The sequence below is a fragment of the Streptomyces sp. CWNU-52B genome (assembly GCF_047444975.1).
In the GTDB taxonomy this organism is placed as follows: Bacteria; Actinomycetota; Actinomycetes; order Streptomycetales; family Streptomycetaceae; genus Streptomyces.
In genome coordinates, this window is the sequence record NZ_JBLFJV010000066.1 from 1 (window position 1) to 114763 (window position 114763).

Below are 114763 nucleotides of genomic sequence, written 5' to 3' on the forward strand. Positions count from 1 at the left end.
CAATTATTGTGAGAGAGCCCCCGCACTTCGGTGCGGGGGCTTTTTTGCGTTCCCGTGCGGACCCCCTACCCGCGAAGACTCCTCCTACCTTTAGGTTCTTTGTCATGCGCTACGACCTGGTGATCTTCGACAACGACGGCGTCCTCGTGGACAGCGAGCCGATCTCCAACACGCTTCTCGCCGCGTATCTCACCGAGCTCGGTCACCCCACCTCGTACGAGGACTCCCTGCGCGACTACATGGGGGCCGCCATGCATCGCGTACACGACCTGGTCGAGGAGCGGACCGGGCAGCGGCTGCCGGCCGACTTCGACGACGTCTTCCACCAGCGGGTGTTCGCCGCCTTCGAACGGGAGCTGGAGCCGGTGCCCGGAGTCGTGGAGGTCCTGGAGAAGCTGGCCGCGGACGGGACTCCGTACTGCGTGGCCTCCTCCGGGAGCCATGAGCGGATCCGGGTGGGGCACCGCAGGACCGGGTTGGACCGGTGGTTCGACGACGAGCGTGTCTTCAGCTCGCAGGACGTCGGACGAGGGAAGCCGGCCCCGGACCTCTTCCTGTACGCGGCCGCGCGGATGGGAGTGCCCCCGCGGAAGTGCCTCGTCGTCGAGGACAGCCCGCTCGGCGTGCGGGCGGCCGTCGCCGCGGGGATGGACGTGTACGGCTTCACGGCGATGACACCGGCGGACCGGCTGGTGGAGGCCGACCTGCTCTTCGGGGAGATGAGCGAGCTGACGGGCCTGCTCCAGAGCTGACGCGCCGCCGAACCGCCGAAGCTGAGCGAAACTCATCTTCTGCGGCATCTACCCACGAGTAAGCCTGACCCCTACGCTGAGCCGCCATGACAGACGTGCTGAGGCGTGGTCGGGCTTCGTTGGCGTTCAGCTTCTTCGCCCAGGGCGTCGCCTTTGCGCTGCTCGTCACCCGTATCCCGGCCATCCAGGACCGGTACGGGGTGTCCGACGGGCTGCTGCCCGCCTTCCTCGCCGCCGTACCGGTCCTGGCCGGCGCCGGGAGCGTCTGCACCGAGCACCTGGTGAAGCGGGTGCCGCCCAGCCACGTACTGCGCTGGTCCCAGCCCGTCGTGCTGCTCGCGCTGCTCGGGGTGGGGGCCGGTGACGGGCTGTGGGCGCTCGGGCTCTCGCTCGCCGCCTTCGGGCTGGCCGTCGGAGCCCTCGACGCGTCCATGAACATGCTCGGAGTGAGCCTCCAGCACACCTACGGGCGCAGCATCATGCTCGGCTTCCATGCCGCGTACAGCCTCGGCGGGATCGTCGGGGCGTCGCTCGCGTGGGTCGGGGCGCACTGGGATCTCGCGCTGTTCGTGTCCTACCTGCCCGTCGTGGTCGTGGTGCTGCCCGCCGCGCTGGTGGCGAGCCGGTGGTACGTCGACGGGGCCGGGACCGACCCGACTGGGCCAGGGAAGGGCCAGGAGGCCGGTGGGACCGGTGGGGCCGGTGAGGGCGGTGGTGCGGGGGTGGGGTTCAAGCTGCTGCTGCCGCTGTGCCTGGTGATGTCCTTCGCCTACATCGGCGACTCGACCGTCTCCAACTGGAGCGCCAAGTATCTGCAGGACGTCCTCGGCAGCTCGGAGCAGCTGGCGACCGTTCCGTACAACGTCTACATGGTCACCACACTGCTCGGGCGGGCGGTGGGGGACCTCGGAGTGCGGCGGTTCGGGGCCGTGGCGGTCGTACGGGCGGGGGCGCTGGTCGCGGCCGTGGGCTTCGCGGTGGTGGCGGGGGCGCCGGGGGCCTGGGTCGGGATGCTCGGCTTCACCCTCGTGGGGTTCGGGCTGTGTGTGATCGTGCCGCAGACCTTCGCGGCGGCGGGGAGGCTGTTCCCCGGAGCGGCCGACGCGGCCATCGCCCGGCTGAACATCTTCAACTATGTCGGGTTTCTGGTCGGGTCACCCCTCGTGGGGGCGCTGGGCGATGCGTGGAGCTACCGCGGGGCGATGCTCGTACCGATGACGTTGGTGCTGGTGACCCTCTTGTACGCCCGGTCGTTCGCTTCTGGGCCTTCCGGATACGGTGACGGGCATGAGTGGCCGCGCACAGCTGATGTGGGACGAGGCAGTAACGGGCTATGACTTCGGCCCGGACCATCCGATGGATCCGGTCCGGCTGGCACTGACCCGGCGCCTGGTCGACGCCTTCGGGCTCGACCGGGAGATGGATGTCGTCGCGGCCAAGGCCGCGGGGGACTCGACGTTGCGGCTGGTGCACAGAGAGGACTACGTCGAGGCGGTCAAGGCCGCCTCCGTGGACCCCGGGGCCGCCGACAGCGCGTACGGCCTCGGCACCGTGGACGATCCCGCCTTCGCCGGTATGCACGAGGTGTCCGCCCTGATCGCCGGGCAGTCCGTGGGCGCCGCGGAGGCCGTGTGGCGCGGTGAGGCGCTGCACGCGGTGAACTTCGCGGGCGGGCTGCACCACGCGATGCCCGGCGCCGCGTCCGGTTTCTGCATCTACAACGACGCCGCGCTGGCCATCGCCCGGCTGCTTGAGCTCGGGGCCGAGCGGATCGCGTACGTGGATGTGGACGTGCACCACGGGGACGGCGTGCAGGCCGCCTTCTGGGAGGACCCGCGAGTGCTGACGGTGTCGCTGCACGAGCATCCGCGGACCCTGTTCCCGCAGACCGGGTGGCCCGAGGAGACCGGGGCCTCGGGTGCGGAGGGCTCCGCCGTGAACGTGGCGCTGCCCGCCGGGACCGGGGACGCGGGGTGGCTGCGGGCCTTCCACTCCGTCGTACCGGAGCTGATCGCCGACTTCCGGCCGCAGGTGCTGGTCACCCAGCACGGAGCCGATACGCACTTCGAGGATCCGCTCGCCCATCTCGCCGTGTCGCTGGACGCGCAGCGGGCCGTGCAGGTGGCCTGTCACGAGCTGGCGCACGAGTACGCGGAGGGGCGGTGGGTCGCCCTCGGCGGGGGCGGGTATGCCGTGGTGGACGTCGTGCCGCGGTCCTGGACGCATCTGGTGGCGATCGCGGCGGGGCGGGAGGTGGCGCCCGAGTCGGTCGTTCCCGAGGGGTGGCGGCAGGAAGTGTTCGCTCGTACGCGGCAGTTGGGGCCCGCGCGGATGACTGACGGGCGGTGGCCGGTGGTCTGGGCGGGGTGGGATGCGGGGTATGACCCCGCGGATCGGCTGGATCAGGCGGTGTTGGCCGCTCGGCGGGCCGTGTTTCCTCTGCGGGGGTTGCTGGCGTAGCGCCTGGGCGGGGGGCTCGTTCCACGGGCTTCTTTCGCCCCCGCCGCCCCTACCCTTCCCGTCACTGATCGGGGGCTCCGCCCCCGAACCCCCGCTCCTCAAACGCCGGAGGGGCTGGAAGGTCCGGCGCCGGACGGGCCGGCGGTTGTGTTACGCCAACTGTGGGGTGTTCCCGGGGTTCTGGGGGTCGGGGTGGCGTATGTGCGGCAGCATCGGGGCGTGTTGAGTACCGGGGTGTTGCGGGCGCATCTGCTGGCGGCGAGGCTGGCCGGCACGGTGGCCACCTCGCGTGAGGCGAGTCTCAGGAGTTATCGGCTGTTCGCGGCTCGGGATCCGCGGGTGACGATCGGGCTTGATCCTGAATGGACTTGGCGACAGCCTGATCTGATCGCTTTGATGGCGGACAAGTGTGGTGTATCGGCCGATCCTCGGCACACCTCCGGGTTCGACGTGATCGATCCTGATCGGACCCTGGAGGCGCTCGACGCCTTCGCGGAGCGGCTCGGGCAGGCCGTGCGGAACCGTTCGCCGGTACTGCTCGGCACCGGACATCCGCACCGACTGATCGGTTTCTACGCCGCTCTCGCGGACGCTCTGTCGGCGGCCGGGTGTGCCGTCCTCACCCCCGCGCATGGTCACTGTGTCGACATAACGACCCGGTTCGGTCTACGCACGTACAACCTTGACTACGTACGGGGAGTCGCGTTGGTGCGAGAACCCGGGGTGCGGGGCGCCGGTCGCGAGACCGGCGCGCACACCCACTCACCTCTCCCGGTTCGGGCGGCCCTGGCGGCCGCCGCGGCGGCCGGCGGGCCCCTCCCGGAACTCGTGGTGGGGGACCACGGATGGGTCTGCGGGGCAGGTCAGCTGGGGTTCGAGGCCATCGGTCTCGGCGACACCGACGATCCCGCGCTGTTCGTCGGCGAGGCAGAGGGGCGGGTGTCCGTCGTCGTTCCACTTGATGACGCTGTGCGGTCTGATTACTACCGACCGCTTACTCGCTATGTACTCAATCGAGCGTGTCTGTCACAGTAGGCCGCCGATGGGGGCTCCTCTTCCCCACTCGCATCACCCGCCCCTACTCTGGGGAGTGAGCACGCAACGACGAAGTGTCACCGGAAGGGGAAGCCGGGGACCGTCGAGTGCGGAAGGTTCAGGTGTGTCATGGCTGCTGGCGAGAGGCCTCTGAACGAGGTTCAGTTCCTTACCGTGGCGGAAGTCGCCTCGGTGATGCGAGTGTCGAAGATGACCGTGTACCGCTTGGTGCACAGCGGTCATCTGCCCGCGATCCGGGTGGGGAGGTCATTCCGCGTCCCGGAGCAAGCGGTTCACGAGTACCTCCGCGAGTCGTATGTGGGGGTGGAGACAGCCTGACGGCGGTCCGGCGACGTCCCGGGGAGGCATGATCGCGTCCCCGGGATTTCACCCGGAACCCCTCGATTACAACCTCGGCGCTCAGACGGGTAGGCTGGCCCCTCATAAGTCGTGTGGGCCCATGCAGCCCAGCAGCGAGTAAAGAGAAGTGAGCGAGGGTAGTCGTGGGCTCTGTTATCAAGAAGCGGCGTAAGCGGATGGCCAAGAAGAAGCACCGCAAGCTGCTCAAGCGCACTCGCGTTCAGCGTCGCAACAAGAAGTAGTCGCGATACGCGGCGGTCGCCCACCACGCGAGAGCGGGGCGTGGGCGACGCCGCGACAGTGCGCTCTGTGGCCCCCCACCGACCGGTGGGGGGCCACAGCCGTTTTCGCTCGCATTTCGGCCCGCGGCACCCGCAGACCCGGCAACGCCCCCCCCGGCAGGTCCTGCAACCCGCCGACGCCCTTTCCGTCCGACTGCACGAACGCCGTGCGTGTGTCCGGGCGTATGTTCCGTCCGGCGAATGGCTTGGTCTGGTCGTATGTCCCGAGGTGCCGTGACTTCGTGCATCGGGCAGTCATCCCAGTGCGACACCGACCCGCTAACGTGACCGACACGGGGAACACGGCAGAGTACGGGCAAGTGTCGTCGACGGCTGGAAGGAAGGCGCTGATCTTGGGGAAGGTCGTGCTCGTGACCGGAGTGGCCCGTCAACTGGGGGGCCGGTTCGTACGACGGATCCAGCGTGACCCCGAAGTGGACCGGGTGGTCGCCGTGGACGCGGTCGCGCCGGAGCACCACCTGGGCGGAGCGGACTTCGTACGGGCCGACATAAGGCAGCCCACGATCGCCAGGCTGCTGGCCGAGCACTCCGTGGACACGGTCGTGCACATGGACGTGACGGGCACCCCGCTGGGCAGCGGAAGCCGGGCCTCGGTCAAGGAGACCAACGTCATCGGCACGATGCAGCTGCTCGGCGCCTGCCAGAAGTCCCCGACGGTCAAGCGACTGGTCGTGAAGTCCAGCACGAACGTCTACGGGGCCGCCCCCCGCGACCCCGCCGTCTTCACCGAGACGACCTCGCCGAAGTCGCTGCCCAGCGGCGGCTTCGCGAAGGACACCGTCGAGGTCGAGGGGTACGTACGCGGCTTCGCGCGGCGCCGGCCCGACGTCGCCGTGTGCGTGCTGCGGTTCGCCAACATCCTCGGGCCGAGCGCGGACACCCCGCTCGCCGAGTACTTCTCGCTGCCCGTGCTGCCGACCGTCCTCGGCTACGACCCGCGGCTGCAGTTCGTGCACGAGGACGACGTGATCGACGTCCTGCGGATCGCCTCGCACGAGCCGCAGCGCGGCACGCTCAACAGCGGCACGTTCAACATCACCGGGGACGGCGTCCTGTTGCTCTCGCAGTGCGCGCGCAGGCTGGGCCGGCCCACCGTCCCGGTGCTGATGCCCGCGATCAGCTGGGTGGGCTCGGCACTGCGTACGCTGGGCATGACGGACTTCTCGCCCGAGCAGCTGAGGCTGCTGACTCATGGCCGGGTCGTGGCGACGAAACAGATGCGCGAGACGCTCGGTTACCGGCCGAAGTTCACCACGGCGGAGGCGTTCGCGGACTTCGCCCGCAGCCGGGGCTCCGGACTGCTGCCCCCCGAGGCCCTTGCGGGGGCCGTCGACCGGATCGCCGCACTGCCCGCACTGGGCGGTGGCCACCCCCCGACGCAGAGCGCCAACTGAGCGCCAACCGAGGAGCGCATCAACGATGGCGGACGCCAAGGTCATTCCGTTCGACGACGACCGGTCCCGCGGAAGTGCCGTACAACGGCCCGCGCGGCGCCGGAGCGCCGGGAGCAGGCGCAAGGGCGAGCCCACGGCGGTTCACGAGGTCCAGCCCCTGCCCGCACGAACGATTCAGCAGGATGATGTTCCTGTGACACGTGAGGAACCAGCCGCCGATCCGGCTCTCGATCCGGTTGTCGACCCGGCCGCCGGGGAGAAGCCGCGGGGCGACGGCTGGGAGCAGCGCGTCGCCGGCGGTCTGTCGTTCCTGCGGCGGCGCCTGACGGGTGACTACGAGGTCGACGACTTCGGTTACGACCAGGAGCTCACCGAGCAGGTCCTGATGTCCCTGGTGCGCCCCCTCTACGAGAAGTACTTCCGCGTGGAGGTGAAGGGCATCGAGAACATCCCGTCGGAGGGCGGGGCGCTGATCGTCGCCAACCACTCGGGGACGCTGCCGCTGGACGGCCTGATGATGCAGGTGGCGGTCCACGACAACCACCCCGAGAACCGGCATCTGCGGCTGCTCGCGGCCGACCTCGTCTTCATGCTGCCCGTGGTCAACGAGCTGGCCCGCAAGGCCGGCCACACCCTCGCGTGCGCGGAGGACGCCGAACGCCTGCTGCAGCGCGGCGAACTGGTCGGTGTGATGCCGGAGGGCTTCAAGGGCATCGGCAAGCCCTTCAGCGAGCGCTACAAGCTCCAGCGCTTCGGGCGTGGCGGGTTCGTGTCGACCGCGCTGCGCCAGGGCACGCCGATCATCCCGTGCTCGATCGTGGGCGCGGAGGAGATCTACCCGATGCTCGGCAACGCGAAGACCCTCGCGCGGCTGCTCGGGTTCCCGTACTTCCCGATCACGCCGACCTTCCCGTGGCTCGGGCCGCTGGGCGCGGTGCCGCTGCCGACCAAGTGGACGATCCAGTTCGGCGAGCCGATCCTGACGGACGGCTATCCGCCGGAGGCGGCCGAGGACCCGATGCTGATGTTCAACCTGACGGACCAGGTGAGAGAGCAGATCCAGCACACGCTCTACAAGCTGCTCGTACAGCGCCGTTCGGTGTTCTTCTGACCGAGTTCCTCCGACCGACGGCCTTCGGTCTTCCGACCGACGGTCTGTGTGTACGCGGATGGGGCGCCCCTTTTCAGAAAGGGGCGCCCCATCCGCGTATCGGCGGAGCCTAGTCCGCGTCCTCGCTGTCGATGCCCAGGCCCGGGAGCAGCCCCGGGAGCAGAGGCGGCAGGGTCACGTCCGGCTCGGGGGACGGCGTGGCCTTGCCCGACGGGGTGGTGGTGGCGTCGTCCTTGGGCGGGTCGAGGAGACCGCCCGTGCTGCCGCCGAGCAGACCGTCGTCCGCGGTCTTGGACGAGGACGGCTTGGGCTTGCCGCTCTCGGTCCCGGTGCCGTCGGACGAGTCGCCGCCGGAGGCGCTGGGCGGGGCCGAGCGGTCCGCACCGGACGAGCCGGGGGAGTCCGAACTCGGGCCGCGGTGCCGGCCGGTGCCCTCCTGGACGGGCGGCTGCGGGAACAGCGCGCGCAGCGGTTCGACCTCTTCCTCTATGGCGTCGAAGACCGAGCTGACCTGGCGGCTGACGTCGCCGAGCTGGACGGGCAGCCGGTCGCGCAGGGTGCCCCAGGCGTCCCGGTGGGACTGCGAGAAGGCGGAGAGCGCCTGGATGGGGCCCAGGGAGTCCGGGTCCCGCTCATAGGCGTCGTGCAGTAGGCGGTGGCCCTCGGAGGCGTCGTGCTGCATGCCGGACAGCGCGCGCCGGATCTCGCCCAGGGACTCGTGGTTCAGGTCGCCGGAGCGGCCGCGCTCCATCAGCCGGCGCGCCTCGCTCAGCCGGGTGGAGGCCTGGTCGAGGTAGAGCTCGCCGCGGTTGCTGTTGCCGTCGGCCATGCCCAGCTTGAGGTCCTCCATGCCGCGCTTGAGCCCGTAGAGCGAGTCACCGGGCAGGGCGTCGGAACTGGCAGCGGCGACCCCGCTGAAGGCTCCGGCGGCCACACCCACGGTGAGCCCGCCGGCGGCGAGCCCCTTCGACAGCCGGGAACGGGGCCGCAATTTCCCCAGACCTGTCGCCCGGTGCGCGCCCCTGCCCCGCTGGGCCCGCTGCTCGGGCACCGAAGGGCCCGCTGCTTCGCCGCCCGCGGCCGTGCCCTCCAGCAGCATGGCCTCCATCGCGGCCACCAGCTGAGCTCTCTGGACGACCTTGACCTCGGGGTCCATCACTGGTTTGGGCAGCTCGCCGAGGCCGGTCGCCAGGGACAGCATCCGGCTCTGCTCGGGCCGGTCCGCGGCGGCCGGAGCAGGTCCTTCGGACTGCTCGGCCGCCGTGTCCCTGTCGGAGTCCCTGTCGGACTGCTCCTCCAGGGCCTGGGCGAAGGCGTTCGTCCGCCGGTGCGCCGATACGTTCGCGATCACTGGCGGCACCTCCTCTCGTCATGACGGATCGGCTCCCCAGGGGGTCCTGAGGGTCCCACCCGCTGACCACGACGACTCGATCGAGTGATCGAAGACGGTCAGGGTGTGACCACAGGGAGCCTGTATCCCGCACAACGAGCGGCTCGGCACTTGGGTTACGGACGACGGATGATCGGACCGTGAAGTCAACAGACTTTCACGGACGGTGAGTTGGGCGTCGCGGAACGTAGGGAACCCCGTGCGGGGTTCCCTACGGGGTTCCGGACGGGTTCCGTGCGGAGCCGTACCGGGGGCTGCGGACGGCCGTGGGGGTGTCTCAGCGGGCGTCTTCCGGGAGGAGCCGTGCCAGGGTGCGCACCGCCCGGTACTGGAGGGTCTTGATCGCGCCCTCGTTCTTGCCCATGACCCGGGCGGTCTCGGCGACCGAGAGGCCCTGGAGGAAGCGCAGGGTCACGCATTCCTGCTGCTGCGGGTTGAGGCGGCGTACGGCGTCCAGCAGTGCCGCGTTCGAGAGGGACTCCAGGACGGAGTCCTCGGGTGAGCGCTCGACCTCGTTGGCGTCGAGCATTTCGCCGGTGGTCACTTCGAGCCGGAAGCGGCTCGACTTGAAGTGGTCCGCGACGAGGTTGCGGGCGATGGTGACCAGCCAGGCGCCGAAGTCACGGCCCTGCCAGGTGAACGTCCCGATGCGGCGCAGTGCGCGCAGGAACGTCTCGCTCGTCAGGTCTTCCGCGGTCGCCTTCCCGCCGACGCGGTAATAGATGTAGCGGTACACAGTGTCGCTGTACTGGTCGTAGAGCCGGCCGAAGGCATCGGCCTCCCCGGCCTGTGCGCGCTCCACTAGGTCCATCATCCGGGCGCTGTCACTGTCTGCGGCCGGGCGGCGTGCGGGGGTGGCTGGCGCGCTCGAACGTCCTCGTCTGCCTACCGCCGCGCTGCCGTCCGCCAGTGCGTAGCACGGGCCGACGGGCGCGATGGAGACAGCGAGGGCGGGGACGGCGTACGCGGTGGGGACGAAGCCGCGCAAGCGGTCCAGGACCGTTGCGCGCAGCGTAGCCAGGCCCGAGGCGTCAACCCCGACGTGTGGGTACACGGGACTCCCAGAGGCAGAGCTTCCATCACGTGCAGTACAGGACCGTTCACTCTTCGTGGCGAAGAGTGGGGTCCGTTATGCGTCTGAGGAGAATAACGCTTCGTACAGGCAGCACTACACCCAGTTGCTAAAATCATCGATTACGTCGCTTCTGCAACTGAATGACACCTGATCAAGTGCCGGATCATGACCGGTTGTTGATCGAATCAGCCCGTGTTACGTCTGAGTCCGGGGCGTGTTGTGGCCGGGTGCCGTCAACGTGACGGAGCGCCCCCGAAGGGGCGCGGGGGCTGTGACATGTGCGGGGCGGCGCCGAGGAGCGTCAGCGGCGACGGCGGTGCAGGGCGATCGCCGCGGCGGTGCCACCGGCGACCGCTCCGACCCCGGCGGCCGCCGGAATCCCGACCTTCGCCGCCTTGCGGCCCGTGCGGTAGTCGCGCAGCCGCCAGTCGAGCCTGCGGGCGTGCTTGCGGAGCTTGGCGTCCGGGTTGATCGCGTAGGGGTGCCCGACCAGCGACAGCATCGGGATGTCGTTGTGGGAGTCGCTGTACGCGGCGCAGCGGCCGAGGTCCAGCCCCTCCGCCGAGGCCAGCGCGCGTACCGCCTCCGCCTTGGCGGGGCCGTGCAGCGGTTCACCGACGAGCTTGCCGGTGTAGACGCCGTCCACCGACTCCGCGACCGTGCCGAGCGCGCCGGTCAGGCCGAGGCGGCGGGCGATCACCGTGGCGATCTCGACCGGGGCGGCCGTGACGAGCCACACCTTCTGGCCGGCGTCCAGGTGGGCCTGGGCCAGGGCGCGGGTGCCGGGCCAGATGCGCTCGGCCATGTACTCGTCGTAGATCTCCTCGCCGATCGACATCAGTTCGGCGACGCGGTGGCCCTTGACGATGGACAGCGCGGAGTCACGGGCGTCCTGCATGTGCTCGGGGTCCTCGACGCCGGCCAGCCGGAACCAGGCCTGCTGCCAGGCGAACCGGTACAGGTCGCGGGACTCGAAGAACTTCCGCTTGTAGAGGCCGCGGCCGAAGTGGAACAGCGCGGCGCCCTGCATCACGGTGTTGTCCAGGTCGAAGAACGCGGCGGCCCGGTCGTCGCCGAACACCGGGAACTCCGGGAACTCCGGTTCGGCGCCTTCGGGCGCGGCTTCGTGCGCGAGCTCTTCCAGCTCCTGGGAGGTCTTGCGCGCTGCCTCAGCCGAGGCCTCGCCTGCCAGCACACTGCGTGCGGTTGCGGAGCGCCTGCGGGGAGTGAGCCATCCGAGAGCGGCCATGACGTGAGCATAGCCAGTTTGTTCGGTGCGTCTGGAGTCGGGAGGTTTGGAGGCCGTGAACTCTCTGAGACCGGGCCGTTAAAGAACTCACCTCCCGCCTCGGCGTGGGGCTGGACGCACGCGGTTCCCCGCGCCCCCCTCGCCGGCGCCCCTGCGGGAGAATGGGACGCATGAGCCCTGTTTTCCGGCGTGGTGAGCGTCGGGTGGAGAAGAAGGCGCCGCAGGAGCGGCTGGTCACGTTGATCGGGAAGCCCGACTGTCATTTGTGTGAAGACGCACAGGGAGTTGTGGAGAAGGTCTGCGCCGAGCTCGGGGTGCCCTGGGAGAAGAAGGACATCACTCAGGACGCGGAGCTGTACGAGGAGCACTGGGAGCAGATCCCTGTGGTGCTGGTGGACGGGGCGCAGCACACGTTCTGGCGGGTGGACGAGGCGCGGCTGAGGCGGGCGCTCGCGGTGTGACCGCGGCTGCCGGGACGCAGGAGTAATCGGACCGTGGCCTGACTGAGTAGTCCAAAGGGGCCGGAATGTCACTTAGGATCGAGGGCGGTTCGGACTCGGGGGCGGGGATCGTAGAGGAGAGTGTGCGGTTTTGCCCCCAAGAAGTGAGGAACAAAGGTGCGTGCGTACCGGTTCCGTACGGGTGCGCCGGGGGTGCGTGACCCCGGTCACGTTGGCCGGGCAAATCGGACACCATCTTTGTGCACGCGTTCACAAAGACATAGCCTGCATTCGACGGGGCGGTCCGGGAACGTGTGACCGCCTGCAGCCCCGCGCTACCCGCAGGAGCACCGTGGCAACTGGCCGAACTCACCGAACGGCGACCCGCAGCCGAGGGATTCCCGAGGCCACCGTCGCCAGGCTTCCGCTGTATCTCCGAGCCCTCACCGCTCTGTCGGAGCGCTCGGTACCCACGGTCTCCTCCGAGGAACTCGCGGCCGCGGCGGGCGTCAACTCCGCCAAGCTCCGCAAGGACTTCTCGTACCTCGGGTCGTACGGGACACGCGGTGTGGGTTACGACGTCGAGTACCTCGTCTACCAGATCTCCCGCGAGCTGGGTCTGACCCAGGACTGGCCGGTCGTGATCGTCGGTATCGGCAACCTCGGCGCGGCCCTGGCCAACTACGGCGGGTTCGCCTCACGCGGGTTCCGGGTCGCGGCGCTGATCGACGCCGATCCCGAGATGGCCGGGAAGCCCGTCGCGGGCATCCCCGTACAGCACACCGACCAGCTGGAAAAGATCATCGACGACAACGGTGTGTCGATCGGTGTCATCGCGACCCCCGCCGGGGCGGCCCAGCAGGTCTGCGAGCGGCTCGTCGCCGCCGGTGTGACCTCCATCCTGAACTTCGCGCCGACCGTGCTGTCCGTTCCGGACGGCGTCGACGTGCGCAAGGTCGACCTCTCCATCGAACTGCAGATCCTCGCCTTCCACGAGCAGCGCAAGGCCGGCGAGGAGGCCGACGCACAGGCCGACGCCGTGCTCGCGGCCGAGGCCGCCGCGGCCAAGGAGGCCGGCAAAGGGCCCGACGGGGACGTCCCCGCCGTGATGCCCGCATGAGTCTCCTCGTCGTCGGGCTGAGCCACCGCAGCGCTCCGGTCAGCGTCCTGGAGCGCGCCGCGCTGTCCGCGGACGCCCAGACCAAGCTGCTCCAGGACACGGTCGCCGCCGAGCCGGCCACCGAGGCCGCGGTGCTCGCCACCTGCAACCGGATAGAGCTGTACGCCGACGTGGACAAGTTCCACGCCGGTGTCGCCGAGCTCTCCACGTTGCTGGCCCTGCACAGCGGGGTCGGGCTCGAAGAGCTCACTCCCCATCTGTACGTGCACTACGAGGACCGGGCCGTCCACCACCTCTTCTCCGTGGCCTGCGGGCTGGACTCGATGGTGATCGGCGAGGGGCAGATCCTCGGCCAGATCAAGGACGCGCTCGCCACCTCGCAGGAGGTCCACTCCGCGGGACGGCTGCTGAACGAGCTGTTCCAGCAGGCGCTGCGGGTCGGCAAGCGCGCCCACTCGGAGACCGGCATCGACCGGGCCGGGCAGTCCCTGGTGACCTTCGGCCTCGAACAGTTCGCGGCCGACGCCGGAGTCGACGCCTGGGCCCGGGACAAGCGGGTCCTGGTGATCGGCGCGGGCTCGATGTCCTCGCTGGCCGCGGCCACCCTCGCGCGCGCCGGAGTGGCCGAAGTGGTCGTCGCCAACCGGACGTTCGACCGGGCCGAGCGGCTCGCCACGCTCCTCGTGGAGCAGTACGGACGGCGTTCCTGCGATCTCGACCCCGGCGCCGACGTGGTCGCCCGCGCCGTACCGATCGACGCGGTCGCGGATGAACTGACACGTGCCGACGTCGTCGTGTCGTGCACCGGCGCGACCGGACTCGTCCTCACGGCCGAGGTCGTCGCGGCGGCCATGGAGGGCCGGTGTCGTCCGGCCGCTGCCCCTGCCGCTCCGGCCCCGGTCTCGCCGTCGTCGTCGGCCGTCGGTGGCGCTGCTGCGTCCCGTACGGACGCCCCGGACGCCTCCGCCGTACGCGACGGCCTGCCGGCCACCGGCGTCGGCACCGACGAGAACTGTCCCCTCGACCTCTCCAGCGTGCAGGGCACCGCCGGGTTCTCCGTGCTCGGCGAGGCCGCCGTGGCCGGTATGGCCACCACCGAGCTGGAACAGCACGCCGCCTGGGTCGACAAGGGAGCGTCCGCCGCGGACTCCGGCACGGGATCCGAGACGCCCGGCGGTTTCGCCGCGGTCGACCCCGCCGCCGAGTCCGACGCCATCGCCGCCCTCGCCGCCGCCTCGGCCGCCGTCGGACGGGTGCCCGAGCGGCGCCGGCCCGAGCCCGTCGCCGAGATGCCCCGGCCCACCCCCGTGCTCTCGCTGCTCGATCTCGCCATGCCCCGTGACATCGACGCGGCCGCGCACCGGCTGCCCGGGGTGCGGCTCGTGGACATCGAGACGCTCGCCGACGAGTCCGCCGACGCGCCCATGGCGTCCGACGTGGACCAGGTGCGGCGAATCGTTTCCGACGAGGTCGCCGCCTTCGGTGCCGCTCAGCGGGCCGCGCACATCACTCCGACCGTCGTGGCGCTGCGCACGATGGCGGCCGACGTCGTCGCGGGCGAGATCGCCCGGCTCGACGGACGGCTGCCCGGCCTCGACGACAAGCAGCGCGGCGAGATCACCCAGACCGTGCGACGCGTGGTGGACAAACTGCTCCACGCCCCGACCGTACGGGTCAAGCAGCTCGCCGCGGAGCCCGGTGGCGCCGGGTACGCGGACGCGCTGCGGACCCTGTTCGACCTGGACCAGGAGACGGTCGCCGCCGTCTCGCGGGCCGATGACAGCGACGACCGCGAGGACAGCGACAACCGCGATGACAGTGACGGCAGCAGCGACAACCGCGACAACAGCGACGACGGCAGTGATGGCAGCGACGGTGTTAAGGGCTTCGGCCGTGCGCTCTTCGGCGGTACGGGCACGGGCACGACGAGCTTCGACGGCACAATCTTCGACAGCAGCAACTTCGAGAGCGCCGAGAACCGAGGGCGAGCATGACTGAGCAGGCACTGAGGCTCGGGACCAGGCGGAGCAGACTCGCCATGGCCCAGTCCGGTCAGGTGGCGGACGCCGTGAGCCAGGTGACCGGACGGCCCGTCGAGCTCGTGGAGATCACGACCTACGGGGACACCTCCCGCGAGCACCTCGCGCAGATCGGCGGCACGGGCGTCTTCGTGACCGCCCTGCGGGACGCGCTGCTGCGCGGTGACGTCGACTTCGCCGTCCACTCCCTCAAGGACCTGCCGACCCAGGAGTCCGACGGCCTGGCGCTGGCCGCGGTACCCGTCCGCGAGGACCCGCGTGACGTGCTGATCGCACGCGACGGACTGACGTTCGCCCAGCTGCCGAACGGGGCGAGGATCGGCACCGGCTCGCCGCGTCGCATGGCCCAGCTGAACGCGTACGCGCGTGACCACGGGATGACGATCGAGACCGTTCCGATCCGCGGGAACATCGACACCCGTATCGGGTTCGTACGCGACGGAGAGCTGGACGGGGTCGTACTGGCCGCCGCCGGACTCAGCCGCGTCGGCCGCACCGACGAAGTGACCGACTTCCTGCCGGTCGACACGATTTTGCCCGCCCCCGGCCAGGGGGCCCTCGCGATCGAGTGCAGGGCGGGGCACACCGCCCAGGACACCGCACTCGTCGCTGCGCTCGCCGAGCTCGACGACCCGTACACCCGGGCCGCCGTGACCGCCGAGCGGTCCCTGCTCGCCGCCCTGGAAGCCGGTTGCAGCGCACCTGTGGGTGCCTTCGCCGACTTGCTGGCCGACGGGCAGATTGTCAAGGAAATGCGCCTGCGCGGCGTCGTCGGCACGACCGACGGCTCGACGCTGGTGCAGTTGTCCACCACCGGTCCCGTGCCCGAGACACATGACCAAGCAATGGCGCTCGGCCGTGAACTCGCTGCCGAGATGCTTGCCAAGGGCGCGGCCGGTCTGATGGGGGAGCGAGCACATTGAGCCCCACCACCCTTCCCATCGGCCTCGAACACGGGCACGTCACCTTCCTCGGTGCCGGACCCGGGGATCCGGGACTGCTGACTCTGCGCGCCGTGGAGGCGCTGGGGAACGCGGATGTCCTGGTCGCCGAACCCGAAGTGCTCGACGTCGTCCGCACGCACGCCAGACGAAACGTCACCGTGCTCGACACCGATACGGGCGCGAGCCCGGACACGCCTCAGCTGAAGGTAGTTGACGGTGCGTCAACCACCTCTGGCGTCCCCGCGTCGAAGGACGCGGCCAATATTGTCATGGAGGCCGCGAGGGGCGGCAGGCGGGTCGTCCGTGCGGTCTCGGGTGACCCCGGGCTCGACGCGTACGCCGCCGGCGAGATGCTCGCCTGCGCCGCCGCGGGCGTGCCGTTCGAGGTCGTTCCCGGTGTCGCCGCCGCGCTGGGCGTGCCCGCCTACGCGGGTGTGCCGCTGCGGGACGCCGAGGGTGCGGACGTGCGGTTCGTCGACGCCCGTACGGCGTCCGCGCGCTGCTGGACCGAGGTCGGCGCGTCCGACGGGACCGTGGTCGTCTCGGCGACCCTCGATTCCGTGGGGGCGACGGCGGGCGAGCTCGTGGCCGCCGGCCGGAAGCCGGACACCCCGATGGCCGTCACGGTCGCCGGTACGACGACCCGTCAGCGGACCTGGTCCGCGACGCTCGGCACGATCGCGCAGACGCTGAAGCAGGCGAAGGTGCTGCCCTCGCCCGAGGGTGGCCGGCCGGTGATAGCCGTGGTCGGTGAGCGTTCCTCCGCCGCGCAGCGCGACCAGTTGTCGTGGTTCGAGTCCAAGCCGCTGTTCGGCTGGAAGGTGCTCGTGCCGCGGACGAAGGAGCAGGCGGCGTCGCTCTCCGACCAGCTGCGGTCGTACGGGGCCGTGCCGCACGAGGTGCCGACGATCGCCGTCGAGCCGCCGCGTACGCCCCAGCAGATGGAGCGGGCCGTCAAGGGCCTGGTGACGGGGCGGTACGAGTGGATCGCCTTCACGTCGGTGAACGCCGTCAAGGCCGTACGGGAGAAGTTCGAGGAGTACGGGCTCGACGCGCGGGCCTTCGCCGGGATCAAGGTCGCGGCGGTGGGTGAGCAGACCGCCAAGGCGCTGATCGCCTTCGGTGTGAAGCCGGACCTGGTGCCGAGCGGTGAGCAGTCGGCGGCCGGTCTGCTGGAGGACTGGCCTCCTTACGATCCGGTTTTCGACCCGATCGACCGGGTGTTCCTGCCGCGTGCCGACATCGCCACGGAGACGCTGGTCGCCGGGCTCATCGAGCTGGGCTGGGAGGTCGACGACGTCACGGCCTACCGGACGGTACGGGCCTCGCCGCCGCCCGCGGACACCCGTGAGGCGATCAAGGGCGGCGGGTTCGACGCGGTGCTGTTCACGTCGTCGAGCACCGTGCGGAACCTGGTGGGCATCGCCGGGAAGCCGCACAACGTGACCGTGATCGCATGCATCGGCCCGGCCACGGCCAAGACGGCCGAGGAGCACGGACTGCGGGTCGACGTCATGTCACCCGAGCCGTCCGTCCACCGGCTGGCCGAGGCCCTGGCGGAGTTCGGGACGCGCCGCCGCGCCGCGGCACTGGACGCCGGTGACCCGGTGACCCGGCCGAGCGAGCGGCGGCCGGGGTCGCGGCGGAGGCGGTCCACCACGTAGGTGGGGCCGCGGTGAGTGGTGTGGGGTCGGGGCCGTGCCGGTGCGTCGAGCCCGTCGCCTTCCGGGTGTACTGCTGTACGCCTGGGAGGGTGGGGTTCCTTGCAGGAGCCCTACGCGACGGGCTGCGACGCACCGGCACGGCCCGCTCCCGTTCGTACTGCGGCTGCGGCTGCGGCTCGGGCGGTGGAGAACCGGTCAGCCCGGGAGCAGTTCGATGTAGCCGTCCGTTCCGTGTACGCGGATCTGTCGGCCGTCCTCGATCAGGCGCGTGGCCCCGTCCACGCCCACCACGGCCGGGAGGCCGTACTCGCGGGCGATCACCGCGCCGTGGGTCATCAGGCCGCCCACCTCCGTCACCAGGCCCGCGATGCCGACGAACAGCGGTGACCAGCTGGGGTCCGTGTGGGGGGTGACCAGGATGTCGCCCGCTTCCAGGTCGGCCTGTGCCATGTCCAGGATGACGCGGGCCCGCCCCTCGACGGTGCCGGCGGAGACCGGGAGGCCGATCAGGGCGCCGGGCGGTGCGTCGTCGCGGTGGTACGCCCCCGTGAGGGCCTCGCCGTCCGAGGTGAGGACCCGCGGCGGTGTGAGCGCGTGGTAGGAGCGGAACTCCTCCTTGCGCCGCTGGACGAGGTCCCAGTCCGCCCGGTTCGAGCGCACCACGTCGTGGAGTTCCTGGAAGGTCAGGTAGTAGATGTCCTCCGGCTCAGGGAGAACGTCTGCCTGTACGAGGCGGGTCGCCTCCTTCAGCAGGGCCTGCTTGTAGACGAAGTAGCGGCTGACGATGCCGTACTTCGGGTACTCCCGGTAGCCGATGAACGTGCGGACCCGGTCGATCATCCTCTTCGTCTCGGCGGCCTTCCCCGCTCCGTCGTCCGGCAGGGTGCGCAGGCGTTGCAGTATGTTCTCTTCGGCTTCCAGGGCCTTCCTGCGTCCTTCCTCGAAGCGTCGTTCCGCGGCGCCCCGTTCGAAGTTTCTTACGTTGTCCAGGATCACCGGGACGAGGGTGGCCGGGCGTTCCCGCCAGCGTGGCCTCGTGATGTCGATCTCGCCCACGCAGCGCATGCCGTACCGGTCGAGGTACGCCTCGATCGCGGCGTGCGGTTCGGCACCGCCGGGGAGTTCCGCCAGGGCGTCCAGGAAGTCGTCGTCCTCGACCTGCTGGAGGAACGCCACGACTTCCGGGTGCGGGCGGATCGTGTCCGCCACGTCCAGCAGCGCCAGGCCCATCTCCGACGTGATGTTGCCGGGCGCGGACAGCGTCAGCGTGTCGGCCGCGTTCTTCTCGCCCAGCCATTCCTGCAGCTTGTCGTTCAGCCACCAGGTGGCCTCCATCCCCGCCATGAGCGCCTGCATGCTCAGCGGGTCACTCAGGGCCCGTTTGTGCTCGTCGAAGTACTCCAGGAGGAAGTCGAACAGCGCCGGGCCGCTCTTCGTCCCGATGTCCTGCTCCAGCGCGGCGACGGAGGCCCGGCTGCGGGCCATCAGTTCGTCGACGATGCCCGGGTCCGGTTCGGTGGCGGCCTTCCCCGCTCCGGGTGACGTGCTTCTGGGCGATGTGCCTCCAGGGGTCTCTTCCTGGAGCGGCTCGACGAAGCCGTCGGCCAGGACCGTCTCCAGCGCGTCCCTGATCAGCGGGTCGCCCTTTCCCATCGCGTCCAGGAGCGCCGCCCGGCTCCCCGGCGCGGCCAGGCGGCGGGTGACGTCGACGAACAGCCGTCCGCCCGCCGCGTGCATCGGCACCATCGCCGTCAGCTGCCACATGGACAGGCCCAGCGGCTTCATGGGGTCCGTCATCATCTGCCCATGGCCGACCGAGACGTAGACGTGGTTCGTTCCCTGGTCGCCTTCGGCCTTCGGGACCGGGAACAGCGTGGTGATCGGGCGGCTCTGCACCATCTCGAAGCCGTCGTCGGTCAGGCACCACTCGATGTCCTGCGGGCTGCCGAAGTGCTCCTCGATCCGCCGCCCCAGCTCCACGAGTCGTACCGCCTGCGCATCCGTCAGCGTCGGCTGCTCCTGGCGGTGCGGCTCGATCGCCACCTCGCCCGTACCGCCCGTGGGGAGGGCGCGCACGGCGCGTCGCTTCACGGCGATCTTCCTGGCGACCACCTCGCCGTCGCGCACCGTGAAGACGTCCGGGTTCATCGACCCGGAGACCAGTGCCTCGCCGAGGCCGAAGCCGGCGTCCACCGTGGCCACCTTGCGGTTGCCGGTGACCGGGTCGGCCGTGAACAGGACGCCGGCCGCGGCGGGGACGACCATCCGCTGGACGACCACGGCCATGTGGACCGCGCGGTGGTCGACGCCGCTCCGGCTGCGGTACGCCACGGCCCGCTCGGTGAACAGCGAGGCCCAGCACCGGCTGATGTGCCGGAGGATCTCCGCGGGGCCCACGACGTTCAGGTACGTGTCCTGCTGGCCCGCGAAGGAGGCCGTCGGCAGGTCCTCCGCCGTCGCGCTGGACCGGACCGCGTAGGCCGCCCGCTCGCCGTGGCCGGCGAGGGCGCCGGTGATCGCCGCCGCCAGGTCGTCCGGGATCGTGGTCTCTTCCACGGTCCGGCGGATTTCTGCGCTGAGCGCGCCGATCGACTTCCGGTCGTCCGGGGGCAGGTGCGACAGCTCGGTGAGCAGATCGTCCAGCGACGGCTGCTGCGCCATGATCCGGCGGAAGGCGTCCGTCGTCACGCAGAAGCCCGGCGGTACGCGGATGCCGTCGATCCGCGACAGCCCGCCCAGGTGCGCGCCCTTGCCGCCGACCAGCGCGACCTCCGTCCCGTCGACCGACCGAAGATCCCGTACGTAGTGCTCGCTCACCGCTATGCCTCCGAGGCAGCCGTTTGTGCAGGTTGGGGCCTTGGCCGACGATTTTGCGGCATCACGGGGGGCTTGCCGCAAGCCCCCTGGCGCGCTATACCTTGAGAGTGGCGAGGAGAGAGTTTTCTTCTCGCCTTTGTCGTGCCGTCCAGGGGCCGTCGTGCCGTCCAGGGCCGACTCCGCGTCGGCAAAGGCATCGATGGGGCGGGCGTAGCTTGGTGGGATGACGAAGTACGCATCCTTTCCCGGCAGCCGGCCCCGGCGGCTGCGGACCACGCCTGTCATGCGGCGCATGGTGGCCGAGACCCGGCTGCACCCCGCCGACTTCATCCTCCCGGCCTTCGTGCGGGAAGGCGTCTCGGAGCCCGTGCCCATCGAGGCCATGCCCGGTGTCGTACAGCACACGCGGGACAGCCTGAAGAAGGCCGCCGCCGAGGCGGTGGCGGCCGGGATCTCCGGGATCATGCTCTTCGGGGTGCCGGAGGAGTCGAAGAAGGACGCCGTGGGGACCCCCGGGACCGATCCCGACGGGATTCTGCAGGTCGCGCTGCGTGATGTGCGCAGTGAGGTCGGGGACGAGCTGTTGGTCATGTCCGATCTCTGTCTCGACGAGACCGTCGACCACGGGCACTGCGGGGTGCTGGACGCGGAAGGGCGGGTCGACAACGACGCGACCCTGGAGCGGTACGCCGAGATGGCCCAGGTGCAGGCCGACGCGGGCGCCCACGTCGTGGGGCCCAGCGGGATGATGGACGGCCAGGTCGGTGTCGTACGGGACGCCCTGGACCAGATCGGGCGCGAGGACGTGGCGGTGCTCGCCTACACCGCCAAGTACTCCTCCGCCTTCTACGGGCCGTTCCGGGAAGCCGTCGGCTCCTCGCTGAAGGGCGATCGCAAGACCTACCAGCAGGATCCCGCGAACGCGCGCGAGTCGATGCGGGAGCTGGCGCTCGACCTCGAAGAGGGCGCCGACATGGTCATGGTGAAGCCCGCCGGGCCCTACCTCGACATCCTGGCGCGGGTCGCCGACGCGGTGGACGTGCCGGTCGCCGCGTACCAGATCTCCGGCGAGTACTCGATGATCGAGGCCGCCGCGGAGAAGGGCTGGATCGACCGCGACAAGGCGATTCTGGAGACCCTCACCGGGATCCGGCGGGCCGGGGCGCGGAACATCCTCACCTACTGGGCCACCGAGGTGGCGCAGAAGCTGCGTTGAGGGCGCAGGGGGAGGTGAGGCGGGGGCGCGCGGTTGCAACAATGGGTGACTGTGGGCGTGTTGGGTCTCACGGAGAGTAGCGTTGCTGGTCACCACGATCTGAGCACCGCACCGGGGGTCCCATGGAACCCGTCTTCGCGCACGCCGACAGGCTCTTCTCTCTGCTGAACAAGTTGGTCCGCCGCCCCGGCAAGGGCGAGTTGCCCCGTGAGGTGACGCACCGGGACGGAATTCCCGTGCTGTGTCTGGTCGGTGACCACCAGGACCGGCTGGTCGAGCAGATTCGGCGGGCGTTCGCCGAGACCCAGCCGCGGCGCGTGTCGCACGAGGTCGTCGTCATGGACGAGCGGTGGGACGAACTCGTCCACGACCGGGCCGACCTCGCCCCGGAATGGCAGCGGACCGAGCTGTGCCGCAGGGTCCTCGTCCAGCTGGCGCACACCTGTTCCTCCGCGCGCGGCGGGGACGACGGCCGCGTACGGTTCCGGCGGTTCGGGCTCGTCAACTGGCTGCTGGAGATGACCTGCACGGACGAGGAACCGGACTCACGGCACGACCAGGACATGCTGAGCCGCCTGCGGGAGCGCGAGTTCCGGCGCAGGCCGGTCTTCGGCTTCCTGCGCGCCCCCGGCACCGAGGTGGCCCTCCAGGGCAAGGTGCCCTGGTGGGCGTACGTCTTCGGGCTGTACGTGCTGCCGCTGATGTGGTTCAGGGCCTGGCGGGTGCTGGGCGGCGAGTACCGCTGGCTGTTGCGGCAGCCGTACATGTCGCCCGGCGATCCGGGGACCTTCACCGGGTTCGCGGTGCGCCTCACCCAGCCCCGGTGGGGGCGCGAGGACCCCGAGCAGGTCGTCAAGCTGATGATCAACGCCTTCCTGGAGGACCTGCGGGTCGCCTACCGGCGGCGGCCCTGGCGCCGGCGGGCCGCCCGGCGTACGGCCTACTGCGTGGCCGTCCTCAAGGGCGTCAGCGACGGCAACCACGGGCGAGCGCTGGTGCGTTCGTTCGTGGAGGTCCGCAGGGAGACCGGCGCCTTCGACCCGCTGCTGATCGTCACGACCTGCTCGGAGGAGGAGTACGGCCAGGAAGGCGCGCGGGTACGGAGCCTCATGGAGGAGCTGACCCCGTACGAGGCCTGGTGCGAGCGGCTGCGCAGCGCGGGCCGTAGCCGGGGCGCCGGCTTCTGGTACCTGCCCGTACGGGTACCCGGGCCGCTGCCGGCCGGGCATCCCGACCTCGCGGCGCAGAGCGAGAGCACGTCCGCGGCGCGGCGGTTCACCGTCCGGCGGCCGCCGGTCTGGGCGGGACGGACCGCCACGACCGGCGTGGTCGCGCTCGCCCTCACGCTGGTCGTCGGGAGCGTCGGGGCGATGGTCGAGCGGGACGGCCGGTGGAAGGAGGCGCACTGCGGGCTGGCGCGCTCCCACGCCGACGCGGCGAACGTGACCTGGCAGAAGGAGACACAGGAGTGCGTCGGGGTCGCCTCGCACGGCTTCGCCTTCGGCGCCCGGGACCGGAAACTGACCGACACCCTCCGGGTCATCGACGAGCAGAACCGGGAGGCGGAGGAGATCCACCGCACCTACGGGGACCGGCCCCTGGTCACCCTCGTCCATGTCTCGGCCATGCTCAGCAGCCCCGAGACCCCTTCGCCCAAGGCCGTCTCGTACGCCCGTGAGCAGCTCCAGGGCGTGGCGAGCGCCCAGCGGCGCCAGCTCGACGGGCAGGGCGACAGGGACCCGGCGCTGCGGATCCTGCCCGCCAACGCCGGATCCGCCATGCGGTACGGCGAGAAGGTCGCCGGCCTGCTGCGGAGGCTGAAGGAGGGCGATCCGACCATCGTCGGCGTCACCGGGCTCGACGAGAGCCGGCAGGCCACGGTGGACACGATCGAGGCGCTGACCCGGGCCGGACTGCCCATGGTCGCCACGACCCCGTCCGCCGACACCCTCGACGACCACTCACCGCTATACCACCAGGTCTCCCCGCAGAACGAGCGGGAGGCCGAGGTCGCCGCCGCGTACGCCGACCAGCTCGTCAAGAACGGGACGGTGAAGAGGCGCGAGGTGCTGGTCCTGTACTCGGCCGACCGGACCGACGCGTACAGCCGGACCCTGTGGGAGGACGTCCGGAGGGCCTTCGGGGAGACGGGGTTCGAGGTGACGCCGAAGAAGTACGCACCCGAGTCCCCGGACGGTGCCTTCCCCGGCACCCCAGGCCCGAACTCCGCGGGGCAGGACATCTGCGGCGACAAGGAGCGGATGGTGTTCTTCGCGGGGCGCTCCGAGGACTTCGAGGAGATCCTCGCCGCCGTCGACCGCACGTGCGGCTCGTCGGAGCCCTTCATCCTCGGCGGTGACGACGTGGCCCGGCTGGGCGCCGACCCGGCCCGGCGCTCCCGCTTCCACCGCCTGACGTACGAGTTCCTCGACTTCACTCCGAACTCCGCGTCCTGCGACGGCTCCGGCAACCTCTACAGCACGATGAAGGAGCTGTTCCAGGAGGAGTGCTCGCCGGCCGCGACCACCTATCTGAACGGACACGCGGCCCTCGCCTTCGACGCGGTGAGCGTGTACCTCGCGGCGATCTCGCACCTTCAGGACAAGGCCCGCGGTATGGAACTCACCGCCCACGCCGTGTGGCACGCGCTGGGCACCGTCCACGGTGAGTACGTGCTCGACGGGGAGAGCGGTGTCATCGACTTCGGCGGCGGGGTGGGCGGGCACACCCCGGTGGACAAGCTCATCTCGATCCAGCGCGTGGACCGCGACGGCCTGCCCGTCCAGCAGGCCTTCTGCGGTCGTCTGCCGGCGAAGACGCCCGCGCACTGGTGTCCCTGAGGGCCGGACGGGAGGGCCCGAGGGGGAGGGAGGAGGGGGAGGGCCCGAGAGGGGGGACGGGGAACGGGGGAAGGTCCGGGAGGGAGTGGGCGAGAGGTGGGCGCCGTCGTCACCAGGCGAGCGCGTCGTCCATCGACTGCTGCCAGTACGAGACCTTGACCGAGTCGTCCACGTGCAGACCGTCCTTGGCGGGGAACGTCGGCGTGATGGACTTCGTCGATTCCTTGTTGAGGTGGATCGACAGCGTCTTGGCCGTGTAGCCGTTGGAGCCGCTGCCGTCCGCCGCCGAGAGGACCACGCTCGCGTAACCGGACTCGCCCGGGGCCAGGGTGACGACCGCCTGCGGCTGGGAGCTCTCGATGACCGGCGGCACCGACTGGGCCTCGCCGAGACGGACCACCGGGTAGTAGGCCAGGCCGCAGTTCTTCGAGCCGGTGTTGGTCACGGTGAGGAGGAGGTGGTTGAGGGGGCGGTTGACCTCGGTGGCGGTCGTACGGACGCTGGAGCAGGCGGCGAGGCCGGAATCCGAGTCGTCCGAGCCGCCCGAGCCGGAGGAACCGGAGGAGCCCGAGCCGGAGGAGCCCGAGGAGCCGGAGGAGCCGGACGAGCCCGAGGAACCGCTCGAACCCGACGTGCCCTGGTCCTCCTCGGACACCGGTGCCTTGGTGCCGGTCTTCTCCTTGCCCGCGGGCGCCTCGTCCCCCTTGGCGGCGGGCGACTCGGAGGAGGTGCCGGCCGACGCCCCCTCGTCGCGCACTCCCTCTCCGTTGTTGCAGGCCGTCAGTGACAACGTGGCGGCGGCGAGCGCGGCGGCGGCGAGCAGGCGAGTGCGGGTGGTGCGAGCGGTGCGTGCGGTGCGTGCGGACATGAGTGATCCCCCTGATGCGGTACGGGTGGTGGCACGGGCCGCTCGACCGGGTACCGGGGGCGGCGTGCTTGGATGGCCCAAGCTTGTGGGGCGATCCGTCCCGGCCGCCACACCTGCCGGGCTTTCCGGGACGCTGGAACGGTTGCAACGGCTCTGACCTGGTCGAATGGCATACCCCTGGAATACGGATCCGGGACGTGGAGAGAGGCGGAATCGGTGGCGCGGGACGAGTTCACGGAGCTGTTGGGGCAGCTGAAGGAACGATCCGGGCTCAGTTACGGCGTGCTCGCGAAACGGCTCCACACGAGTGCGTCCACGCTTCACCGGTACGTCAACGGGGATGCCGTGCCGGCCGACTACGCGCCGGTGGAGCGGTTCGCTCGGGCGTGCAGGGCGACGTCCGAGGAACTGGTGGAGCTGCACCGGCGGTGGGTCCTCGCGGACGCCCGTCGGGGGCAGAAGCCGACGGAGACGGACACGGGGACGGGGACGGGGACAGGGGCGGAGACGGGGTCCGGACCCGGGTCTGGGACGGAGACTGCCGGTGCCGGTGCCGGGAATGAGGCGGGGGCGCCGTCCGTCCCTGAGGGGGCGGGGCCGGGGTCGGTCGGCTCGGGGGAGCCGCTGGACTCCGCTGACGTCCTGGTCTCCTCGGAGCCGCCGTCCGGGCCGGCCGCGCGGCGGCGGCGTACCGCCGTTCTCGCCGGTGCCGCCGTGGCCGCCGCCGTCGTGTCGGTGGCGCTCGTCGTGAATCTCGTGCCGAGCGGTGACGACGACGCGGGCCACGAGCAGTCCGTGGGCGCCGAGGAATCCGCCGGCGACCGGCCGGGGGCCGGTGAGTCCACCGGCGCGAAGGGCAAGTCGGCCACACCGTCCGCCTCGGATTCCGCCAGTCCCAAGGCATCCGCCTCCCCCTCCGCCTCCCGGAGCGGCGACGGAGCCGCCGCGGCGCCGGACGCCGGAGCAGCGGACGGCGCGAGCGCGCCCACCGTCGCCGTCAATCCGTACAAGTGGGAGGACCCGTGCAGCCAGCACTACCTGGTCGACGAGAAGCCCCAGTACGTGCCCCCGCCGGCCAGTGAGCCCGACGCGCGCGGGTGGGTCACCGCGCTCGGCGGTGTCCCCGGCGGGAAGCAGATCCTCGCGCTGACCGTCCAGGGCACCGGGAAGGCCACCGTCGTCCTGAAGGCACTGCACGTGCGGGTGGTGGAGAAGAGCGCGCCACTCGCGTGGAACGACTTCGCGATGGGGGTCGGGTGCGGTGGTGGCGTACAGACCAAGTCGTTCGGTGTGAACCTCGACGACGGGCGGCCCCAGGCCGCGCCCAAGTCCGGACAGCGCGACTTCCCGTACAAGGTGAGCGAGTCCGACCCCGAGGTCTTCTACGTCTACGCGGACGCCCGCGCGCACAACGTGAGCTGGTACCTGGAACTGGACTGGTCGAGCGGCGGCAAGGAGGGCACCGTACGCATCAACGACAACGGCAAGGCCTTCCGGACGAGCGGGAACGCGGGGCGGCCCGCGTACACCTACCCGCTCGGGGACTCCGAATGGGGACGCAACGAGTACGAGCCGGACGTCCCCGGCTGAGCGCACCCCGGTTCTGGGCGCGTACCGGTTCGGGGCACTATCAACTCCCTCTGGGAGTTAGGTTGTTGCCCGTTGACCTATGTGACGTTTCGACGCGACTCCCCAGGGAGAGGCCTTATGCCCGGTGACGCTCTCAGCCAGGACCCCGCCGAGCTGAGAAGGAGGATCGACACCACCAAGGCACACCCGGCCCGGGTCTACGACGTCTTCCTCGGGGGCAAGGACAACTACCCGGTGGACCGGGCCGCCGCGGCCGCCGCGCTCGCCGCCAACCCGCGCGGCTACCTCGACGTCCGGCACAACCGCGACTTCCTGCGCCGGGCCGTGAACAGGCTGACCGGCGAAGAGGGCATCCGGCAGTACCTGGACATCGGCACCGGGCTGCCCACCCAGGAGAACGTGCACCAGATCGCCCAGCGCATCGCCCCCGACTCCCGTGTCGTGTACGTCGACAACGACCCGGTGGTCCTCGCGCACGCGCGCGCCCTGCTCACCAGCGGGCCCCAGGGGCGCACCGACTACATCGACGCGGACCTGGAGAACCCGGGCCAGATCCTCGAAGCCGCCGCGAAGACCCTGGACTTCGGACAGCCGATAGCCCTCGCGCTCGTGGCGATCCTGCACTTCGTCGAGGACGAGCGGGCCTACCCGATCGTCCGCGAGCTGATCGACGCGCTGCCCCCGGGGAGCCGGCTGGTGCTCAGCCATCTCACCGAGGACCTCAACCCCGAGAACGTCCGCGCCGTCCAGCGGACCTACACCGAGCGCGGTTTCACCTTCGTGCTGCGGACGAGGGCGGAGGTCGAGCGGTTCCTCACCGAGAACGGGCTGGAGATCGACGAGCCCGGTGTGGTCCCCGCCCACCACTGGCGCCCGGACGACGCGGCGCCCCCGCCCGAGCAGGTGGAGGCGAGCTACCTGGAGACCCTCGACGACATCGAGAAGGTCCGCTACCTGGACATCAACGACGCGACGGACGCGGACATCAACGTGTACGCGGTCACGGGCCGCAAGCGCTGAGGGCGCGGCCGCGGCGGGTCTGGGCGACGCCCTGACCGGTGAGCCCGTCCGCCGTCAGCCCGGTCAGCCCGGTCAGCCCCGTCAGTCCCACCGGAAGCACCAGGAGTGGGCGCCGAGCACCTCGTGCTCGGCGTACGCCCGCAGGGAGGCGTGGCCGCTCCGGGTGACGTTGTCCGGGCAGAACGCGTAGTGCTCGGCGGCTATCGCCTCGGCCTCGGCGAGGGTCCGGGGCGGGGCCGCCACGGAGACGAACAACTGGTCGTAGGTGAGCGCCACGACCCGGATGCCGAAGCGGTCCTCCCAGGAACGCAGGACCGCGCACAACTGCCCCACGTCGTCCGTGTGGTTGGCCGGCCCGCACCAGCCGACGGCGGCCGGGATGTCCGCGCTGCGGCGGGCCGGGACGAGCGCCGACCGCGGCTCGACCAGCCGGCTCGCCGTACCGGCGAGGGCGTCCGTCACCTCGGCGGCCCGGGTGTCGGGGTCGGTGTCCGGCGGGCACGCCGGGGCGAGGCCGGGCCAGTCGGCGTCCTGCGGCTCGGCCGCGCGCTCCTCCCAGAGCTCCGCGAGCACCTCGTCGGCGTCGTGGTCGCCCGGATAGGACGCGAGGTCCGGGTCCAACTCCCACTTGTCCGGGTGGGGTTCGCCGTCCGCACGGCCGCCGACCAGGACCGGGTACAGACCCGCCGTGCGGCGCGCGGAGGCCAGCCGCAGCCAGTCGCCCGGTGCCGCCCGAGCGTCGGCGCGCCACAGCAGCGGTTCGCCCCTGGGGCCGTCGACCGTCGTGTCGAGCAGGGCACCGGGCGGGAGGTCGAGACCGAGCGAACGGCCGGCCGGGTCGGCCGCGAGCGTCGGCAGCTGGTTCGGAAGTGTCGCCATGCACGAGACTTTAGAGCCAGCCACTGACAACGGCTCAGGCCCCGGCCGACCGGCGCCCCGGTGCCCGTCGAGGGTCCGTCAGTCGGTGCCGAACCAGGTCTGCGCGAGCGAGTCGAGCGTCGGCTCGGGCGGCTTGGGCAGCAGGCTCAGATACCAGGGCAGATTGCTGTAGACGTGCAGCAGCGTGTACGCCATGAGCGTGTGCGGGTCGAACGGCGGGCGCCCGTAGGCCTCGTAGAAGCGTTTCAGCAGCCGGGGCTGCCCGCACGCGACGAACAGGCCGACGCCCACGAAGTCGTAGGCCGGGTCGCCGATCATCGCGGGCTCGAAGTCGAACAGGCCCGTCAGCTGCCAGCCGTCCGGCTCCACGGTCAGATGCTGGCGCATGAACTCGGTGTGCAGCAGCACCCGTCGGGCCGGAGCGGGCAGGGGCACCGAGCTGAGGAACCACGGAATCTGTTCGAGCCACTGCGGAGCCAGTCCGACCTCGCGCTGCTGGTCCATCGCGTTCGCGCGCTGCGCGTCGACGAACAGGCTCCAGTCGGCGGGACCGGCGAGGCCCGTGAGCGGCGCCGGACTCAGCGCGTGCATCGCGGCGAGCGTCTCACCGGCCTCCGTGACGATACGGTCCTGCTCCGCCGGCGGGATCCGCGGCCACGCCTCCGCGAGGGACTCGCCGGGCAGCCGGGACATCAGGACGTACGACCAGCCGTTCTTGTACGCGCCCGCCGAGTACAACTGCGGTGTCGGAATCGGCAGTCTGCCGTACACGTGCGTGAGCATCCGTTCCTCGCGCCGGGCGTCGAGCTTCTCGAAGGCGGGGAACAGCTTCAGTACGTGCGCGGCGCCGATCGAGTACACCGGCAGTGAGCCCTCGATGAAGCGGGCCATCGGTTTGGGAACCAGTCCGAGGTGCTCGCACAGGTCCGCGACGGCCGGCCGCAGCAGGGCCTCGTCCCGGACGATCTCGTCGAGCTCCTCGCCGGTCTCAACGAGTGGCAGCATGACTGGCGAACACCCTCCGGGCGGCCGGAGTGATGGAGAAGGGCAGTGCAGTGCTCATTGCGCTCCCAGCGTGCGGTTCCAACAGGGCTCTGGAGTCCCCGGAGTCGGGGTCGGCGCCCCGCAGCATCGCATAATCCGGGGAAGCGCCCGGATATCTCAACCTTTGGCCACTGCTCGCATCGACGGTCACATCGGCGGAGGGGCGGGAGAGGACAGAGGGACGGAAGAGGACACCGGCATATGCGCGACGGTGTCCTGCGGCCCGGAACCCGTGCCACGCGGCACGTCGGCCGGCCGCGAGGTCCGTCGCGACACCGGTCGACACCGGTCGAGAGGTCCCTCCGTCGCTGTCCGGGGAACGCCTCCGATGCGTACGCCCTCCATGCCTATTCACCCGATCGGATGAATAGGCATGGAGGGCGTGAGGGGTGAGGAGGTAGGCACGCGGCCCCCTTCAGCCCCTCAGAGGCGCTCGGGCGTCCTGATACCGAGGAGCGCCATGCCCTGGTGGAGCGTGCGGGCCGTCAGGTCGACGAGGAACAGCCGGTTCTCGACGACCTCCTTCGGGTTCGCGTCGCTCAGCACCTGGCACTGGTCGTAGAACGTCGTCAGGTGCGACGCCAACTGGTACAGGTACGAGGCCAGCTTGTGCGGCTCGTACCCCGCGGCCACGTCCAGGAGCAGCTCGCCGAACTGGTCCAGGTGCAGCCCCAGCGCACGCTCCGCCGGAGCCAGCGCCAGCTCCGGGTGGGCCAGCGGACGCGAGTCCCCGGCCTTGCGGAGGATCGACTGGATACGGGCGTACGCGTACTGGAGGTACACGCTCGTGTCGCCGTGCAGCGACACCATCTGGTCCAGGTCGAACTTGTAGTCCCGCACGGCGGACGTGGACAGGTCCGCGTACTTCACGGCGCCGACCCCGACGAACCGGCCGTTCTCGACGATCTCGTCCTCGGTCAGGCCCACCTTCTCGGCCTTCTCGCGGACCACCGCCGTGGCGCGGTCGATCGCCTCGTCGAGCAGGTCCACCAGCCGGACCGTCTCGCCCTCACGCGTCTTGAACGGCTTGCCGTCCTTGCCGAGGACCGTGCCGAAGGCCAACTGCTGCGCCTTCGTGTCCTCGTTCAGCCAGCCCGCCCTGCGCGCCGTCTCGAAGACCATCTTGAAGTGCAGCGACTGGCGCGCGTCGACCACGTACAGGAGCGTGTCGGCCTTCAGGTCGAAGACGCGGTTCCTGATCGCGGAGAGGTCGGTCGCCGCGTAGCCGTAGCCGCCGTCCGACTTCTTCACGATCAGCGGGACCGGGTTGCCGTCGGGCCCCTTCACGTCGTCGAAGAACACGCACAGGGCGCCCTCGGAGCGGACCGCCACGCCTGATTCCTCAAGGAGGCGGCAGGTCTCGTCCAGCATGTCGTTGTAACCCGACTCGCCGACGATGTCCGCGTCCCGGATCTCCATGTCCAGCTTCTCGAAGACCGAGAAGAAGTAGACCTTCGACTCGTCCACGAACCGCTGCCAGGTGGCGAGGGTGTGCGGGTCGCCCGCCTGGAGGTCGACCACCCTGCGGCGGGCCCGCGTCTTGAACTCCTCGTCGGAGTCGAAGTGTGTGCGCGCCGCCTTGTAGAGGCGGTTGAGGTTCGACATCGCCTCCTCGCCGGTCTCCGCGGCGGTCTCCGCGGCGGCGGTGGTGGTGTCGGCGTCGGTGTCGACGTCGGTGGGGGACTTGCGGTCCAGTTCGTGCGGGTGCTCGTCCAGGTACTGGATGAGCATGCCGAACTGGGTTCCCCAGTCGCCGATGTGGTGCCGCCTGACGACGCTCTCGCCGACGAACTCCAGGATCCGCACGACCGCGTCGCCGATCACCGCGGAGCGGAGGTGGCCTACGTGCATCTCCTTCGCCACGTTCGGCTGGGCGTAGTCGATGACCGTGGTGCCCGGGTGGGCGGCCGACGGCACGCCGAGGCGGTCCGCGGGGTCCGTGGCACGGGCCGCGAGGGTCTCGACGATGGCCCGGTCCGTGATCGTGATGTTCAGGAAGCCGGGTCCTGAGACCTCGATGTCCTCGATCAGATCACCCTTGACGACCCGGTCGACGACCTGGGTCGCGAGCTCCCTGGGGTTGGCCTTCGCCTTCTTCGCCAGGGCGAGGATTCCGTTGGCCTGGAAGTCAGCCCTGTCGCTGCGTCGCAGCAGCGGGTCCGCGTCCGTGGTCTCCGGCAGGGCTGCCGTGAGGGCGTCCGCCAGGAGGTGGTGGACGTGGGCGGTGAGGGACGTGACCGGGGCCATGGGGTGGGAGCCGTTCTCCTCGTGGGTACGGGTGGGTGCGGCCAGTATCCCACGGGGGGTAAAGCGAATTTCGCCCCAGGCGGGGGCGTCCTGTCGGGTGCGGGTTCGGTGGGGGCTGAGTGCGCAGTTCCTCGCGCCCCTTGGGGGCGGGGCTTCGCCCTCGCCTCCTGGGTCCGTTTGGCGGGTGCGGGTTCGGTGGGGGCTGGGTGCGCAGTTCCTCGCGCCCCTTGGGGGCGGGGCTGTGCCCTCGCCCTTCCCCTCCCCGGCGGTGAGGAAAGGCGTTTTCGTGGATGCGGGGGGAGCTGGGAGAATGGGGGCGTCAGCCGTGCTAACCGTACCGCCGGCATCTGACACCCCCTGAGGAAAGAAGGACGTGCCGATCGTGGCTCAGAGCACCGAGACCACCGACTGGGTCTCCCGTTTCGCGGATGAGGTCATCGAGGAGTCGGAGCGTCGAGCCCCCGGCAAACCCGTCGTCGTCGCGTCCGGACTGTCCCCCTCCGGCCCCATCCACCTCGGCAACCTCCGCGAGGTCATGACCCCCCACCTCGTCGCCGACGAGATCCGCCGCCGCGGCCACCAGGTCCGGCACCTGATCTCCTGGGACGACTACGACCGCTACCGCAAGGTGCCCAACGGCGTCCCCGGCACCGACGCGTCCTGGGCCGAGCACATCGGCCGCCCCCTGACCGCTGTACCCGCCCCGAAGGGCTCCCCGTACCCCAACTGGGCCGAGCACTTCAAGGCCGCCATGGTCGACGCCCTCGCCGAGCTGGGCGTCGAGTTCGACGGGATCAGCCAGAGCGAGCAGTACACCTCGGGCGTCTACCGCGAGCAGGTCCTGCACGCGATGAAGCACCGCGGTGACATCGACGCGATCCTCGACCAGTACCGCACCAAGAAGGCCCCCGCCAAGAAGCAGCAGTCGCAGAAGCCCCTCGACGAGGCCGAGCTCGAAGCCGCCGAGGGGTCCGGCGCGGCCGCCGAGGACGACGGCACCGGATCCGCCGGGTACTTCCCGTACAAGCCCTACTGCGGGGACTGCGGCAAGGACCTCACCACCGTCACGGCCTACGACGACGACACCACCGAGCTGACTTACACCTGTACCGAGTGCGCCTTCTCGGAGACCGTCCGGCTCAGCGAGTTCAACCGCGGCAAGCTGGTCTGGAAGGTCGACTGGCCGATGCGCTGGGCGTACGAGGGCGTCGTCTTCGAGCCGAGCGGGGTCGACCACTCGTCCCCCGGGTCGAGTTTCCAGGTCGGCGGACAGATCGTCGGGAGCATCTTCGGCGGCAAGCAGCCCATCGGGCCCATGTACGCCTTCGTGGGCATCTCCGGGATGGCCAAGATGTCGTCCAGCAAGGGCGGAGTGCCCACCCCGGGCGACGCGCTGAAGATCATGGAGCCGCAGCTCCTGCGCTGGCTCTACGCCCGCCGCAGGCCCAACCAGTCGTTCAAGATCGCCTTCGACCAGGAGATCCAGCGGCTCTACGACGAGTGGGACAAGCTGGCGGCCAAGGTCGCCGACGGCTCGGCCCTGCCGGGGGACGTCGCCGCCTACGCACGCGCCGTCGGCACCGCCGCGGGCGAACTCCCGCGCACCCCCCGCCCGATGGCCTACCGCACCCTTGCCTCCGTCGCCGACATCACCGCGGGCGCCGAGGACCAGACCCTGCGCATCCTCAGCGAACTCGACCCCGCCGACCCGATCACCTCGCTCGACGAGGTCCGGCCGCGCCTGGACAGGGCGGAGGCCTGGATCAACACCCAGGTCCCCGCCGACCAGCGCACCGTCGTCCGGGGCGAGGCCGACGCCGAGCTGCTCAAGTCCCTCGACGACCAGGGCCGCGCCTCCCTGCGGCTGCTGCTCGACGGCCTCGAAGCGCACTGGTCGCTGGACGGCCTCACCCACCTCGTGTACGGCGTGCCGAAGGTCCAGGCCGGCTTCTCCGCCGACGCGGGACCCAAGGAACTCCCGGCCGAGATCAAGGTCGCCCAGCGCACGTTCTTCGCGCTGCTCTACCACCTCCTCGTGGGCCGCGACACCGGCCCGCGCCTGCCCACCCTGCTCCTCGCCGTGGGGCAGGAGAGGGTGCGGAGGCTGCTCGGGGAGTAGTAGGCGGCACCCCGCGTGTACGTGGAGGAGGGGCGCCCGGAGATCTCCGGGCGCCCCTCCTCCACGTACGGCGGTACACGCGCCGAGTTCTACGCGATGTGGTCTTCCTGGAGTTCCGCCGTGTGGCGGTTGGTGAAGCGGTTGACCATCCGGTCGGCCTCGCGCTGCGGGAGCGTGGTGCCGTACGTGGCCTCCACGTCACCCCTGAACTGGCCCGAGGTCGGGTAGCTGCCGTCTATCGACTTCTTGAATATGAGGTAGTAGTCGTCCTCGGACGGCTCGGTGCCGCCGCCCGCGCCCATCTCACGCGTACGGCCGGGACCCGCCGGGATCGGGAAGGTGCCGGTGTCCTCGGGAGACGGCTCGGGAGAAGGCTCGGGAGAGGGCTCCGGGGCGGCGGGGGCCGACGGCTCCTCCTCGTACTGCTGAGGGAAGCCCTCCTGCTCGAACCGCCGCTGGTCCTGGAAGCGCCGGCGCTGCTCGAAGTGCTGCTGCTCCTCGAACTGTTCGGCCTGCTGCTGCTCCCCGTACCACTGGTCGTACGCGGCCTCCGGGTCGTACGTCGGGTCGTAGCCGCCCTGGTAGGCGACGGCCTGCGGGTCCCGGGCGTGGAGCCACGGATTCTGCGGCTCGGCGTCCGCGTGGTCCGGCGGCTCGGGGAACTCGTCGCCGTCGAGGGCGGGGTGTTGGCCCCGGGCGTCCCGGGCGGGTGCCGCGTCGTTCCGCACGGCGGCGGGCGCGGTCTCGCCGGTGGTGCGAGCACCCGCCGTCGCGTCGGCCGGCTCCAGGGCGGGCTGCGGCGCCGGAGGCAGCAGCGCAGGCTCGATGCCCGCCGCCGCCAGGCCCGAGGGGGCCGTCTCCGCCAGCGGCACGCCGTAACGGGCCAGCCGCAGCGGCATCAGGGACTCCACCGGGGCCTTGCGGCGCCAGGCCCGGCCGAAGCGGGAGCGCAGCCGCGCCTGATAGACGAGGCGCTCCTGCTCCAGCTTGATGACCTGCTCGTAGGAGCGCAGCTCCCACAGCTTCATCCGGCGCCACAGCAGGAACGTGGGGAGCGGGGAGAGCAGCCAGCGGGTGAGCCGCACGCCCTCCATGTGCTTGTCGGCCGTGATGTCCGCGATCCGGCCGATCGCGTGTCTGGCCGCCTCCACGGAGACCACGAACAGGACCGGGATGACCGCGTGCATCCCCACGCCCAGCGGGTCCGGCCAGGCCGCCGCGCCGTTGAACGCGATGGTCGCGACCGTCAGCAGCCATGCCGTCTGCCGCAGCAGCGGAAAGGGGATCCTGATCCAGGTGAGGAGCAGGTCGAGCGAGAGCAGGACGCATATACCCGCGTCGATGCCGATCGGGAAGACGTAGCTGAAGTTCCCGAAGCCCTTCTGGAGGGCGAGTTCGCGCACCGCCGCGTAGGAACCGGCGAAGCCGATGGCGGCGATGACGACCGCTCCGAAGACGACGACCCCGATGAGGATCCGGTGCGTCTTCGTGAGCTGCATAGGCGCGGTCACCCGTACTCCCCTTCCATTACGACGTGTTGCGCGCAACAGAGTGGCACATGTGTACGGGGTGCGGATGCCCGGTACGGGTCGAGCCCTGCCTCCGTCGGGGCCGGGCTCGACCAAATGTCCTGGTGGGGCTGCGAGTGGCGGGGCGGCGGGACTGGACGCCGCCGCCTGAAATCGGGCCTCGCGTCAGTCCTTCGCGGCGGACTCGCTGGGGCTCGCACTGTCGTCGGCCCCCTTGCCGAGGCTCGACCCCTTGCCGGAGGCCGCGTCGGCGCTGTCGCTCGCACCGGCGCTCGCACTCGCGTTCTTGTCGTCCGTGCCCTTGCCCGTGCTCTTGCCCGCGCTCTTGCTCGGGGTCGCCTCGGCGCCCGAGCCGGCTCCGTCACCGCCGGCTCCGTCGCCACCGCCGTCGTTCGCGGCCACGACCGACTCGACGGCCTCCTTCGCGGCCTTCTGCGCCGCCTTCGACAGGTCGGCGGCCTTCGGGGAGTCGTCACCCGCCAGGCCCGCGCCGTTGTAGTCGATCGTCATGACGACGTTCTCGACGCGGGTCACGAGCGTCTGCTGCCTGAAGGTGCCTTCCTTCTTCTTCAGGTCGTACGTCACCAGCGTCGCCTCGTCGCCCGTGCCGGAGACCGGCTTCGACTCGGCGTTCTTGGCGTCCTCCACCGAGCGCGCGTCCTCGGCGTGCTTCGTGTAGTACTCCGCGGCCAGCTTCTCGCCCGTGCCGCGGGTCTGGTCCGACTCGAAACGCAGCAGCGACACGTTCAGCCAGCGGAACTGCGAGCCCTTCACACCCTTGTTGTCCAGGCTGTCCCAGGAGCAGTTGCCGCGCGTCGAGGTGTTGTCCGACTTGCCCTCCTTGCCGGACTTGGCGCCCTCGGGCACCAGCTCCTTCAAGGTCTTCGAGGAGAACACCTCGCACGGCTCGGGAAGCTTCGCGTACGTCGCCTCCTTCACCACCGTGCCCGCCTCCGTGGCGGAGGGCGACGCCGAGGCGCCGGAGTCCTTCTTCGCGTCGTCGCCGGAGCCGTCGCCGGAGTCCGAGGAGCAGCCGGAGGCGACGAGCATCACCGGAACGGCGGCCGCCCCGACAAGGATGCGGGTGAGTCGCTGACGGTGTCGCTGTACGGATCGGTGCATGGTTCCTTCACTCAAGACGCTCGGGTGTACGTGCGGACGGGGCGCGCTCTCCCGCCGGCCGCACTCGGTCGTGACTCGGTCGTGACCGTGACTCGGTCGTGACTCTGTCGGGTCCGAGGAGTCACCGTACGCCGAACGGGACAAGTGCGGCTCACGTTCCGCCGAGGCCGAAACCCTCGCCGAACGCCCCTAATCGTTGAGCGTCCCGGCGAGCTGACCCGCCAGTTTCCGCGCCCTGTCCTGCATCTCCTCGCTGCTCGGGACGTCCGTCGTGGTGGCCGGCTGCTCGTCGTACTGGATCGTCACGACCACGTTGGACGTGCGGAACACCACAGTCACCGTGCGCTGCTTCGAGTAGTTCAGCGCGTCGTCGAGGAACGCGGTGTTGCCGAGGTCGTCGAGGGTGCGGGGCTGGAGGGCGGTCGGTGTGGAGCCCGAGGCGCCGGACCCGTCCGAACCGGGCTCGTCCGAGCCGGCGGGGGAGGAGGGCGACGACTTGGACGATCCGGACGATCCCGAAGAATCGGGGGAGCCGGTCGGGTCGGCCGAGTCGGTCGCGCCGCTCGGATCCGGCGACCCGGATTCGTCGGTCTCGCCGGATCCGGCTGATTCCTCGGGCGGTTCGGAGGCCGACGCGACCGGTGCCGGGAGGTCCGCCGCCGCCTCCTTCTTCGCGTAGATCTCCGTCGCGCGGTCGTCGTCGCTCACCGCGTTGTCGTACGAGACCACCCGCTCGAAATCCACCAGCAGATGGTCCGTCGCGGTCGTCGACTCGGCCTTCCAGCGGCAGCCGACCTTCCGGTCCGTGTCGTACGTGACCGTCGCCGTGCCCTCGTACGCCTTCTCGCGCCGCTCCTCGTCCGTCAGCTGCTTGATGCCCGGCAGCAGCGAGTCCAGGGTGCTCTGCGACACCGCGCCGCAGGGCTCCGGGAGCGTGCGGTACTTGCCGGGCTGCGCCGCTGTGGCCGTGGTCGCGGTGCTGCCGGGCTTCGCGTCGTCCGTGCCGTCGCCGTCCGGCGATCCACCGGTGCAGCCGGCCATCAGCGCCGCGAGGAGGGCGGCGACGCCGGGTACGTAGGCCTTCCGCTGCACGGTGGGCTCCTCTCGACGGGTCGCTCGGCTGTGCTCGCGACCAGCGTGTCCTGTGGTTATTCGGTTGCCGCACGGGGGTGGGGCCTGGAGACAATGTGTATCGCACGCACTGCCGTGGATGCCGGTCCGTTGTCCCAAACGTTGGCCTTGGCGCCGGTTTTTCGATGTGCGGCTTCCATTGGGTTTACGGGGGAATGAGGACGATATGTCGTACGTGGAGATGCCGGGGGCGAAGGTTCCGATCCGGATGTGGGCGGACCCGGCGGCGGTGGACGACGGCGCGATGCAGCAGCTGCGTAACGTCGCCACACTGCCCTGGATCAAGGGCCTGGCCGTCATGCCGGACGTGCACTACGGCAAGGGCGCGACGGTCGGGTCGGTCATCGCGATGCGGGGTGCGGTGTGTCCGGCGGCGGTCGGGGTGGACATCGGCTGCGGCATGTCCGCGGTCAGGACGTCCCTGACGGCCAACGACCTGCCGGGAGACCTCTCCCGCCTGCGCTCGAAGGTGGAGGAGGCGATTCCGGTGGGCCGGGGGATGCATGACAGCCCGGTCGATCCGGGACGGTTCCATGGACTTGCGACCGGGGGGTGGGACGGCTTTTGGGGGCGGTTCGACGGGGTTGCCGAAGCGGTGAGGTTCCGTCAGGGGCGGGCGGCTAAGCAAATGGGAACCCTTGGCCAAGGGAATCATTTCTGGGAATTTTGTATCGACTCGGAAAACTCGGTCTGGATCATGCTGCACTCCGGTTCCCGGAACATCGGTAAGGAACTTGCCGAGCACCACATCGGTATCGCTCAGAAGCTTCCGCACAACCAGGGTCTGGTCGACCGTGATCTCGCTGTATTCGTCGCGGACACACCGCAGATGGCGGCGTACCGGCACGACCTCTTCTGGGCGCAGGAGTACGCGAGGTACAACCGCACGATCATGATGGCGATCTCGAAGGAAGTAGTTCGCCGCGAGTTCAAGAAGGCGAAGGTGACCTTCGAGCCGGAGATCTCGTGCCATCACAACTACGTGAGCGAGGAGCGGTACGAGGGAATGGACCTGCTCGTCACCCGCAAGGGCGCCATTCGCGCGGGCTCCGGCGAGTACGGGATCATTCCGGGTTCGATGGGCGCGGGCTCGTACATCGTGAAGGGTCTCGGCAACGAGAAGGCCTTCAACTCGGCTTCGCACGGGGCGGGCCGGCGGATGAGCCGCAGCGCGGCCAAGCGTCGCTACTCGACGAAGGACCTGGAGGAGCAGACGCGGGGTGTGGAGTGCCGCAAGGACTCCGGAGTCGTGGACGAGATCCCGGCCGCGTACAAGCCGATCGAGCAGGTCATCGACCAGCAGCGGGACCTGGTCGAGGTGGTGGCGAAGCTGAAGCAGGTTGTCTGCGTGAAGGGTTGACCGAATACCCGTCGGGCCCGAGCTGAACTGGCACGGGCCCGACCGGCACTTGATCAGTGGTTACTGGGGCTTGGACACCTGTCCGGTGCGTAGACGCCAAAGGCGGAGACCGCAGCTCTGGACGGTCCTGTTGAGTGCCTCGGCGGCCGAAGTCGCTTTGCTGTGTTCCAGCAGGATCCGGTCCTCGTGTTCATTCCAACGACGCTTGGCGTAAGGCGCCCTCATGGTGGCTGGGCGAGTCCACGATGTCAGCGAGTCGGCAGCTGTCCGTTTGCGGTCCAAGGCGATGCAGTCCGGGTAGTACAGGTGCTTGCTGAGAGCCTGAGCCGTCTCCATCAGGTACAGGATGTTGTAGATGCCGTCGCGAGTGTTGCGCTTGATGAGGCGTTCGGCACCTGTGACCTGGTTCGCGTACTGGCACAGATAGGTGCCGATGGCGGTGCTGGCCGTCGTGAGGGAGATGAAGGGGAAACCCTTGCTCGTGTAGCCCACCGAACCATCGGCGTCGATGATGCCTCGGAGGTAGTCGCGGCTTGAGTGCTCGACGTGGGGTGGGGCGATCTTCGTCGACTTGCGACCGTACGGGAGGCCGAGTTCGTTGAGCTTGGTTCTGGCTTCGAGAGCGCACAGGGTCCAGGTGGCCGAGTGGTGGGACTCGGCGAAGTTGGTGGACCTCGTGCGCTCGGTGATGCTGCTGTTGTACGGAGTCAGCCGCTGGAACTCGCGCAGGACCTCAATGTCCCGCACGTTGATCTCGACGGTCAAGCGCCCCTTTTGACCCGTCCCCTTGGCGAGGTGCCCGTCGGCCTGCAAGAAGCCGAACATATAGGCGTAGTTGGGGTTCTTGAGGTTCATGAACCCCGTCGTGTCGACGTCAAGGGCGTCATCCAGCGTGAATTGCTGCGCGTTAGGCTTACGTTCAGCCATGGGGAAGTTGGCCTTCCTCGTTGGTCAGACCCTTGGTCGGGATGTCGGTCCCGGCCGAGGGTCGTCCTTTTGATGTTGTGAAGTGAGCCTAGGTCGGTAGTTCTGATCCCGTATGGGTGATCTAACCGGTTCACCCTTGTGAGCTATTCGAAAGCGGAGTCGCGCAGTGAGGCTTCGCATTGCCCGGGTGGCTTAACTGCCGTTGTCGTCCAGCGAGTTGTTGCGTTTCACTGCCGATCCCATGTCCTCATCGTCAATTGCGATGACTTCGGGATGTCCCGTGGGGCCAATTCCGCTGTTGTCGAGGCGACGGAGAACGGGGTCGCTGGGGCTGTGGAGCCGGTTTCTCCGAGTGGCGGTGTGGGCTCGCTGCTCGATGAGGCGGGGAAGCTGTTCACGCCCGATCGGCGGGGTGAGTTGGTCGGGCGGGCCCGGGTCGAGGACGTCGAGGTGGAGTTCCGGGCGCAGATCGAGGCTGCTGTGGAAGAGGCCGGGCGGCGGAAGGTGCGGGGCTGCCCGTCGTCGACAACGACTTCCTCGACAGCTTTTCGCTGCCGCTGGACCGCAAGGCGGAGCGGTACGCGCGGCTGGTGCGGGAACTTCCCGTCGGGCTGAGCGAGTGGGCCGTGCATCCGGGGCTCGGGGACGCCGAGTCGCGGGTCGTCGACCCCGAGGGGTGGCGGGTTCGGCGGACCGACCATGAGTTTCTTGTCTCCGCCGGCGCCCGTGAACTCCTGGAGGAGGAAGGGGTGTTCCTGATCGACTACCGGGGCGTGCGGGAGCGGTGGCGGTCGGGTGGGTGGGCGTGACGTCCGCTGTCGTGCCGGTGCCGGTGCCGGCACCGCTGTCCTACTTGGCGTGCATCACCGCGTAGATCATCACGAACGCCACGATGTGGATGCCGAAGAGGAAGTACGCGAGGTACCACCAGACGTAGCGTTCGTTCTTCGTCTCCTGGGCCAGACGGCGTTGTTCCTGCTCTCGTTCCTGTTCCGGGTCCGGCATCACAGCTCCCTGTGGACCTTCGTGTTGGAGGCCTGGGCCCGGGGGCGTACCACCAGGAGGTCGATGTTGACGTGTGAGGGGCGGGTGACCGTCCAGGTGATCGTGTCGGCGACGTCCTCCGCGGTGAGCGGCTCGGCCACCCCCGCGTAGACCTTCGCGGCCTTCTCGGTGTCGCCGCCGAAGCGGGTCAGGGCGAACTCGTCGGTCCGCACCATGCCGGGGGCGACCTCGATGACCCTGACCGGTGTGCCGACGATCTCCAGGCGGAGGGTCTCGGCGAGGACGTGCTCGCCGTGCTTGGCGGCCACGTAACCGGCGCCGCCCTCGTAGGTGCCGTGGCCCGCGGTCGAGGAGACGACGACCACCGTGCCGTCGCCGGACGCGGTGAGCGCGGGGAGGAGGGCCTGGGTGACGTTGAGCGTGCCGATGACGTTCGTCTCGTACATCTGGCGCCACTCCGCCGGGTCGCCGGTCGCGACCGGGTCGGCGCCGAGTGCGCCGCCCGCGTTGTTGATCAGCACGCCGATCTTCTTGAAGGCCGTCGCGAACTCGTCGACCGCCGCGCGGTCGGTGATGTCCAGCGCGTACGCCGTCGCCTGGCCGCCCGCCGCGGCGATCTCCTCCGCGAGTGCCTCGATGCGGTCCTTGCGGCGGGCGGTGAGGACCACCCGGTAGCCCGCGGCTGCCAGCTGCCGGGCCGTCGCCGCACCGATTCCGCTGCTCGCGCCGGTGACGACGGCGATACGGGACGCGGCGGCGGGCGCGGCGGATGCGGGGGCGGTCATGGGGTGCTCCTCGGGGGAGGGGGTGGCGGGCGCGACGGTCCTGCTGCCGCACCCGCTCGTACGGTCGACTGCTTCTCCCGCCAGGATATGCGGGCCGGATGTGGGGGGCCGGGTGCGGGCCGGTGGGGGCTGGGTGCGCAGTTCCCCGCGCCCCTTACGGGGCGCTGGTGGGGGAGCGTGCTCGACGGCCTGCCGGGCGGCGGGGAGGCGGGCCTCCGGCCCCCGGGCTGCGTCCCGGCCCCGGCCTCCCGGCTCAAGCGGGCCCCGGGACCGGTCCTGCCGGAGGTGGTGGGAATACCGGCGGGTGGCGTGGGTGTTTGCGGGTATAGTTGAATCGTAAACAACCTGCGGAGGATGAGGCAGCCATGCAGTTCGGGATCTTCAGCGTCGGCGACGTCACGCCGGACCCCACCACGGGACGGGCCCCGTCCGAGCACGAGCGCATCAAGGCCATGGTCGCCATCGCGCAGAAGGCCGAGGAGGTCGGGCTCGACGTCTTCGCGACCGGTGAACACCACAACCCGCCGTTCGTGCCGTCGTCGCCGACCACCATGCTCGGCTGGATCGCCGCCCGCACCGAGAACCTCATCCTCTCCACCTCCACCACCCTCATCACCACCAACGACCCGGTGAAGATCGCCGAGGACTTCGCGATGCTCCAGCACCTCGCGGACGGGCGCGTGGACCTGATGATGGGGCGCGGCAACACCGGCCCGGTCTACCCCTGGTTCGGGAAGGACATCCGCCAGGGCATCAACCTCGCGGTCGAGAACTACGCCCTCCTGTACCGCCTGTGGCGCGAGGAGGCGGTGACCTGGGAAGGCAAGTTCCGTACGCCGCTGCAGTCGTTCACCGCCACGCCCCGGCCGCTGGACGGCGTGCCGCCGTTCGTCTGGCACGGCTCGATCCGCTCGCCGGAGATCGCCGAGCAGGCCGCGTACTACGGCGACGGGTTCTTCCACAACAACATCTTCTGGCCGGCCGACCACACCAAGCAGATGGTCGAGCTGTACCGGTCGAGGTACGCGCACTACGGGCACGGCACACCTGAGCAGGCCATCGTCGGACTCGGCGGCCAGGTGTTCATGCGGCGCAACTCCCAGGATGCCGTACGGGAGTTCAGGCCGTACTTCGACAACGCGCCCGTGTACGGGCACGGTCCGTCCCTGGAGGACTTCACCGAGCAGACCCCGCTGACGGTCGGCTCGCCGGAGCAGGTGATCGAGAAGACGCTGGCCTTCCGGGACTACGCCGGCGACTACCAACGGCAGTTGTTCCTGGTGGACCACGCCGGACTGCCGTTGAAGACCGTGCTGGAGCAGATCGACATGCTGGGCGAGGAGGTCGTGCCCGTGCTGCGCGAGGAGTTCGCCAAGGGGCGCCCCGCCGGGGTGCCGGAGGCGCCGACGCACGCCGCGCGGGTCGCTGCCGCCGCCGCTGAGGCCGCCGCCTCCGCCGACGCGGGCCAGGAGGTGACCGCGTCATGAAGCTCGTCGTCGTGTCGGCGGGGCTGAGTGTCCCGTCGTCCACCCGGCTGCTGGGCGACCGGCTCGCGGTGGCCGTCGCGGGGCGTGCTGCCACGGCCGCCGACGTCGAGGTGGTCGAGCTGCGCGACCTCGCGGTCGAGATCGCGCACAACCTCACCAACGGGTTCCCCGGGCCCGCGCTCGGCGCCGCCCTGGACGCGGTGGCGTCGGCGGACGGCCTGATCGTCGTCACGCCCGTGTTCTCCGCCTCCTACAGCGGACTGTTCAAGTCGTTCTTCGACGTCCTGGACCGTGACGCGATGGCCGGGAAGCCCGTGCTCATCGCCGCGACCGGGGGTTCCGCACGGCACTCGCTGGTCCTCGATCACGCGCTGCGACCGCTGTTCGCGTACCTGCGGGCGGTGGTCGTGCCGACCGGGGTCTACGCGGCCTCGGAGGACTGGGGTGCGGAGGGACTCGCCGAACGCATCGAGCGGGCGGCGGGGGAGCTGGCCTCGCTGATGGGGATGGGGACGAGGACGGGGATGGGGATGGGTGCCGGGCGGGCCCGGTCCGAGCCCGATTCCGAGCCCGATTCCGAGCCCGATTCCGAGTCTGCGCCCGAGTCCGTACGCGATTCCGTGCGGGTCGGTGGCTTCGATGTCGTTCCCTTCGCGGCGCAGCTTGCCGCGGTGCGGCCGGAGTAGGGGCGGGTCTGGCTCTGCGGGCCGGCGGGGGCGGAGCGCGCAGTTCCCCGCCCCTTACGGGGCTCGGGGCGGGGAACCGCGCGACCAGCCGCCACCGGCCCGGACGCCATGGTCCAGGTCAAGGCCCCGCCACCCGGGGCCGCCCCGGCAGCGCCCGGCGCAACCTGCGGGCCTGCCGCCGGACCCAGCCGGCCGCGCGGACCCGCCCCCGGGCCCGCGCGCGGCTGCCCCGCGTCGCCGCGAGCTCCGCGAACAGCGCCTCGTAGCGGTCCAGGATCGGTTCGGCGTCGTAGCGCCGCGAGCTCGCCAGCGCCGCCCGGCCCATCGTCCGGCGCAGCGGCCCGTCCGTGATCAGGTCGAGCATCGCCTCGGCCAGCGCACGTGAGTCGCCGACGGGGACCAGCCTGCCGTCCACGCCCTCGGTGATGATCTCGGCGGGGCCCAACGGGCAGTCCGTGCTGATCACCGGCACCCCGCAGCGCATCGCCTCGACCAGCGTCATCCCGAACGACTCCGCGTCCGACGCCGACACCACCAGCGCCGCTTTCGCGAACTCCGCCTCCATCGGCGTACGCGGGCCCATGAGCCGAATGTGTCCCGACAGGCCCAGGCCGTCCACGAGGTCCTGGAGGTGGTCGCGCTGCGGGCCGCCGCCGTAGATCCGCAGCCGCCAGTCGGGTTCCTTCGAGGCGACCGCGGAGAAGGCCTCTATCAGCAGGTCGAAGCGTTTGCCGGGGACCAGCCGGCCCGCCGCGACGACCACCTTCGACGTCTCGCCGGTCGTCTCGCCGGTCGTCTCGTCAGTCGCCTCGTCGCGGGTGACGCCCTCGGGCGCCGGCACGATGTTCGGCACCGCCGCGACCCGTACCCCCGGCAGGGTCATCCGCCGCCGGTACACCTCCGCGTCCGCCTCCGTCGTCGTCACCACCGCGTCCAGCCGGCGGTAGTGGCGGGCCAGCACGCTCCGCAGCCGCTTGGTGTGGGCGTCGTGCCGCAGGTGCTCCTGGGCGATCCGCAGGGCCTGGCGCGGCGCGAAGAGGGACACGTAGACGTTGACGCCGGGCCGGGTGCCGATCACCACGTCGGCGTCGCAGGCCGTGAGGTAGGCACGGGCCCGCAGGTCGGTGAGCCGGGTGTACTGGGCGTAGCGCTTGTCGGAGTCGGGGAAGTCGGTGGCCGGCCGGGCGTAGTCGGGGTCCGTGAGGTCCTCGCTGCCGTCCCGTTCGTCCACCAGCGGTACCACCGTGATCCGTGGGTCGACGGTGAACCGCGGCTCGTCCCGGTGGCGCCGCATCGACACGATCTCCACGTCGTGCCGGTCGGCGAGTGCCGTGGCGAGGTTGAGCGTCGTGCGGACGGTCCCTCCGATGGCGTACGCGTTGTGCAGCAGGAAGACGACCTTCATGCGTTCCGTGCGGCCCGTGCGTTCCATACGCTCCATGTGTTCTGTGCGTCCTGTGTGTCCCGTGCGTCCCGTGCGGTTCATGCGTGCGTGGCCCTCCCCGTCGCGGCGCTCGCCCCCGGCACAGGGGAAACAGTGGCTGGGCGAGGTAAGCCACCGGTCCCGGCAGGGTGAGAGCCGGGTAAGAGGACCGGCCGTACCCCCTCTTCAGCAGGTAGTACGTAGCAGTCGGCTTGGCAGACTGGTCCCGTGGCCCACAATCTGCTGCTCGCCGAGGACGACCGTGCGATCCGCCATGCCCTGGAGCGGGCTCTGACTCTGGAGGGGTACGCGGTCACCGCGGTGGCCGACGGCGTCCAGGCGCTCGCGCAGGCCCACCGCACCCCGCCCGACGTGCTCGTCCTCGATGTGATGATGCCCGGCATCGACGGCCTCCAGGTCTGCCGTGTCCTGCGTGCCGAGGGCGACCGCACCCCCATCCTGATGCTCACCGCGCTCGTCGAGACCGCGGACCGCATCGCGGGCCTGGACGCGGGCGCCGACGACTATGTGGTCAAGCCGTTCGACGTCGAGGAGGTCTTCGCCCGGCTCCGGGCCCTGCTCCGGCGTACGGGCGCCCCCGACGACGTACCCAGCGAACCGCGGCGCGCGCCCGATGGCCAGGTCGCCGCCGCGGGTCTGCGTATCGATCCGCAGGCCCGCCGTGTCTGGCGGGGGACGCGGGAGGCGGAGCTGACCCGCACCGAGTTCGACCTGCTGGAGCTGCTCGTCCGCAACGCCGGCATCGTCCTGGACCACGCCACCATCTACGACCGCATCTGGGGCTACGACTTCGGGCCCGGCTCGAAGAACCTCGCCGTGTACGTCGGTTACCTGCGGCGCAAGCTCGACGAGCCGGGTGTGCCGTCGCCGATCCACACCGTGCGAGGCGTGGGGTACGTGCTGAGGGAGGACTGAGTGCGGCGGCGGCGGTGGTGGTCGCGGGGGTGGCGGTGGCGGTCGCGCCGTACGGGCGAGCGGCGCAGTCGGATCGGCTCCGTCGGCTCCGTGGGCTCGAACGGTCGGTCCGGTCGGTCCGGGCGGCTCGGGCGGTGGGTGGCCAGGGCCCGGCTCTCCTCGCTGCGGACCACCTTCACGGTGTCGTTCGCGGCCGTGGCGGCGGCCGTCACCGTCCTCGTCGGCTTCCTGTCGTACGACGCCGCCGCCCGGCTCGTACGCGTGGACCAGCAGACGGTGTTCGAGGGCGTCGTACAGGACCTGCGTGACGAGGTGCGCCGCAGCCCGCTGTCACCCGCGGACTTTGCCACCGCCGACGCCGACGCCGACAGCGGTCCGCGCGCCGAACTCGTCCGGCCGAGCGGCACGGTCGTGCAGGTCCTGGGACCGGCCGGGTCGGTCGTCGACCGGGGCCGCCCGCCGCTGCCGGTGGACGCCGACGACCGGCGGATCGCGGCCGGGCGGACCGCCGGGCGGCCGGTGGGGTACCGGGACGTCGGCGTGGGCGACAGCGACGAGGTGTACCGCCTGGCGACCGTCCCGCTCGGCGGCGGCCGGGGCGCCGTACAGGTGGCGCAGGAGTTCAGCGGCACCGAGGACCTGCTGCGCGACCTCCAGCAGCGGACCGTCCTGCTGGTGGCCGCCGTGGTGGTCGCCGCCGGGCTCTTCGGGTGGTGGCTGGCCCGGCGCATCACCTCGCGTCTCGTGCGGCTCGCGGGGGCCGCCGAGGACGTGGCGCGCACCGGCCGCCTGGGCATCGGTGTCCAGGTGCCGGTCGCCGGGCACGACGAGGTGGCCCGGCTCGGCCGTTCCTTCGACCGCATGCTGGGCCGGCTCGCCCAGTCCGAGGACGACCAGCGGCGCCTCGTCCAGGACGCGGGGCACGAGCTGCGTACGCCGCTGACCTCGCTGCGTACGAACATCTCGATACTCCGCCGGATCGACGAACTGCCGCCCGCGGTCCGCGTGGAACTGGTCGCCGACCTCGCCCAGGAGGCCCGCGAACTCACCGACCTGGTCAACGAGTTGGTCGCGCTGGCGGCCGGCCAGTCGGACACCGGGCCACCGCGACGGGTGATCGTGGGCGACCTCGCGGACGACGTGGCGGTGGCGGCCCGCAGGCGTACCGGACGGGCCGTCACGGTCCGGGTGTCCGGCGACACGGCGGTCGACGGGCGGCCCGCGGCGCTGCAACGCGCGGTGTCCAACCTGGTGGAGAACGCGGCCAAGTTCGACCTGGGCGGGAGCGAGCCGATCGAACTCGTCGTGACGCGCGCCGGGGACACCGTCCGTGTCGAGGTCCTGGACCGCGGCCCCGGTATCGCGCGGGAGGACCTGGACCGGGTCTTCGACCGCTTCTACCGCGCGGCGGACGCCCGGAGCCTGCCCGGCTCCGGGCTCGGTCTTTCGATCGTCCGCGAGGTGGCGGCGGCGCACGGGGGAGAGCCGTTCGCCCGCCGCAGGGAGGGCGGGGGGTCGGTGACCGGGTTCACGGTCGACGGGGGGTGAGGCCGGGCGCGGGCGCGCGTCCGGGACCGGCCTGCCGGGCGCTGCTCACCGGTCTGGAGGTCTCACTGGAGGTCCCGCTCAAGGTCCCCCTTGAGGTCTCCTGGGAAGTCCCCCTGGAGGTTGTCGTCCTCTCCCGCCTCCAGCAGGGTCGCCGCCGCGCCCACGATCCTGGGGTCCGGGTCGCCGACCACCTCGTGGTCCTTGTCCGTGTAGTCGAAGCGCGCCAGCACGCTGCGCATGGCCTCGACCCGGGCCCGCTTCTTGTCGTTGCTCTTCACCACGGTCCACGGGGCCTGCGCGGTGTCCGTCTCGCGGAACATGGCGACCTTCGCGGCGGTGTAGTCGTCCCAGCGGTCCAGCGAGGCGAGGTCCATCGGGCTGAGCTTCCACTGCCGTACGGGATCGACCTGGCGGATCGTGAAACGGGTGCGCTGCTCGCCCTGCGACACCGAGAACCAGAACTTGACCAGGTCCACGCCGTCGTCCACGAGCATCCGCTCGAAGGCGGGCGCCTGCCGCATGAAGCGCCGGTACTCGTCGTCCGAGCAGAAGCCCATGACCCGCTCGACGCCCGCCCTGTTGTACCAGGACCGGTCGAAGAGCACGATCTCCCCGGCGGTCGGCAGGTGCTCCACATAGCGCTGGAAGTACCACTGCCCGCGCTCGCGTTCGGTGGGCCGCTCCAGGGCCACGACCCGGGCGCCGCGCGGGTTGAGGTGCTCGGTGAAGCGTTTGATCGTGCCGCCCTTGCCGGCCGCGTCCCGCCCCTCGAAGACGACGACGAGCCGGCGCCCCGACTCCTTGATCCAGCTCTGCAGCTTCAGCAGCTCGATCTGCTGCAGCCGCTTGTGCCAGTCGTACTCCTTGCGCTCCATGCGCTGCGCGTACGGGTAGTTCTCGCGCCAGGTGTCGACGGGGGTGCCGTCCGGCCGGATCAGCACCGGGTCGTCGTGGTCGCTGTAGTCGACGTTCATGCCGCTCGCACTCTTCAGGTCGGTCATGTCTCGCTCCATCTCTCCCCAGGGAGTGTCGAAGGAGTGCCATGGGGACTGCGGCACGATCAGAAGTTCAGGCGGAGGCGGGGAGGCGGGGAGGCGGGGCGGCGGCGGGGGAGGAGAAGCAGGTCCTGCGGAGGTCCGATGAAATCAAGCCGAGGCATACGGGCGGCGACGCCCAGGTAAAGGCCCCGCAAGGTTGTGGCGATGGCGCCCGCACTCCGGTGACGTCGGCGGGGGCCGGCCGGGCCGTGGCGGTGGTGCTGAGTACACCTCCGGATACGGGTTCTGCGCCCAATGTGCCCGTCCCGCGTTCTCCGTAGCGTCTTCGGCGGGGCACAGGAAGTGTCCGACAGCGGGGGCGCGGACCGTGCCCGACGGAGGCTGATGACGATGTTTCGCCGAACTGATCGACGTACCGCCGACCGACGTACCGCCGACCGACGTGGCCACGACACCGCACATGCGGGCATGGGCACGGGCACAGGTACGGGTACGGGCCCGGGTGTCACCGAGATGGCTCTGCGGCTGGTCAAGGTCAGCAAGACCTACGGGAGCGACGACAGCGCGGTGACCGCGCTGGACGAGGTGACGTTCAGCCTGGCGCGCGGCACGTTCACCGCGGTGATGGGGCCCTCGGGCTCCGGCAAGTCCACGTTGCTGCAGTGCGCGGCCGGGCTCGACCGGGCCGACAGCGGCATCGTGATGGTCGACGGCACGGCGATGACCGGCGGCACCGAGGCCGAGCTGACGAGGTTCCGGCGCAACCGGATCGGCTTCGTCTTCCAGCAGTACAACCTGCTGGACACCCTCACCGTGGCCCAGAACACGGTCCTGCCGCTGAGGCTGGCCCGGCGCCGCGTCGACCGGGCGCGGGTGCGGGCGACCCTCACCGCCGTCGGCCTCGGCGAGCGGCTCGGCCACCGGCCCGACCAGCTCTCCGGCGGCCAGCGCCAGCGCGTCGCCATCGCCCGCGCCCTGGTGACCGAGCCGAGCGTGATCTTCGCGGACGAGCCGACCGGCGCCCTGGACACGCGCAGCGCGCGGGACGTCCTGCGGCTCCTGCAGGAGGCGGTACGCGTCCACGGCCGTACGGTCGTGATGGTGACCCACGACCCCGTCGCGGCCTCGTACGCCGACTCGGTGCTGTTCCTCGCGGACGGCCGGCTCGTGGGCGAGATGCGGCACCCGACGGCGGACGCGGTGGCCGAACGCCTCGCGCACCTCGGCGACGACGTGATGGCGGGGGTGTGACCGCGATGCTCACCATGTCGGCCCTCGCGGCGCGTTCCGTCCGGCAGCGGCCCGGGCGCTTCGCCGCGACCCTGTTGTCCGCCTTCCTGGGCGCGGCGATCATCATGACGTTCAACTCGATGCACGACACGGCCGGTGCGCCGGGGGTCGACTCCGTCAGCTCGGAGACCCTGTCGACCGCGGCGGGCGTCGTGGGCGGTTACGGCTCGCTCCTGGTGTTCTTCGCCGTCGCCTCGACCCTGACGGTGAACGTGCGCCAGCGTTCCGCGGAGATCGAGCTGCTGCGCTGCTCAGGGGCGACGCCCGCGCAGATCAAGCGGATGGTCGTCGGGGAGTCGGTGGCGGTCGCCCTGGTGGGCGCGCTGCTGGCCATCGGCCCGGCGATGCTCGGCGGGCGGGTGCTGCTCGACGTCTTCCAGGACAGCGGGCAGGTCGCCGAGTCCGTCGACTACGCGTTCGGGCCCATCGCCCTGTACTCGGGCGTCGACATCACGGTGATCGCCGCGGCGGGGGCGGCGTTCCTCGCGGTGCGGCGGGCCACCACCGGCCGGCACCGGCCCCGGGGCAGGGGACGCAGGTTCCTCGTCCTCGGGTCCCTGGTCCTGGGCGGCCTGTCGAGCTGCGCCACGTTCGCGGTCTCCTCGGACGCCGCCGCGCTGATGGCTCCGCCGGTGTACGGCGCGGTCCTGCTCGCGGTCGGGTTCGCGCTCCTGTCGCCGCGGCTGCTGAGGGCGCTGCTCGACCGGCTGCCGACGGGTGGTCCGAGCGGCTATCTCGCCGTACGCACGTTGCGGGTGCGGGCGGCCGAACTGGCCGGTGTCCTGGTGCCGTTGATCCTCTTCACGAGCATCTCGACGGCGACCCTCTACACGCAGGCCGTCGAGAACGACGAGATCGCGGCGGCGGGCGTACCCAAGTCGGTCGACGCGAAGAACCTCGAAACCCTCAACCTGACGGTCGTCGGCATCATCGTGGTCTTCTCCTGCATCATGCTGATCAACTCCCTGTACGCGGCGACGACCTACCGCCGCAAGGAGTTCGGCCAGCAGCGCCTGGCGGGGGCGACTCCGGGTCAGGTGCTCGGCATGATCGGCGTCGAGTCGCTCGTCCTCACGGTGACGGGTGTCTTCTTCGGCACGGCGGCGGCGCTGGCCGGGATCATCCCCTTCACGATGGTCCGCACGGGCGACACGGTCCTGCCGGACCAGGGGCTGGGCATCTGGCTGGGGATCGCGGCGGTGGCGGCGGGGGCGGTACTGGGCACGACCCTGATCACGGCCCGCCGGGTACTGCGGACTCCGGCGGTGAGCGCGGTGACGCTGGCGGCGTGAGGTTTTTGCGGGCGGGCTGGGTCTGTGGGGGCGTGGGCAACCGAGTTGGGGCGGTTGCCTACGCCCCCTTGCCGTGTTGAGGGAGGGAGAGGCCGTCCGGGCAGGCCACCACCCGGACAGCGGTGCATGCGGGGTACTGCCGGCTTTCTCACCATGTTCGGCACGGATACGGCGATGGAGGCCATCTCACCGGGCGCGGCTGGATCATGGCGTTCCTGCCGACCGCGTACGCCACCTTGTACGGGTCAGCCCCTCTGCCAGGGAAGGTGCGCCTGCAAGGACGTGATGTGGGAGCCCTCGTTTCCCTGCTGGTCCACCTGAGCGTCGACGGCCGCTGCCGTCCGCTGCCACTGGTCGTCACCGCAGGGCAGCGGGCGGACTGCGCCCAGTTCCACACGGTGCTGGCAAAGATCCGCGTCCCGAGACGCGGTCCGGGCCGGCCCCGCACGAAGCCCGACAGCATCGCGGCCGACAAGGGATACAGCAACGGCCCCTGCCGCGAGTACTTGCGGCGCCGGGGCATCCGGCACACGATCCCCGAGAAGACCGACAGCCAGGCCGCCCGCCTACGCAAAGGCTCACTCGGCGGACGGCCACCCGGCTTCGACGAAGAGAGGTACAAGAAGCGCAACACCGTGGAACGAGCGATCAACAGGCTGAAGCAGTCCCGGGCCGTCGCCACTCGCTACGACAAGCGCGGCTACGTCTTCCTCGGCACAGCAACCACCGCAGCCCTGCTCATCTGGCTTCGGAGCTGAGTCCCGGCCTCACAAAACGATCGGCAGATACGCCAGGGCCTGATCGACCACCTCATCAGCCGAAAGATCCCGCTCCGGCGGCCAGAAGATCAAGTCACTGACGTGACCGGACGGGCAGGCCAGGGCTCTGTCGAGCCTGTCCAGCCAGCCGGCCACCTCGCCGTCGGAGGCGTAACCCATATCCGTGATCCGCTGCACAAGCGCGACCGCTTCCGCACGGCTCATCTCCACTGCACTCACCAGGCCCCTCCGCCGCAGCCACCGTATCGGGACGCGTGATCGCCCGGACAGGTCCTAGTTGCTCCAGGCCCTCGCCGTCCGGCGCCAACTCGTGAGAGTCAAGCATGGTGATCCCCGTCAGTGAGGTGCGGTTTCGGTCCGCGTGGTGCATGCGCCCCGCAGGGTCGGTTGACCTTCAGGTGATGCCGGGCCGATTGACTGAAGAACAGGCTTATCACCCGCTACTGACAGAGCTGACACCGAGATCACCTTGAGATGCGCGCTGCCTGCTCGCGGAGTTCCTGGGCTTCTAGAACTCCGGTGTACCGGCGTAGGCGGACACGCATGTCCTGGAGGGCGGCTTGGACCTTGACCGAGCGGATGCCGTCGGCGCAGTCGAGGAAGTCGCGCCAGGTAGCCATGGCTCCTTCGACGTCGCCTTGGCGCAGGCGCACGCCGCCGAGGTCGGCGAGGACGATGGCTCGGGTGCGGCGGCGGTCGAGGCCGTGGATGTCGAGGGCGAGGTGAAGGTGTTCCTCGGCGGCGTCGAGGTCGCCGAGGCGAGAAAGGATCATGCCGGATTCGTGGGCCCATCGGCCGGGGGAGTAGTGGGCAGCCCAGGAGTCGCCGGCTGCGGCGGTCGGCTTACCGATGGCGGTCTCGGACAGGGCGAGGTGCTTGGTGGCCATGCGTCGGTCGTCGTCCTGGGCGGCGGCGTTGGCGAGGGTGGCCTCGTAATAGGCGACGGCTCGCGGGTTGATGAGCTGGTGACCGTACTCCACGCAGGCTTCGCCGAGCTGGACGGCTTCGGCGCGATAGCCGAGGTCGACGCACTGAACGGCGAGGCCGCGGAGAGCTGTTGCTGACAGTTCCGGATCGCCGGCCTCGGCGGCCAAGCGGAAGGAATGCGCGTAGTAGCGCTGGGCAAGCCCGCGCAGTTCGGGGGTGTCGCCTTCGTCCTGGGCCATCCAGCCAGCGAGGTGGACGAGCTGTGAGGTCGCGGCGAACAGGTCGCGGCCGGTGGCTTCGGTGAAGCGGCCCTCCAGCCAGGGTGCGACGTCCTGGGTGAGGTAGCGGACAGCCAGGTGACGGGCATGCCCCCCACCGAGTTCGGAGGCCGAGTCGCCGAGTGCCTTGACCATGTGGTGTACGGCGGCCACCTCGCCCTGGCCGACGCGGACGGCTCCGGGAAGGGCGGTCTTGGTCCGGCGAGTGATGCTGTCCATGTCGGGCAGGCCGAGTGCGGACAGCGCGTATCCGCTGGAGGCGAGGATGAACTCCCGGCGTTCCACGTCGCTCCTTCCCAGGTGCAGGACTGATGCAACGGTATCTGTGTGGGGTGTCGCAGGCGTGGGCTCCAGGAGGTTGATCGCCTTGGGATCCAGTGCCAGCACCTGCGCGATGTAGGGCCACCAGTGGCCTGGGGTCCGTTCGCCTTCTATCCACCGCCGGGCGTGCTGTCGCTGCAGGCGGCGCGGGTCACCGCATTCGGCCAGGCCGAGAGCACGCGCCAACTCCGAGGGTCCCCAGCCTCGTTCTTGGCAGGCCCGCTTGATCAGTTCCGCGATGGCCGGGTTCCTCGGCACCCCGTCACCCTCCCCCACCTGGATTACGCGGGATTACGCAGGACTACATCCTGGGTCCTGTCCCGGGAGCGCGGCCCGTCGTTCACTGAACATCACCCCACAAATCTCCGAATGGCTCGGATAGGCCCTATTCAGTGCCTATTGGTGCCTGCCCCGAACACCTGAGAGGCCCGCACGATCCCTTCCACGCGACGGCCCAGTGCCGCTCGGCACCCTGTCGTACGCGAGGCGACGCGGTGAGCCGTTCCCCCTTGTCCGACCCGCTGGAGACAGTCCTGAGCTGGATCTGGGCCCTCGGCACGGCCTCCACTCGTCGCGGTCGGCCTTCTGGCCCACACCGAGCACTCCTCCGCGCCGGCCCCGTCGGCGCAGCCGACGCTCAGCGTTGAGGACGTTCCGTCGGCCGACGGAACCGTATAGCCCCTTCGGCCTCGGTCTGGCCTCCCCGGCCGGGGCCGGAGCCCACCTCGTTTGCCGCAGGCCATCCACGATGCCTCACCGACGTACCCCCCTTTTTCTTCCGCATCACCCGTGAAGGGAAGCCGATGTCCAGTCCGTACAACAGCGACACGTATCCCCTCCCCGTGTCGGTCGCGTTCAGCGGCCCCGACAACACCGGGAAGACCAAGCAGATCGGAATCCTCGCCCGGCGCATGGGCCCGGCCGTGACCTCAGCAGGCCCACTCGACCGCTACGACCCCCGTTGGAACGTCATCAAGGCCGACGGCATGGCTCGCTGGTGGTTCGAGACCGGCCCGGTGGAGGAGGTCGCCGACGTCCTCGCCACCTCCTACCTCGAACGCTCCCGCCTCCCCTTCTCCGCACCCGTGCGCCTGCTGGACCGGGGCATCCCGATGCTGGAGGCGTCCGTCGCCGCGACGGTCGCCGTACGGGAGGATCTGGACGCCGCGCAGGCCACGGACCGGGCCCGGATCCTGCTGGCCCCGTACGAGACCGACCTGCGGGCCGCCGAGGAGGACGAGCACGCCCTCGTCCTCCTGCACTGCGAGGATCCGGAGGAAGGTGCCCGCCGGAGCCTGGCCCACGAGGTGTCCGTCACCGGCATCTACGCGGCCTACCAACGCCACCTCCATGAGCAGATCAACCGCCTCGTCGACGAGGGGCGCTTCCCGATGGCCATCCGCATCGGGGATCGGCCGACCGTCGCCGTCCAGGACGAGGTGCGCCGGCTTCTGGCACCGCTGCATCCGGAGGTGCCCAGCCGTGCCCTGGCCGGAGTGCACGTCACCGCGCTGGGCGGGATGTCGGAGAGCGGCAAGAGCACGGCTGGCGAGTATCTGCGCACCCAGCACGGCCACGCCCGCCTCAAGATCGGGTATCTCATCGAGAACTCCGCCAGCCACGCCGGAATCGGCGACCCGTACCGACTGGGTCCAGTCCTGCAGGCCGAGTTGATCGTGGACTCGCTGGACCGCTTCTACCAGGCCCACCACTTCCTCGACTCCGTCAGCATCGAGTCGCTGCACGACTTCGACTCGACCGCCGAACTCGCCCGGATGCTCGGGCCCCAGCTCACCATCGCGTACCTGGACGCCTCCGAGGCCACACGCATCCGGCGAGGTACTGCTGGCTCCCAGGACGTCGTCGACCGCGACCTCACCAAATGCGCACGAGGCGCGGACAAGATCGTCTCGATCGCCCATGAGGTCATCAGCAACGACGGACCGCGCCTGGAGCTGGAGCGGCGGTTGGACCGCATCGCGCTCGATCGACGCTGGCCGGAACACGAGCCCTTGACCATGCCGGTCAACGCGCTCGGACTCCCCGTGAACCTGGAGTCCTATCTGGCCGAATTCATCGACCGCACCACCGGCCTCCGCCCGTTGATCGATCTGCTGGCCGTCACCGGCAGCGGCGCCCGGGGCAAGTACCAGCACGGCTGGAGCGACCTCGACGTCCTCGTCGTGGCAGACACCTCCTCCCTCGACGAGATGCGCCAGATCCTCGCGGATCTGGCGACCGAACTCGGCGGGGTCAAGCTGGGCATCACCGTACTGACCCGTGCCGAGTGTCGGGCCGGCGCCATCACCTCTCGACTCCTTCACGTCCTCGCTCTCATCGGTAGCGGGTCGCTGGTCCCCTTGTGGTCCACCCCCGGTCTGTCTCTGCCCTCTCCGGACGCGGCAACCGACATCGCAGCAAGCCTGCGCGACGGTATCCAGGCCGCCATCGAGATCCGCCGCCAGTTCCTCAAAGGCAGCCCCGACCTCCGCGCCCTCTACAAGGTCACGGCGTTGCTCGCGAAGATCCAGCTCCGCTTCAAGGGAATCGAGTGCCCCTCCGACAGCGACGCCCTCACCGTCCTCCTCGACGCCACACGGCAGGACACGAGCTTGGTCACCACCGCTCGCACCGAGCCGCTCGCTGCCGAAGCGCTTGCGCTCCTCGTTCTCCAGGGATGGCTGGACACTCTTCCTGGAGAGACGCGGTGAGCGCGACAGGCAGGTGGGCCACGGCAGCAACGGGTATCTTCCACAAGCCGGTGGCTACCCGCGAGCAGGCCGAGAACGAGGCGAAGGGGCGTGCGCGGCTCGCCTCTCGCGTCGCGGTTCCGGCCCTCCGCGGGCAGATCGCGTTACCGGACAGGCAGATCCTTGTCTACGAGGATGTCTTCGCTACCGGCCGGTGCGACCTTCTCCTGGGCGACGTGATCGCTCTAGCCGACCGAGACCTGGCCGTCCGGCCCCGCCTGACCCGCCTCGTGGACGGCGTCTGCGCCGACCTGCGGGCGGCGGCCGAGGAGACCGGGAAGCACATGCCGCTGGCCGAGTGTGTACCGGACCTCTACCTCGACCGCATCCGCCCCGGGGGACGGCTGGACCGCTGGTACCTGCGCCGCGACCTGCCCATCGCTCTGCCCCACACCGATACCACCCTCACCGTCCGGGAACTGGCCGACTTCACCCTCACCGCCAACGGCAGACCGCTGACGCCGGATGTCGCCGACACCATCGAGCGCCTCCGTGACGCGCTGGCCCCTGACCGCCGCCTGCGCGCCGGCCTGACGCAGGGCGACCCCACCGAACCCAACATCGCCGAGCCGCTGTGCTGGCTCGACTTCGAGTACGCCGGGCGCAACACCGTCGCGGGCGAGGCCGCCAACCTGCTCTGGTACCTGGTGGCCCTGGGCGGCTGGCTCGTCCCCCGCTACCAGCCCGACGTATACGCCCGCACCCTCCGCCTTGCCCTGCCGTCTCTGGCCCGCCCTCGCATCGAGCACCTGGAACTGCACAGGAGGAGTCGCCACATCGATGTCCGATACTCCTGGAACACCAGCCCCGGCCGCGCTGCGGCCATCACTCGTGCCCTGGACGGCCTCCGCATCGAGAGCAGCGGCGGCATGGAGGAGATCCGTGCCTTTCTCGCCCTGCGCGTCCTCGGCGTCATCCCGCCCTCCCGGCTCACCGGACACGACCTTCTGCTCGTTCTGATCAAACTCGCCGAGAGCCAGGACCCGCACATGACCCTCGACACCTTCTTCACCACTACACCGGCCTCTCACCCCCACCCCGGCGAACGGAGCGGCAATGTCCCTGCCACTGCTTGAGAGTCCTCTCCAGAGTCGGCCCCTCCAGGGGCGCACCGCCCTCGTCACAGGCGGGGCCACCGGCATCGGCGCCGAGATCGGACGGACGCTCGCGGCCGCCGGAGCAACCGTGGCGGTCAACCACCTCGGCCAAGACCCCGACGCCCACGCCCTCCTCGCCGCCTTCGAACGCGCGGGCAGCCCTGGGATCGCGGTGAACGCCGACCTGACCGATCCGGGCTCCGTTCGGACCATGGCCGACGTCGTCCGCGCCGAGATCGGACCCGTCGACATCCTGGTGAACAACGCCGGTTCCTACCCCCGCGTCGCCTGGCAGGACACCGACGAGACCGCCTGGAACTACTCCCTCGACGTGAACCTCACCGCCCACTACCGCACCTGCCACGCATTCACCCCCGGCATGATCGAACGCCGCTGGGGCCGGATCGTGAACATCGGCAGCGTCAACGCCCGCGCCGGCCGAACGAACCTCGTCGCATACAGCACCGCGAAGGCCGGGCTGCTGGGACTGACCCGCTCCCTCGCCCGCGAACTGGGTCCGTTCGGGATCTGCGTCAACACCGTCATGCCCGGCGCCATCCAGGTAGAGGCCGAGAACGCCCTCCCTGCCCGGCACCGTGCGCGGCCGGAGGACCAGATCAAGCGCCAGTGCGTCCCGCGCCGTGGCCGCCCCGAGGACGTCGCCGCCCTGGTGGCGTTTCTCGTAGGCCCCTCCGCCTCGTTCATCACGGGGCAGTCCGTCCACGTCGATGGTGGCTGGCTGCTCCACTGAGAACGTCAACAAGCAAGGAGACCCAACGAAATGATCGAACGAGTCCGTGCCGTCCTCGTCACCCCCGACCACACGATGCTGGTCATCCGCCGCACCAGGCCCGGCATCCCCGAGTACTGGGTCCTGCCCGGCGGCGGCGTCGAGCCCACCGATGAGTCACGCGAGGCCGCCCTCCACCGCGAGATCCACGAGGAGATCGCGGGAAAGGCCGACATCATCCGTCTGCTCCACACGATGGAGTCCGACGACGAGCGTCAGCTCTTCTACCTCGCCCGCATCGCGACCTGGTCCTTCGACGACCGCACCGGTCCCGAGTTCAGCACCGAAGGCCGCGGTGAGTACGCGCTGGAGGAGATCCCGCTGACCCTGGCGGGTCTCGACGGTATCGACCTCAAGCCCGAGGACATCGTCCACGTCCTACGAGGAGCCATCAGGGCCGACTCCGAGGTGAGTCGGCCCTGATGACATCGCTACGTGTTGTTGGCTTGGCGCTGGAGACTCTTGACAGCAGCATCGGGAAACGACCGTGCCCCACGGCTACTCAGGTCGAACGACGCTGCTACTGGACCAGCCGGAGCACCGGCCTCTGTTCCTGAACGCCCAGCAAGTCCTGCACTCTCCCGCTTGTCCACGCCAGCTCATGAGCCAGTTGGGAAACCGATAGGCCCGCCTCCTTGGCAGCCAGCTCGAAGGCTTGCCGAAGCAGCGAAGGCCGTTCACCGGGGAAGTTCGAGACGGATTCGGCGGTGAAGCCCGGCTGGCCGTCGAGAGCGCGTAGACGCTGATACGTCCGGCTGGCAGTCGCGTCGGAGATCAGCCCCAGCTCGCGGCATCGGTAGACAAACGAGTGGAGGGAGACTCCCCAGACGCCCCTTAGCTCGGCCAGGCGTGCAAGATCCATTCGCCCCGGCAGGAACGGCAGGATGCTGTCCTGGGGGGTCAGGAACTCGGCGGCGAAGGCATCCGCCTCCTTCTCCTGACGGCTGTCACCGGTGGCATCGGCGTGAAGCACAAGGTGGCCCAGCTCATGGGCAGCCGTGAACCGGTGCCGGTAGATGTCGTCGGCCCGGGCGGCGGTCAGAACGACGAGCGGCCGGGCTGCCCGGGTGGAGAAGGCGTCCACGCTCGCGGCAGAGGGATCGCTGGCAGGCGGCATGACCACCACGATCCCGTGGGACTCCATCCGCCTCACCAGATGCGTGACAGGGCCGTCGCCGAGGCCCCAACGACGGCGAAGCTCGCGGGCTGCGGATACAGGGTCGGTAGACAGCTCTTCGCCGGGGTGGACCTCCCCTCCGGCGAAACCGGGGAGGTCGACAAGGGGCAACTGGACTCGCTGTTCCAGCGCGTACGTGAGCTCCCAGACCTGCTCGGCGAACGCGAGCGCACGTTCCCGCTCACTGAAAAGGGCGAGGTCCGAAGACCCCGCCCGCTGCCAATGAAACCCCAGGTCAGGGCCACACCAAGCAATAAGGCTGATGCCCCGCCTCATGCAACCGATGGCTGAAGTCCTGCCATTCGTGCAGCAGTTGGTAGACGTTGAACGCGTCGCGCGGGCCGCCGCGGTCCGGGACCGTCGACCAGATGAAGGCCGCCGCGCCGACCGCTTCCTCGCCTATGCCGCGGAGGGGGTCGACGACCGTCATGGGGAGCCGGACGACGGCGTAGTCGGGGTGGAGGACGACCAGTTCGAGCGGGGGCACCTTGTTCAGGGGTATGCCCTCGATGCCGGTGAGGACCATCGCCGCCATCGTCTCCGGCTTGATCTTTGTGAACATGCCGTTCATACCGAGCTCGTCGCCGCCCAGTTCCTCCGGGCGCATGGAGATCGGGACGCGGGCGGCGGTCGCACCGTCCGGAGCCCCGAAGTATTTGTAGGTCACCCCCACCCGGCCACCATTCCCGCTGCTTCCTGGCCTGAGCTGGTCTGCCCCGCGGTCCGTGTAGTCCATACCGTCCATACGCGCGGACGGCTCGATCCGCTCAGGTTCGCCCTGCGATCCCTGTATCTGCCGTGCCTCGGCCGCTTCTGCCTCGCGCCGGTGCTTCCCCCGCCGGGCACGCCGAGGACCGAGGTCATCGGTCCCCTCGCCCAGTCCGCCACCGCGCTGCATATCTCCACCCGACTGCTTTTCCAGGGCTCGCGACCCCCGCCACGCAACCCGATCATCGTGACAGTGACCTCCCCCACGACCGCACGACGAAACGTGCGTTGAAACACCTCTCCGCAGGATCTTCGCAGCCTCTGACACCATGGTCCGTGTGAGCTATCCGTACGAAGCCCCAGTTTCGCAGACTCTCTTCGACCGTGCGGCGGCCGTGACGCCCGGCGGCGTGAACTCTCCCGTCCGCGCCTTCCGTGCCGTGGGCGGTACGCCCCGGTTCATGGTGTCCGGTAACGGTCCATACCTGACGGATGCCGACGGGAGGGAGTATGTCGACCTCGTTTGTTCCTGGGGGCCGATGATCCTCGGCCACTCCCACCCCGAGGTGATCGCGGCGGTCCAGGCCGCCGTGTCCCGAGGCACCTCCTTCGGTACGCCGGGGGAGGGCGAGGTCGCCCTCGCCGAGGAGATCGTCGCCCGCGTCGGACCGGTCGAGCAGGTCCGGCTCGTGTCCAGCGGCACCGAGGCGACCATGTCCGCCATCCGTCTCGCACGCGGCTACACCGGGCGCGCCAAGGTCGTGAAGTTCGCCGGCTGCTACCACGGGCACGTGGACGCCCTGCTGGCCGCCGCGGGCAGTGGCGTCGCCACCTTCGCTCTTCCCGACACCCCGGGCGTCACCGGTGCCCAGGCCCAGGACACCATCGTCCTGCCGTACAACGACCTGGACGCCGTGCGTGAAGCCTTCCGCGCGCATCCCGGTGAGATCGCCTGTGTGATCACCGAGGCCTCGCCCGGCAACATGGGCGTCGTGCCGCCCCTGCCCGGCTTCAACCAGGGGCTCAAGGACGCCTGCGCGGCGGACGGTGCCCTGTACATCTCCGACGAGGTCATGACCGGCTTCCGTACGAGCCGGGCCGGCTGGTACGGCGTGGACGGTGTCGCACCCGACCTCGTCACCTTCGGCAAGGTCATGGGCGGTGGCTTCCCGGCTGCCGCCTTCGGCGGACGCGCGGACGTGATGGCGCATCTCGCACCCGTCGGTCCCGTCTACCAGGCCGGCACGCTCTCCGGGAACCCCGTCGCGACCGCCGCGGGCCTCGCCCAGCTGCGGCTGCTCGACGACGCCGCGTACGCCGCCCTCGACGCGGTGTCCGAGCAGATCCGTACGCTGGTCGCCGACGCCCTCACCGAAGCAGGTGTCGTGCACAGGGTGCAGAATGCGTCCAGTATGTTCTCCGTCTTCTTCACGGGGGAGGACGTACGCGATTACGAGGACGCGAAGACGCAGGAGTCGTACCGCTTCAACGCCTTCTTCCACTCGATGCTGGCGCAGGGCGTCTACCTGCCGCCGTCCTCGTTCGAGTCCTGGTTCGTGTCGACGGCGCACGACGACCGGGCGGTACAGCGGATCGCCGACGCCCTTCCGGCGGCGGCACGGGCAGCAGCGGAGGCCACAGCAGCATGAGTGACATCACGGTCGTACACGTGCTGCGGCACGGCGAGGTCGCCAATCCGGACGGTGTGCTGTACGGGCGGCTGCCCGGCTACCACCTGTCCGAGCTGGGGCAGCGGATGGCCGAGCGGGTCGCCGAGCACCTCGCCCCCCGGGACATCACGCACGTCGTCTCCTCCCCGCTGGAGCGGGCCCGCGAGACGGCCACGCCGATCGCCGGGAAGCACGGTCTCGACCTCGCGACCGACGCCCGGCTGATCGAGGCGGAGAACGTCTTCCAGGGCAAGACCTTCGGGGTCGGGGACGGGGCGCTGCGCAAGCCCGACAACTGGAAGCACCTGGTCAACCCGTTCAAGCCGTCCTGGGGTGAGCCGTACCTGGAGCAGGTCGTACGGATGATGGGGGCGCTGGACGCGGCGAAGGACGCGGCGCGGGGGCACGAGGCGGTGTGCGTCAGCCACCAGCTGCCGATCTGGATCGTGCGGTCCTTCGTGGAGCGGCGGCGGCTGTGGCACGACCCGCGCAAGCGGCAGTGCACGCTCGCCTCGCTGACGACGTTCACGTACCGGGGCGACAAGATCGTGTCCGTGGGGTACACGGAGCCGGCTCGGGATCTTGTGCCTGCGCATCTTCTTGCGGGGGCGAGGCCGGTGAAGGGCAAGTCGAAGGCCTTCGGAGCGTAGGCGCTCCGCTGGGGTGGGCCGGGGTGGGGCCGGGCCCCTGGGGTGGGATTCCGGTCCTTGGAGTGGCCTCCGGCCTGGGGTGGGTTTTCGGGCCGGGGTGGGGTGGGTTTCCGGATCGGACCGGGGTGGGGGGTTCCGGGGCGGGGTCGGGTGCGGGGCGTGGGGGCTGGGCGCGCAGTTCCCCGCGCCCCTAAAGGGCGCCCCTGCGGGGCGGCCCTGCGGGGCGGCCCTGCGGGGCGGGCCTGTGGGGTGGGCCTGTGGAGTGGGCCCTCGGACGGGGGTAAGCCTCTGTTGGTTCCTCTTGTGTCCGTTACAGGTTCATCTTCGGGTTGTCACCGAAATATATGTGTGTGGGCGGGAACCCCGATGTTCGTCGTGCCCTCTAACCGGGTGTCCAGATGGTTTGGACGCCGGGCGCGACGAATGGGGACGGTGGAATGCGCGACATCAGTCGGCGGGGAATGCTGGGGCTCGGAGCCGGGGCCGCGGCCGCCATGGGGCTCTCGGGCTGCGGCACCGCTCTGGGAGACGGCTTGGGTGTCGGCGGTTCCGGGGACTCCGGTAAGAGCGGAGGTGGGCGCACCGCCCGCCCCATCGGTGACGGCTCCACCGCCTTCACCGGGAAGCAGCCCAAGCAGCCCGCGAAGCCCGTGCCGCTCGAACCCGGCGAGACCCCGCCGCAGTTCGTCGTCTTTTCCTGGGACGGCGCGGGAGACGTCGGCAAGGGGCTTTTCGAGCGTTTCCTGAAACTCTCCGAAGAGCACGACGCGCGAATGACGTTCTTTCTCTCCGGGCTCTATCTCCTGCCCGAGTCGAAAAAGCGCAAGTACCTCCCGCCGAACAACGCGCCCGGCGCCTCCGACATCGGTTATCTGACGGACAGCCATATCAAGACCACGCTGAAGAGCCTGCGGCGGGCCTGGCTCGACGGGCACGAGATAGGCACCCACTTCAACGGTCACTTCTGCGGCGGCACCGGCACGGTCGAGAACTGGACTCCGGCCCAGTGGCGGAGCGAGATCGACCAGGCGAAGACCTTCGTCAAGGAGTGGCGTACGAACACGGGCTGGACCGAGGACGAGGTGCCCTCGCTGCCCTTCGACTACGAGAAGGAACTCGTCGGCGGCCGCACCCCCTGCCTGAAGGGCCAGGACAACCTGCTGCCCACCGCCCGCGAACTCGGCTGGCGCTACGACGCCTCCTCGCCCGGCGGCCTCCAGGTCTGGCCCACGAAGAAGGAGGGCGTCTGGGACCTGCCGCTCCAGGCGATGCCCTTCCCCGGCCACACCTTCGAGGTCCTCTCGATGGACTACAACATCCTCGCGAACCAGTCGGTCAACTCGACCCAGGCCCCGCCCGCCAACTACCCGGCCTGGCGCAAGCAGGCGACCGAGTCGTACATAGCGGGCTTCACGCGTGCGTACGAGACCAACCGCGCCCCCTTCTTCATAGGCAACCACTTCGAGGACTGGAACGGCGGCATCTACATGGACGCCGTCGAGGGCGCGCTGAAGCACATCGCGGGCAAGAAGGACGTACGCCTGGTGTCGTTCCGCCAGTTCGTGGACTGGATGGACGTGCAGGACGCGGCCGTGCTGGAGAAGATGCGGTCGCTGGGCGTGGGACAGGAGCCCGTCGGCGGCTGGAAGACCTTCCTCGGCGACGTCACCACGAACTCCGGCACCGGTTCCGGCAAGGGGTCGACGAACGGCTGAGGGGCCGGCGAACGGCCGGCCGCGCGGCTTCGGGCGTATCGTCCGAAACGGCGTCTGAAATGCTGTTTCGCACCTGCGAGGGGGGTGCCCAAGATCCCCGGAACGGACATGCGAAACTTTTCACATGAGTGCCGCCAGCCGCGCCCCCCGGCGCACGAACCGGACCCGTCAGCGCTCGAACCGCATCCGTCTCCATGGCCGCGCTCGTAGCCGCGCCGCCGTGCTGACCTGCGGAGCCCTCGCCGCCGCGCTGCTGCTGTCCGCGTGCGGGTCAGGGGGCAAGTCCGGCGGGTCGGGCGACACCGGCTTCGTCACCGGCTCCGACGGCATCGCCACCGTCGCCAAGGGCAGCCGCGCCCAGGCCCCCGACCTGTCCGGCAAGACCATCGACGGCAAGCAGCTCAACGTCGCCGACTACCAGGGCAAGATCGTCGTCCTGAACGTCTGGGGCTCCTGGTGCGGCCCGTGCCGCCTGGAGGCCAAGAACTTCGTCAAGGTCTCCGAGGACCTCGAGGACCAGGGCGTGCAGTTCGTCGGCATCAACACCCGCGACACCAGCACCACCCCGGCCATCGCCTTCGAGAAGGCCCACGGCGTCGAGTACCCGAGCCTGTACGACCCGACGGGCAAGCTGATGCTCCGCTTCAAGAAGGGCACGCTCAACCCGCAGACGATCCCCTCCACGCTCGTGCTCGACCGGGACGGGAAGGTCGCCTCCCGGTCGCTGTCCGCGCTCAGCGAGGACAACCTGCGCAAGATGCTCAAGCCGATCCTCGCGGAGAAGTGACGGCTCGTGTCTCTTCTCCTGGCCGCGGGCACCGACCCCAACCAGACCGTCCTCACCGGGGCGCTGGTGCTCGCCATTCCGATCGCGGTCCTCGGCGGGCTCGTCTCCTTCTTCTCGCCGTGCGTCCTGCCGCTCGTACCCGGTTATCTGTCGTACGTCACCGGGGTCAGCGGCACCGACCTGGCCGAGGCCCGGCGCGGGCGCATGGTCACCGGGGCCTCGCTGTTCGTGCTGGGGTTCACCGCCGTGTTCGTCTCCGGCGGCGCCCTCTTCGGCTACTTCGGCTCGACCTTGCAGGAGCACAAGGACACCATGTCCAAGGTGCTCGGCGTCCTCATGGTCCTCATGGGTGTCTTCTTCATGGGCATGATGCCCTGGCTCACCCAGCGCGAGTTCCGGTTCCACAAGCGGCCGGTCGCCGGCCTCGTGGGCGCCCCCGTACTGGGCGCCCTCTTCGGGATCGGCTGGACGCCCTGCATCGGCCCCACGCTCGCCTCGGTGCTGGCGCTCTCCTCCGACCAGGCGAGCGCCGGACGCGGGGCCATACTGACCATCGCGTACTGCGTCGGTCTGGGCGTGCCGTTCGTCGTCGCCGCGATCGCCTTCCGCAAGGCGCTCGGTGCCTTCGGCTGGGTCAAGCGCCACTACGTGTGGGTGATGCGGATCGGCGGCGGCATGATGATCGTGACCGGTCTGCTCCTGCTGACCGGCGCGTGGGACGGCATCGTGCAGGAGATGCAGGGCTGGTCCGACGGCTTCACGGTAGGGGTCTGATTCATGAGCACGACACGGGACACTGACGTGCGGACCGACAGCGGCGAGAACGGCAACAGCGGCAAGGGTGGTCCGAACAGAGAGAGTGACGCCGGTGATCTCGGTGCCGCCGGGGCCCAGTTGTCCACCGCGCCCCGCGAGACCGCGATGCCCGGCTCCTTCGGCGGTGTGCGCGCCCCCGGTGTCGTCGGCCGGCTCGCGTGGGGCGGCCGTGAGGTCATCGGCTGGGCCCGCTGGATGTGGCGGCAGCTGACCTCGATGCGGGTCGCGCTGCTCCTGCTCTTCATGCTGTCCCTCGGCGCGATCCCCGGCTCGCTGATCCCGCAGTCCGGGACCGACGAGACGAAGGTCGCCGACTTCCAGGCACGGCACACCACGGTCGGGCCGATCTACGAGAAGCTCGGGCTGTTCCACGTGTACAGCTCCACGTGGTTCTCCGCGATCTACATCCTTCTCTTCGTCTCGCTCATCGGCTGCATCGTGCCGCGCACCTGGCAGTTCGTCGGCCAGCTGCGGGGCCGCCCGCCGCGCGCGCCGAGGCTGCTGACCCGGCTGCCCGCGTACACGACGTGGCGGACCGAGGCCGCGCCCGAGGAGGTGCGGGACGAGGCGCTGAAGGTCCTGAAGAAGCGGCGCTTCCGCGCGGACCTCGCCGGGGACGCGGTCGCCGCCGAGAAGGGCTACCTCCGTGAGATCGGCAACCTCGCCTTCCACATCGCGCTGATCGTGATGCTGACCACCTTCGCCTGGGGCCAGCTCTTCAAGTCCGAGGGCAACAAGCTGATCGTCGAGGGCGACGGTTTCGCCAACACCCTCACGCAGTACGACGACTTCAAGTCCGGGAGCCTCTTCGACACGGACGACCTGGAGCCGTTCAGCTTCGTACTGGACGACTTCCAGGGCACGTACGAGACGACGGGCCCCAACAAGGGCACCCCGCGCACCTACCAGGCGGGCGTCGACTACAGCGTGGGCGCCGACGGCGCGGAGCAGAAGAAGACCGTCAAGGTCAACCAGCCGCTGGTGATCGGCGACTCGAAGGTCTACCTCACCGCCCACGGTTACGCGCCTGTCGTCACCGTCCGGGACGGCAAGGGCGACGTCGTCTACCGCCAGGCCGTGCCCCTGCTGCCGCTGGACTCCAACGTCACCTCGACCGGCGCGATCAAGGTCATGGACGGCTACAAGAACGCCAAGGGGAAGCAGGAGCAGCTGGGCATCCAGGCCTTCTTCCTCCCGGCGTACGGGGGCGACGGCACCGCGGTGGTCTCGCAGTTCCCGGCACTGCTGAACCCGGTGCTCAACCTGGCGGCGTACCACGGCGACCTCGGTGTCGACGCGGGCCTCCCGCAGAGCGTGTACCAGCTGGAGAAGAAGAACCTTAGGGAGTTCAAGAACTCCAAGGGCGAGCAGCTCAGGGAGAACCTGAAGCCCGGCGAGACCATGCAGCTGCCGAACGGCGCCGGCTCGATCACCTTCGAGAAGGGGATCAAGGAGTGGGCGAACTTCCAGGTCACCCGGCAGCCCGGGGCCGGCTGGGCGCTCGGCGGAGCCGTCACCGCCATCTTCGGGCTCGCCGCCTCCCTCTTCATCCAGCGCCGCCGCGTGTGGGTGCGTGCCGTGACGGGCCCCGACGGCGTCACGGTCGTCGAGATGGCGGGCCTCGGCCGCAGCGAGTCCGCCAAGGTCCCGGAGGAACTGGGCGTCCTGGCGGGCCACCTGTACGACCTGGCGCCGGGCGCACCCGAGGCCCCGGACAGGGACGCGGTCGAGGCCCCGGTCGACACCGGGGACCCCGAGCCAGGCCCGGACCCCGAGCCAGGCCCGGACCCGGAGGCCGAGAACGTGACACCCACCGCCGTGACCCCCGCTGAATCCCCCGCCGAAACCACCCCCGAACCCCCCGCCGTACCTGCCGAAGGGGCTGAGAACAAATGACTCTCGCCGCCGCAACAGACCTCGCCGCCGCGACCAACGAGCACCTCGCGAACGTCAGCAACACGCTGATCTACTCCGCGATGGCCGTCTACACGCTGGCCTTCTTCGCGTACATCGCCGAATGGCTCTTCGGCAGCCGCAGCAAGGTCGGCCGTACGGCCGCCGCGCTGACCGCCACCGACGCGGGCGCCGCCAAGAAGGCCGCGGGCCCCGCGGTCACCGTGCAGAACGCGGGCGGCACCGCCGTGCTGGAGCGGCCCCAGGTCGTCACGCGGGCCGCGGCCGGCGCGCGGGACGTGCCGGACGGGCCCGGCGCGCACGGCGGGGACGTGCAGGGGGACCTCTACGGGCGGATCGCCATCTCCCTCACGGTGCTCGCCTTCCTCATCGCGTTCGGCGGCGTGCTCACCCGCGCCCTGTCGGTGCAGCGGGCGCCGTGGGGCAACATGTACGAGTTCAACATCACCTTCTCCACCGTCGCCGTCGCCGTGTACCTCGCGCTGCTCGCGATGAAGAAGAACGTCCGCTGGATGGGCCTCTTCCTGGTGACCACGGTCCTCCTGGACCTCGGCCTCGCCGTCACCGTCCTGTACACCGCGAGCGACCAGCTGGTGCCGGCCCTCCACTCGTACTGGCTCTACATCCACGTCTCCACGGCGATCTTCTGCGGCGCGGTCTTCTACGTGGGCGCGGTCGGCACGATCCTGTACCTCTTCAAGGACTCGTACGAGAACAAGCTGGCGACCGGCGGCAAGCCCGGCCGTTTCGCGACCTCCGTGCTCGAACGGCTGCCCGCCTCGGCGTCGCTCGACAAGTTCTCCTACCGGGTGAACGCCGCGGTCTTCCCGCTGTGGACGTTCACGATCATCGCCGGTGCCATCTGGGCGGGCGACGCGTGGGGCCGCTACTGGGGCTGGGACCCCAAGGAGACCTGGTCCTTCATCACCTGGGTCGCCTACGCCACCTATCTGCACGCCCGCGCCACGGCGGGCTGGAAGGGCCGCAAGGCCGCGTACATCGCGCTCATCGCGTTCGCCTGCTGGCTGTTCAACTACTACGGCGTGAACATCTTCGTCACCGGCAAGCACTCCTACGCCGGGGTCTGACCGTCCGACCGCTCCGCCTCGACGGTGCGTGGGGTCTCGTCGGGGGCCGGCGGCGACAGGGGTACGAGGAGCGCCCGGGACGAGGCCGTGCCACCGGGTGCCCAGCCGCTCGCACGGGCCAGCTCGGGCAGGGTGGCGCGGGTCGCGTTGCGCAGGGCCGGATGGCCGTGCCCGCGCAGCCCGGCGAAGAACGCCACCGGGTCGGCGATGCCGTCGGCCCGGTCCCGCAGCACCGCCCCGATCAGCCCGATGCCCGGCTCGGTCTGCGCGTTGTCGATGAGGATCACGGGTCGGCCGGGCCGGTGCCCGCGCGGCAGCGAACCGCCGTACGCGTCGTCGAGGTCGGCCAGCAGGGCCCGTACGAGATGTCCCTCGGCGTGGGTGCGGGAGTAGCCGCCCGCCCTGAACTGCCCCGAGAGCAGGACGAGTCCGAGCTTGGGGTTGCCGGCGGAGCCGGGGTGGTCGCGGTACCAGGTGGCGGCCTTCCGCAACCGGCGGTGCGTGGGCGAGACCCCTTCGGAGAACGCCTCCAACGTGGCCTCGACGACCGGCTCGACCACCGGCCCCGCGCCTGCACCGGCACCGGCCTCCGCCCCCGGCTCCGTACCCGACAGAGCCTCGGTCAGCCTGGCCGACGCCCGGCCGACCCAGCGGGCCCCGAACCCGCCGAACCCACCGAACCCGCCCACCCACGGGCCCGTGTCGTTGAACAGCAGGATCCGCTCCGCCTCCCGGCGGGCGCGGGACACGTCCCGGTCGTGCCAGCCGCCCGCCGCCACGGCCAGCAGGCCCACCGCGAGCCTCGGGAACGGGATCCGGCCCGCGTCGGCCACCGGCTCCGCGAGCTGTTCGGCGATCGTCACCAGGGCCTGAGACACGGGCGACCAGACCTCGTACGGCTGTCCCGCGGGAGCCCATGCGAACAGGTCCGCCTCGCAGTCGATCAGCGCGACGGGCGTCCGCCCCTCGTACGCGGCCCGCAGTTCCGCCAGTACCGTGCTCTTGCCGAGGCCGCGGGCGCCCGCGAACACCACGAAGGGGACGTCCTTCGGGTGCTCGTACGGACTGGTCCCGTGCTGGAACGGGCGCAGCCCGACGAGCCGTGCGGCGAGGCCGGGCGGTTCCGTGTCGAACAGCGCCCCTCGGCCGTGCAGCCCTCTGCGCACCGCGTCTCCCCCCGGGGCCCGTGGGTCCTGTCTTAGGTGAGGTGTATCAACCGGCCGGAGGCCAGGGGGCGTTGTTTCGGAGTGGGTCGGGCGATGTCCGCAGGCTTCCGTAGGCTTCCACAAATGTCGGCGCCGTCGGCCGAGTCCGACCACGGAGCGGCCGGCTCACTTCCCTCCGCTTCCCTTCGCTTCCCCCCACCTCAGTTCACTTCAGTTCACCGTGATCGAGGCCAGCTTCGCCCGCAGGTACACATGGGAGTCGACGGGCTCGTACGCCACCCGTCCCACCGGGGCCGGGACCGACTCGACGCGGGTGCCCGGGGTGCACTCGCCGAAGTACACGAGGGACATCAGCTCCTCGGTGGGTTCGTCGGCCGGTGGGGGAAGGACCCGATGGCGGCCCGAGCGCCAGCGGTCGCCGGTCCAACGGGCCATCAGGTCCCCGATGTTGACGGTGAACGCGGCCGGGTCGAAGGGCGCGTCCTCCCAGCCGCCGTCGTCCGTGTAGACCTGGAGTCCGCCCTTGCCGGCCTGCCGGTCGAGGATGGTGACCGTGCCGAAGTCGGTGTGGGGGCCGATCCGGAACTGGCCCTCCGCGGGCTCGCCGACGACCTCCCTGCCCGGGTACCAGTTGATGTTGAAGCCGTACGTCGGGTGGTCCATGTGCCGGGTGAAGAAGTCCGGTTCCAGGCCCAGCGCCTCGCCGAGCAGGGTGAGCAGGTGGTTCTCCAGCTCGCCCATCCGCGCCAGGTACTCCTCGCACAGGGCCCGGAGCCCGGGAGCCTGGGCCGGCCAGACGTTCGGCGCGTACCACTCCTCGTTGGTCCTCGGGTCGTCGAAGGGCTCGTGCGTCGCGAAGGTCAGGGACTCCTTCAGGTCGGGCGGCGTCGGGGTGCCCTCCGCGTAGCCGTTGGCCTCGGCGCCCGGACCGAGCCAGCCCCGGCCGCCGACCTTCACCGCGTACGGCTCCTTGGCCTCGGCGGGCAGCAGGAAGAAGGCACGGGCCGCCTCCCGGACCCGTACCCGCAGGGCGGGGTCGACGCCGTGGCCGGTCACCAGCAGGAACCCGGCGCTCCGCAGCGCCTCGTCGACGGTACGGGCGATCCGGGCACGGGCCTCGGGGCCACCGGACAGCCACGGCCCGAGGTCGACGGTCGGGACGCGGGGGCGGTCGGGGGGAAGGGCGTCACTCACCGATGTCCTCGTTCCAGAGTGCCGGGTTGTTCCTGACGAAGTCACGCATCAAGGAGACGCACGCGGCGTCGTCGAGGAGCACGATCTCCACGCCGTGCTCCGCCAGCCAGTCGTGCCCGCCGTGGAAGGTCTCGGCCTCCCCGACGACGACCCGGGAGATCCCGAACTGCCGGACCAGACCGCTGCAGTACCAGCACGGCGAGAGGGTGGTCACCATGGTCGTACCGCGGTACGAGACCTGCCGTCCCGCGTTCCTGAAGGCGGCGGTCTCGGCGTGTGCGGACGGGTCGCCGTCCTGGACACGGCGGTTGTGTCCCCGGCCGAGCAGGGTGCCGTCCGCCCCGTACAGCGCGGCGCCGACGGGGACGCCGCCCTCCGCGAGGCCGGTCCTGGCCTCCTCGACGGCGGTGGCGAGCCAGACGGCGGCCCGGGTCCGGTCGAGGCGCTCCATGTCGTTCATGGCCTCCACTCTCCTATGGCGGACGTGCCTGCGGCGGCCGTAGGCCGAACGCGACGACGGCGAGTCGGGCCGCGGGACGCGGCCGCGTCAGGGCTTTGCCTGTTCTTTACAACCCGGTGCCCCGCTGCCTCGTCTCTTTGCTCGATCCGTAACGCAGCCGCCCGTCACGTCACTTGGACGGGCGGCCCGACGAGAGAGAGCCCTTTATGCGCCGAACTGTCCTCAGCGCCATGGCACTTGCCTGCACCGCCGTGCTGGCGAGCACGGTGCCCGCGTTCGCAGACGACAAGCCTCCGACCCCCGTCTCCGCCACGGAGGCCCCCACCGTCGCGCCGAGCGAGGGCGGCACCGCGCCCGGGACCGAAGCCCCGAGCGCCGAACCGACCAGGGCGCCGAGCGAAGCGACCAAGGCGCCGAGCCCTGTGCCGACCAAGGTGCCGGACGCGAGCGAGGTCTCCGTCGTACCGAGTGGAGCGCCCGACACCGGTGTCGCGTCGTCGGAGTCCGGCGGCGGCGACGGCGGCCTGATCGGCGGCGCCGCCGCGGCGTTCGCGCTGAGCGGCGCGGCGGTCTACGTCGTACGCCGTCGGCGGGCGACCGGAGCATGACATTGCCCTCCGGGCGCGGCCCCTCCAGGCGGGTCTTCGTCACCGCCGCGATGGCCTCCCTGCTCGTGGGCTGCGGGGGCGGAGGGGGCGACAAGGCCGACGGGGCAGGCACCGCCGGCCGCGAGAGCACGCCGCCTTCCTCCGGTGCCGCCGGGAACGGGAAGGCGTCGGGGTCGGGGCGCACGGTGCGCGCACTGGCGCGCTCGGTCCCGGTCGGGCTGGAGATCCCCGCCATCGAGGTCGACACCCCGGTCATGCGGCTGGGACTGGCCTCGGACGGCAGCGTGCAGGTGCCCCCGGTCGAGGCCGACGACCGCGCGGGCTGGTACCGGCACTCACCGACGCCCGGCCAGGTGGGCCCGTCGGTGATCCTCGGCCACGTCACGGTCGGGTCCTACGGCGACGGTGTCTTCCGTCATCTCTCGCGGTTGCGACGGGGCGAGCGGATCGTGGCGCGCCTGGAGAACGGCACGGCGGCCCGGTTCACCGTCAGCGACGTACGGACGGTCGCGCAGGCGAAGTTCCCGACGGACGACGTCTACGGTGACGTGGGCCGTCCCGAGCTGCGGCTCATCACCTGCGGTGGTCCGCGCAGCGGCGACGGGTACCGCGACAGTGTGATCGTCTTCGCCGAACTGAGCGCGTGAGCCCCATGGCATTCCATCGGCACGCAGGCCGGCCCGACCCTGGAGCGTGGTGAAACGGTCCCGCGAGGAGGCAGCGACCGAGCTGTTCGCTGCCCTCTACCCACGCCTGGCCGGCTGGTGCCGCCGCCTGGTGGACGACGACGAGATGGCCCACGAGGTCGCCTCGGAGGCGTTCACCAGGCTCTGGGCCCGCTGGACCTCCGTGGCGGAGCCCCGCGGTTTCCTCTACGTCACCGCGGCCAACCTCGTCCGGGACCACTGGCGCAAGCTCGAACGTGAACGCAGAGCCGTGCACCGCGCGACGGTCGAGGCATCCGTCCGCCCGGAGACCGGACAGACCGACCCGTCGGTGCGGCTGCTCGTACAGTCCCTGCCGGAACGACTGCGCGTCCCGATCCTGCTTCACTATTACGCCGACATGCCGATCCGGGAGGTGTCCGTGCTGACCGGGCGCAAGGAAGGAACCATCAAGGCCGACCTCCACGCGGCCCGAGAACTGCTCCGCGCCCATCTGAGGAGAAGCGTTGATCACACACTCTGACGACGGTCCGGACTTCGAACCCGACGACCCCCTCACGGTCATCCTGCGGCCCTCCTCCGACTACCTCGGTCCGCCTCCCGGCCGGTACGAGGCGATCCGCCGCGGTGCGGCCCGCCGCCGGCTGCTGCGCACCGCAGCCGGGGCCGGCCTGCTGTGCGCCGTCACCGCCCTCGTCGTGCTGCCGGTCCGCCTGGCGGCACCCGACCGGCCGGTGTCCCCGACGGTCCCGCTCGCCCCGCCGCCCGAGCGCACTCCCCCGGCCACGACCTCGGTCCCGCCCACCACACAGCCGTCGACGGATCCCGGCACGTCCCGGGCCCCCGGGGAGAAGCCGACCTCGATCCCCGGTGGCCCCACCGGGGCAGCCCCCGAGGAGCCGCCGGTACCGACGGCCGCACCGTCGGAGCCGTCGAAATCGGTGTCGACCTCGACTCCGGACTCAAGTGGGGCCCCGGCTCCCGACCCGACTCCGACTCCGGAATCGGCATCGGAGTCACAGGTCACGAGCGCGCCCCGCTGACCGACTGCCAGATCCGCTCCGGCAGGATCCGCGCGGCGTCGTCCAGGTCGATGTCGTCGATGCCCGAGAGCCAGCGGCGGGCCACGGCGACGACGGGCCCCAGGACCAGGGACTCGATCAGCGGCAGGGGGAGCGGGGCGACCTCGCCCGACGCGACGTGGGGCTGTATCCAGAGCGCGAACGCCGAGACCTTCGTCGCCTGGGTGTCGCGGAGTTCCTGGCCGTCCGCCATCCCCATCCGGTCGACGATGGGGGAGTGCACCAGCAGTGCGGCGTCCGGGTGTTCCTTGGTGAAGCCCAGGTAGCTCCGCACGAGGGCGTCGATGCCCGAGCGGGCGGTGCGCGTGCCCTCCAGGGCCGTGACCAGCTCGCCGAGCAGCTGGCCCAGCCAGCGGTGCGCCAGCGCGACGAGGAGCCCGTCGAGGCTGCCGAAGTGGTGGTAGAGGCTGCCCAGGCTCACGCCGCTCGCCTTCGTGACGGCGTTCACCGTGAGTCCCTGCTCGCCCGATTCGGCGAACACGCGCAGTGCCGCGTCCAGGAGCAGGGCGGCGGTCGCCTCACCGCGCTGCTGCTTCCGACTCATGCGGGGGTCGCCCTCCTCTGCGCTCGCGCTCTTTCTGCGTGCTCTTTACCGGATGTTCTCTTTGCCGGAGCAGTTCTAGAGCATTTTTCTAGAAAGTACTTCCAATTCTACGGCCCGACAGCCCAGACTTGATCCTTGCCGGACGAGTGGGTCCGCCCACCGGAGGGGGATGGGCGGACCCGCCGCCGGTCGAACGGCTGTGGTGAGTGGTACGGGCAGTGACCGTGAACGGGGAAGTCGGGGCAGGCGTGTTCGATCTGAGTGGAAGCGGGGCCGAACCACTGGAGGAGGAGGACCCGCGGACCATCGGTTCCATTCCTCTGGCGGGCCGGCTGGGTGCGGGTGGCATGGGCCGGGTGTTCTTAGGGGTCCACGAGGGGCGGTACGTCGCGGTCAAGCAGGTGCTGCCCTCCGTCGTCGCCGAGGACAAGGACTTCCTGCGCCGCTTCGGGCACGAGCTGGACAACCTCGCTCTGCTGCCCGCCGAGGCCACCGCGCCGCTCCTCGCCGGTGACGGCGCAGCCCGCCCGCCGTGGTTCGCCACCGCGTACGTACCCGGGCTCACCCTGAGACAGGCCGTCGAGCTGAACGAGGAGCCCCTGCCCGCCGAAGCGCTGTGGGCCCTCCTGCGCGAGGCGGCCGCCGGCCTGGCCGCGGTGCACGCGCTGGACATGGTGCACCGGGACCTCAAGCCGTCCAACGTCATGCTCACCCTCGACGGCGCCACGCTCATCGACTTCGGGGTGGCCCGCGCCGCCGAGCAGAGCAAGGTCACGGTGACCGGCATGGTGGTCGGCACCCCCGCCTACATGGCGCCCGAACAGGCATCGGGAGCGCGGACGCTGGACGGCGCCACCGATGTGTTCGCGCTGGGTTCGGTGCTCGCCTACGCGGCGTGCGGGCGCCCGCCGTTCGGGGACGAGTCGGGCCACGGCGTGCTGTACCGCATCGTCCACGAAGAGCCCGACCTGACTCCCGTACGGGACGTGGATCCCGAACTCGCCGACCTGGTCGCGGCCTGCCTCGGCAAGACACCCGAGGACCGGCCCACCGCCGCCGACCTCCTCGAACGCGCCGACGCGCACGGCCCGTTCACCGCGCCGCTCTGGCCGCGGGACATCACCGAGCACCTTGCCGAGCGGGCCGCCTTCGCCGCGCGGGTGCAGGAGATCGACGTACCCGGGCCGCCGACGGTGCCCGAGCCTGTCCCTGCGCCCGTACCGGTACCCGAACCCGTACCCGTACCCGAACCCGAACCCGTCTCCGAGTCGGCGTCGAAGGACAGGCCCCAGCGCCGGCGTCGGCGTACCCGGGTGCTGCTCGCCGTCGTCCCGGTCGTGGTGGTGACCGGTACGACCCTTGCCATCCAGTACCTCCCGAACGTGACCTCGCCGGACGGGGACGACACGGCACGGTCCACGCCGACCGCCTCGGCACAGGTGTCGGGCAGCCCCACATCCTCCGCGCCGAGCGGCTCGAAGTCCCCGGACGACGAGAAGGCCGGAGGCGAGGGAGGGGAGAAGGGGAAAGGGAAGGACGGCGGCACCGGTGACGGCGGGTCCCGGGCGTCGGGCTCCGGAGGCGCGGGCGCCGCGCAGGACGCCGCCGGTGGTGCGGGGGACGGTTCCGGCGGCTCGGACGCGGGCGGTGGCTCGAAGGGCTCGGGCGGCTCGGACGGTTCCGGAGGGGCGAGCGGGTCCGGCGGGTCCGGTTCGGCCGACGGAGCCGGTGGTACGTCGGCCGGGGGCGACGCGGGCCTGCCCACCTCGGGCACGCATCGCTACCGGAACGGCAACACCGGCAAGTGCCTCAACAACGTGTACTCCGCGGCCAGTTCGGGCGACTGCTCGGGCTCGGCCACCTCCTGGACCGTACGGAGCGTGTCCGGCGGGTTCGAGCTGGTCAACAAGTCGGCCGGGCAGTGCCTGTCCGCGAACATGATCGGCCAGGCCGTCTTCGTGAGCAACTGCGGTGCGGCCGGCACCGTCTGGAGCGCGGGCTCGGGCAGCACCATCAAGAGCGGCAGCAACGGCGGCTGCCTCGACCTGGGCCAGGACGGCGGGGCGACGGCGACGACCTGCGCGGGGAAGGCTTCGCAGCGCTGGTCGGCGGTGTGACGTACGCGGCCCGGCCGGGGCCGCTGCCGTAGCTGTCGGGAACGGGGCTCAGGGCTTCGGCGGCGCCGAGTCCTCCGGGCCCTCGCCCGTACCGCTCTCGCGGCGCTTCAGTTCCTCCTCGCGGCGGCGCAGGTCGGCCTCCCAGTCCTTGAGGTGGGAGTCGTCGTCCGCGCCCTCGCCGTCCTTCGCCCCACCGTCCTCGCTCTCGCCCTCGGCCTTGCCACTGCCCTGGCCGCTGCCCTTGCTGTCGTCCTTGAGGGACTTCAGGAAGTCGGGGTTGTCGTCGGGCGCGACCCAGCCGCCCCCGCGGGCCGAGGACGTGCCGCGCGGTGTGCGGACGCGGCCGACGATCAGCCACGAGATGGAGCCGACGAGCGGGAAGAGCAGCACGAGGATCGCCCAGAGGGGCTTCGGGATGTAGCGGACGTCCTTCTCATCGGTGGTGATGCAGTCGATGAACGCATAGATGCTGAGTGCCAGTGGCACCAGGATCAACAGCACCCGAAGCATGCGGCGGTCCCCCTGCTTGTGGAGATGCGTGCGGTGATGGGGCCGGATGAGCGGCCCCCGTTACAGGGCCAGGGTAGCGAGTAGCCGATACTGGGACGCATGGCTTACGACGATCTTCGCTCGCTGCTCCGGGCGCTGGAGCGCGAGGGCGACCTCAAGCGCATCAAGGCAGAGGTGGACCCGCACCTGGAGGTCGGGGAGATCGTCGACCGGGTGCAGAAGGCGGGCGGCCCCGCGCTGCTCTTCGAGAACGTGCGCGGTTCCGCGATGCCGCTCGCGATGAACGTCTTCGGGACGGACCGCCGCCTCCTCAAATCGCTCGGCCTGAAGTCGTACGGCGAGATCAGCGAGAAGATCGGCGGGCTGCTGCGGCCCGAGCTGCCGCACGGGTTCGTCGGGGTGCGCGAGGCCTTCGGGAAGCTCGGCACCATGACGCACGTACCGCCGAAGAAGGTGAAGTCCGACAAGGCGCCGGTCCAGGAGGTCGTGCTCAAGGGCGACGACGTCGACCTCGACCAGTTGCCGGCGCTCTTCACCTGGCCGCAGGACGGCGGGTCCTTCTTCAACCTGGGGCTCACCCACACCAAGGACCCCGAGTCCGGCATCCGCAACCTCGGGCTCTACCGCCTCCAGCGCCACGACAAGCGCACCATCGGCATGCACTGGCAGATCCACAAGGACAGCCGCAACCACTACCAGGTGGCGGCGCGCAAGGGCGAGCGCCTGCCGGTCGCGATCGCCTTCGGGTGCCCGCCCGCGGTGACGTACGCGTCCACGGCCCCGCTGCCCGGTGACATCGACGAGTACCTCTTCGCCGGGTTCATCCAGGGCCGGCGGATCGAGATGGTGGACTGCAAGACGGTGCCGTTGCAGGTGCCGGCGCAGGCCGAGGTCGTACTGGAGGGCTGGCTGGAGCCCGGCGAGATGCTGCCGGAGGGACCCTTCGGCGACCACACCGGCTTCTACACGCCGCAGGAGCCCTTCCCGGCGCTCACCATCGACTGCGTCACCATGCGGGAGCGCCCGCTGATCCAGTCGATCGTGGTGGGCCGCCCGCCGACGGAGGACGGGCCGCTGGGCCGGGCGACGGAGCGGTTCTTCCTCCCCCTCCTCAAGATCATCGTGCCGGACATCGTGGACTACCACCTCCCCGAGGCGGGCGGCTTCCACAACTGCGCGATCGTCGCGATCGACAAGAAGTACCCGAAGCACGCGCAGAAGGTGATGCACGCCGTCTGGGGCGCCCACATGATGTCCCTGACCAAGCTGATCGTGGTCGTCGACTCCGACTGCGACGTCCACGACCTGCACGAGGTCGCCTGGCGCGCGCTGGGCAACACGGACTACTCCCGTGACCTCACCGTCGTCGAGGGGCCGGTCGACCACCTCGACCACGCCTCGTACCAGCAGTTCTGGGGCGGCAAGGCGGGCATCGACGCCACGCGGAAGTGGCCCGAGGAGGGGTACACCCGGGACGGCGGCTGGCCTGAGATGGTCCTCTCGGACCCGGACACCGCGGCCAAGGTCGACCGTCGCTGGAAGGAATACGGACTCTCGTGAGCAGCGCATCAGCCGCGATCCCGCAACCCGGGCGCACCAAGGCGTTCCTACGCCTCGTCATGATCGAGCACTCCGTCTTCGCGCTGCCGTTCGCGTACATCGCGGCGCTGACGGCGATGTTCCTCGACGACGGCAACATCCAGTGGGGCCGGCTGCTCCTGGTCACGATCGCGATGGTCGGGCTGCGTACGTTCGCGATGGCGGCGAACCGGATCATCGACCGGGAGATCGACGCCCGCAACCCCCGTACGGCCCACCGCGAGCTGGTCACCGGTGCCATGTCGGTGAAGCACGCCTGGACGGGCGCGCTGGTGGCCGTGGTCTTCTTCCTCGGCGCCGCGGCCCTGCTCAACCCGCTCTGCCTGGCGTTGGCGCCCATCGCGGTGATCCCGATGGTGGTGTACCCGTACGGCAAGCGGTTCACGAACTTCCCGCAGGCCATCCTCGGCCTCGCGCAGGCGATGGGGCCCATCGGCGGCTGGCTGGCGATCACCGGCGAGTGGTCGTGGGACGCCGTGATCCTCGGCCTGGCGGTCGGGGTGTGGATCGGCGGCTTCGACCTGATCTACGCCTGCCAGGACGTGCAGACGGACCGCGAGGTCGGCGTGAAGTCGGTCCCGGCCCGCTTCGGCATCCCCGCCGCGGTCTGGGGAGCCCGGGGCTGCCACACGGTCACGACGGCCCTCTTCGTCTGGTTCGCGCTGGCCACGGACGCGGGCGCGTTCTTCTGGCTGGGCCTGGCGATCGTCGCGGGCGCGTTCCTGTACGAACACACCATCGTCCGCCCGACCGACCTGTCCCGCCTGAACCGCGCGTTCTTCCAGGTCAACGGCTTCATCGGGATCGCCCTGTTCGTGTGCGCGCTGCTCGACCTGCTGGTCCGCGGTCTGACGGTCTGACCGTTCGCCGTGTGGGCGACGGCCGGCGGCGCTCTTCGCGGGTTTCGCGGGCGCGGTGGACGTAATTGCCCCCATGCGTGCCCTCGCGGACGGCGACAAACCGCGCCGGAGTCCGCGACGATGCGATGTCAGCCCGCCGAACGACGTCGGAGACGGCGGAGATGACGGAGATGACGGAAGAGAGTGGATGATGCGCCGGTCGGTTCGAGACGAGACACACGCGCGGGGAACGGCCCCCGCGCCCAAGCGTGCCCCGGACCGGCTGGAAGACCCGACCGCGCGGCCGGGTTTCCCTCGGTCCGCCCGCTCCTCGGCCCTGCTGGCGTTGCAGGACAGCGCGGGCAACGCGGCGGTCACCACGGCGATCCAGCGCGTGCAGACGCCGGGCGGCAAGCGCAAGAGGTCCGAGTCCCCGGAGGACCAGGGGCCGTCCAAGCTGACACGGGCACGGGCACGGGAAGCCGATTCCTCCTCGGAGGAATCCGCGGAGGAGAGGGAAGAGCCGTTCTCCACGCAGAACGTGGCCGTGATCGACACCTTGCTGACCAAGGTGTCCAGACTGATGGAGGAGATGGAGGAGAAAGGCGCGCCCGACAACGCCAAGAGGGCCGCCCGAGAAAGGCAGGCCATCCTCTCCCTCGTGCGGAACCTGACTCCCATGCGGTCGGTGGAGACCGTGAACGAGGCCATCAGGCTCGTCAGCCGGCGAGGGGACAGCAAGACGAGGACCACGTATCTGGCGAAACTCAAGGAGCAGCGCACCTACCTCGCGCAGGAGTTCCCGTCCGCGGGCCCTCCGACCGCGGAGTCCCTCCAAGCCCTGTGGCCCAAGATCGTGCCCGCCTTCGGCAGCGTCGGCAAGGTGGGCCAGGACGGCTGCGAGGACCGGGCCCACAAGATCTGCCTGGCCATCGCCAAGGCGTCTCCGTCGATCGCCGCCCACCAGCTCTCGAAACAGTGGGCCACGTCTTCGGGGGCCCGGCTGCACGCCCGACACCAGTGGAGGCACCATGTCGCGGCCTCGGTGACGACCGCGGACGGCATCCTGGTCATCGATCCCGTCTTCTCCAGTTCGAAGCCGATCGGGCTGAGCGAGTGGGCCGGTCGCGTCCAGGTGGACAAGGACAAGGACGTCCACCAGGCCGCGTGGGGATTCCTCGGCAGGCCGGGTGACGACAATCGACCGGACTCCCACAGCGCCACGATGTACCTGCCGACCGACTCGGACTCCTGACGCACCGCACCTGGGCCCCCGCCGGTAGGCTCAGGGTGTGAACGCAGGAGAAACAGAGCGTCGGCCTTGGATCGTGGGGGTGTCCGGCGCGTCCGGAACGCCGTATGCCGCTGCCGTACTGCGTGCTCTCCTCGCGGCCGGTGAGCGCGTCGACCTGGTCGTCTCGCGGGCCTCGCGGCTCACCCTGCTCGACGAGACCGGGATCAGCTTCCGGGACGCCCACTGGCAGGACGACCTGCGCCAGTGGCTGGGCCGGGGGGCCGACGGCAAGCCCGGCACCTTCGCGGTGGACGTCGAGGGCGTACGGCACTGGAGCGCGGGGGACCTGGCGGCGGGGCCGTCCTCAGGCTCGTACCCCTGCAAGGGCATGCTGATCGTGCCCGCCTCCACGGCCTGTGTCGCCGGAGTCGCGCTCGGCCTCTCCAAGGACCTGTTGCAGCGCGCCGCGAGCGTCACGCTCAAGGAGCGGCGCAAGCTGGTCGTCGCCGTCCGGGAGACCCCGCTGAACGGCCAGACGCTGCGGCATCTGGTGACGCTCGACGACGCGGGCGCGACCGTACTGCCGGCCTCCCCGGCGTTCTACGCGGGCGCCACGCACATCCAGGACCTGGTGGACTTCGTCGCCGGACGGGTGCTGGACGCGGCGGGCGTCGGGCACACCCTCTACCGCCGCTGGGAAGGCGAACTCGGCGGCGGCTCGCGCACCACCACCTGAACACCCGCACCACCTGAGCACAGCAGCAACGCGGCAGCACCCACTCATCACTTCAGGCACCACTTCAGGAACTTTTCAGCGGAAGGCTAGCGATCGCATGGACGCGGTGGACAGGCAGCTCATCCAGGCTCTCAGGGAGAACGGCCGGGCCTCCTACGCGGAGCTGGGACGCCTCGTCGGACTGTCGGGGCCCAGTGTCACCGACCGCATCAACCGCCTGGAGGCCGCCGGTGTCATCACCGGCTACCGGGCGACGGTCGACTCGGCCTCGCTCGGCCTCGGCGTCATCGCCCTCATCGGCATCTCCCTCTCCGACGCCGCCGACCACGAGGACGTGGCCCGCCGGATGAAGGACCTCAGCGAGATCGAGGACTGCTGGTTCATCGCCGGCGACGACTCCTACATGCTCAAGGTGCGCGCGTCCGACGTGGACGGCCTGGAGCGGACCATCCGGCGGCTGTCGGGGACCAAGGGCGTCTCCAGGACCCGTACCACCATCGTGCTCTCCACGAAGTGGGAGAACCGGGTGGGTGAACTGCCCGAGGAGGAGTAGGCGGAGGAGCAGCACGGGCGCGGAGTACGGTTGGGGAACTTGTCGCAGGTCACGCGGGACAAGGGCGTGCAGGTCACGCAGGTGAAGCAGGTCACAGGGAGAGGTGCACGCATGGACGTCGGGCTCAAGCGCGAGCTGGAGGACAAGGTCCGGGCCGGTGAGCGGCTGACCCGCGAGGACGGCATCGCGCTCTACGAATCGGACGACCTGGCCTGGCTGGGCGGCCTCGCCCACGAGGTGCGCACCCGTAAGAACGGTGAAGTCGTCCACTTCAACATCAACCGCCACCTCAACATGACGAACGTGTGCACCGCGTCGTGCGCCTACTGCTCGTTCCAGCGCAAGCCGGGCGAGAAGGACGCGTACACGATGCGCATCGAGGAGGCGGTGAAGCTCGCCAAGGCGATGGAGGGCGACAACCTCACCGAGCTGCACATCGTCAACGGCCTGCACCCCAACCTGCCGTGGCGGTACTACCCGCGGTCGCTGAGCGAGCTGAAGAAGGCCCTCCCGAACGTCTCCCTGAAGGCCTTCACGGCCACGGAGATCCACCACTTCGAGACGATCTCCGGACTCAGCGCCTCCGAGATCCTCGACGAGCTGATCGACGCGGGTCTCGAGTCCCTGACCGGCGGCGGCGCGGAGATCTTCGACTGGGAGGTCCGGCAGCACATCGTCGACCACCGCACCCACTGGGAGGACTGGTCGCGCATCCACCGGCTCGCGCACGAGAAGGGTCTGAAGACCCCGTGCACGATGCTGTACGGGCACATCGAGGAGCCCCGTCACCGCGTCGACCACGTCCTGCGGCTGCGTGAACTGCAGGACGAGACCGGCGGCTTCCAGGTCTTCATCCCGCTGCGCTACCAGCACGACTTCGTGGACATGAAGGACGGCAAGGTCCGCAACCGCCTCCAGGCGCGTACGCAGATGGCCACCGGCGCGGAGGCCCTGAAGACCTTCGCGGTCTCCCGGCTCCTCTTCGACAACGTGCCGCACGTCAAGGTCTTCTGGGTCATGCACGGCGTCCAGACCGCCCAGCTGGCGCTCCAGCACGGCGCCGACGACATGGACGGCTCGGTCGTCGAGTACAAGATCACGCACGACGCCGACAACTACGGCACCCCGAACAAGCTGACCCGCGAGGACCTGCTCGACCTGATCCGCGACGCCGGCTTCCGCCCGGTCGAGCGGAACACCCGGTACGAGATCATCCGCGAGTACGAGGGCCCGGAGGCGGACCGCCGGGAGAGCCCGCAGGCGATGCGGGTCTGAACCCCGGCCTCACCAGCCTCACCGGGCGCGGTGGGAGCGCTCAAGCCGACGGCCGCTGTGGTCGATGTGGTCGACGGCTTGGGCGCTCAGCTGTTCGTGGCCGACGCCGACGCCGACGTCGACGTGGCGGGCGTGGGCAGTGAGCCCGTCCGGGCCTGGATGATTCCCTCCACGCCCTGCAAGAACGTGTCGGAGACCAGCTTCGGGTCGAAGAGGCAGCCGGCCGCCATCGCGCCGTCCCTGAGCATCACGAGGTGCCGGCCGGCCCCGTCGGCGGGCCCCTCTCCCGTCTGCGCCAGCAGCTCCGTGACGGTGTTCAGGAACCACTGCCGGTGCATCAGCACGGCCTGGTGGATCGGCTGGGCGGCGTCGGGATACTCGGCCGCCGCGTTGAGGAAGGCGCAGCCGCGGAACCCGGCGGACCGGATGCCGTCGGTGATGGACCTGCCGACCGCCCGCACCCTCTCGACCGGTGACTCGCTGCTCGCCCGAGCCGCGGCGATCTGCCCGCGGATGCCCCGGTCGGCCAGGTCGAGATAGGCGAGGACGAGCTCCTCCTTGCCCGCGAAATGCCGGTACAGCGTGGCCCGGGTCACCTGGGCCTCCGTGGTGATCCGGTCGATGCCGACCGAGTGGATGCCTTCCGCGTAGAAGATCCTGGTCGCCGTGTTCAGCAGCCGAGCGCGTGCTTCGGATGTGCTGACGCCTTCTTGACTCCGACTCATGCCGCTCATGCTGCCAGAGTACCAAAGCGGCGAGGGAGAACGTTCGGTATTGACAACGGGCCACCCTTGCCCTTTGACTGTGGTGCGAGCGGACGTGACCGAACGTTCTCCCTCACTCATCCGCTTTCCCCTCCTCTCCCTCTCCCTCCCTGATTGGTGGAACTCCTGTGGACACCTCCTTGGACAACCGCGTCGGCGCCGCCGCCACCTCCGCCCCCGTCGGCGTTCCCGCGGCCCTGCGCAAGCTGTACTTCGTCCGCTTTGCGTTCGCCGCGGTCTGGGCCGGCCTGCTGTTCGCGACCGCCGACACGCTGGGGCCGGTGAGCGCGACGCTGCTGGTGATCTACCCCTTGTTCGACGTGGCGGCCGCGGTCGTCGACGTCCGGGCCGCCAGGGCGAACGGCGGTACGGCCCCGGCCCTGATCGTGAACATCGTGATCAGCTCCCTGGCGGTCATCGGCCTGGCCGTCGCCGCCACCTCCGGCATCCCGGCCGTCCTGCGGGTCTGGGGAGCCTGGGCCGTCGTCTCGGGGATCGTCCAGCTCGTCGCGGGCGCCCTTCGCCGGAAGCTGGGCGGTCAGTGGCCGATGATCATCAGCGGTGCCATCTCCACCTTCGCCGGCACGTCGTTCGTCATGGCGGCCGGCAGCGACGACCCCACGCTGGGCAGCCTCGCCGGTTACGCCTTCCTCGGCGGCCTCTTCTTCCTCGTCTCGGCGCTCCGCCTGAACCGCGCCCGCCGCGGGGCGTGACCCCGCCCGCCACGGAGGTGAGGGCCTCGACTCGGTAGCCACCGGTCGCCGGTCGCCGGTCACCAGCCACCGGTCACCCATCACCCGCCACCCGTCACTTGAGCCACAGGTGGGGTAATGATTAATCTGCGGGCATGGCCCTTACGTTCGAGCTCGACCCCTCCGTCGATCCCGCCCTCCGCGACGGCATCGTCGCCCTGTGGGCGGACGTGTCCAACGCGGGCGGCTCCGTCGGCTTCGTACCCCCCGTCTCGCACGAGGCGATACGGCCGGAACTCATGAAGCACCTCGTCGCCATGGCGGAGGGCCGCACCCGTCTCCTGGTCGGCCGCGAGGAGGACGGGTCCGTCGCGGCGACCGCCTTCCTCGCCTTCAACACCCACCGGCTGATGACGCACTGGCTGTGGCTCTACACGGTGATGGTGCACCCGAGCCACCAGGGCAAGGGGTACGGCCGCGACCTGCTCACGGCCGCCGCCGACGCCGCCCGGGGGATCGAGGGCATCGAGGCGATACGGCTCACCTGCCGCGGCGGCGAGGGCCTCGAACGCTTCTACGGCTCCTGCGGCTACAAGGAGGTCGGCCGGGTGCCGGACGCGATCAGGGTGGCGCCGGGCGAGGACCGCGACGACATCACGATGCTGCTGTCGCTGGGCGCCCTCCGCTGAGAGCGGCCCGCCCGCCGGGGCACGCACCCCCCTACAAGATCGCGTCACCCCCGTGCTTCACTGGACGGTGCCCTTTGGGAAGTTCGGAACGGGAAGAGTGGATTGAGATGCTCCGCTACACACTGATGCGCCTAGGGATCTTCGCGGGCTGCCTCGTGGTCGTCTGGGGCCTCGTCTACTCCGGTGTCGCCCCGCGCGGCCTCGGCGACTCGAACGGCATGTGGATCGTCATGCTCTCCCTGCTGATCTCGGCGCCCATCAGCTTCGTCGTCCTGCGCAAGGAGCGTGACCGCGCCTCGATGCGGATCGTCGAGCGCGTCGACCGCGTCAAGTCCAACCTGGAGGCCAACCGCAGCCAGGAGGACGCGGTGGCGGACGAGGCGTCGCGCACCCAGGGTCAGTCCCAGGGCCAGACTCAGGGTCAGCCCCAGGGGCAGCCCCAAGGCCAGACTTCCTGAACCTCACGGTGGGCCGTGCCCGGCCCCCGGCAGAACATACTCTTTCCTGTATGGGTGCAGTGAAGAGCAAGCGGATGCCTCGTGCCGTGCGCGAACAGCAGATGCTGGACGCCGCCGTACGGACCTTCGGACAACGGGGTTACCGGGCCGCGTCGATGGACGAGATCGCCGATCTGGCGGGCGTGTCCAAGCCGTTGGTCTACCTGTACCTGAACTCCAAGGAAGACCTCTTCACCGCGTGCATCCGGCGTGAGGCGGCCGCCCTGACCGCGGCCGTACGCGCCGGAGTCCAGCCCGACCTGCCCGTCGACCGTCAACTCTGGGACGGACTGCGGGCGTTCTTCACCCACACCGCGCAGAACCCGGACGGCTGGGCGGTGCTGCACCTCCAGGCGCGTACGCACGGGGAGCCGTTCGCCGCCGAGGTCACCTCGATGCGGGAGGAGATCGTCGCGTTCGTCACCCAGCTGATCGTGGTCGCGGCGCGGGAGGCGCACAGCGACCCGTCGCTGCCCGAGCGGGAGGTCGCGGGCCTCGCGGAAGCCCTGGTGGGCGCCGCCGAGTCGCTCGCCGCCTGGGCGAACACCACCCCTCAGGTCTCCGCCCGGCAGGCCGCCGCGACCATGATGAACTTCGCCTGGGCGGGCCTCGGCGAGCTGATGGAGGGGCGCCCCTGGACGGAGTCCCCGGAACCGACGGCCCGACCCTGACCACAGCGGGAACGGGAACGGGAGCGGGAACGAGAACGGGGAGCGGGGGCGTAGCCGCAAGGCCCCGCTGGTCCGTTCGGCTCATGCCGACCGCTCGGCTCAGGCCGGTGGGAGCACCTCTCCCGTCAGGTGCAGTCGCTCGCCGTCGGCACCGCGCAGCTCGAAGCGGCCGTCCTTCGCTCCGTAGGTGACCGTCCCCGGCAGCAGCACGGGCGCCTTGAACTCCGCCCGCATCCGGACCGCTCGGGGTGTCGCCCCGTGCTCGGCGAGGCAGCGCGCCACGGTCCACATGCCGTGCGCGATGGCCCGGGGGAAGCCGAACAGCCGGGCGGTGAGGGGGTGGAGGTGAATCGGGTTGCGGTCTCCGGACGCGGCCCCGTACCGCCGCCCGACGTCCGCGGGGAGTTGCCACTCGGTGAGGACGGGCAGTGGGGGAGCCCCGGTGGGGACGGACCGACCGCCCGCACTCTCCGCCGTGGCGCCTTCCGCCGTTCCGGTCCCCGCTGTTCCGGTCCCCGCCGTTCCGGGTTCCGGCGTGGTGCGGTGGCGGGCCAGATACGTACTGCGTGACTCCCATACGAGTTCCCCGGCAGCCCTCGCCTCGGTCACGACGACCGCCTCGGTCCCGCGCCGGTGCGGTACCAAGTCCTCGACGTGCACGGAGAGTTCGTACACGCCGGTGGTCGTGAGCGCCCTGCGCCGAGTGATCTCGATGGAGGTGTGCACAAGGCCGAGCAGCGGAAGCGGGAACGCCCGCTCGCTCATCAGCCGCATGGCCGCAGGGAAGCCGAGCACATGCGGGTAGGTCAGGGGCAGTTCGTCCGCCCCCACGTCGAAACCGCAGGCCCGCTCGTACGCGGCGAGCCTGCCCAGGTGGATCCGGACATCGGGCAGCACCAGCCGGGTGCGGGGCGCGGTGACCCCCGTCCGGGGCCTTTTGAGCGGCGAGAGGAGGGCGCCCCGGGCGAGCAGCGGCCACAGGGACGGCGAACTGGTGAGGGTATGGCTGTTCATGGGTTCATGGCTTCCGTAAGGTCGTCGTCCATCGCTGACTCTCCTCCGTTCCGCAACGGGCCGGGCCACGGGCTCTTCCAGGGGGCGGGGAACTGCGCGCCGAGCGCTCACGCGCCGAGGAGGCTCTGCCCGCAGACCCGTACGACCTGGCCGTTGACGGCACCGGAACCCGGGCTCGCGAGCCACGCCGTCGTCTCGGCCACGTCCACCGGCAGGCCGCCCTGCGCGAGCGAGTTCATGCGCCGGCCCGCCTCGCGGATGAACAGCGGGACGGCCGCCGTCATCCGCGTCTCGATGAAGCCGGGCGCGATGGCGTTCACCGTCACCCCGTACTCCGCGAGCGCGCGCGGCCCGAGGGACCGTACGAGCCCCACGACGCCGGCCTTGGACGCCGCGTAGTTCGTCTGGCCCGCGTTCCCCGCGAGCCCGGCGATGGACGCGGTCGCCACGATGCGCCCGCCCGCCCGGAGCGTGCCGCCGGACAGCAGCGCGTCGGTCGTGCGCAGCACACTGGCGAGGTTGACGTCGAGCACCGAACTCCAGCGCTCGGCGGGCATGTTGACCAGGCGCCGGTCCCGGGTGATCCCCGCGTTGTGGACGAGGACGTCCAGACCCTCGGGCAGTGCGGCGGCGATCCGCGTACCGGCGTCGTCCGCCGTGATGTCCAGCGGCAGGGCGACCCCGCCGAGGCGTCCGGCGACCGCGGCCAGGTCTGCCTCGGCGGCGGGTACGTCCAGGCACACCACCCGTGCCCCGTCCCGCGCCAGCGTCTCGGCGACCGCCGCGCCGATCCCGCGCGCGGCGCCGGTGACCAGGACGGTCCGCCCGGCGAGGGGCTTCGCCCAGTCCGCGGGTGCAGTCACCTCGCCCGTGCCGACCTCGATCACCTGCCCGCTGACGTACGCCGACCGGGGCGAGAGCAGGAAGCGCAGCGTCGACTCGGCGGCGTGGGCGTCCGTGAGCCGTACGAGATTGACGGTCCTGCCCCGCCCGATCTCCTTGCCGAGCGACCGTACGAACCCTTCGAGTCCCTGCTGCACGGCGGCCTGGTGGTGGTCGGCGGGGTCCAGGGGGGCGCCGAGCACCACGACGCGCCCGCTCGCGGCGACCGACCGTACGACGGGGTGGAGCGCCGCGTGCACCTCGGCGAGGGTGTCGATGTCACGGACACCGGTGGCGTCGAGGACGACGGCGACGGGGGTGACGGGAGTGACTGGGGTGACGGGTGAGTCGGATACGTCGGATACATCGGATACGGCGGGTGCGGCGGGGGTCGTGGAGGTTGCGGAGGATGCGGAGGTGGCGGAGTGCTCGTCCCGGCCGGCGAGGTCCAGTCCCGAGCGGGCCAGGACGGGGATCAGATCCAGATCGCTCCTGCCCGCGGTCAGGTGCAGCAACCTGCCCCGCAGCGCGGGCTGTTCGGGGCTCCATCGGCGCAGCCCGGCAGGCTGGGGCAGGCCGAGCCGGCGCGTCAGGAAGCGGCCGGGCGCGGTGCCCGTGAGGCTCAGATAGCGGTCGGCCATGATCCAGCTCCAGTTCGGTCGGATGCGCTCACTCGGTACGGCTCACTCCGTGCTTACTCTGGAGTAAGGTTACCGGAGGTAAGCCTATGTCACAGCGAGGAGCAGGTCGAGATGAGTCCCGTTGAGCCCCTCCGCGCACCGCTCGAACCCCTTCGCGCGCCGCAGCCGCGCCGCGTCGCGGTCATCGGCGGCACGCGCATCCCCTTCGCCCGTTCCGACGGCCCGTACGCGACCGCCTCGAACCAGGAGATGCTGACCGCAACCCTCGACGGCCTCGTGGACCGTTTCGGGCTCGAAGAGCCGGGAGCGGTGGGGGAGTTCGTCGCCGGTGCCGTCCTCAAGCACAGCCGCGACTTCAACCTCGCGCGCGAGACGGTGCTCGGCTCACGGCTCGACGCCCGTACCCCCGCGTACGACATCCAGCAGGCCTGCGGCACCGGTCTCCAGGCGGTGGTCGCGGCGGCCAACAAGATCACCCTCGGGCAGACCGAGTCGGCCGTCGCGGGCGGCGCGGACACGGCCAGCGACGCCCCGCTCGGCGTCAACGACGGGCTGCGGCGCATCCTCCTTGAGGCCAGGCGCGCCAAGTCGGCGGGCGCCCGGCTGAAGGCGCTCGCCCGGATCCGCCCCGGCCACCTCGTCCCGGAGATCCCGCGCAACGCCGAGCCGCGCACCGGTCTGTCGATGGGCGAGCACGCCGCGGTCACCGCCCGCACCTGGGCCGTGGCCCGCGAGGCGCAGGACGAACTGGCCGCCGCGAGCCATCAGCGTCTCGCCGCCGCCTACGAACGCGGCTTCTTCGAGGACCTGGTGGTGCCCTTCCGCGGACTGGAGCGGGACCAGAACCTCCGGCCCGGCTCCACGGTCGCCAAGCTGGCCACCCTGAAGCCGGTGTTCGGCGTGGACGGGCCCTCCCCGACCATGACCGCCGGGAACTCGACGCCGCTGACCGACGGCGCGGCGACGGTGCTGCTCGGGAGCGAGGAATGGGCGTCGGGGCGCGGGCTGACTCCGCTCGCGTATCTGACGGCGTACGAGACGGCGGCCGTCGACTTCGTGGCGGGGGATGTGGCCGGTGGCGAGGACGGGCTGCTGATGGCACCGGCGTACGCGGTCCCGCGCATGCTGGAACGGGCCGGGCTCGGCCTCGACGACTTCGACTTCGTCGAGGTGCACGAGGCGTTCGCGTCCCAGGTGCTGGCCACGCTGGCGGCCTGGGAGAAGCAGGGCCTGGGCCAGGTGGACCGCGCCCGGCTGAACGTGGCGGGCTCGTCCCTGGCGACCGGCCACCCCTTCGCGGCGACCGGGGCGAGGATCGTGGCGACCCTGGCGAAACTGCTCGCCGAGCGGGAGGGCTCGGGCCGCGGCCTGATCTCGATCTGCGCGGCGGGAGGACTGGGCGTCACGGCCATCCTCGAACGCCCGTGACGCCCGTGACGCCCGTGACGCCCAGGACGTCCGTGGTGCCTGCGACGCCCATGACGCCCGTGAGGCTGGCGGTGCCCAGGGACCGGCGGCGCTCACGCATCCGTGGTGTCCGTGGCGTCCTGATGTCCGTGACGCCCGCGGGGCTCATGACGCTCACAGCACCCGTGACGTCCGCGGCGTTCTTATGCCGGTGACGCCTGCGGCACTCATGAGGCCCGCGGCGCTCATGGCGCTAAGGGCGCCCTGACGTCCGTGACGCCCGTGGTGCCTGCGACGCCCGTGGTGCCTGCGGCGCCCTGCCGTCTGTGATGCACGTGTCGCCCGTGATGCTTGTGGCGTCCGGTGACGCCCGCGACATCGGTGGCCCATGAGGCCGTGGCCCATGGCCCATGGCCCATGAGGCCGTGGCCCCACGGAGCCGACGGCCCCGTGACGCAGACGGCCCCGCCCGGCTCCCCGCGACGCCCGCGCCGCGGCGAGGTCCTGGTCCTCGGTGAGACCGACCCGTACCCCTACGCCCGAGCAGAAGATGAACAACCGTCCGAACGAGCACCAACTTCTCACTCTTCCGCACACAAGCACCCCGGTTTCCCAGGTGAACCTGCCACTTCACGGGTCCGTAATGGGAGGAGTACGAGTGTAAGGAGCCGCCCGTGTCCCGCGATCCCTCTTCCCGCCCGCAGCCCGCCCTGCCCGAACCCGAGGTCAGGCGGCTCGACGGGGTCGTACGAGAGGTCTCGGTCCCGCCGCTGATCCTGCCCGTGACACACGGCTCGCTCGCGGACATCCCCTTCGACAACGCCGACCAGGTGCCGCACGACGCGGTGCTCAGCCGCAAGGGCCCGGACGGCCGCTGGACGGACGTCACGGCGGCCGAGTTCGCCGGCCAGGTGCTCGCGGTCGCCAAGGGCCTGATCGCCGAGGGCCTGATGCCGGGCGACCGGCTCGCGATCATGGCGCGTACGACGTACGAGTGGACGCTCCTCGACTTCGCCGCCTGGGCCGCGGGCCTGGTCACCGTCCCCGTCTACCCGACCTCGTCCGTCTTCCAGACGCGCTGGATCCTCCAGGACTCCGGCGCGGTGGCGATCGCGGTCGAGCACGTGTCGCAGGCCGCCGCCCTCGGCCCGGAACGCGACCGGTTGCCCGACGTCCGGCACATGTGGATCTTCGAGAAGGGCCACACGGACCGCCTCGCCGAGCTGGGCCGGGACGTACCGGACCAGGAGGTCGCCGTACGCCGCGGAGTGCTCGGCCCCGACTCGCTCGCGACGATCATGTACACCTCCGGCACCACCGGGCGGCCCAAGGGCTGCGCGCTGACCCACGCCAACTTCTTCGCCGAGGTCGACAACGCCGTCGAACTGCTCCACCCGGTCTTCAAGTCCACCTTCAAGGAACCGGCGTCCACGCTCCTCTACCTCCCCCTCTCGCACGTCTTCGGCCGGATGGTCGCCGTCGCCTGCATGCGCGCCCGCGTACGCCTGGGCCATGCGCCGAGCATCCGTACGGAGGCACTGCTGGCCGACCTCGCGGGGTTCGCCCCGACCTTCCTGCTGGCCATCCCGTACGTGCTGGAGAAGGTCTACAACACCGGCCGCGCGACCGCCGAGAAGCTGGGCCGCGCCTCCTCCTTCGACCGCGCCGCCCGGGTGGCCCGCGGCTACGGCGAGGCGCTGGAGGCCCAGCAGCACGGCACGGGCCCGGGACCGAGCGCGAGACTGAAGATGGGCCGCGCCCTCTACGACCCCCTCGTCTACCGCCGTATCCGCGCGGCCCTCGGCGGCAAGGTCCGCCAGGTGATCTGCGGCGGCTCCCCGCTCGGCCGCCGCCTCGCCTCCTTCTACGCGGGTGCCGGCATCCAGGTCTACGAGGGCTACGGCCTCACCGAGTCCACCGCGGCGGCCACCCTCACCTACCCGCACCGGCCCCGCCTCGGCACGGTCGGCTGGCCGCTGCCCGGCACCCGGGTCCGGATCGCCCAGGACGGCGAGATCCTGCTGAGCGGCCAACAGGTGTTCCGCGGCTACTGGGACCCGCAGGCGGGCGGGGTGGTCCCGGCCGCCCAGGACGGCTGGTTCGCCACCGGCGACATAGGCGAGCTGGACGACGACGGCTACCTCACGATCACCGGCCGCAAGAGGGACATCCTGATCACCACCAGCGGCAAGAACATCGCCCCCGCGCCGCTGGAGGACTGGCTGCGCGCCCATCCCCTCATCAACCAGTGCGTCGTCGTCGGCGACAACCGCCCGTACGTCACCGCGCTGGTCACCCTGGACGCCGAGGGCATGGCCCACTGGTGCCGGATGGCGGGCAAGAACGAGGTGCCCCTCGCCGCGCTGGCCGCCGACCCCGACCTCCTCGCGGTCCTCCAGCGGGCCGTCGACGACGCCAACCGCCTCGTCTCGCGCGCCGAGTCGGTCCGCCGCTTCACGGTGCTCCCGCTGAACTTCACGGAGACGGCCGGGCACCTCACGCCGACGATGAAGCTGCGCAGGGCGGTGGTGACACGGGAGTTCGCCAGGGAGATCGAGGAGATGTACGAGGGAGATCTCGGCCAGGACTGAGACCCCGCGGCCGGACCCGGCAGCACTCGGCCGGGTCCGGCCAGACCTGGCCGGACCCGGCAGGGAAAAGGCAGGAGCCCCTTCACCTGACGGTGTCGGGGCTCCTTGGGTACTGCTGTCGATTCCGGATCAGAGTGTCGGGCTCATGGAGCCAGGACTCAGCCGAAGGATCAGACGGGGGTGACGTTCTCCGCCTGCGGGCCCTTCGGACCCTGGGTCACGTCGAAGGTAACCGCCTGGTTCTCTTCGAGGGAGCGGAATCCGCTCGCGTTGATCGCGGAGTAGTGGACGAAGACGTCCGGGCCGCCGCCTTCCTGGGCGATGAAACCAAAGCCCTTTTCGGCGTTGAACCACTTCACGGTTCCGGTAGCCATAAGCCCTCCTTGGGCCCAAAGGGTTGCCCTGCTCCAGAACCTGCAAGGTGTAAACAAAAGCTTGTAAACAAAACCTTGTAAACAACTGCATTCATCTGAAAACGACGAGAGCCCGCGGTCACATGCTCCGCAGGCTCTGTACTGCAAGGGAAACCAAACTGCAACTTGCGGAAGACCTTACCGACGAGGGGAGCCGAACGCAATAGAGGACAAGATCACGTCACTCGGAAGTTTGGCGGGTCCGCCGAGGGGGTTGACGTAGGACTATCACGCGGTGTCACAGGGGTTGACACGGGAGGGAGAGGCGGTTTCAGGAACCACTCCGGGACCACTCCGGGACCCTGGGGCCCGCACGTCACTCCGCGGGGGCTAGCCTCCGGATGTGGACAATTCTCCTGAGTCTCCCGAGGGGCGTCCCGACGCCCGCCGCTCCCGGCCGCGCGTCGGCCACATCCAGTTCCTGAACTGCCTGCCCCTCTACTGGGGACTCGCGAGAACAGGCACACTGCTCGACTTCGAGCTCACCAAGGACACCCCGGAGAAGCTCAGTGAGCAGCTCGTACGGGGTGATCTCGACATCGGTCCCATCACCCTCGTCGAGTTCCTCAAGCACGCCGACGAACTGGTCGCCTTCCCCGACATCGCGGTCGGCTGCGACGGCCCGGTGATGTCCTGCGTCATCGTCTCCCAGGTCCCGCTGGACCAGCTGGACGGCGCCAAGGTCGCCCTCGGCTCGACCTCGCGTACGTCCGTACGCCTCGCGCAGCTCCTCCTGTCGGAGCGGTACGGCGTCGAGCCGTCCTACTACACCTGCCCGCCCGACCTCAGCCTGATGATGCAGGAGGCCGACGCGGCGGTGCTGATCGGCGACGCCGCCCTGCGGGCCAACCTGCTCGACGGCCCGCGCTACGGCCTCGCCGTGCACGACCTGGGCACGCTGTGGAAGGAGTGGACGGGCCTGCCGTTCGTCTTCGCGGTGTGGGCGGCCCGCCGCGACTACCTGGAGCGCGAGCCGGTCCTCACCCGCAGGGTCCACGAGGCCTTCCTCGCCTCGCGTGACGTGTCCCTGGAGGAGGTCGGCAAGGTCGCCGAGCAGGCGGCCCGCTGGGAGGCGTTCGACGAGAGCGTCCTGGAGCGCTACTTCACGACGCTCGACTTCCGCTTCGGCGCCCCGCAGCTGGAGGCGGTCACCGAGTTCGCGCGCAGGGTGGGCCCGACGACGGGCTTCGCGGCGGACGTGCAGGTGGACCTGCTGACGCCTTGAGCGAGGACGGCGTACGACGGCGGCAGGACCGGGGGTACAGGGGGAGGGGGCCGGGCCCCGGCCGCTCCGACTCTGGCTCCCCTCCGGCTCCGGGCCGAGACTCCTGACCGCTGCCGCCGGGGACGTACGCCACGCCGTGCTGGGAACTACCCTGCTGGAAGTGAGGGCAGCCTCCGAGGGACGGCCGGATGCCGGACGCCGGCACGGCGGCACGACAGCGGGACGACGGTGGGACGACGGGGGAGGTGCGGGCGCCATGCGGCCGCTGGAAGTCGACGAACCCACGACGGTGGGGCCCTACCGGCTGCTCGGCCGGCTCGGCTCCGGCGGGATGGGCCGCGTCTACCTGGGCCGCAGTGCGGGCGGCCGTACGGTCGCGGTCAAGATCGTGCACCCGCACTTCGCGCTGGACGAGGAGTTCCGCGCCAGGTTCCGCCGTGAGGTGGAGGCGGCTCGGCGGGTGGGCGGCGCGTACACGGCCCCGGTCCTCGACGCCGACCCGGACGCCCCGATCCCGTGGGTCGCGACCGGCTACGCGGCCGGCCCCACGCTGACAGCGGCGGTCACCGACTCCGGCGCCCTCGCGGACCACTCCGTACGGGTCCTGGGCGCGGGTCTCGCCGAGGCGCTGTCGGCGGTGCACGGCCTGGGCCTGGTCCACCGCGACGTCAAGCCGTCGAACGTCCTGCTGACCCTCGACGGACCCCTGCTCATCGACTTCGGCATCGCGCGGGCGACCGACGGCACGGCGTCCCTCACCGCGACGGGCGTCTCCATCGGCTCGCCCGGCTACATGTCGCCCGAGCAGATACTCGGCAAGGGGACAACGGGCGCGGCGGACGTCTTCTCGCTGGGCGCGGTACTGGCGTACGCGGCGACAGGAGCGTCCCCGTTCCCCGGCGAGTCCTCGGCCTCACTGCTCTACAAGGTGGTGCACGAGGAGCCCGAACTGGGCGAGCTGTCGGGCGAGTTGCGGGAGGTGGTGGCCGGCTGCCTGGCCAAGGACCCGGCCGCCCGCCCGACCCCGGCGGCACTGGCGACCGCACTCGCCCCGGAGGGCGCGGCCCGGCTGGTGGCGGCGGGCTGGCTGCCTGGACCACTGGTGGAACAGGTCAGCAGGAGCGCGGTGCGGATCCTGAACCTGGAGGCGACGGGGGCGACACCGTCGGGGGTGGTGGGCTTCAGCAGCCCGTCGGTGGGGGAGCGGACGGAGGCGCCGGAGGCGGGGGTGTTCGGCCCCCCGGACCCGTCGTACGGATCGCAGGGGTCGCGCGGGTCACATGGGGGGTACAGCCCCGGCCCGTACGCGCCCTACGCACCGAACGCGAACCACGGAACCGCCGCACCGAACCCGCGCGACGCCACGAGTCAGCCGGGAGCCCCGACTGCGGGGGCAGCAGGAGCAGTTGGGGCTGAGGCCGCCGACCCGCCCGCGGGCAAGCTGTCCGTCAGCGTGGCCGCGACCTCGGCGCCGGGCGCGGGAGGCCGTGGCCGCAAGGTGAGTTGCACGGTCGCGCTCGCGATGGCGGGAGCGCTGGCGGCGGTGACGATCGGCTCGGTGTTCGTGTTCGACCTGCTGCCGGGCAGCGACTCGCACGACAGCGCGGACTCGGGGCCCGCGGCCCAGCCGCCCTCGGCCGGCGCCACCCGCTCAGGCGGCGGCGAGGACGGCGCGCTCTCCGCCGTACCGAAGTCCTACCTCGGCACCTGGGAGGGCGACGGCTACGCCCTCGACGGCAAGCTCCCCACGGGCCGGATCCGCGTCACGGTCCACCAGGCCCAACAGGGCGACCGGCTCGGCACCTTCCGCCAGACCGACCTCATCGGCGGCACCTGCGACACCGACCTCTACCTCAAGAAGGCCACGGCGGACCAACTGATCGCCACGAGCGTGTCCAAGCCGTCCACCACGTCGGAGTGCACGACGGGCCGCCACGAGGTCCGCCTGATCCCGACGGGCGAGGACCTGCGCTACGAGACGGACAACACGGAGGCGGGAGACCCGGTGTCACGCATGTCGAAGATCAAGTAGGACACCGGCGGCGACGCCGGCACGGGGCGGGGCGGGGCGGTCCCCGTCTCCCCACGCGCCGCGCAGGCCCCGGCGGTTACTACTGTGTCTGCGACAGCGAACGCCGTCATGTGTGTTCAGGCGCACGGCCGGCACGTAACCAGACATCTGGAATCGGGACTCGGACTCCGTACTCCGGAAGCTGTGAACGAACGGGGAAAGCTCGACCATGGAGACACTGCAGCCCGACGATCCACGGGAGTTGGGCAGCTACCGGATGCTGCGGAGACTCGGTGCCGGAGGCATGGGGCGGGTCTACCTCGCACGCTCGCCGGGTGGTCGTACCGTCGCCGTCAAAGTCGTACGTCCGGACCTGGCTGCCGACACCGGCTTCCGCAACCGTTTCCAGCACGAGGTCGAGATCGCCCGCGCGGTCTCCGGCCGCTACACGGCCCCCGTCGTGGACGCGGCTCCGGACGCCGCGCTGCCCTGGCTCGCGACCGCGTACGTCCTCGGCCCCGATCTGACGGACGTGGTGGACGCACATGGCGCGCTCCCCGAGCGCACGGTCCGCGCGCTGGGCGCGGGCCTCGCCGCAGCCCTTCAGGAGATCCACGCGGCAGGCCTGATCCACCGGGACCTCAAGCCCTCCAACGTCCTCCTGGCGGCGGACGGGCCGCGGGTCATCGACTTCGGCATCGCGCGGGCGGTGGACGGGACCCGTATGACGCAGACGGGAGTCGTGGTCGGCTCGCCGGGCTACATGCCGCCGGAGCAGGCGCTGGGACAGGACGTCGGTACCGCCGGCGACGTCTTCTCGCTCGGTGCCGTCCTCGCCTTCGCCGCGACGGGCCGCAACGCCTTCGGTGCGGGCGCCGCCTCGCACGCCGCGCTGCTCTACCAGGTCGTCCACGGTGAACCGGATGTCACCGGCGTACCGCAGTCACTGCTCGGTCTGGTACGCGCCTGTCTGCAGAAGGACCCGGCGCAGCGCCCCGCACCCGCCGAGATCATGACTGCCCTGGCGCCAGGCGGAGTCGAGGGACTGCTGACCGACTGGCTGCCGTCCGCGGTCGCTTCGACCATCGCGACGCACGCGGCGGGCATCCTGGACCTGGAGGTGCCGCAGGAGCAGCCGTCTTCCGGATTCGGCCGACCGCCGACGATGTGGGACGCGACGCCCGCCGCTCCGGGTACGCCGCAGCCCGGATACGGTCCGGGCACCCCGCCGTACGGAACCGGCGGGCCCCCCTTGCACACTCCCGGGCCGGGTAGCACCGAACCTGTGACGGCTCCCACCTCGACCCGCCGACGCTTCCTGGGCCGGGCAGTGGGCGCTTCCGCGGTGGTCGTGGCCGGCGGTGGTGGTGCCGCTTGGTGGCTGACCCGGAAGGACGACGAGGACGAGGCCGTGGACGGGCCGTCGGCGGCGGCCGCGGGAGGAACGGCCGAGCCCGCGGCGGAGAACTTCACGACACCACCGGCGGGTACGGCACCGCAGGCCCTGTGGCACAAGTCGGTGGCCGAGGACAGCATCAGCACGACCGAGAATCTGCTGGCCCATGACGGACTGCTGTTCATCAGCGGCGACCCGCTGGTGGCGTACGACGTGAAGACGGGCAAGGCACGCTGGTCGCGCAAGGACGTGCTCCCGTTCGGCGCCCCGCTGCTGCTCGCCGACGACAAGTTGTTCATGGCCGACACGGACACGAGCGGTGTGCTCAAGGCACTGGACGCGGCGACGGGTGAAGAAGCCTGGCGCAGCCGCCTCGGCAGTGACCTGAAGGTCGAGAAGACGATCGCGATCGACGCGAAGAACGTCTACGTCACGGTGACCGACTTCAGCGACTCCCGCAGCGCCACGGACTACCGTACGGGCGTCGCGGCCGTCAGCCACAGCACGGGCAAGAAGGCATGGCTCCAGAAGCGCGACTGGGGCACCAACGACTACGACGTGCAGGGCACGGTCTCGGGCAAGTACCTCGTCTACGCGGACTCCCACTACAACCTCACCGTCCGCGACACGGCCACGGGCACCCAGTTGTGGACCAGGAAGATCGGCGACGACTGGACCTGGCGCCCCGCGGTCGCTCCCCGTCCGGGCCTTGTCCTCCTCCCGGGCAGCACCCTGGCGGCGGTCGACATCGAAACCGGGCAGTCCCGCTGGACCCTCTCTCCGAACGGCCGCCGAGGCTTCGACAACCCGACGGTCGTCGACGGCGTCCTGTACACCGCCGACCACGACGGCGGAGTCTGGGCGGTCGACGCCAGGACGGGCAAGAAGACCTGGCTGTGCGAGGACCCGGGCGCGGACCGGGCCCCCACCCGGTTCCTGCGAGCGGGCGGCACCCTGTACGGGGCCTCGGACATGGACGGGGGCGGAGTCTTCGCACTGGACGCGAAGAACGGCCGGCCCCGATGGGTCCACAACGACAACAAGGACCCGGGGGAGCCATGGCAGGTTGCGCTCTCCGGCAACCGGCTGTTGGCTACGCATGGCTATGAGATCTATGCGTTGCCGGCGGTGTGAGGGATGTCGGGCACTTCTTGCCAGGTAGGCGGTCCTGGCTGATCAGCGAAACCAAGCGATTGCGATCTTCATGTCTGCAGATTCGTCGTCAACGTACGAAGTCCATTTCACCTGGACACCTTTTCAGCTTCTCAGCGGCGCGTGGACGAAGCGTCTTGTCGCGTTCCGTGTCGATGAAAGAGGTGTGACCTTGGGGGGCGCGCCCGCGCGGTACGAGCGCCAGACCGCCTTCGTTCCCTGGCGCGATATCGAAGCAGTGGTGCTGTGGCAGCAGGACACCTCTGCGCTGACGCCGATGCGCTACGTGGGCCTTCGCCGCAGGGCAGGCGCGCCTGCCCTGCCGGGGCCCAACTCCGAGCTGAGGCGGGAGCAGACGGGTCGGCTGGCGGCGCATGTCGATCACGAGGTCTTCCTGGCGAGCAGGCACATCAACTTGTGGGTGCTCGACCGCGAACGCTTGGTCGGGGCTCTACGAACGTTTGCTCCGACTGTCGCGGTGGAGGACAACGGTCAATCCGGCTAGGCCTCCCCGAAACGTGCACAGGCGCTGCAGCCGAATAGCTGACCAGTGCGAGCTAGGCTCTTGACGGCGTATTTTCAGATCATGACGTGCAGGATTCGAAGGGGAGGGGACGCGTCCCGATGCGAGTGCGGGCGACCGTGGTCCGGGAAGGAGCCGCACCACAGGACGCGGTGATCAACGTCGACGAGGGGGCGACCGCGGCCGAAGTCGCTGCGGCGGTGGATCGGCTCTATGCGCAAGGCGGCCCTGCCTCGTTCTTGGCCCAGGGGGTGGTGACACCTCTCCCAGGGCAAGCCCCCTCGTGGCAGCGACCCGACGCCGGAGGGCTGTGGGTGGACGGCCGACTCTGTGAACCAGAGGCGAGGATCGGGGGCGCGCTGAGGGACGGTGTGCGCCTCACCACAGACCCCTCTGTCGGCCCTTTCATGATCAATGGCGAGCCCATCGGCAGGTATGAGATCACCGTCAGCGGTGGTGCCGGGGCAGGCCGAGTGGTCCGGCTTTCTGCCGGGGTCAGCACGATCGGCTCCGCGCCCACCGCCACGCTCTCCGTCGACGACCCGTATCTGTCGCAGATGGCTGCGAGAGTGACCGTCGACGTCAAGGGGCGAGTGGAGATCGCTCCCCTCGGCGGCGCCGAACTAGTCCTGGACGACGACCCGGTGTCAGTCCCGCAGGAGTGGCAACCTGGTGTTCTGCTGAAGTCCGGCGAATCATTGTTCAGCCTCTCCGAAGTGGGCGAGCCCGATGCTCACCTTTCACCCGCGGGAGCGGGCGGTCTCGCCTACAACCGCCCACCGCGCCTGACTTCACCCAGAGCCAAGCCGCGGCTGGTCGTTCCCGCACCGCCGAACAAGGACGAGGGACAGCGGTTCCAGCTCATCTCCGCGATCCTCCCCCTCTTCTTCGGGGTGGGCATGTACTTCGTCACCAAGATGATCTACATGCTTCTCTTCTGTCTCCTCTCACCCATCATGATCTTCGGTCAGTGGGTCAGCGACAGGCGTCATGGCAAGAAGAAGTACCGGGCGGCCATGAAGGAGTACAGGAAGGCGAAGGACGATCACGAAGCCGAGGTCGAGCGGCTGAGTGAGATCGACCAGCGCCGAAGGCGGGAGGCATACCCGGATCCGGGACAGCTCCTGTTGTTCGCCACCGGCCCGCGGCGACGCCTGTGGGAACGACGGATCACCGACCCCGACGCGATGCACCTGAGGGTCGGCTTCAGCGATCTCCGTGCGGAGATCGACGTTGTCAACGCCCGCAATGCCAGCTCGGACGCGGAGGATCCGGCGCCTCCGGTCGTGACCAACGTGCCGCTGACACTGCCTTTCGCAGAGCTCGGAGTGGTCGGCATCGCGGGGGACAGGACGCGGGCGGTGGCCAGCGCCCGGTGGATGACCGCCCAGGCGGCGGTGCTGCACAGCCCGCGTGACCTCTCCTTGGTGGTGCTCTCCTCTGCGGCGGACGCGGCGCAGAACTGGAGCTGGGCGCAGTGGCTGCCGCACACCAGCCCCCAGCAGGGCCAGAACTGCGTGGCGCTGATGGGGACCGACGCGGAGTCCATCTCGCGCAGGGTCACCGAACTGCTCGCCGAACTCACCAGGCGGCAGGCGGTCGCCAAGGAGAACGGCGGCCTCAACGCGCTCCGTCCCGACGCACAAGTGCTGCTCATTCTTGACGGCGCCCGGTTGCTGCGCAGGGTGCCCGGTGTTCCTCAGCTGCTTCAGGAGGGGCCGGCTCACGGGATCTTCGCGCTCTGCGTGGACGAGGACGAACGCCTTCTGCCGGAGGAGTGCCGCACGGCCGTCTGCTGGACGCCGGAGTCGGCGACCAGGGTTCACCTTCGGGGGTACGGATATGAGGCCGCGGGTGACGTACTCGCGGATCAGGTCTCCATCGCCTGGTGTGAACGAATGGCCCGTGCTCTCGCGCCCGTGGTGGACGTGAGCCGAGACGACGCCGACAGCGCACTGCCCACGGCCGCCCGGCTGCTCGATCTGTTGGAGATGCCGAACCCCACGGGAGCCGACATAGCGTCGATCTGGCGGCGGGGCGGGGCGACGACGTCGGCGCCGATCGGACTGGCCGCCGACGGCCCGTTCGTCCTGGACATCCGGCGGGACGGGCCGCACGCCCTGATCGCCGGCACCACCGGCGCCGGTAAGTCGGAGCTGCTGCAGACCATCATCGCCTCGCTGGCCGTGGGCAACACCCCGGACGCCCTCAACTTCGTACTCATCGACTACAAGGGCGGAAGCGCCTTCCAGGACTGTGCGCGGCTGCCGCACACCGTCGGCATGGTCAGTGACCTCGACGCCCATCTGACAGAGCGCGCACTTGCCTCGCTCGCCGCCGAGCTGAGGCGTCGCGAGGAGATCCTCTTCCACGCAGAGACCAAGGACATCGAGGACTACAACGACGCCCGCAGGCTGCGGCCCGATCTCGAGCCGATGCCACGGCTCATGCTGGTCATCGACGAGTTCGCCTCGCTGGTCGCGGAGTTGCCCGACTTCATCGCGGGTCTCGTGGACATCGCGCGGCGGGGCCGGTCGCTCGGGGTGCACCTCCTGCTCGCCACCCAGCGCCCGGCCGGTGTGGTCAGCCAGGACATCCGGGCCAACACCAACCTGCGTATCGCGCTGCGCGTGACCAACGGCGAGGAGTCGCGCGATGTCATCGACGCCCCCGACTCGGGCAACATCTCGAAGGCGACACCGGGCCGCTGCTACGTGAGGTCCGGAGCGCAGTCCCTCATCGGTGTCCAGTCCGCGCGCATCGGTGGACGGCGGCCCGGCCACGACACGGCACCCCAGGTCACGCTGAACTTCCTGGACTGGGTGGCGTACGGGCATCCGCCGCCCAGAGCCGTGCAGTCGGACGGCGACGACGGCACGATGGTCACGGACCTGGCAGTGCTGGTGGAGGCCATCGGCGCGGGGGCGCAGCAACTCGGCTGCGCACAGCCCCGCAGCCCGTGGCTGCCGCCGATCCCCTCGCAGGTACTGACATCCGAGTTGCCCGCTCTGCCCGAGCCCGGCCCCGGCGCTGACACGGTCCGCCCCGTGAGCTTCGGGCTCACCGACCTGCCGGCCCAGCAGGCGCGCGCGGCGCTCGCGCTCGACCTGGCCGACGGGGAGCACCTGATGATCGCGGGTGGTCCGCGCTCAGGCCGGTCGACCGCTCTGCGGACCGTCGCGGGAGCACTCGCACAGAACTGTGCACCGAACGACGTTCACATCTACGGAATCGACTGCGGAGCCAACGCGTTGCTCCCGCTGACCAGCCTCCCGCACTGCGGTGCGGTCGTGACCCGTGACCAGACGGCGCGTGTCGACCGGCTGCTGGGACGGCTTCTCGACGAGGTCACGCGACGACAGATGTTCCTCGCGGAAAAGGGCCAGTCGAGTGCGGCCGAGCAGCGTGCCGCAGCAGAGCCGGAGGAGCGCCTGCCGTGGATGGTCGTTCTGATCGACGGGTGGGACGCTTTCCGCCTGGCGTTTGAGAACTACGACTACGGACGCCTGGTCGAAGCGGCGAAGCGGCTGTTCCGCGAGGGTGCCGCTGTCGGCGTCAAGGTCGTTCTCGCCACGGATCGAAGCGGTCTCATGGGCGAGATCGCCAGCTCCTTCGCCGAACGGCTCGTGCTGAGGCTCGCCGACCCACAGGACTACTCGTTCGCGGGCATCACTCCGAAGGACGTACCCAAGGAGGTACCGTCCGGCAGGGCCCTCAAGGGGACCGACGACGGTGTGCAGGAGAGCCAGATCGCGCTGCTCGCGGAGAACCCGAGTGGTCAGGCGCAGGTGGCAGCACTGCAGGAGATCGCGCGGGTGGCGACGCAGACCTGGACCCGTCCGGCTCCCCATCAGCGGCCCATCCGAGTCGACGTGCTGCCTGCGCGGATCAAGGCCTCGGAGGCCATGGCGCTGCAGCCCGACTTCGCTCCGGCGTCGGACCTGTGGGCCCTCTTCGCGGCCGGTGGCGACGAACTGTCGCCGCTCGGCATGGATCTGGAGGAGGCCGGGCCCGGCTTCGTCATCTCGGGTCCGCCGAAGTCGGGGCGCTCAAGCACTTTGGTGGTGGCGGCGATGTCACTGCTGAGCCGTGGCACCGAGGTCGTTCTGATCACGCCGAGGCGGTCACCCCTGCGGGACCTGGCCGCTCAGCCCGGTGTCCTCGGAACGCTCGGCAGCGAGGGATCGGCGGACGAGCTCTCCGCGCTGACGGACAGTGCGCGGGGGCCGTACGTCATCCTGGTGGACGACGCGGAGCTGATCTACGACACCCCGCTCGACGAGGCGCTCGAGGAGGAACTCCGCCGTGGAATGGACGGGGGCCTCGGCCTGATCATGGCCGGCGCGGTCGACACGCTGTCCTCCCAGTACCGCGGTTCCGTAGTGCAGGCACGCCGCTCACGCAACGGCCTCCTGCTGTCTCCGCAGGGCACGGCGGACGGCGAGATGTTCAACATCCGGGTGTCGTCGAACAGCGGGGGCGGCCCGACAGGACGCGGACTCTTCGTCCGGAGCGGGGAGGCCATGCCGGCGCAGGCGGTACTGCCGGACTAGGGCCACTTTCGCAACAGGCCCTAGCGGGCCTCTTCGGCGGAGGTGTCTTCACCTGAGGTGTCGCCGTCGGCTGACGACCGATGCATTCGGGCCGGGCAACCCGTAGGTTGCCCGGCCCGAATGCGTGTGTTCGAAGTGGGGGCGACCTCCCCCACATCAACGACCATTGCTCAACTAGTCGTTGATGGTGTCGTTCGCCTGGGCGGCGTCACTCGTCTCCTTGCGGGCATTCTCAAGCGACGTCACGAAGTTCTGCAGCTGCGGCTTCAGCTTGTCCCATTCATCCCGGAATCGGTTGGCGCGGCCACCCTTCCAGAACTCTTCGCTGTGACTCGTGCCCGTCGAGATGGCACGGATCAGATCGTCGAGGTTGCCGTGCTGAGTCTTGAAGGTGGTGGAAAGACTCCGGAGTCGTGTGGTATCTGCGCCCTTTAGCGTCATGACTGCCTCCCCGTGTATCGATAGCCAGACGAACCTTCCGTCCGCCGGACCCGATGCTATCGCAATGGGTGGAGCCACGTCATCGGCTCAAGGCTCCTTGCTTGCGGCACCGGAAGCTCCTTATTCTTGGTTCCCTGTCGACGATAAAAATTTCCGAACTGCAACTCGATGTCGCACTGGAGGCGCAAGTGGGGGACACGAACGAACAGCCGAAGGTCGATAACCCCTATCGAACCCAACTGGAGGCGCTGAAGCTGAATCTGGTTGAGGAGGTCAAAGAGCTCAAAAAATGCCTAAAGACGGCATCTCAGGATGTTGGGGACAAAAAGAAGTCCTGGGTCGGCAAGACGGCCAACAAGTGGCACGACGAAATTGAAGGCAATCGCGGTCGCATGATCAGGGAGATCGACAAGCTCATCCCGGCGGTGCAGAAGAAGATTGATTCCCTGCCTGAGAAGGTACCGGTCGCCGAGGCGAAGATGATGCGGCTGGATCTGCGTTGACGACGGGTAGCGCTGACATCGAACAGGTTGAAGCAACAGATCCAACTGAACCAAACGGGGGATATTTTCATGGCAGGCGATGAGGGCGGATTCTCCGGTATCGATCCGGATCAGCTGGCCAAGACGATTCAGTCGCTCCAGAAGGACCAAGAGAAGCTGAAGTCCAGCGCGACGTGGATCAAGTCGAGCTTCGAGCGTTACGGCGTCGAGACGGCACCGCTGACCGAACTGCTCTCTATTGCGGGCTGGTCCGAGAACCAGCTCCCCATGCTTAGGCGCCGACACCACCTCGCCATCGCCGAGGACGAGAAATACGGCCACGGCTACAAGGGGATGGTGCGGATCAAGGAGAGCATGGTCGGTCAGACGAAGCAGTCGCAGGCGGATGGGAAGAAGCTGGGAGACGAGCTAAAAAAAGCACTCAAGAAGGGAGATGGCATCAGCCCCGAGATGTTCGCTGACTTGCGCGCGAACAAGGCGGACGCGGACTATTTGAAAGCGTTCTACGAAACTCTCGGGCCCGATTATATGACGTGGATGTCCAACGATATGGCCGACCATTTCAATGATCAATACAAAGATCAGCCCGAACAGAGAGAGAAAGATCGAGAAATTATCGCTGAAACCTTTGGTACGTACACAAAAGTTGCTTTCGAAGGAAAGTCGCCCAAAGCGAAACAGCAAGCGTGGAACAAGTGGTTCGACCGCTATAAGTTGCTGCCGGAACATGGATTCCGGCCAGATCTTCTCACCCCCTTCTTGAAAGGCGGCGAACACGACAAGGACTTCCTCGTTGCTTTTGGTGACAGGGCATTCGGCAAGAATGCGAATGCCAGTGAGAGTCAGTATCTCGGTACCGGAATCGGTGAGGGTGAATGGGGTAAAGATAACTACCAGCAACTCTTTACTGCGATCTCGCACGACACGGAGGCTTCCGGCGAATGGCTCGACCACAATAGTGAATTCGCTTTGAATGCGATCTACCCGACGGGCCCATGGAAGATTGATGAGCCGAAGGGGCGAGGTAAAGCATTCTTCGAACTGCTGAACTCCGGTACGGTGCAGCTCAAAGAGCAAAACCCGTCACTTGCTGAGAGGAATACGGCTCGGATTCTATTCGACAACTATCAGCACATGCAGGGTTCCGATACGAAAGGACTGCATCCGGTTGATGGAACTCAAGCTCTCTATGCCAGCATCATCGCGGCGTACTGGGATGACCTTGAGTACGGAGTTACCGCCCCGGTAAATGACAAACTGTGGGGCAGCGACTATGTGGCGAAGGGGGAAGAGAAGTTCGCAAATGCCAGTAAGTGGAGTCTCAAGGACTATCTGAAAGGTCAGGACTCCGGCCGTCCTGGCCTTGAGGCGTCGGAAAGCCTATGGCGATCACTGATGGAGGAGTCGGCGCAAGATCCCAAGGCCGCAGGTACGCTCAGTGCCCTCTTCCAAACGTATGACAAGAAGCAGAGCCTCCTTCATTACACTGAAAAAGAGAGTCGCGAGGATGCTGATTCATACAACTCAATGAAGCGTGGCATGATGCAGCAGTTTTATGTGACCACCTTCAAGAAAGTTGCCGACGGAAAGGAGGCAGAGCTTGATAAGTGGGTCGAGGAAACAAATGCTTTCCGTGCCACGGTGATCGACACCACCGCTGATGTTGCCTTGGGTGCAGCAGGAGGAGCAGGTCTGGCCGGCGCCAAGGGTGCGGCTATCGGAGTTGCTCACGGTCTTGCACAAGGTGTCGTCACCGGCTGGATCAAGGAGTTCGCGAAGGTCGACGCAAATGATGCTCCGCAAAAACTGAAAGAGCAATTCAAAGGCGTCAAAGAAGCGACAGTCGACTTCTCTTGGCAGCAGGACTATCGCAGTAACGCCACTGCCGCTTGGGCTACCGGCGAAGTCAAGGAAGTTACAGTGCGAAGTAAGGACGAAGATGGCAATCCGGTAATCAAGGTTCATTCAGGAGACCCTGCAGTATACGCAAAGGGTTCTGGGAATTTCCTGGACAAGAATGGCGACATCAAGGATGTGTCGAACATGACGAGCGCGCAGCGCACCGCATATGCTGAGTGGCTGCAGGACCCGGCAGTTGTCGATGCAGTCTGGCCGGAATTTTCAAAGAGTAGAAATGCACGGGACTACGCTGGTCAGGACTAATGACACGGGAGCTCTAAGGCTTCTGAATCTGAAGCGCGAACTTGTCTGGGCTGGATTTGACTGGAGTGTGCGTCATGGGAAGTGTCGGTAAGAGAGTTACGGTAACCGTCGCAAGTACGCTGGTGCTACTGAGTACTGCGGCTTGCGGGAGCGACAAGGGCCCGGGGGAAGAGGAGCGGAAGCCACTTGGCAAGGCCGAACTGTCCAGTGCAGTGCTGACCCAAGGGGATGTGCCCGGATACACCATCAGTGACGAGTCGGACAGCAACTCCGATCGGTCGGCGCGAGCATCGAATAAGGCATGCCAACCGATTGTCGCTGCAATGTTTCCCGCAACTGCGGCCTTCGACGGCCGGGTGGTGTTGCGGAGTATTGTCCAGACTCCGAAAGGTTCAGAACGGCCGGAAGCGAGCTACCAGCTTGTTTTGTCGAGCGCAGAGTCCGAGTCGGCCGCTCGGCAGGCTGTGCAGGACCTGAGGAGTGCAGTCTCGGCCTGTGCTTCGGGATTCAAAGCAACTCTTTCCGGCGAGGAGTACAAAATGCGTCGTGCCGTCGTCAACAAGTCTGATGCCGGTGACAATAGCGTTGACTTCTCGCTTGAATACCAAATGGGGGCGAAGGTTCATTATGTAATGATGCAGAATGGTGCATCATTGATTCGCGTATCCGCTTCGAACCAGTTCGCAAACGAGTTCGTCGCTGTGCCGTCAAAAATTATTAAGGCACAACAGCAGAAACTGAACAAAGTGAATACTTGATCTCGTTAGTGCTCGACGAACTATTTCCCCTCGGGAAGCCGTACCTGAAGCACTGCTGTACTCCAGTTCTCGGGGTTGTTCTTGTCGCCGTCATTGGACTGGACTGCGGCATACAGTGCATCGGCGGAGGCCTCAATGGATTGCACACCCAAAATTACAGGAGACAATTTCCCATCGGTCACTTGATAGACAATCTTTCCGCCGACCAAATCCTTCTCAAGTTTTTTTTGTGAAACGGTTTTTGATCCACCCCAGCGGAATGCTCTTGCGAATGGAGGTGTGTAGTTTTCTCCTGCCTCGGAGTAGTAGACTTCTCCACGTCCCGGCACAACGGTCAGGTCGCCCCGCGGCGCAGAAGATGTGGCGTTGCGCGCGATCGACGCGTCGAGGGCACGGCCGATGCTGTTGAATGGACCGTCGGGCTGGCGCATGTCGTCGGGTGACTTGGCTCCGACGAATGAGCTCAGCGTGCCGTCGTGATTTATCCGAACGATACCGATGCCGGTCCTCCAGTACAGGCCGTGCTCATCGGACGCGAGCCATCCCGAGTTCCAAATATCTGGTACGAGGACATCTCGCGCCTTGGTCCCCGAAGTCGGATTGATAGCTTTGCGAGTGGCTGGGTTGGACCATTTAGTGGACTCGCCACCTTTGGGTGGGCGTCCTGCCACGAGTTCGATTTCGTCCCCGTCGATCTTGTGCACGTAGGAGCTTTGCTGTCCTCGGTTTACCTGGTCGCCAATATAGACAACACCGCTCTTGGTGACAGTAACTCCGGTTACCTGACCGGCACAGAACTTGCTGACCGTCGTGGTTCGAGTGGGCTGGTTGGGCTTACAGAAAGCGTCGATGACCTTGACCGCTTTGCCATCCGGACTGACCTTCCAGAGGTCGTCTGCCGCGAGATAGACCGACCCGTCGGATGCCACGGCTGCCTGTTGTGCCGTCGCCCTGTTCATACCTGAAACGGGGATTCGCTTCGTGGTACCGGATTTCTCCCTCCGCCACATGGTCATCCCGTTTTTTTCTTCAGTGAACAGGTAGACGGTGTCATCGGGAGCTGTAGCGAGGCCCCTGAAATACCCTCGGACGGCCAGTTGATCTCCGTTGCCGGTCGCTGCGGTCCCGCCGCCGAGAACGAAACTCACGTTCACTGGTGCGACGTCGTCATCGCCGGATGTCGCACTGTAGACGCTAAATCCCGCAATAATCAGGATGGCGGTGCCGGCGCCGAGTACGGCCCGGCGTCGGCGATGAGACAGGGAACTCAAAACACTCAACTGACTGCACCTCTATTATGCCGTTGTGTCAAGAGTTGAATTTCTACATTCCGTGGGACCTTGCGTAGCCGCGATCGACGGTGCGGCGACCATCACTCGGCTATGGCGCATCTCGTTCCGATCGTTCGGTGATGGGAACGCCAAGAGTGTTGGCGATCCTCGGTCAACCCTTCCGGCGTACGATACGTAGCCCCATCGCGTCCTGCTGTTCGACATCGCTGTCCGTTGCCAGATGGATAGGTACGAACACGGCCGTCCAGTAGAAGCCGAAAAGCCAGCGGCCGATGAGGCGGAAGAAGCGGGGGCGGCCGCCGTCCGGGACCCGCACCACACGCAAGCCCGTGACCAGCTTCCCCACACTGGCGCGGGCTGCCAGCGTGAGCAGGACGTGGTTCGCGAACGAGAGCCCGAGAGCCGCACCGAGCGCGGCACCCCACACCGTGGGGGACTGCGGTCGCAGTTCGGCCACTCCGTCGATCACCTTCACGCCGGCCGCGGCGCCAGCAGCGAGGCCGCACACGAGGGCGGCGAGCGCGTCGATGGTTGCTGCGGTGATCCGGCGTGCCTGAGCCGGGGCCGGGTCGCGCGTGGGGGTGCGTTGCTGGTCGGCCACGGCGCTAGTTCCCGGTCCCGGTCTTCTTCTTGTCCGCCTCTTCCTGTTCCACGCGCTTGAGTGCTCTGTCTATCGCGGCGCGCGCGTTGGCCACGGCGTCGGTGATCTGCTTCTTGTGACCGGACCACTCGCCGCGGAACCGCTCGCTCTTGGGGCCCGTCCAGGTGGTGGTGCCACAGAGGTTCTGGACGTTGTCGACGGAGCGCTCAAGTTCGTCCGCGTACTTCTTGAGGAGACGTACGTCCTCTCGGCAGTCGCTCTCTCTGGACATGTTTCCTTCCTCAGCTGGAGGCGACCGGGGTGATCAGCTTGGTGATCATCTTGCGCAGCGATGTCCTGCTGACAAGGCGCGCTTCGATGCCGGTCGGGGCGTTCGGTTTCTCGACGTATACCGTCCACAGGGCTTTGTCGGTCGCGTACGTCGTCAGGAGGGGGCCCGGGGCGTCGGCGAGGAGCACCGTCTGGCCGACCACGAGCGCGTTGTTGATGGCCTCGCCGAGGGGGCGGCCGACGTTGTCCTCGCTGATCTGCTCGGGAGTGATCTGCTGGACGCGCCCGTCCTTGTCGGCGACCTCGAAGGGGTCGATGAAGAGTTGCACCATGCCGGCCGCGTCCTGGGCGGAGCTGGCGAGGGTGAACATGTGGAGGCCTCCGGCGGTCACACGCTCAAGGAGGTAGAGGTCCTCGGCGTGTATGTAGACCAGCATGTGTGTGACGCCGTTCGACGTGTGCTGTTCGACAGCCAGTGCGCGGGCGGCAGTTCGCCGCAAGGTCAGGGCGAGGCTCACCTCGGGCGTGATGCGCATGTCGAGGTCGACGCCGGAGGGGACGGAACCGGTGTCTGTGCCGTCGCCGGAAGTCGCGTCGCCGGACCGGGAGTTCGCGGTCGACGCTCGCAGCACGGCGTCGAGTTCCTCGATGTTGGCGATCTCCACCGCCTCACGCGAGACGAGGGACCGTAGCGCCGTGGCATAGACCCATTCGCGCTCCTGGGCAGAGAGCTCGCTGATCCGTGGCGTGGGGGCGACACATTCGGTCAACGAGTCGGGATCGAGAACGGCGATCTCTTCATCGGTGAGCCTCAGGAGGGGTTGAGTTCCTCCTTCAGAGAGCGCCTCAGCGAGGATTCCGCGGAACTCCTGGAGATCCATGTCAATTTCAGGGCTTTGCATGACTGTAAGTCCGATGCTCGCTTACCAGAACTTATATTTTCGAATGGTGTCGGGGACTAGATTGGTGACGGCGCTCTTGGCTCCATTGACGATCTCGGCGCCCTTGTCCTTGATGTCGTTGCCCCACTCCTTCGTGGCCTTCCAGGCATGCTTGGCGCCGTCCTTGATGTCGTCACCCCACTTGTCCCAGGCCCAACTACCCAGGAAGTAGGCCCCAGCCACGCCAAGAGCGACCCAGCCTACGACGGGGACCGCGGCGGCCACGGCGGCGGACGCTCCAAGGGCTGTGGCCATGCTCGCGCCGCCCAGCACGGCTACGGCGCCCGCGGCCTGGACGCCTCCCATACCCCGGTCGGCCCAGCCTTGGGCACCTTCGTGAGTGGGGAGGAACATCTCTTTGACACCGCTCACAACGGCCAGCGGAAGGAAGACACGTGTAGCGAGAAATCCGGTGCCGGGCGCCTTGGAGAAGAGCTTCGCGGCATAGGGGATCTTGAGGCGCATCGCGGTGTTCCGGACCGCCTGCTGCCACTTCCAGGGCTCCTTGTACCAGTTGCGGATCTTCTGGTCCTTGAGGAGCTCCTTCAGCAGTTCGCCACGCTTTGCCGCGGTGCGCGCGGCAGGTGAACCGAAGTACTTGTTGAGTTCCCATACGGCGCGTGCGCCCGCGACGTTCTGCCCCTGGGCCCACCTCTGGTAGAGGTGTATCGAAGCCTCCACAGCAGTGGGGATCTTGAGGACCTTAAGAGGGGTCTTGATGTCCTTGAGGGTGCCCTCTTTGAACTCTTTCCACGTCTCCAGAGCACCGGCGAGGCCGGCGAAGGTGAGGACTGCCTCGGGGTCGTCCATGGACAATCCCAGGCGGCGCCGGATGTCTTTGGCCTCGTCTTGCGCCCAGGATGCCTTTTTGGGGAAGTCGGAGACCCCTTCCGCCTTTGCGTCCCATTTGGCGAGAATGTTGCTCATCAAACCGCCCTGGATCGCGAGTGTTCCTCCCAGGACGTCGACAGCGGCAGCCAGTTTCGGCGCCTGGACGTCGTTCATTCCCTTGAAGCCCACTACTTGACCCTTTTCTGCTTTCCCTGGGGGTGTCGATCGAGTGACGACGAGCGTTTGAAATTGCACTTGTGCGGGGCTGGGGAGCGGATAGTCGGCTCAGATCCCATACTCAGGTACCCGAGTTCACCGATTGACGGACTGAATCTCCTGGACGGTAATGTCCTGTTCGCTACCGAAGGTTCCGTCGGGGAGCTTCCCCGCTTCGCCGTTGGTCCCTTCCCAGGTGATCTCCCATGTGACGGTTGCCTTGAGCTTGTACGTTCCTTCGCCGGACGAGCGCAGGTAGGTGATACCGCATGGCGGGGTCTTGCTGGACTTGCCCTTGGACCACGGTTCGCCGATGGAGCCATCGTCGTTGATCGCGCATTCGCCGGAAGACGGAAAGGTCGCGGCATCTCCAGTACCGGGCTGAAGTTTCAGGGAGACGGGCTTGGCTGTGGTGGTAGCTGACAGGTTCCAGCCGGGAACATTGAGGGATGCCGTGACGGACACATCATGGAACTCTGCTTTGTCGAGCCAGGCCCAGGTGCGGAGGTTGACCTTGGTGACGGTCTTCGGAGCGAGGGAGATCTCCGTGTCGGGGACTTTTACCTGGTTGTATGCGAGCATGGCGAGAGTTTCTGCGTCGATGGCATTTTCAGCATCGGGAAAATCTCCGTTCTCGACCCAAAAGTCCGCCCCGCCGCAGTCCAGATAGTCGTCTCCCGAAAGCCTGTCCCAGTCGTAGACGGCTCCCCAGAACATCCCCTCGCCGGTCTTGTCCTTATTGAAATCCTTGTAAGGCTTACCCTTGATGTAGCGATTTTGCTCTGCCGCGTATCCCTCTGCGGCGCCGCTGAAGTGACCGACATCCCACCGTCGCTCGAATTCCTTCTCGTACTCCTCGGGCGTCCACTGAGGTTCGTACCAGCAAGCTGGAGGATCGTAGTTTCCCACAGCAGTGAGAGCGCCGGTCGACTTTCCACTGCCGTTCTTCGACACGTCGAAAGTGATCTGGGACGAGATTGTCTGATCCTTTGACCCGCTGTCGGTATCGATCTCGTTGCGAGATCCACCGAACCCTTTTTCTGCGTGTGCCGTTCCTGGTATCAAGAAGGCGCTGATCGCGAGGGCAAGTGCTGCCAGGGTACTTTTGCGGGCGGTGGTCACGGAGTGCACTTCTCGCTCCCCCTCTTCGAAACGACCTCTGTGGTGACCCAGACCTTCTTGGAGTTCAACTCAAGTCGGCTGATGTAGTACACGTACGAGTCGTCCGTGGGGGCGGATCTGTCGACCTTCTCCGTCTTGCGGTCCTTATTGAATGCTTTGCTTTCGTCCGCGCAGAGCGTGACGGCAGCTGTCGTCTTGCCTGAGAGGGTGACTTCGGGGGCGTAGTAGCGCGTGACGCCGCTGATCGTTGCGTTGTGGTCCACGAAAGTCTGGACCCAGTTCGTGGCGCCCACCAGAGCTTCGCCTTCGTAGTAGAAGCTCAAAGCAGCTGACTTGACGTCACCATCTGTGACAGCTCGGTCGATCGCCGTCATGGAGCGTCCGGCGTCCGCGAGGACGGAGTCCTTGGTCTCGTCACCTGCCTTCCAGCCTTCGAAGACTTCCTTCACGTCTTTTGGCAGAGACAGATCAGGCCGGTCGATGTCGTCCGATGGACTCACACTTGGTGACGCCGACTTTCCGCCACCTGTATCGGCCCCAGCGATCTTGTCCTTGTCGCTGGACTTGTCGTCGCCGCTGCCGCAGGCCGTCAGCAGTAGGGCCGCGGTCGCGGCGAGCGCGGTGGCAACGGGCCAGGAGTGGCGCTTCACAGTGAACCCCCGTGAGACAAAGAAGCAGTCAAGAGCAATGACGGTATCCGTGGGGCGATCGGTTTCGCTACAGCGAAGTTCCTTGCGAGGCCGGGCGAATACGGATGAATCAGGGCGACTCGTGAGCCTCGTGGCCCGATCGTGTCTGGGTCCGCAAGGGCGTGATCAAGTGCGACGCCGGATGGCAACCGCCTGTGGCGCGTATCGGGCCAAGCGGTCCCCCGGAGCTCGCGCTGTGCCTGTCGGCGTACTTCGGGGTGCACTTCGGCGGTGGCGGAGGTGGTGTCGCGTCCGCGGCATGAAGATGCTGT

99 protein-coding genes and 1 pseudogene are annotated in these 114763 nt (G+C 69.5%); 63 read left to right on the top strand and 37 right to left on the bottom strand.

Annotation, left to right across the window (positions count from 1 at the left end):
• The first annotated feature begins 104 nt into the window (after nt 1-104).
• The 8 genes from ACLVWQ_RS39570 (at nt 105) to ACLVWQ_RS39605 (ending at nt 7414) form a co-directional block, all read left to right on the top strand.
• Nucleotides 105-752, top strand: coding sequence for an HAD family hydrolase (locus ACLVWQ_RS39570; RefSeq protein WP_414114169.1), 648 nt, complete (start codon nt 105-107; stop codon nt 750-752).
• 86 nt (nt 753-838) lie between these two features.
• Nucleotides 839-2089, top strand: coding sequence for an MFS transporter (locus tag ACLVWQ_RS39575; RefSeq protein ID WP_414114170.1), 1251 nt, complete (start codon nt 839-841; stop codon nt 2087-2089).
• The gene (locus tag ACLVWQ_RS39580) at nt 2040-3212 is read left to right on the top strand and encodes an acetoin utilization protein AcuC (protein ID WP_414114171.1); all 1173 of its coding nucleotides are present in this window, start codon (nt 2040-2042) and stop codon (nt 3210-3212) included. The genes ACLVWQ_RS39575 and ACLVWQ_RS39580 overlap by 50 nt, the downstream gene beginning before the upstream one ends.
• A gap of 219 nt (nt 3213-3431) precedes the next feature.
• On the top strand, nt 3432-4247 hold the full coding sequence (locus tag ACLVWQ_RS39585; protein ID WP_414114172.1) for a phosphatase: 816 nt from the start codon (nt 3432-3434) through the stop codon (nt 4245-4247).
• Between the two features lie 129 nt (nt 4248-4376).
• Nucleotides 4377-4586, top strand: coding sequence for a helix-turn-helix domain-containing protein (locus ACLVWQ_RS39590; RefSeq protein ID WP_093781815.1), 210 nt, complete (start codon nt 4377-4379; stop codon nt 4584-4586).
• Between the two features lie 164 nt (nt 4587-4750).
• A complete protein-coding gene (locus ACLVWQ_RS39595) occupies nt 4751-4849 on the top strand; it encodes a 30S ribosomal protein bS22 (RefSeq protein WP_003948845.1) in 99 nt (32 codons plus the stop codon).
• A gap of 392 nt (nt 4850-5241) precedes the next feature.
• Nucleotides 5242-6303, top strand: a complete 1062-nt coding sequence (locus ACLVWQ_RS39600; protein ID WP_414114173.1) for an NAD-dependent epimerase/dehydratase family protein — start codon at nt 5242-5244, stop codon at nt 6301-6303.
• A 25-nt stretch (nt 6304-6328) separates the two neighbouring features.
• A complete protein-coding gene (locus ACLVWQ_RS39605) occupies nt 6329-7414 on the top strand; it encodes a lysophospholipid acyltransferase family protein (protein ID WP_414114174.1) in 1086 nt (361 codons plus the stop codon).
• A gap of 109 nt (nt 7415-7523) precedes the next feature.
• Here the strand turns inward: ACLVWQ_RS39605 and ACLVWQ_RS39610 are convergent, their stop codons facing one another.
• The 3 genes from ACLVWQ_RS39610 to ACLVWQ_RS39620 form a co-directional block, all read right to left on the bottom strand.
• On the bottom strand, nt 7524-8765 hold the full coding sequence (locus tag ACLVWQ_RS39610) for a DUF5667 domain-containing protein (RefSeq protein WP_414114175.1): 1242 nt from the start codon (nt 8763-8765) through the stop codon (nt 7524-7526).
• Between the two features lie 316 nt (nt 8766-9081).
• On the bottom strand, nt 9082-9858 hold the full coding sequence (locus ACLVWQ_RS39615; RefSeq protein WP_414114176.1) for an ECF subfamily RNA polymerase sigma factor, BldN family: 777 nt from the start codon (nt 9856-9858) through the stop codon (nt 9082-9084).
• A gap of 322 nt (nt 9859-10180) precedes the next feature.
• Nucleotides 10181-11128: an HAD family hydrolase gene (locus ACLVWQ_RS39620; RefSeq protein ID WP_414114177.1), complete on the bottom strand. Its 948-nt coding sequence runs from the start codon at nt 11126-11128 to the stop codon at nt 10181-10183.
• Between the two features lie 161 nt (nt 11129-11289).
• On the opposite strand from ACLVWQ_RS39620, the gene ACLVWQ_RS39625 reads away from it, so the two are divergent.
• The 5 genes and pseudogenes from ACLVWQ_RS39625 to ACLVWQ_RS39645 all read left to right on the top strand — a co-directional run bounded on the left by ACLVWQ_RS39625 (nt 11290) and on the right by ACLVWQ_RS39645 (nt 17335).
• Complete coding sequence (locus ACLVWQ_RS39625; protein WP_414114178.1) at nt 11290-11589, top strand: glutaredoxin family protein; 300 nt, start codon at nt 11290-11292, stop codon at nt 11587-11589.
• A 331-nt stretch (nt 11590-11920) separates the two neighbouring features.
• On the top strand, nt 11921-12688 hold the full coding sequence (locus ACLVWQ_RS39630; RefSeq protein WP_414114179.1) for a redox-sensing transcriptional repressor Rex: 768 nt from the start codon (nt 11921-11923) through the stop codon (nt 12686-12688).
• Nucleotides 12685-14484 (top strand): annotated as a pseudogene (locus ACLVWQ_RS39635) (glutamyl-tRNA reductase); the annotation flags it as partial. The gene ACLVWQ_RS39630 and the pseudogene ACLVWQ_RS39635, both read left to right, overlap by 4 nt.
• Nucleotides 14485-14678: 194 nt before the next feature.
• Nucleotides 14679-15650 carry a hydroxymethylbilane synthase gene (hemC, locus tag ACLVWQ_RS39640; RefSeq protein WP_414114180.1) on the top strand — a complete coding sequence of 324 codons (972 nt, stop codon included), beginning with the start codon at nt 14679-14681 and terminating at the stop codon, nt 15648-15650.
• On the top strand, nt 15647-17335 hold the full coding sequence (locus ACLVWQ_RS39645; RefSeq protein ID WP_414114181.1) for a uroporphyrinogen-III synthase: 1689 nt from the start codon (nt 15647-15649) through the stop codon (nt 17333-17335). Before hemC ends, ACLVWQ_RS39645 begins: the two co-directional genes overlap by 4 nt.
• Before the next feature lie 195 nt (nt 17336-17530).
• Here ACLVWQ_RS39645 and rph read toward each other — a convergent pair whose 3' ends face one another.
• Nucleotides 17531-20152: a rifamycin-inactivating phosphotransferase gene (gene rph, locus ACLVWQ_RS39650; RefSeq protein WP_414114182.1), complete on the bottom strand. Its 2622-nt coding sequence runs from the start codon at nt 20150-20152 to the stop codon at nt 17531-17533.
• Between the two features lie 223 nt (nt 20153-20375).
• On the opposite strand from rph, the gene hemB reads away from it, so the two are divergent.
• Nucleotides 20376-21368: a porphobilinogen synthase gene (gene hemB, locus ACLVWQ_RS39655; protein ID WP_414114183.1), complete on the top strand. Its 993-nt coding sequence runs from the start codon at nt 20376-20378 to the stop codon at nt 21366-21368.
• A gap of 122 nt (nt 21369-21490) precedes the next feature.
• On the top strand, nt 21491-24208 hold the full coding sequence (locus tag ACLVWQ_RS39660; protein ID WP_414114184.1) for an ABC transporter substrate-binding protein: 2718 nt from the start codon (nt 21491-21493) through the stop codon (nt 24206-24208).
• Nucleotides 24209-24317: 109 nt separating this feature from the next.
• On the opposite strand, the gene ACLVWQ_RS39665 is transcribed toward ACLVWQ_RS39660, so the two are convergent.
• The gene (locus tag ACLVWQ_RS39665; protein ID WP_414114185.1) at nt 24318-25076 is read right to left on the bottom strand and encodes a DUF4232 domain-containing protein; all 759 of its coding nucleotides are present in this window, start codon (nt 25074-25076) and stop codon (nt 24318-24320) included.
• 216 nt (nt 25077-25292) lie between these two features.
• On the opposite strand from ACLVWQ_RS39665, the gene ACLVWQ_RS39670 reads away from it, so the two are divergent.
• Together ACLVWQ_RS39670 and ACLVWQ_RS39675 are read left to right on the top strand one after the other, a co-directional pair.
• Nucleotides 25293-26666, top strand: coding sequence for a helix-turn-helix domain-containing protein (locus ACLVWQ_RS39670; RefSeq protein WP_414114186.1), 1374 nt, complete (start codon nt 25293-25295; stop codon nt 26664-26666).
• A gap of 117 nt (nt 26667-26783) precedes the next feature.
• Complete coding sequence (locus tag ACLVWQ_RS39675; RefSeq protein ID WP_414114187.1) at nt 26784-27686, top strand: SAM-dependent methyltransferase; 903 nt, start codon at nt 26784-26786, stop codon at nt 27684-27686.
• 81 nt (nt 27687-27767) lie between these two features.
• On the opposite strand, the gene ACLVWQ_RS39680 is transcribed toward ACLVWQ_RS39675, so the two are convergent.
• The 3 genes from ACLVWQ_RS39680 to argS all read right to left on the bottom strand — a co-directional run bounded on the left by ACLVWQ_RS39680 (nt 27768) and on the right by argS (nt 31856).
• The gene (locus ACLVWQ_RS39680; RefSeq protein ID WP_414114188.1) at nt 27768-28565 is read right to left on the bottom strand and encodes a DUF4253 domain-containing protein; all 798 of its coding nucleotides are present in this window, start codon (nt 28563-28565) and stop codon (nt 27768-27770) included.
• A 78-nt stretch (nt 28566-28643) separates the two neighbouring features.
• Entirely contained in the window at nt 28644-29570 is a 927-nt protein-coding gene (locus ACLVWQ_RS39685) for a phosphotransferase family protein (protein WP_414114189.1), read from the bottom strand.
• A gap of 462 nt (nt 29571-30032) precedes the next feature.
• Complete coding sequence (argS, locus tag ACLVWQ_RS39690) at nt 30033-31856, bottom strand: arginine--tRNA ligase (RefSeq protein WP_414114190.1); 1824 nt, start codon at nt 31854-31856, stop codon at nt 30033-30035.
• Between the two features lie 373 nt (nt 31857-32229).
• Between argS and lysS the strand changes: the two genes are divergently transcribed.
• Entirely contained in the window at nt 32230-33975 is a 1746-nt protein-coding gene (lysS, locus tag ACLVWQ_RS39695; protein ID WP_414114191.1) for a lysine--tRNA ligase, read from the top strand.
• A gap of 89 nt (nt 33976-34064) precedes the next feature.
• On the opposite strand, the gene ACLVWQ_RS39700 is transcribed toward lysS, so the two are convergent.
• The 3 genes from ACLVWQ_RS39700 to ACLVWQ_RS39710 all read right to left on the bottom strand — a co-directional run bounded on the left by ACLVWQ_RS39700 (nt 34065) and on the right by ACLVWQ_RS39710 (nt 37718).
• Entirely contained in the window at nt 34065-35474 is a 1410-nt protein-coding gene (locus tag ACLVWQ_RS39700; protein WP_414114314.1) for a DUF2637 domain-containing protein, read from the bottom strand.
• A 195-nt stretch (nt 35475-35669) separates the two neighbouring features.
• Nucleotides 35670-36626 (bottom strand): DUF3558 family protein, encoded by a 957-nt coding sequence (locus ACLVWQ_RS39705; protein WP_414114192.1) that lies wholly within the window; start codon nt 36624-36626, stop codon nt 35670-35672.
• Between the two features lie 189 nt (nt 36627-36815).
• Nucleotides 36816-37718, bottom strand: a complete 903-nt coding sequence (locus ACLVWQ_RS39710; RefSeq protein ID WP_414114193.1) for a DUF3558 domain-containing protein — start codon at nt 37716-37718, stop codon at nt 36816-36818.
• Between the two features lie 205 nt (nt 37719-37923).
• On the opposite strand from ACLVWQ_RS39710, the gene ACLVWQ_RS39715 reads away from it, so the two are divergent.
• The gene (locus ACLVWQ_RS39715; protein WP_414114194.1) at nt 37924-39117 is read left to right on the top strand and encodes an RtcB family protein; all 1194 of its coding nucleotides are present in this window, start codon (nt 37924-37926) and stop codon (nt 39115-39117) included.
• Nucleotides 39118-39177: 60 nt separating this feature from the next.
• Here the strand turns inward: ACLVWQ_RS39715 and ACLVWQ_RS39720 are convergent, their stop codons facing one another.
• Nucleotides 39178-40044 carry a hypothetical protein gene (locus tag ACLVWQ_RS39720; protein WP_414114195.1) on the bottom strand — a complete coding sequence of 289 codons (867 nt, stop codon included), beginning with the start codon at nt 40042-40044 and terminating at the stop codon, nt 39178-39180.
• Nucleotides 40045-40634: 590 nt separating this feature from the next.
• Here ACLVWQ_RS39720 and ACLVWQ_RS39725 point away from each other — a divergent pair.
• Entirely contained in the window at nt 40635-40853 is a 219-nt protein-coding gene (locus tag ACLVWQ_RS39725; protein WP_414114196.1) for a hypothetical protein, read from the top strand.
• 40 nt (nt 40854-40893) lie between these two features.
• Here the strand turns inward: ACLVWQ_RS39725 and ACLVWQ_RS39730 are convergent, their stop codons facing one another.
• On the bottom strand, nt 40894-41049 hold the full coding sequence (locus ACLVWQ_RS39730) for a hypothetical protein (protein WP_414114327.1): 156 nt from the start codon (nt 41047-41049) through the stop codon (nt 40894-40896).
• Complete coding sequence (locus ACLVWQ_RS39735; protein ID WP_414114197.1) at nt 41049-41834, bottom strand: SDR family NAD(P)-dependent oxidoreductase; 786 nt, start codon at nt 41832-41834, stop codon at nt 41049-41051. Before ACLVWQ_RS39735 ends, ACLVWQ_RS39730 begins: the two co-directional genes overlap by 1 nt.
• A gap of 365 nt (nt 41835-42199) precedes the next feature.
• Between ACLVWQ_RS39735 and ACLVWQ_RS39740 the strand changes: the two genes are divergently transcribed.
• Both ACLVWQ_RS39740 and ACLVWQ_RS39745 read left to right on the top strand, forming a co-directional pair.
• Nucleotides 42200-43321 (top strand): LLM class flavin-dependent oxidoreductase, encoded by a 1122-nt coding sequence (locus ACLVWQ_RS39740; protein ID WP_414114198.1) that lies wholly within the window; start codon nt 42200-42202, stop codon nt 43319-43321.
• Nucleotides 43318-44007 carry an FMN reductase gene (locus tag ACLVWQ_RS39745; protein ID WP_414114199.1) on the top strand — a complete coding sequence of 230 codons (690 nt, stop codon included), beginning with the start codon at nt 43318-43320 and terminating at the stop codon, nt 44005-44007. Before ACLVWQ_RS39740 ends, ACLVWQ_RS39745 begins: the two co-directional genes overlap by 4 nt.
• 118 nt (nt 44008-44125) lie before the next feature.
• Here ACLVWQ_RS39745 and ACLVWQ_RS39750 read toward each other — a convergent pair whose 3' ends face one another.
• Nucleotides 44126-45412 carry a glycosyltransferase family 4 protein gene (locus ACLVWQ_RS39750; RefSeq protein WP_414114315.1) on the bottom strand — a complete coding sequence of 429 codons (1287 nt, stop codon included), beginning with the start codon at nt 45410-45412 and terminating at the stop codon, nt 44126-44128.
• A 246-nt stretch (nt 45413-45658) separates the two neighbouring features.
• Between ACLVWQ_RS39750 and ACLVWQ_RS39755 the strand changes: the two genes are divergently transcribed.
• Nucleotides 45659-46366, top strand: a complete 708-nt coding sequence (locus ACLVWQ_RS39755; RefSeq protein ID WP_414114200.1) for a response regulator transcription factor — start codon at nt 45659-45661, stop codon at nt 46364-46366.
• Between the two features lie 90 nt (nt 46367-46456).
• Nucleotides 46457-47914, top strand: a complete 1458-nt coding sequence (locus ACLVWQ_RS39760; protein ID WP_414114201.1) for an ATP-binding protein — start codon at nt 46457-46459, stop codon at nt 47912-47914.
• 62 nt (nt 47915-47976) lie between these two features.
• On the opposite strand, the gene ppk2 is transcribed toward ACLVWQ_RS39760, so the two are convergent.
• Nucleotides 47977-48915: a polyphosphate kinase 2 gene (gene ppk2 / locus ACLVWQ_RS39765; protein WP_414114202.1), complete on the bottom strand. Its 939-nt coding sequence runs from the start codon at nt 48913-48915 to the stop codon at nt 47977-47979.
• 465 nt (nt 48916-49380) lie between these two features.
• On the opposite strand from ppk2, the gene ACLVWQ_RS39770 reads away from it, so the two are divergent.
• From ACLVWQ_RS39770 to ACLVWQ_RS39780, 3 genes are all read left to right on the top strand, one after another.
• Nucleotides 49381-50163: an ABC transporter ATP-binding protein gene (locus ACLVWQ_RS39770; RefSeq protein WP_414114203.1), complete on the top strand. Its 783-nt coding sequence runs from the start codon at nt 49381-49383 to the stop codon at nt 50161-50163.
• A gap of 14 nt (nt 50164-50177) precedes the next feature.
• Complete coding sequence (locus ACLVWQ_RS39775) at nt 50178-51494, top strand: FtsX-like permease family protein (RefSeq protein WP_414114316.1); 1317 nt, start codon at nt 50178-50180, stop codon at nt 51492-51494.
• 287 nt (nt 51495-51781) lie between these two features.
• On the top strand, nt 51782-52252 hold the full coding sequence (locus ACLVWQ_RS39780) for an IS5 family transposase (RefSeq protein ID WP_414114204.1): 471 nt from the start codon (nt 51782-51784) through the stop codon (nt 52250-52252).
• 9 nt (nt 52253-52261) lie between these two features.
• Here ACLVWQ_RS39780 and ACLVWQ_RS39785 read toward each other — a convergent pair whose 3' ends face one another.
• Nucleotides 52262-52477 (bottom strand): e9imm peptide, encoded by a 216-nt coding sequence (locus ACLVWQ_RS39785; RefSeq protein ID WP_414114317.1) that lies wholly within the window; start codon nt 52475-52477, stop codon nt 52262-52264.
• Between the two features lie 260 nt (nt 52478-52737).
• Nucleotides 52738-53763 (bottom strand): tetratricopeptide repeat protein, encoded by a 1026-nt coding sequence (locus tag ACLVWQ_RS39790; protein WP_414114205.1) that lies wholly within the window; start codon nt 53761-53763, stop codon nt 52738-52740.
• Between the two features lie 839 nt (nt 53764-54602).
• On the opposite strand from ACLVWQ_RS39790, the gene ACLVWQ_RS39795 reads away from it, so the two are divergent.
• From ACLVWQ_RS39795 to ACLVWQ_RS39810, 4 genes are all read left to right on the top strand, one after another.
• Nucleotides 54603-56510 carry a nucleotidyltransferase domain-containing protein gene (locus tag ACLVWQ_RS39795; protein ID WP_414114206.1) on the top strand — a complete coding sequence of 636 codons (1908 nt, stop codon included), beginning with the start codon at nt 54603-54605 and terminating at the stop codon, nt 56508-56510.
• A gap of 215 nt (nt 56511-56725) precedes the next feature.
• A complete protein-coding gene (locus ACLVWQ_RS39800) occupies nt 56726-57625 on the top strand; it encodes a hypothetical protein (protein WP_414114207.1) in 900 nt (299 codons plus the stop codon).
• A complete protein-coding gene (locus tag ACLVWQ_RS39805) occupies nt 57606-58397 on the top strand; it encodes an SDR family NAD(P)-dependent oxidoreductase (RefSeq protein ID WP_414114208.1) in 792 nt (263 codons plus the stop codon). The genes ACLVWQ_RS39800 and ACLVWQ_RS39805 overlap by 20 nt, the downstream gene beginning before the upstream one ends.
• Nucleotides 58398-58427: 30 nt before the next feature.
• The gene (locus ACLVWQ_RS39810; protein WP_414114209.1) at nt 58428-58859 is read left to right on the top strand and encodes an NUDIX hydrolase; all 432 of its coding nucleotides are present in this window, start codon (nt 58428-58430) and stop codon (nt 58857-58859) included.
• A 97-nt stretch (nt 58860-58956) separates the two neighbouring features.
• Here ACLVWQ_RS39810 and ACLVWQ_RS39815 read toward each other — a convergent pair whose 3' ends face one another.
• Both ACLVWQ_RS39815 and ACLVWQ_RS39820 read right to left on the bottom strand, forming a co-directional pair.
• Nucleotides 58957-59889: an ImmA/IrrE family metallo-endopeptidase gene (locus ACLVWQ_RS39815; protein WP_414114210.1), complete on the bottom strand. Its 933-nt coding sequence runs from the start codon at nt 59887-59889 to the stop codon at nt 58957-58959.
• Nucleotides 59849-60511 carry a hypothetical protein gene (locus tag ACLVWQ_RS39820; RefSeq protein WP_414114211.1) on the bottom strand — a complete coding sequence of 221 codons (663 nt, stop codon included), beginning with the start codon at nt 60509-60511 and terminating at the stop codon, nt 59849-59851. Before ACLVWQ_RS39820 ends, ACLVWQ_RS39815 begins: the two co-directional genes overlap by 41 nt.
• 139 nt (nt 60512-60650) lie before the next feature.
• Here ACLVWQ_RS39820 and hemL point away from each other — a divergent pair, with 139 nt between their 5' ends.
• From hemL to ccsB, 7 genes are all read left to right on the top strand, one after another.
• Nucleotides 60651-61970, top strand: coding sequence for a glutamate-1-semialdehyde 2,1-aminomutase (gene hemL / locus ACLVWQ_RS39825; RefSeq protein ID WP_414114212.1), 1320 nt, complete (start codon nt 60651-60653; stop codon nt 61968-61970).
• Entirely contained in the window at nt 61967-62641 is a 675-nt protein-coding gene (locus ACLVWQ_RS39830; RefSeq protein ID WP_414114213.1) for a histidine phosphatase family protein, read from the top strand. Before hemL ends, ACLVWQ_RS39830 begins: the two co-directional genes overlap by 4 nt.
• Nucleotides 62642-63078: 437 nt before the next feature.
• Complete coding sequence (locus tag ACLVWQ_RS39835) at nt 63079-64356, top strand: hypothetical protein (protein ID WP_414114214.1); 1278 nt, start codon at nt 63079-63081, stop codon at nt 64354-64356.
• A 124-nt stretch (nt 64357-64480) separates the two neighbouring features.
• Nucleotides 64481-65143 carry a TlpA family protein disulfide reductase gene (locus ACLVWQ_RS39840; protein WP_414114215.1) on the top strand — a complete coding sequence of 221 codons (663 nt, stop codon included), beginning with the start codon at nt 64481-64483 and terminating at the stop codon, nt 65141-65143.
• 6 nt (nt 65144-65149) lie between these two features.
• Nucleotides 65150-65917, top strand: a complete 768-nt coding sequence (locus ACLVWQ_RS39845) for a cytochrome c biogenesis CcdA family protein (RefSeq protein WP_414114216.1) — start codon at nt 65150-65152, stop codon at nt 65915-65917.
• A gap of 3 nt (nt 65918-65920) precedes the next feature.
• Nucleotides 65921-67855, top strand: a complete 1935-nt coding sequence (locus tag ACLVWQ_RS39850; protein ID WP_414114217.1) for a cytochrome c biogenesis protein ResB — start codon at nt 65921-65923, stop codon at nt 67853-67855.
• A complete protein-coding gene (gene ccsB, locus ACLVWQ_RS39855; RefSeq protein ID WP_414114218.1) occupies nt 67852-68961 on the top strand; it encodes a c-type cytochrome biogenesis protein CcsB in 1110 nt (369 codons plus the stop codon). The genes ACLVWQ_RS39850 and ccsB overlap by 4 nt, the downstream gene beginning before the upstream one ends.
• Here ccsB and ACLVWQ_RS39860 read toward each other — a convergent pair.
• The 3 genes from ACLVWQ_RS39860 to ACLVWQ_RS39870 form a co-directional block, all read right to left on the bottom strand.
• On the bottom strand, nt 68946-70127 hold the full coding sequence (locus tag ACLVWQ_RS39860) for a hypothetical protein (protein ID WP_414114219.1): 1182 nt from the start codon (nt 70125-70127) through the stop codon (nt 68946-68948). The genes ccsB and ACLVWQ_RS39860 overlap by 16 nt on opposite strands.
• 210 nt (nt 70128-70337) lie before the next feature.
• A complete protein-coding gene (locus tag ACLVWQ_RS39865; protein ID WP_414114220.1) occupies nt 70338-71321 on the bottom strand; it encodes an isopenicillin N synthase family dioxygenase in 984 nt (327 codons plus the stop codon).
• Nucleotides 71314-71781, bottom strand: coding sequence for a nucleoside deaminase (locus tag ACLVWQ_RS39870; RefSeq protein ID WP_414114221.1), 468 nt, complete (start codon nt 71779-71781; stop codon nt 71314-71316). Before ACLVWQ_RS39870 ends, ACLVWQ_RS39865 begins: the two co-directional genes overlap by 8 nt.
• A gap of 206 nt (nt 71782-71987) precedes the next feature.
• Between ACLVWQ_RS39870 and ACLVWQ_RS39875 the strand changes: the two genes are divergently transcribed.
• The 4 genes from ACLVWQ_RS39875 to ACLVWQ_RS39890 are packed head-to-tail and all read left to right on the top strand — an operon-like array spanning nt 71988 to nt 74097.
• Entirely contained in the window at nt 71988-72389 is a 402-nt protein-coding gene (locus ACLVWQ_RS39875; protein ID WP_414114222.1) for a sortase-dependent protein, read from the top strand.
• Entirely contained in the window at nt 72386-73036 is a 651-nt protein-coding gene (locus tag ACLVWQ_RS39880) for a class F sortase (protein WP_414114223.1), read from the top strand. The genes ACLVWQ_RS39875 and ACLVWQ_RS39880 overlap by 4 nt, the downstream gene beginning before the upstream one ends.
• A 49-nt stretch (nt 73037-73085) precedes the next feature.
• The gene (locus ACLVWQ_RS39885; RefSeq protein WP_414114224.1) at nt 73086-73577 is read left to right on the top strand and encodes an RNA polymerase sigma factor; all 492 of its coding nucleotides are present in this window, start codon (nt 73086-73088) and stop codon (nt 73575-73577) included.
• A complete protein-coding gene (locus ACLVWQ_RS39890; RefSeq protein ID WP_414114225.1) occupies nt 73561-74097 on the top strand; it encodes a hypothetical protein in 537 nt (178 codons plus the stop codon). Before ACLVWQ_RS39885 ends, ACLVWQ_RS39890 begins: the two co-directional genes overlap by 17 nt.
• Here ACLVWQ_RS39890 and ACLVWQ_RS39895 read toward each other — a convergent pair.
• A complete protein-coding gene (locus ACLVWQ_RS39895; protein WP_414114226.1) occupies nt 74078-74680 on the bottom strand; it encodes a TetR/AcrR family transcriptional regulator in 603 nt (200 codons plus the stop codon). The genes ACLVWQ_RS39890 and ACLVWQ_RS39895 overlap by 20 nt on opposite strands.
• 248 nt (nt 74681-74928) lie before the next feature.
• Between ACLVWQ_RS39895 and ACLVWQ_RS39900 the strand changes: the two genes are divergently transcribed.
• Nucleotides 74929-76797: a protein kinase domain-containing protein gene (locus tag ACLVWQ_RS39900; RefSeq protein WP_414114227.1), complete on the top strand. Its 1869-nt coding sequence runs from the start codon at nt 74929-74931 to the stop codon at nt 76795-76797.
• Between the two features lie 48 nt (nt 76798-76845).
• Here the strand turns inward: ACLVWQ_RS39900 and ACLVWQ_RS39905 are convergent, their stop codons facing one another.
• Nucleotides 76846-77307 carry a PLD nuclease N-terminal domain-containing protein gene (locus ACLVWQ_RS39905; protein WP_414114228.1) on the bottom strand — a complete coding sequence of 154 codons (462 nt, stop codon included), beginning with the start codon at nt 77305-77307 and terminating at the stop codon, nt 76846-76848.
• 99 nt (nt 77308-77406) lie between these two features.
• Here ACLVWQ_RS39905 and ACLVWQ_RS39910 point away from each other — a divergent pair, with 99 nt between their 5' ends.
• The 6 genes from ACLVWQ_RS39910 (at nt 77407) to mqnE (ending at nt 83543) form a co-directional block, all read left to right on the top strand.
• Nucleotides 77407-78867, top strand: coding sequence for a menaquinone biosynthesis decarboxylase (locus ACLVWQ_RS39910; RefSeq protein ID WP_414114229.1), 1461 nt, complete (start codon nt 77407-77409; stop codon nt 78865-78867).
• Nucleotides 78864-79766 carry a menaquinone biosynthesis prenyltransferase MqnP gene (gene mqnP, locus ACLVWQ_RS39915; RefSeq protein ID WP_414114230.1) on the top strand — a complete coding sequence of 301 codons (903 nt, stop codon included), beginning with the start codon at nt 78864-78866 and terminating at the stop codon, nt 79764-79766. Before ACLVWQ_RS39910 ends, mqnP begins: the two co-directional genes overlap by 4 nt.
• 187 nt (nt 79767-79953) lie before the next feature.
• The gene (locus ACLVWQ_RS39920) at nt 79954-81000 is read left to right on the top strand and encodes a protein-glutamine glutaminase family protein (RefSeq protein ID WP_414114231.1); all 1047 of its coding nucleotides are present in this window, start codon (nt 79954-79956) and stop codon (nt 80998-81000) included.
• Between the two features lie 37 nt (nt 81001-81037).
• Entirely contained in the window at nt 81038-81715 is a 678-nt protein-coding gene (locus tag ACLVWQ_RS39925; protein ID WP_414114232.1) for a UbiX family flavin prenyltransferase, read from the top strand.
• 97 nt (nt 81716-81812) lie between these two features.
• Nucleotides 81813-82268: an Lrp/AsnC family transcriptional regulator gene (locus tag ACLVWQ_RS39930; protein WP_189778679.1), complete on the top strand. Its 456-nt coding sequence runs from the start codon at nt 81813-81815 to the stop codon at nt 82266-82268.
• Nucleotides 82269-82379: 111 nt separating this feature from the next.
• Entirely contained in the window at nt 82380-83543 is a 1164-nt protein-coding gene (mqnE, locus tag ACLVWQ_RS39935; protein WP_414114233.1) for an aminofutalosine synthase MqnE, read from the top strand.
• Nucleotides 83544-83629: 86 nt separating this feature from the next.
• On the opposite strand, the gene ACLVWQ_RS39940 is transcribed toward mqnE, so the two are convergent.
• Nucleotides 83630-84268 (bottom strand): TetR/AcrR family transcriptional regulator, encoded by a 639-nt coding sequence (locus tag ACLVWQ_RS39940; RefSeq protein WP_414114234.1) that lies wholly within the window; start codon nt 84266-84268, stop codon nt 83630-83632.
• Between the two features lie 179 nt (nt 84269-84447).
• Here ACLVWQ_RS39940 and ACLVWQ_RS39945 point away from each other — a divergent pair, with 179 nt between their 5' ends.
• From ACLVWQ_RS39945 to ACLVWQ_RS39960, 4 genes are all read left to right on the top strand, one after another.
• A complete protein-coding gene (locus tag ACLVWQ_RS39945; protein ID WP_414114318.1) occupies nt 84448-85020 on the top strand; it encodes a hypothetical protein in 573 nt (190 codons plus the stop codon).
• 134 nt (nt 85021-85154) lie between these two features.
• Nucleotides 85155-85688 (top strand): N-acetyltransferase family protein, encoded by a 534-nt coding sequence (locus ACLVWQ_RS39950; protein WP_414114235.1) that lies wholly within the window; start codon nt 85155-85157, stop codon nt 85686-85688.
• A gap of 107 nt (nt 85689-85795) precedes the next feature.
• Nucleotides 85796-86146: a DUF4229 domain-containing protein gene (locus tag ACLVWQ_RS39955; RefSeq protein ID WP_414114236.1), complete on the top strand. Its 351-nt coding sequence runs from the start codon at nt 85796-85798 to the stop codon at nt 86144-86146.
• A gap of 50 nt (nt 86147-86196) precedes the next feature.
• Entirely contained in the window at nt 86197-86856 is a 660-nt protein-coding gene (locus ACLVWQ_RS39960; protein WP_414114237.1) for a TetR/AcrR family transcriptional regulator, read from the top strand.
• A gap of 99 nt (nt 86857-86955) precedes the next feature.
• Here the strand turns inward: ACLVWQ_RS39960 and ACLVWQ_RS39965 are convergent, their stop codons facing one another.
• Together ACLVWQ_RS39965 and ACLVWQ_RS39970 are read right to left on the bottom strand one after the other, a co-directional pair.
• The gene (locus ACLVWQ_RS39965) at nt 86956-87870 is read right to left on the bottom strand and encodes a MaoC/PaaZ C-terminal domain-containing protein (RefSeq protein WP_414114238.1); all 915 of its coding nucleotides are present in this window, start codon (nt 87868-87870) and stop codon (nt 86956-86958) included.
• A 107-nt stretch (nt 87871-87977) separates the two neighbouring features.
• Nucleotides 87978-89393: a 3-oxoacyl-ACP reductase gene (locus ACLVWQ_RS39970; RefSeq protein WP_414114239.1), complete on the bottom strand. Its 1416-nt coding sequence runs from the start codon at nt 89391-89393 to the stop codon at nt 87978-87980.
• Nucleotides 89394-89504: 111 nt separating this feature from the next.
• On the opposite strand from ACLVWQ_RS39970, the gene ACLVWQ_RS39975 reads away from it, so the two are divergent.
• Together ACLVWQ_RS39975 and ACLVWQ_RS39980 are read left to right on the top strand one after the other, a co-directional pair.
• Nucleotides 89505-90821 (top strand): acetyl-CoA C-acetyltransferase, encoded by a 1317-nt coding sequence (locus ACLVWQ_RS39975; protein ID WP_414114240.1) that lies wholly within the window; start codon nt 89505-89507, stop codon nt 90819-90821.
• A 653-nt stretch (nt 90822-91474) separates the two neighbouring features.
• Nucleotides 91475-93391, top strand: coding sequence for an AMP-dependent synthetase/ligase (locus ACLVWQ_RS39980; protein WP_414114241.1), 1917 nt, complete (start codon nt 91475-91477; stop codon nt 93389-93391).
• A 170-nt stretch (nt 93392-93561) separates the two neighbouring features.
• On the opposite strand, the gene ACLVWQ_RS39985 is transcribed toward ACLVWQ_RS39980, so the two are convergent.
• The gene (locus ACLVWQ_RS39985; protein ID WP_033319512.1) at nt 93562-93765 is read right to left on the bottom strand and encodes a cold-shock protein; all 204 of its coding nucleotides are present in this window, start codon (nt 93763-93765) and stop codon (nt 93562-93564) included.
• 382 nt (nt 93766-94147) lie between these two features.
• Between ACLVWQ_RS39985 and ACLVWQ_RS39990 the strand changes: the two genes are divergently transcribed.
• From ACLVWQ_RS39990 to ACLVWQ_RS40010, 5 genes are all read left to right on the top strand, one after another.
• Nucleotides 94148-95029 carry a menaquinone biosynthetic enzyme MqnA/MqnD family protein gene (locus ACLVWQ_RS39990; protein WP_414114242.1) on the top strand — a complete coding sequence of 294 codons (882 nt, stop codon included), beginning with the start codon at nt 94148-94150 and terminating at the stop codon, nt 95027-95029.
• A gap of 256 nt (nt 95030-95285) precedes the next feature.
• The gene (locus ACLVWQ_RS39995; protein ID WP_414114243.1) at nt 95286-97061 is read left to right on the top strand and encodes a serine/threonine-protein kinase; all 1776 of its coding nucleotides are present in this window, start codon (nt 95286-95288) and stop codon (nt 97059-97061) included.
• A gap of 208 nt (nt 97062-97269) precedes the next feature.
• The gene (locus tag ACLVWQ_RS40000) at nt 97270-99570 is read left to right on the top strand and encodes a protein kinase domain-containing protein (protein ID WP_414114244.1); all 2301 of its coding nucleotides are present in this window, start codon (nt 97270-97272) and stop codon (nt 99568-99570) included.
• A 70-nt stretch (nt 99571-99640) separates the two neighbouring features.
• Nucleotides 99641-100093 carry a hypothetical protein gene (locus tag ACLVWQ_RS40005; RefSeq protein ID WP_414114245.1) on the top strand — a complete coding sequence of 151 codons (453 nt, stop codon included), beginning with the start codon at nt 99641-99643 and terminating at the stop codon, nt 100091-100093.
• A 119-nt stretch (nt 100094-100212) separates the two neighbouring features.
• On the top strand, nt 100213-104664 hold the full coding sequence (locus ACLVWQ_RS40010) for an FtsK/SpoIIIE domain-containing protein (RefSeq protein WP_414114246.1): 4452 nt from the start codon (nt 100213-100215) through the stop codon (nt 104662-104664).
• A 174-nt stretch (nt 104665-104838) separates the two neighbouring features.
• On the opposite strand, the gene ACLVWQ_RS40015 is transcribed toward ACLVWQ_RS40010, so the two are convergent.
• Complete coding sequence (locus ACLVWQ_RS40015) at nt 104839-105105, bottom strand: WXG100 family type VII secretion target (protein WP_414114247.1); 267 nt, start codon at nt 105103-105105, stop codon at nt 104839-104841.
• 101 nt (nt 105106-105206) lie between these two features.
• Between ACLVWQ_RS40015 and ACLVWQ_RS40020 the strand changes: the two genes are divergently transcribed.
• From ACLVWQ_RS40020 to ACLVWQ_RS40030, 3 genes are all read left to right on the top strand, one after another.
• A complete protein-coding gene (locus ACLVWQ_RS40020; RefSeq protein WP_414114248.1) occupies nt 105207-105608 on the top strand; it encodes a hypothetical protein in 402 nt (133 codons plus the stop codon).
• Nucleotides 105609-105677: 69 nt separating this feature from the next.
• Nucleotides 105678-107771 carry a hypothetical protein gene (locus ACLVWQ_RS40025; protein ID WP_414114249.1) on the top strand — a complete coding sequence of 698 codons (2094 nt, stop codon included), beginning with the start codon at nt 105678-105680 and terminating at the stop codon, nt 107769-107771.
• Nucleotides 107772-107845: 74 nt separating this feature from the next.
• Nucleotides 107846-108529, top strand: a complete 684-nt coding sequence (locus tag ACLVWQ_RS40030) for a hypothetical protein (RefSeq protein ID WP_414114250.1) — start codon at nt 107846-107848, stop codon at nt 108527-108529.
• 20 nt (nt 108530-108549) lie between these two features.
• Here ACLVWQ_RS40030 and ACLVWQ_RS40035 read toward each other — a convergent pair whose 3' ends face one another.
• From ACLVWQ_RS40035 to ACLVWQ_RS40065, 7 genes are all read right to left on the bottom strand, one after another.
• A complete protein-coding gene (locus ACLVWQ_RS40035; protein ID WP_414114251.1) occupies nt 108550-109809 on the bottom strand; it encodes a hypothetical protein in 1260 nt (419 codons plus the stop codon).
• A gap of 163 nt (nt 109810-109972) precedes the next feature.
• A complete protein-coding gene (locus tag ACLVWQ_RS40040; RefSeq protein ID WP_414114252.1) occupies nt 109973-110422 on the bottom strand; it encodes an RDD family protein in 450 nt (149 codons plus the stop codon).
• A 4-nt stretch (nt 110423-110426) separates the two neighbouring features.
• Nucleotides 110427-110693, bottom strand: a complete 267-nt coding sequence (locus tag ACLVWQ_RS40045) for a hypothetical protein (protein ID WP_414114253.1) — start codon at nt 110691-110693, stop codon at nt 110427-110429.
• Nucleotides 110694-110703: 10 nt separating this feature from the next.
• Nucleotides 110704-111462, bottom strand: coding sequence for a hypothetical protein (locus ACLVWQ_RS40050; RefSeq protein ID WP_414114254.1), 759 nt, complete (start codon nt 111460-111462; stop codon nt 110704-110706).
• A gap of 153 nt (nt 111463-111615) precedes the next feature.
• Entirely contained in the window at nt 111616-112638 is a 1023-nt protein-coding gene (locus ACLVWQ_RS40055; RefSeq protein WP_414114255.1) for a hypothetical protein, read from the bottom strand.
• 138 nt (nt 112639-112776) lie between these two features.
• Nucleotides 112777-113802, bottom strand: a complete 1026-nt coding sequence (locus tag ACLVWQ_RS40060) for a hypothetical protein (protein ID WP_414114256.1) — start codon at nt 113800-113802, stop codon at nt 112777-112779.
• Nucleotides 113799-114452: a hypothetical protein gene (locus tag ACLVWQ_RS40065; protein ID WP_414114257.1), complete on the bottom strand. Its 654-nt coding sequence runs from the start codon at nt 114450-114452 to the stop codon at nt 113799-113801. Before ACLVWQ_RS40065 ends, ACLVWQ_RS40060 begins: the two co-directional genes overlap by 4 nt.
• Nucleotides 114453-114763: the final 311 nt, after the last annotated feature.

Coding starts and splice junctions, on each gene's coding strand:
- ACLVWQ_RS39570 (WP_414114169.1), top strand. CDS start 105: ATGCGCTACGACCTGGTGATCTTCGACAACGACGGCGTCCTCGTGGAC.
- ACLVWQ_RS39575 (WP_414114170.1), top strand. CDS start 839: ATGACAGACGTGCTGAGGCGTGGTCGGGCTTCGTTGGCGTTCAGCTTC.
- ACLVWQ_RS39580 (WP_414114171.1), top strand. CDS start 2,040: ATGAGTGGCCGCGCACAGCTGATGTGGGACGAGGCAGTAACGGGCTAT.
- ACLVWQ_RS39590 (WP_093781815.1), top strand. CDS start 4,377: ATGGCTGCTGGCGAGAGGCCTCTGAACGAGGTTCAGTTCCTTACCGTG.
- ACLVWQ_RS39605 (WP_414114174.1), top strand. CDS start 6,329: ATGGCGGACGCCAAGGTCATTCCGTTCGACGACGACCGGTCCCGCGGA.
- ACLVWQ_RS39620 (WP_414114177.1), bottom strand. CDS start 11,128: ATGGCCGCTCTCGGATGGCTCACTCCCCGCAGGCGCTCCGCAACCGCA.
- ACLVWQ_RS39625 (WP_414114178.1), top strand. CDS start 11,290: ATGGGACGCATGAGCCCTGTTTTCCGGCGTGGTGAGCGTCGGGTGGAG.
- hemC (WP_414114180.1), top strand. CDS start 14,679: ATGACTGAGCAGGCACTGAGGCTCGGGACCAGGCGGAGCAGACTCGCC.
- hemB (WP_414114183.1), top strand. CDS start 20,376: ATGACGAAGTACGCATCCTTTCCCGGCAGCCGGCCCCGGCGGCTGCGG.
- ACLVWQ_RS39660 (WP_414114184.1), top strand. CDS start 21,491: ATGGAACCCGTCTTCGCGCACGCCGACAGGCTCTTCTCTCTGCTGAAC.
- ACLVWQ_RS39665 (WP_414114185.1), bottom strand. CDS start 25,076: ATGTCCGCACGCACCGCACGCACCGCTCGCACCACCCGCACTCGCCTG.
- ACLVWQ_RS39675 (WP_414114187.1), top strand. CDS start 26,784: ATGCCCGGTGACGCTCTCAGCCAGGACCCCGCCGAGCTGAGAAGGAGG.
- ACLVWQ_RS39680 (WP_414114188.1), bottom strand. CDS start 28,565: ATGGCGACACTTCCGAACCAGCTGCCGACGCTCGCGGCCGACCCGGCC.
- ACLVWQ_RS39685 (WP_414114189.1), bottom strand. CDS start 29,570: ATGCTGCCACTCGTTGAGACCGGCGAGGAGCTCGACGAGATCGTCCGG.
- argS (WP_414114190.1), bottom strand. CDS start 31,856: ATGGCCCCGGTCACGTCCCTCACCGCCCACGTCCACCACCTCCTGGCG.
- ACLVWQ_RS39700 (WP_414114314.1), bottom strand. CDS start 35,474: ATGCAGCTCACGAAGACGCACCGGATCCTCATCGGGGTCGTCGTCTTC.
- ACLVWQ_RS39705 (WP_414114192.1), bottom strand. CDS start 36,626: ATGCACCGATCCGTACAGCGACACCGTCAGCGACTCACCCGCATCCTT.
- ACLVWQ_RS39715 (WP_414114194.1), top strand. CDS start 37,924: ATGTCGTACGTGGAGATGCCGGGGGCGAAGGTTCCGATCCGGATGTGG.
- ACLVWQ_RS39720 (WP_414114195.1), bottom strand. CDS start 40,044: ATGGCTGAACGTAAGCCTAACGCGCAGCAATTCACGCTGGATGACGCC.
- ACLVWQ_RS39730 (WP_414114327.1), bottom strand. CDS start 41,049: ATGCCGGACCCGGAACAGGAACGAGAGCAGGAACAACGCCGTCTGGCC.
- ACLVWQ_RS39735 (WP_414114197.1), bottom strand. CDS start 41,834: ATGACCGCCCCCGCATCCGCCGCGCCCGCCGCCGCGTCCCGTATCGCC.
- ACLVWQ_RS39740 (WP_414114198.1), top strand. CDS start 42,200: ATGCAGTTCGGGATCTTCAGCGTCGGCGACGTCACGCCGGACCCCACC.
- ACLVWQ_RS39745 (WP_414114199.1), top strand. CDS start 43,318: ATGAAGCTCGTCGTCGTGTCGGCGGGGCTGAGTGTCCCGTCGTCCACC.
- ACLVWQ_RS39750 (WP_414114315.1), bottom strand. CDS start 45,412: ATGAAGGTCGTCTTCCTGCTGCACAACGCGTACGCCATCGGAGGGACC.
- ppk2 (WP_414114202.1), bottom strand. CDS start 48,915: ATGACCGACCTGAAGAGTGCGAGCGGCATGAACGTCGACTACAGCGAC.
- ACLVWQ_RS39770 (WP_414114203.1), top strand. CDS start 49,381: ATGGGCACGGGCACAGGTACGGGTACGGGCCCGGGTGTCACCGAGATG.
- ACLVWQ_RS39775 (WP_414114316.1), top strand. CDS start 50,178: ATGTCGGCCCTCGCGGCGCGTTCCGTCCGGCAGCGGCCCGGGCGCTTC.
- ACLVWQ_RS39785 (WP_414114317.1), bottom strand. CDS start 52,477: ATGAGCCGTGCGGAAGCGGTCGCGCTTGTGCAGCGGATCACGGATATG.
- ACLVWQ_RS39795 (WP_414114206.1), top strand. CDS start 54,603: ATGTCCAGTCCGTACAACAGCGACACGTATCCCCTCCCCGTGTCGGTC.
- ACLVWQ_RS39805 (WP_414114208.1), top strand. CDS start 57,606: ATGTCCCTGCCACTGCTTGAGAGTCCTCTCCAGAGTCGGCCCCTCCAG.
- ACLVWQ_RS39810 (WP_414114209.1), top strand. CDS start 58,428: ATGATCGAACGAGTCCGTGCCGTCCTCGTCACCCCCGACCACACGATG.
- ACLVWQ_RS39815 (WP_414114210.1), bottom strand. CDS start 59,889: ATGAGGCGGGGCATCAGCCTTATTGCTTGGTGTGGCCCTGACCTGGGG.
- ACLVWQ_RS39820 (WP_414114211.1), bottom strand. CDS start 60,511: ATGCAGCGCGGTGGCGGACTGGGCGAGGGGACCGATGACCTCGGTCCT.
- hemL (WP_414114212.1), top strand. CDS start 60,651: ATGGTCCGTGTGAGCTATCCGTACGAAGCCCCAGTTTCGCAGACTCTC.
- ACLVWQ_RS39830 (WP_414114213.1), top strand. CDS start 61,967: ATGAGTGACATCACGGTCGTACACGTGCTGCGGCACGGCGAGGTCGCC.
- ACLVWQ_RS39835 (WP_414114214.1), top strand. CDS start 63,079: ATGCGCGACATCAGTCGGCGGGGAATGCTGGGGCTCGGAGCCGGGGCC.
- ACLVWQ_RS39840 (WP_414114215.1), top strand. CDS start 64,481: ATGAGTGCCGCCAGCCGCGCCCCCCGGCGCACGAACCGGACCCGTCAG.
- ACLVWQ_RS39850 (WP_414114217.1), top strand. CDS start 65,921: ATGAGCACGACACGGGACACTGACGTGCGGACCGACAGCGGCGAGAAC.
- ccsB (WP_414114218.1), top strand. CDS start 67,852: ATGACTCTCGCCGCCGCAACAGACCTCGCCGCCGCGACCAACGAGCAC.
- ACLVWQ_RS39870 (WP_414114221.1), bottom strand. CDS start 71,781: ATGAACGACATGGAGCGCCTCGACCGGACCCGGGCCGCCGTCTGGCTC.
- ACLVWQ_RS39875 (WP_414114222.1), top strand. CDS start 71,988: ATGCGCCGAACTGTCCTCAGCGCCATGGCACTTGCCTGCACCGCCGTG.
- ACLVWQ_RS39880 (WP_414114223.1), top strand. CDS start 72,386: ATGACATTGCCCTCCGGGCGCGGCCCCTCCAGGCGGGTCTTCGTCACC.
- ACLVWQ_RS39895 (WP_414114226.1), bottom strand. CDS start 74,680: ATGAGTCGGAAGCAGCAGCGCGGTGAGGCGACCGCCGCCCTGCTCCTG.
- ACLVWQ_RS39905 (WP_414114228.1), bottom strand. CDS start 77,307: ATGCTTCGGGTGCTGTTGATCCTGGTGCCACTGGCACTCAGCATCTAT.
- ACLVWQ_RS39910 (WP_414114229.1), top strand. CDS start 77,407: ATGGCTTACGACGATCTTCGCTCGCTGCTCCGGGCGCTGGAGCGCGAG.
- ACLVWQ_RS39920 (WP_414114231.1), top strand. CDS start 79,954: ATGATGCGCCGGTCGGTTCGAGACGAGACACACGCGCGGGGAACGGCC.
- ACLVWQ_RS39930 (WP_189778679.1), top strand. CDS start 81,813: ATGGACGCGGTGGACAGGCAGCTCATCCAGGCTCTCAGGGAGAACGGC.
- mqnE (WP_414114233.1), top strand. CDS start 82,380: ATGGACGTCGGGCTCAAGCGCGAGCTGGAGGACAAGGTCCGGGCCGGT.
- ACLVWQ_RS39940 (WP_414114234.1), bottom strand. CDS start 84,268: ATGAGTCGGAGTCAAGAAGGCGTCAGCACATCCGAAGCACGCGCTCGG.
- ACLVWQ_RS39950 (WP_414114235.1), top strand. CDS start 85,155: ATGGCCCTTACGTTCGAGCTCGACCCCTCCGTCGATCCCGCCCTCCGC.
- ACLVWQ_RS39955 (WP_414114236.1), top strand. CDS start 85,796: ATGCTCCGCTACACACTGATGCGCCTAGGGATCTTCGCGGGCTGCCTC.
- ACLVWQ_RS39960 (WP_414114237.1), top strand. CDS start 86,197: ATGGGTGCAGTGAAGAGCAAGCGGATGCCTCGTGCCGTGCGCGAACAG.
- ACLVWQ_RS39965 (WP_414114238.1), bottom strand. CDS start 87,870: ATGAACAGCCATACCCTCACCAGTTCGCCGTCCCTGTGGCCGCTGCTC.
- ACLVWQ_RS39970 (WP_414114239.1), bottom strand. CDS start 89,393: ATGGCCGACCGCTATCTGAGCCTCACGGGCACCGCGCCCGGCCGCTTC.
- ACLVWQ_RS39975 (WP_414114240.1), top strand. CDS start 89,505: ATGAGTCCCGTTGAGCCCCTCCGCGCACCGCTCGAACCCCTTCGCGCG.
- ACLVWQ_RS39985 (WP_033319512.1), bottom strand. CDS start 93,765: ATGGCTACCGGAACCGTGAAGTGGTTCAACGCCGAAAAGGGCTTTGGT.
- ACLVWQ_RS39995 (WP_414114243.1), top strand. CDS start 95,286: ATGCGGCCGCTGGAAGTCGACGAACCCACGACGGTGGGGCCCTACCGG.
- ACLVWQ_RS40000 (WP_414114244.1), top strand. CDS start 97,270: ATGGAGACACTGCAGCCCGACGATCCACGGGAGTTGGGCAGCTACCGG.
- ACLVWQ_RS40005 (WP_414114245.1), top strand. CDS start 99,641: ATGTCTGCAGATTCGTCGTCAACGTACGAAGTCCATTTCACCTGGACA.
- ACLVWQ_RS40010 (WP_414114246.1), top strand. CDS start 100,213: ATGCGAGTGCGGGCGACCGTGGTCCGGGAAGGAGCCGCACCACAGGAC.
- ACLVWQ_RS40015 (WP_414114247.1), bottom strand. CDS start 105,105: ATGACGCTAAAGGGCGCAGATACCACACGACTCCGGAGTCTTTCCACC.
- ACLVWQ_RS40025 (WP_414114249.1), top strand. CDS start 105,678: ATGGCAGGCGATGAGGGCGGATTCTCCGGTATCGATCCGGATCAGCTG.
- ACLVWQ_RS40030 (WP_414114250.1), top strand. CDS start 107,846: ATGGGAAGTGTCGGTAAGAGAGTTACGGTAACCGTCGCAAGTACGCTG.
- ACLVWQ_RS40045 (WP_414114253.1), bottom strand. CDS start 110,693: ATGTCCAGAGAGAGCGACTGCCGAGAGGACGTACGTCTCCTCAAGAAG.
- ACLVWQ_RS40055 (WP_414114255.1), bottom strand. CDS start 112,638: ATGAACGACGTCCAGGCGCCGAAACTGGCTGCCGCTGTCGACGTCCTG.